This is a genomic window from Pseudomonas sp. GL_103, assembly GCF_057835175.1.
This window is the reverse complement of the sequence record NZ_CM174420.1, coordinates 2,161,533-2,276,875: the sequence shown is the minus strand read 5'-3', so window position 1 is coordinate 2,276,875 and position 115,343 is coordinate 2,161,533. Positions and strand designations below refer to the sequence as shown.

The window sequence follows — 115,343 nt, the reverse complement described above, 5'->3', positions numbered from 1 at the left end:
GGCCAACGTGGTGATCCTGGCCACCGGCGGCACCATTGCTGGCGCGGGGGCCAGCGCCGCCAACAGCGCAACCTATCAAGCGGCGAAAGTCGGCATTGAACAGTTGATCGCCGGCGTTCCAGAACTGAGCCAACTGGCTAACGTTCGCGGCGAACAGGTCATGCAAATCGCCTCCGAAAGCATCACCAACGAAAACCTGCTGCAACTGGGTCGCCGCGTAGCCGAACTGGCCGACAGCAAAGACGTCGATGGCATCGTGATCACCCACGGCACCGACACCCTGGAAGAAACGGCGTACTTCCTCAACCTGGTGGAAAAAACCGAGAAGCCGATCATCGTCGTAGGCTCCATGCGCCCAGGCACCGCGATGTCCGCCGATGGCATGCTGAACCTGTACAACGCGGTAGCCGTGGCCAGCAGCAAAGACGCGCGGGGCAAAGGCGTACTGGTGACCATGAACGATGAAATCCAGTCGGGTCGCGACGTCAGCAAAATGATCAACATCAAGACCGAAGCGTTTAAAAGCGCCTGGGGTCCGCTGGGCATGGTAGTAGAAGGCAAATCCTACTGGTTCCGCTTGCCAGCCAAGCGCCACACCATGGATTCCGAGTTCGACATCAAGACCATCAAGAGCCTGCCTGACGTAGAGATCGCCTACTCCTACGGCAACGTCAGCGATACCGCCTACAAGGCCCTGGCTCAATCGGGCGCCAAAGCCATCATCCACGCTGGCACCGGCAATGGCTCGGTATCCTCGCGAGTGGTCCCTACCCTGCAAGCCCTGCGCAAGGACGGCGTGCAGATCATTCGCTCCTCCCATGTCAACGCCGGCGGCTTTGTATTGCGCAACGCCGAACAGCCTGACGATAAATACGACTGGGTCGTGGCCCACGACCTGAACCCGCAAAAGGCCCGGATCCTGGCGATGGTCGCGCTGACCAAGACCAACGACAGCAAAGAGCTGCAACGGATGTTCTGGGAATACTGATTCGCCCTCGCCCGACCGGGTCCGGTCGGGCACTCCGTGCGCCATTCGCCAGCCTTGGCGAGTGGCTGCCGCTGGATCTTACAAAAAAATCCCTTCGCCTTACGCCAAACGGAACAAATCGCTGTCAGAGGATTTTCTTGGTTTTTAAGCAGTTGCGAAATGGCCTACAGTTAAATACTGTATGCACGTACAGCTTAATAAGGATAATTCCGTGGACACCACCTCTGCCTCTCCTGACACCTATGTACGCATGGGCTTGCGCGTTCAGAAAATCATCAACTCTCCCACCGCACAAAAGGCCAGGGCAGCGTTGATCTTCCGCCTGCCTGACGAACCGGTGGATGAATGGGAACGCTTGCTGGAAGAAATCGACGAGAACGACAACGTCACCCTCGCCTATCGCGACGATGGCGGCGTGCAGATTTTCTGGGTTGTGCCGAAGGAAGATTGAGTCGATGAGTGTCCGCTGGTCTGCTTTACTGTTTCTGTTTTTTGTCATGGGTGCGCAAGCCGACGCGCCGCGCACCTTCACCGAAGCGAAAAAGGTGGCATGGAAGCTCTACGCACCCCAGTCCACCGAGTTTTACTGTGGCTGCAAATACACCGGCAACCGGGTGAACCTTGCCGCCTGCGGTTATGTGCCCCGTAAAAATGCCAAACGCGCATCCCGCATCGAGTGGGAGCATATCGTTCCGGCCTGGCAAATCGGTCACCAACGCCAGTGCTGGCAAGAGGGAGGTCGCAAGAACTGCACCCGCTACGACCCGGTTTACCAGAAGGCCGAGGCTGACTTGCACAACCTGGTGCCCAGCATTGGCGAGGTCAATGGCGATCGCAGCAACTTCAGCTTTGGCTGGCTGCCCGAGCAGTCGGGGCAATATGGTTCCTGCCTGACCCAGGTCGACTTCAAGGCCAAGAAAGTCATGCCCCGCCCTTCCATTCGCGGCATGATCGCCCGGACCTACTTCTACATGAGCAAGCAGTATGGCTTGCGCCTGTCGAAACAGGATCGGCAACTGTACGAGGCCTGGGACAAGACCTACCCGGTACAGGCCTGGGAACGCCAACGCAACCAGAGCGTGGGGTGCGTCATGGGACGCGGCAACGAGTTCGTCGGCCCGGTCGACATGAAGGCCTGCAGCTGAATCCAGAACGGGACACCTGAAACGACAAAGGCCCCGGGGTTAAACACCCGAGGCCTTTTTTGTTTCTTCAACGTCTGCGCTACAGAACGTTATTGAGCGACTGGACGCTCAAGCACCAGCAATTCGATATTTTGTTTCTTCGAGCGAGTGAGCGCCGCGCGGACTTCATCCTGTTTGGCTTCGGCGTCGGCTTTCGAATTGAACGGCCCCATCAGGATTCGGGTATTGCCATTCTCCTTGACGACGCTGGACATGAAACTGTGCTCGATCAGCCAGCCACTCAAATCGCTGACCGCCTGAGGGGTTTCACCTCGCACTTCAAGATCCCATTGCGGACCGGACACTGGCGCGGGTACAGCCGCCATGGCCGGCTTGGGCTTCGGCGCATCCACACTGCTGCCCTCGCCACATCCCGCCAGTGCCAATATCGCGATGACCAAAACCATTTTGCGCACGGCGTTTCCCTCTAAATGCTTAAAGGGGGGGATTTTAACATCCATGAATACTCCACGAGAGCAGTAAAATGGGCTCAAAACAACGAGAATGATGGTTGCGGCCTCTGTATAGTTACGCCTTGGGAATTAATGCCACATCTGCGCGTCAGAAAGAGGCACCCAAACCGCGAGACTTCGCACTAATCTATACATACCACCGACCTCTGCACTGTCCGAATCAGGTGCCCCACAAAGCAATCAAGGAGAAGACCATGCTGATACTCACCCGCAAAGTCGGTGAAAGCATAAACATAGGTGATGACATTACGATCACCATCCTCGGCGTAAGCGGCCAGCAAGTCAGGATCGGCATCAACGCTCCGAAGGACGTTGCAGTGCATCGTGAAGAAATTTACCAGCGCATTCAGGCCGGCCTGACCGCCCCGGAAAAGCCTCAACCCTGAATCCTGTTGCAGTCAGTAGCCAGCCCGTTCAGTCCGGAATCACGGCTGGCTAAAGATTCAGCACCCCATCGCCCTGCGCTTTTGCCCCCACCCAAACCCCAGGGGCCGATACTAGCGGCAAGCTCCATCCTTTTGCTGTCAGACTTTTCTGGTTTACCCCAGGGAAGGATGCGTTCACTGCGCCATCAACCAAGCATCACGCCTCGCGCCATGCCCGTCGCCGCTACCACCATCAACAGCACCAGCAGCGCCTCTATATGACTGATCCGTGCAAACAGCTTCGCACGGCCGGTATCGATCGCCACTTTACGGGCAAGCGCTATCCGCCACTTGATCAGCGTCACCATGGGTGCGATTTCCAGCAGCAAGATCAGGACAAACAGCGTCATCTTCAGATGAAACAGCGGCTGATGCAGGTAATAGTCCGTGCCTTTCTCGTACCCGCCAAAGGCTCGCATCCCCCCACTGATCAGTAAAACGACAGCTGAAATACCCCAGATATTGTCCGCCATCAGAACACTGCGCACCTCTGCGGCCCCATCGGCCAAGCGCCGAAAAGCCGTGCCTCGAACCAACACCGCCCAGAATCCCAAGGCAAATGCCAGAAGATGAACCGCCGCCAGAAACCAGTGAGTCAGCATCGAGAAACTCCTGCCAGGTCGAAGTTGTATGAGCCTGTCAGTAGTAGCCCATGAAATAGCTGCGTGCACGGTATCTGCGGACAATGCCCGAAACACAATATGACAGACCAACTAGACTCCACTGCGCTGGTATTGAGCGTCCGTGGCAGTACCCGCCCCAACAGCAACTCACTCTCACCGCATTGAACTGAGTAAACAAAATCATGTGTGAATCATGTGATTCAAGCTCTGCTTCAAACACAACAGGCCGTCGTCGTTTTCTTCAATTTGCCGGATTGAGCGCAGGCGCCCTGCTGCTGACCGGCACACTGCCCGGCAAGATCATCCAGGCAGCCGAAAAAGCGACAGCCCCACCCAAACCACAAAACGTAATCAGTCCCGACATGGCGTTGAAAAGACTGATGGAGGGCAATGCACGATATGTAGGCGGTACTTCCACAACGCACGATTTCAAGGCAGAGCGAGAGGCCCTGGTGTCCGGCCAAAATCCGTTCGTGGCCGTGCTGAGTTGCTCTGACTCGAGGATCGCCCCGGAATATGCGTTCGACACCGCACGAGGCGATCTTTTCTCCATCCGCGTCGCGGGCAACTTCGTTACGCCGGAAGGCTTGGCCAGTCTTGAATACGGAGTTGCCGTACTGGGCGCCCCGCTGATTCTCGTACTCGGGCATGAGAGCTGCGGCGCCATCGAGGCCGGTATCAAGGCGGTCAAGGACCAGACGATTTTCCCCGGCCATATCCCGAAACTGACTGACGCACTCAAGTCGGCAGTCGAGGCAGTACTCAAACAGCCCGGGAACTTGATGGAAAACGCCACCGTGCAAAACGTCAAGAATTCGGTCAACAGCCTGAAACAGGCCTCGCCATTGCTGACTGATGCGCAGAGCAAAGGCGCGCTCAAGATCGTGGGCGGTATCTATCGCCTGGCGAGCGGCAAGGTGGAGTTGATCGTTTGATCCGCAACGTGCACGCCCCCAGCATCGGTGCATGACCCCGCATGCAAAGAGCCCAGCGCGACGGCTGGGCTCTGGTTATCTTCGGTTTTGCATCATTTTATCCGCGAGGGTTCTGGCCCTCTCGATCAATAGGTTCTGCCTGTCCTCGTGGGTAGCCCCACCCACAATCGGGGCAGTCAGATTGCTTTCGGCAATCAATGCAGCGCAGAAATATCGATCCCAGACTGCCGTGTCCACAGGTGCCTGCTTGCTCATTTGATCGGCGTTCATCGGCGGCTCCTTTTAATAAGGTCGCATTGCTAGTTTACGCCTGAATGACAAAAAATCCGGACCATCATTCACAGGCACCCGCCATTCGTCGCCTGCCAGAACACAACGAGGAATTCGCCCGTATCCGTGGCTTGAGGCTTGCTAAGATCGCCCGTAGCAGCGCCTGAACGACAGGATTCTGACGCCGCAGCCATTCAATCAATGCTTAAGGACGCCAGCGATACGCTTGGTCAGTCACCGGGAGATGTAACGTGTCAACGCTCAACGAAATCGCAATGAACCACGCGAGAATGGCCAAGGAAAAAGCAGGAAAATCGACCGAGCTGAGCGAGCGCCACCTCCAGATCGTAGGGAGCTTCGAAGTACCGTCCATTGAAGAACAGCAGAACATCCCAATGCACCTGATCGCTGGAGCACAGGAAGGCCACCATGGCCTTGCGGCTACCTTTGCCCTCTGACGTCTACTGAGGCTGGCGACGATCTGAACGATTTACTCGGTAATCATCCGGCATCCGTTCAGCAATCGTCGCGTCTTGATGGCCCGGCACAACCCTATTGATCCGGGCATCTCATCTTTCAAATACCGCGAAGTGATTGCCAGCTGGATGCAAGGTTCAGCAAATAACACGCAATGACTTGTGGATTGAAAATCCATGAACTAGACATAACCCCACAGTCCACTTCCCCAAAGATCGGTAATGATTCTTGGTACCTACTCACTTGTCCGGCTTGACGAATGGAGATGCACGTTCATGAAGAACCCACTACCGAGAGCCCTTGGCGGTACGGTGATATTGCTGGCGTCATTCATATCCACTTTCACCCACGCAGCCGATATCACTCCCGCCGAAATGAAGGCTATCGCCACGGAAGGCTACATCTACGGCCTGCCCATCGTGATGAACTACGCGATCATGTACGACTACGCCGTAGACAAAAACTCCGGGCAGTTCAAGGCGCCGTTCAACCAGATTCATAGCCTGCACCATGTCGCCACCTACATGGACACAGCTGTTATTTCGCCAAACAGCGACACACCCTATTCCATGGTATTCATGGATCTGCGCAGCGAGCCAATGGTGTTATCGGTGCCAGCGGTAGAGAAACAGCGGTATTACTCAGTACAGCTCATCGACGGCAACACCTACAACTACGGTTACATCGGCAGCCGCGCCACCGGCAACGAAGCGGGCGACTACATGGTCGTCGGACCCGACTGGAAGGGCGCGACCCCGCCGGGCATCAAGAAGGTGTTTCGTTCCGGCACGCAATTCCCCTTCGCGCTCTTTCGCACCCAGCTCTTCAACCCGACCGACCTGCCGAATGTGGTAAAGGTCCAGTCAGGCTACAAGGCACAACCGCTATCAGCCTTTCTCAAGCAACCTGCGCCACCCGCCGCGCCGGCGATCGACTTCCCGAAGATCAACACGGAACTCGCCAAGACCGGCTTCTTCAAGTATCTCGACTTTGCCTTGCAGTACGCCCCGGCCGCACCGGATGAAGTGGCGATCCGGGCGAAACTTGCCCGGATCGGCATTGGTGCCGGCAAGGACTTCAACTTCCAGGATCTGTCCGCCGAACAAAAGGCCGCAGTGGTTCAGGGCATGCAGGCCGGGCACGCGCAGGTCGAGGAAGGGATCAAGAATCTCGGCACGAAGATCAATGGCTGGAACATTGTCGGGGCCGGCGGCGACAGCGCCTTCTACAACGGCGACTGGCTGAAACGTGCTGCCGTCGCGCAAGCGGGCATCTATGCCAACGATGCCGAGGAAGCCACATATCCTCTGTCCAAAACCCTGCCCGATGGCGAGCCGCTTGACGGCAGCAAGCACAACTACTCCATCACCCTGCCCGCCGGACAATTCCCGCCAGTCAACGCCTTCTGGTCTGTGACCATGTACGACGGTAAATCACAACTGCTGATCAAAAATCCGATCAATCGCTACCTCATCAACTCGCCGATGCTGCCCGAAATGAAGAAGAATGCGGACGGCTCGTTGACACTGTACATCCAGAAGGATACGCCCGGCGCGGACAAGGAAAGCAACTGGCTGCCCGCACCGAATGATCTGATCTACCTGGTGATGCGGCTGTATTGGCCGAAGACAGAAGCGCCTTCGATCCTGCCGCCCGGCAAGGGAACCTGGAGTCCGCCCGAGATCGTCAAAGCCAATTGAGCGGACGCAGGGTCATACGTCAATTATGACCCTGTCTAGCCCTTAAACAGGTGTAAACCTTATTCAGGATGGGACACCTGCAACCAACACGGTTGTAACTGAAATAATCGAGGAGACCTTGATCTAGAGGTCTCGCTCTCATTACCAGAAAAACTAATACCATCAAATTGTAGCCCCCCCCACAGCCAACTCGGCTAACAAGCAATCGATTAACTCCCCCTTTCAAAGTCAGCCGCTATAGCGGCAAGGACGAAGTCATGCCTGAAGAAATTGTCGCGACCTTGCGAGAGCGGATCATCCAGTACGTGCGAAAGAACGAGAAAAGTGTTCGCGGCTGGTTTCCCACCTGGTGTGTTCAAGTTTCACGTCTCCGACGCCCTCGACACTGCCGTGATTCGCCGGAAACTGGAGAGGATGAAGCGTGACGGGTTGGTCGAGGCCGATCACAGCCAGAGCAACAACACCAAATGGAAGCTGACCGAAAAGCCCAGTGAGGTGGTGCAATGATCTTCGCCCCGCTCTACATGCTCTGGCTCATCTACAAGGGGCCGCGGTGAACGTAAGAGTTCACCTCGACGGTTGCCCGAGGGTTTGGGCCAGGTGCAAATCATCATCTCAATTTACGAATCACGCCAGCCGGCGAGAAAGCAAGATGATAGAGGCATGGCGGCAGCTTAAACCTGGATCAGAACGCTCGCCTGCTGCGAATCAATAGTTGGGATCAGCCCCGAGCCCTGTTGATGTGCGAGCCAGGCCCGAGTCAGCTTCACGTCGAATCGCCAGCCATGGGTTTCCATCCAAACAAGCGCTGTATGGGTAATTCGATAGTGTCCGCACTTCGTGCATGCTCTTTCCTGGTAATCATCACCAACATCGACGTCTGAAGCAGGCTCATCGCAAATTAGGCATTCCATATCTACCTCCATTGGCTGAACCCCTAACTATAGTCGATTCCCGCCCCTCCACCGCCTGGGCATTGCCCGGTAAATGGGGCGGCATGGGGCCGCGCACCGTCACGGAGTTCGGCGCCGACTGCGGCTGGGACTACGTCCTGAACTGCTTGGATCACGGGATCAGCAGCACGAAATTCAACGCCGCCATACATGCTCTGGCTCATCTACAAGGGGCCGCGCCGGCAAGGGTCCACCCCGCCAGTCACCTCAGGGGAGAGAGCGTGTACGCAACTGGCGAGGTGAACCAATAAACCGTAGCTCACCCGTTCAGCTCGCCTGACGCCCCTCATCTGATTTCACAATCCACATACCAGCCTGCCGATGAACGGCGGGCGAGGACTGCGCGTGAATATTTATCGATACACCTTCACAGCCGTTTGCCCGCATACGACCATGTGCCGGCCGGCGAGCGCCCCACCTTTCATGAGATCCGCGCCTTGGGGGCATGGCTGTACGAACAGCAGAAATTCCCACAGGAGTACATTCAGGCGCTGATGGGGCATGCAGACGAGAAGATGACAAAGCACTATCAGGAGGGGCACGACGAAAAGAAGATCGAGTACCTGGTAGTGGGCGCCGAATTGGCGTTTTGAGTGGGGGTTTTGCATAAGTTTTGCAAATCGCAGACAACAAAAAAGGGCCCACCTTTCGGTGAGCCCTTCTAGACCGCCCAGCAGAGCGGATTTTGTTTGGTAGGCGCGATTGGACTCGAACCAACGACCCCCACCATGTCAAGGTGGTGCTCTAACCAACTGAGCTACGTGCCTGCTGTGAGGCGGCATTCTACGGAATTCCGGAGGGGTGTCAACACCTTTTTTCGCGCTAACCCTATGAATATGCAAAATATTTAATTTTGCCGGTACAAAGAAGATTTTCCGGGTGGCTGGCGGGCGATTTTCAACTCGGGTAGGATCAACGCACTCGTAAAATATATTAAACAGAGGCTGCCGTATGGCTAACACTCCCTACCCAGAATCCTACTACGCCGCATCGGCCAATGCGGTTCCGCCGCGCCCGGCGTTGCAGGATGACGTGGAGACCGATGTCTGTGTGATTGGCGCCGGTTATACGGGGCTGTCCTCTGCCCTGTTTCTGCTGGAGAACGGTTTCAAGGTCACTGTGCTCGAAGCCGCCGGGGTGGGTTTCGGGGCGTCCGGGCGTAATGGCGGCCAGATCGTTAACAGCTATAGCCGCGATATCGATGTCATCGAGCGCACGGTCGGTCCCAGGCAGGCCCAGTTGCTGGGGCAGATGGCGTTCGAGGGTGGGCGAATCATTCGTGAGCGGGTCGCCAGGTACAACATCCAGTGCGACTTGAAGGACGGTGGCGTGTTCGCCGCGATGACCGCCAAGCAGATGGGTCATCTCGAATCCCAGAAGCGCCTGTGGGAGCGTTTCGGTCACACCCAGCTTGAGTTGATGGATCAACGCCGCATCCGAGAGGTGGTTGCTTGCGATCAGTACGTCGGCGGGATGCTCGACATGAGTGGCGGCCACATCCATCCGCTTAACCTGGCACTGGGTGAAGCGGCAGCGGTCGAGTCCCTGGGTGGCACGATTTACGAGCAGTCGCCCGCGGTGCGCATCGTGCGCGGCGCGAATCCGGTGGTGCACACGCCGCAGGGTAAGGTCCGGGCCAAATTCATCATCGTCGCCGGCAACGCTTATCTGGGCAACCTGGTGCCGGAACTGGCCGCCAAATCGATGCCTTGCGGCACACAGGTGATTACCACCGAGCCGTTGGGTGAAGAACTGGCGAAGACCCTGCTGCCTCAGGATTACTGTGTCGAAGATTGCAATTACTTGCTCGACTACTACCGCCTCAGCGGCGACAAGCGTCTGATTTTCGGTGGTGGCGTGGTGTATGGCGCGCGGGATCCGGCGAACATCGAAGCGATCATCCGGCCGAAGATGCTCAAGGCATTCCCGCAACTCAAGGACGTGAAGATCGATTATGCGTGGACGGGTAATTTCCTGCTGACCCTGTCGCGCCTGCCTCAGGTCGGACGGCTGGGCGACAACATCTACTATTCCCAGGGTTGCAGCGGCCATGGCGTGACTTACACGCATCTGGCGGGCAAGGTGCTGGCCGAAGCGTTACGCGGCCAGGCAGAACGTTTTGATGCGTTTGCTGACCTGCCCCACTATCCGTTCCCCGGCGGCCAGTTGCTGCGCACACCGTTTGCGGCATTGGGTGCGTGGTATTACGGATTGCGGGACAAATTCGGGTACTGACTGCTAAAACAAAAGGCCCGCTGCGATGCGGGCCTTTTGTTTAGATCTTTTGATCTTAAAGACGATCCCGTGGGATACCGCTTCGAATCCGCAGGATGTCTGCCAGCACCGCCAAAGCAATCTCTGCCGGCGTCTTGCTACCCAGGTTCAGCCCGATCGGCGCATGAATCCGCCCCAACTCGACATCCCCCAGACCACCAATACGCCGCAAGCGCTCGAAGCGCTTTTGCGAGGTCTGCATGGAGCCCATCACACCGATGTAGAACGCCTCGGTACGCACTGCCTCCATCATTGCCAGGTCATCGATACGTGGATCGTGAGTCAACGCCACCACCGCCGTGTCGCTGTGGCAACCGCCATCGGCGATAAACACCGATGGCAACTGGCGACGAATCTCCACGTTTTCCAGCTCGACGCCTTCCAGCACTTCGTCCCGCGGGTCACACAGAATCACCTCGAAGCCCAGGCCCACGGCAAACTCCGCACAGGCCTGGGCGACACTGGAGTACCCCGCCAACAGCAAGCGCTGGGCCGCGCCGACGCGCACGCGCACCCGGTCGATTTCACGCTCGATGCGTACACCCTGTTCACGATCATCGAACAGGCTGCGCGCACCGCTTTGCAGATCAACCTCGCGGATCAACCGACGCCGGCCCATCAGAGCCGACTCCAGCTCCCGCAGATGCGCTTGCACCTCGCAATCGGCATCAAGCTTCTCGACCAGCACGTCCAGCACCCCGCCACACGGCAGGCTGACACGCGAGCGTGGGTCGTCGCCTTCGCCGTAACGAACAACGCTGACCGGCTCCAGAAACGCGCCCTCGGCGACTCGCTCGAGAAAGTCTTCCTCGACACAGCCACCGGACAACGAGCCAATCCAGTGCCCCTGCGTGTTCACCGCCAGCAGCGAACCCGGTGCGCGCGGTGCCGAGCCGTAAGTGGCCAGCACCGTACACAGCCAGATGTGCTGTCCGGCCGCCGACCACTCCAGCGCCCGGCGTATCACTTGCAGATCGAGATGCTGCATATCAGTGGGCCTTGTGCTCGAGCGGCGGCGCATCGGCCCGCAACTTCTGCACGTCGTTCACTGCCAGGTCGCTCGGCTGACCGCCCCACCCCTGACGCAGGTAGTTCAGTAGATCCGTGAGTTGCGCGTCGCTCAATTTCGCGGCGAACCCCGGCATCGGTTGCATGTGTTCGAAACCGGAGAACTTCTGCTCACCGATACCGTCGTCGATCACCCGTACCAGGTTGCGCGGATCTTCCAGGCGCAGCGTGGTGTTGCCGCGCATAGCCACGGCGATGTGCGGCTTGCCCTCACCGCCCGGCGCGTGACAACCGGCGCAGACATTCAAATATTCCTGACGGCCGCGCTGGGCGCTCGGGCTCAGTTTGTCCAACGGCACTTCGGTGAGCACTTTCGCCGCAGGCGGCTGATCGCCGAGCAGGAAAGTCGCCATCGCCGCCAGATCCGGATCGCTGAGGCCCTGGGTGCTGTTGTGGAACACCGGGAACATCTCGTTGAACATCGTGCCCTGGGCACTCATGCCGTGCTTGAGGAACGAGCTCAGGTCCTGATGATTCCAGCCACGGGCTGCCAGGTCAGTGGCCAGCAGGCTTGGCGCCAGATAGCCATTGAGGATGCCGCCGGTCATGCGTTTGTCCATCTGCATCGCACCCGGCAAGCCGCGTGGGGTGTGGCATTCGCCACAGTGCCCCAGCACGTCGACCATGTACTGGCCGCGTTTCCAGGCTTCGCTCTTGGCTTCAGCCGGCTCCAGCTTCACGTCCTTGCCGTACATCATGTTCCAGCCCATCAGGCCCAGGCGCACGTTGAACGGGAAGCTCAGGCTGGTGACCGGCGCGGCGCGCTCGATCGGCTCGACGGTTTTCAGGTAGGCATGAATCGCGTCGGAATCTGCTCGCGGCATCAGGTGATAGGAGGTGTACGGCATCGCTGGATACAGGTTCGCGCCATCGCGGCGCTTGCCTTCGGTCAGCGCGGCGAAGAACTCGTCATCGTTGTACAGGCCAATGCCGTGCTCTTTGCTCGGGGTAATGTTGGTGCCGTAGATCGTGCCGAACGGCGACACGATCGGCAGACCGCCCGCGTACGGCGCGCCACCCGGTGCGGTGTGGCACGCCATGCAGTCAGCGGCACGGGCGAGGTACTCGCCTTGCTTGACCTGCGCATCATCGGCGTGAGCTGCCACCACAGGCGCAGCCAGACCAACCGCCAACGCCAGGCGGCTAAGTAGAAGCTTCATGCTTAACCCTCCTTGACCAGGCCGAGATCGGTCAGCACGTTGCGGGTGGCGCTGTAGTAGCGCACGTATCCGGTGCAACGGCAGATGTGATGACCGAGGCTGTCCTCGATGACTTTTTCCAGCTGGCTTTTGACGATCGGCTGACGCTGCAGCTTTTCCACCAACACGGTCGCGGCATTGACGAAACCCGGTGCGCAGTAGCTGCACTGGAAGGCGAATTCGTCGACGAAGCGCTGCTGGATCGGGTTCAGTTCGGTGACCTTGCCCTGCTCGTCGCGGGTCGCGTGGCCTTCGATAGTCCGAACCTTCTTGCCTTCGAAATAGTGCGCGCCGGTGATGCAGGTGCGCACTTCTTCGCTGGTGCCGTCAGGGTTGTCGACGATCACCACGCAGGCGTGGCAGATGCCCTGGCCACAGCCCAGGCGCGAACCGGTGAGGTTCTTGTACTCGTGCAGGTAGTCGATCATCGGCAGGTCATCAGGGATGTCCACCGGGCCGACGGATTGACCGTTGAGGGTCAGTTGAAGCGGACGGTTAGCCATTGAGGGCCTCCTTGATGCGTGCAGAAGTGATAGGCAGGTCGCGGACACGTTTACCGATGGCATGGGCCACGGCGTTACCGATGGCACCGACCACCGGGATCATCACCACTTCGGCGATGCCCTTGGACGGGTCGCTCGGCGACAGTGGCGGCAGGATCTCCGCCGTCTGTTTCCACACCGCGACGTGACGCGCCATCGGCAGGCGGTAACGGTTGAAGTTCCAGTCCCCCTCCCCCGGCCCGCCTTCGTACAGCGGCATCTCTTCCATCAGCGCATGGCCGATGCCCATGGCGATCCCGCCTTCGAGCTGGCCCCTGACCAGTTCTTCCACCAGCACCCGACCGCACTCGACCCACGAGTGGTGGTTGAGCACCGACACTTCGTTCGAACCCTTGTTGACCTTCACTTCCACCAACGTCGCGACCGGGCTGTAGTAAGTCACCGCCGCGTTGTTCAGCTGGGTCGCCGGGTAGGCGATGCCCTGCCGATCCAGCAAATGGAAACCGGCGCTGTTCATCTGCGCCTTCTTCGCCTTCGGTGCACCGTCGCCGTACTTCACCGCCAAGCCGTCGAGCGGCAAGCGCTCACGCACGCCGTCGATGCTGAACTCGGCCTCGGCCCAGCTCCAGCGGTTGAAACCGTGCACGGTCGCGCCGCTCACCAGGCCACGTTCGTGAACGCGCTTGGCCAGCATGGCGAATGGCAGTGGCTCCATACCGTTGGCCGTGAGCTTGCCGTCGACCCAGTGGGCGTCTTCGCGGCGCACCACGTAAGGGTTGGCCTGGCCGCCGTAAGGGCCTTGGCGCCAGATCTCCAGCGCCGCCGGCCACAGGCCGTGGTTGAACAGCACGCGCGCCGCTTCACGGGTGGCGTGGCTGAAGTAGTACGCCGAGTTGGTGGCCGACGAGGCCGAAGCGACCTTGCCGACCCAGCGTGGATTGCGCAGGAAATTGTCCTGCTCTGCCTGGCTCATGATGTACGGGTTGCCGCCACTGATCAGCTGCAACTCTTTCCATTCGGTTTCGCCGGTCTTCACTTCGTGCGCCGGAACACCGAGGAAATCGGCCACGACCATGGCCTGGGAGGTGGACATGCCGGTGCCGATTTCGATACCGATGTGGCGCAGGCTGATGCGACCTTCGGCAGTGAATTCAATGCTGGCCATCGGCGCTTCGGAACCGGTACCGAAGTCCTTCTGGCAGATGGCGAAACCCACCCCGTACCAGTTGTCCGGATCGGCGGCTTCGCGTTGCTTCTTGATCGCGTCGCGGTTTTTCCAGGTGTCGTGGACCGCCGCCTTGTCGAGAATCTCGTGCAGGCGCAAGGCACCGGCCGGGATCGCGCCCTGGGTGTTTTTCATGCCCGAGCGCAGTGCGTTCTTGCGGCGCAGCTCGATGGCATCGACACCGAGGCGACCGGCGATTTCGTCGACCATCATCTCGGTCGCCGCCATGCTCTGCAGGGTGCCGTAGCCACGCATCGACCCGGCTTCAACGGCGCGGGAGTGATAGGCCGTGACCTGCAGATCGTTCTGCGGCATGTAGTAGATCGACTGTGCCGCCGTCGCGCCCACCGCAGCCACGGACGGGCTGTAGTTGATCCGCCCGCCACCGTCGACGCTCATCTCGGAGCGGAAAATCTTGAAGCTGTGGTCGTTCTTGTCCACCGCCAACTGGTAGCGGATGTCGAACGGGTGACGCTTGATGCCGCTCTGGAACTGCTCGTAGCGGTCGTTGGCCAGGCGCACCGGCACACCGGCGCCGTACAACGCCGCCAGCGCTGCGTAGTAGACGAAAATGTTGTGGTCTTTCGAGCCGTAACCGACGGTGTAACCCGGGTGCATGTTCAGGTTGGCCAGGCCGAAACGCGACGGCGCGATCATCTTCGCGGTCTCGGTCGCGGTTTCCAGTGGGCACTGTGTCGCCACCACGAAATGCAGAGTCTTGCTCGCCGGGTCGTACCAGCCGTTGCCGTTGTCCGGCTCCAGGGCGGCCGGTTCGATCGACGGGGTCTTGTAGCGCTCGTCGAACACCAGCCAGTTGTCCGGCGGCGTATCGATCTGCTGCTTCATGCGCTCGGCGTAGAACAAGCCGCGCTCGGTCAGGTTGCCGTGCAGGTTGGGCTGGGAGTTCCACACCGGACGACGGTTTTTCAGCATCGGGAACAGAATCGAATCCTTGAGGCTGGCGAACTCGTCTTCGTCCGCCGAGGTCGCGCCGCCGACGCGCACGTAGCGGAAGCTGCCGTAAGGATCACCTTCGTAGAACGGCGCTTTCTCGCCGTAGCGGATTGCCTTGTCATTGAACTTGAGTTGGTTCTTGGCCTGACGGTAGCGCTCAAAATCGTTCCAGATCAGGATCGCCACCGGGTGCCCGATGAACATCGGCACCTTGCCGGCCGGCAACAGCGGATCCGGGGCGTGCTCCTCAGGGAACACGATACCGTCCTTGACCAGGTCTTCGGCGGTGACGATGCGGTCCGGCTGCAACTCGGCACCGAGCCACGACAGGTCGATGCCTGCAAAGATGTGGTCGGCCTTGATGGTTTTCAGCAGCATGGCGTGGCCTTGCTGCTGCGGCCAGCCCGGCATGTCCTTGGCGCGGATGTCGCGGGCAAAGACCTTGCTGCCGCAGACCTTGGACAAGGCATCGTTACGGGCGCGCGCCTTGCCATTGTTGCCGAGCCACTGCTCGGACGGCACGGTCACGCTGTTCTCCATCAAGGCGGCCAGCGCCTGGCTGCTCAATGGTGTGAGCGTCACGCTCACACCCGCTACCAGCCCGCCCTGAAGGAACGAGCGCCGGGATATATCACGGTTGGACATGGATCATCCTCTGGGCGGTTATGGGGTCCGCCCTTCTGGTTATGTTCTGGAAATCTCGAGTCTTGCAGAAGCCCTTTTGGACGATGCAAAGGGCTGTTGTTGACAGTGCAAAGCTGACCGAAAGGTTAAGTTTATAGGCTTATGCCTTCGCGGAAAACTAAAAACTGACCAAGGAATCAAAAAACCGCGACTTTTCGACGCAGCAGTTCGATGAACAACCCCAACTCCCGGCTGATGTGCTCGCCCTTGCGCAACAGCAGCCCAAATGGCGCCATCTGCACATCCAGTTCCACCGGCAGCGCCACCACCAGGCCCATTTTAAGATAGTCGCGCAATGCGGTTTCCGACAGCACCATGATCGCGTCGGTCAGCTGAATCAGTTGCTGCATGGAGTACACCGAACTGCACTCGATGATGTCTGCCGGCAACGGCAACGCCAGTCGCTGCAACGCCTGATCCAGACCGATGCGCGCCGGACTGGTTTCCGGTTGCAGGATCCAAGGCCAACCGCTGACCAGCTCCGCCATTTCCAGTTTTTTGCGCCGCGCCAGCGGGTGGCCGGCGTGCACCACCACCAGCAAGCGTTCGTTACCCAATTGCTCGAAGACGTAATGCTCACTGTCGGTGGCGGCATTGCGCCGGGCGATGGCAAGGTCGATGCGGCCCTGTTCCAGCAACTGGATCACCTGGTCGCTGGTGTCGCCCATGATGCGAATCCGTAGCTGCGGATTGAGCGACTTGATCTCGGCAATCGAATCCATCACCAGATCTGGCGCCGCGCCCATGATGGTGCCGATCGACAGGTATCCATAACCGCCCTGCTGCCGCGCCATCAGCTCCTCGGCACAACGGTCGAGGCCACTGAGGGCCGACTCGGCAAAGCGAATCAGCTCCTGACCCAGCGCTGTCGGGCGCATCCCCCGCGGCAGGCGCTCGAACAGATCGCAGCCGAACATGTCTTCAATCTCATGGAGCATGCGGGTTGCCGCCGGTTGCGACATGTTCAGGCTTTGCGAAGCGCGGTGCAGGTTCTGGCTGCTGCTGAGCGTCACCAGCATGTGCAGATGCTTGTAGCGCAGGCGATTGAGCAAGCTGCGGGAGATGGTCGGCGTGGTCATGGCGGGCCTTTTTTATCGATACCTTCAGGGTATCAGTTGTGAGCTAGATTCGATTTGTAACGCATCGATTAGCGGCCGTACAGTCTTCCCCATAAGAACAAATGCCCTACCAAAGGAAAACTGCGATGAAGACTCTACCCGCGCCTCTGCTCGCCAAAATTTCCTGGCGGCTACTCCCGTTTCTCCTGCTGATGTACATCATGGCCTTCCTCGACCGCGCCAACGTCGGGTTCGCCAAACAGGCCTTTCAAGCCGACACCAACATCAGTGATGCCGCCTTCGCCTTCGGCGCCGGCGTGTTCTTCGCCGGTTACGCACTGCTCGAAGTGCCAAGCAACCTGATCCTGCACCGCGTCGGCGCCCGTCTGTGGATGTGCCGGATCATGGTCACCTGGGGCCTGGTCTCCGCCGCCATGGTCTTCGCCCACACCGAAACCAGCTTCTACGTCCTGCGCTTCCTGCTGGGCGTGGCCGAAGCCGGGTTCTTCCCCGGCGTGATCCTCTACCTCACCTACTGGTTCCCCAGCGCCGTACGCGGCAAGGCCATGGGTTTCTTCTACTTCGGTGCGCCGCTGGCGTTCATCTTCGGCAGTCCGCTGTCCGGGATGCTGCTGGAACTGGACGGCTTTGCCGGTTTCCACGGCTGGCAGTGGCTGTTCGCCGTTGAAGGCCTGATGGCGACGGCGGTGGGCATCTGGGCCTACTGGTACCTGGACAACCGTCCGGCCGACGCCAAGTGGCTGACCGTCGAGGAACGCCAGCAAGTGCAGAGCCTGCTCGATCAGGAAGACAGCCATAAACAGAACCACGGTCGCAGCCTGCTCAACGTCATTTGCCAACCCTCGGTGCTGTACCTGTGCCTGATCTACCTGTTGATCCAGGCCAGCGTCTACGGCGTGGTGTTTTATCTGCCGAGCCAGGTCGGCGGACTGCTGGGGACCAAGGTCGGGCTGATGGTCGGCCTGGTAACGGCGATCCCGTGGATCTGCGCATTGATCGCCGCCTACCTGATCCCCGGCTACAGCGACCGCACCGGCGAACGCCGCCGCACCGCCTGCCTGACCTTGCTCATGGCCGCCGCCGGGATCGCCTGCTCGGTGACCTTCAGCAACCCACTGCTGGGGATCATCGCCCTGTGCTTTGCCGCCTCCGGCTTCATCGCCGTGCAACCGGTGTTCTGGACCTTCCCCTCCAGCTACCTCGCCGGCAGCGCCGCCGCGGCCGGGATCGCCCTGATCAACTCGTTCGGCGCCCTCGGTGGCTTCATCGCCCCGGTGCTCAAGAACTGGGCCGAAGGCGCTTTCCATTCACCGGCAGCAGGCTTGTACGTGCTGGCCGCTACCACCGTCATCGCCGCGTTGCTGGTGCTGGGCATACGCGCGCCCGGCCATAAAGCCTCGAACAAACCGGCCACCGTTTAAACCTGAGGAGTCACACCATGGGCATTCCAACCATCAAACACGTCCGCGCTTTCACTCTGCGAGGCGGCGGCGCCGATTATCACGACCAGGCCGACGGCCACTGGATCGACGATCACATTGCCACGCCGATGAGCAAATACCCCGAGTACCGCCAGAGCCGCCGCACCTTCGGCATCAACGTACTCGGCACCCTGGTAGTGGAAATCGAAGCCAGCGACGGCACCATCGGTTTTGCCGTGACCACTGGCGGCGAGCCTGCCGCCTACATCGTCGAGAAGCACCTGGCCCGTTTCCTCGAAGGCGCCCGGGTCACCGACATCGAAAAAATCTGGGACCAGATGTACCAGTCGACCCTGTATTACGGGCGCAAGGGCATCGTGATCAACACGATCTCCGGCGTCGACCTGGCGCTGTGGGACTTGCTCGGCAAGATCCGCCAGGAGCCCGTGCATCAGTTGCTCGGCGGTGCGGTGCGCGACGAGTTGCAGTTCTACGCCACCGGCGCCCGTCCGGACCTGGCGCAGAAAATGGGTTTCATCGGCGGCAAGATGCCGCTGCACCACGGCCCGGCCGAAGGCGAGGAAGGCCTGCGCAAAAATCTGGAGGAACTGGCGACCATGCGCGAACGCGTCGGCCCGGGCTTCTGGCTGATGCTCGATTGCTGGATGAGCCTGGACCTCAACTACGCCACCAAACTGGCGGTTGGCGCCCACGAATACGGCTTGAAATGGATCGAAGAAGCCCTGCCGCCGGACGATTACTGGGGCTACGCGGCCCTGCGCAACAACGTGCCCATGGGCATGCTGGTGACCACCGGCGAACACGAAGCCACCCGCTGGGGCTTCCGCATGCTGCTGGAGATGGGCTGCTGCGACATCATCCAGCCGGATGTCGGCTGGTGCGGCGGGATCACTGAACTGGTGAAGATCTCGGCCCTGGCCGACGCCCACAACGCGCTGGTCATCCCCCACGGCTCTTCGGTGTACAGCTACCACTTCGTCGCCACCCGGCATAACAGCCCGTTCGCCGAGTTCCTGATGATGGCGCCGAAGGCCGACGAAGTAGTGCCGATGTTCCACCCGCAATTGCTCGGCGAACCGGTGCCGGTCAATGGCCGCATGCGCCTGTCCGCGCTCGACCAGCCAGGTTTCGGCGTGACCCTCAACCCCGAATGCCAACTGTATCGGCCGTATAACCGCTGAGAAAGGAGTTCGACATGTACATGCCGCACAACGCGTTCAAGGCCGCACTGAACAACAGCGAAACCCGCTACGGGATCTGGGCCGGGTTCGCCACCGGCTACGCCGCCGAGATCGTCGCCACCACCGGTTACGACTGGATGCTGATCGATGGCGAGCACGCGCCCAACACCGTGCCCGGGGTACTCGCTCAGTTGCAGGCCGTGGCACCTTACTCGACTGCGCCAGTGGTGCGCGCGGTGAATGGCGATGCCAACCTGATCAAGCAACTGCTGGATATCGGCGCACAGACGCTGATGATCCCGATGGTCGAAACCGCTGAGCAGGCGCAGGCACTGGTGCGCGCCATGCGCTACCCGCCCCACGGCATACGCGGGGTCGGCGGCGGCCTGACCCGCGCCACCCGCTGGGACGGTGTGCCGGATTACCTGAATACAGCCCATGAACAACTGTGCCTGATCGTGCAGGTGGAATCGCGCACCGGCGTGGAAAACGTCGCAGCGATCGCCGCCGTCGAGGGCGTGGATGCGGTGTTTATCGGCCCGGCGGATTTGTCGATCGGCCTGGGTCATGCCGGCAACCCCGGCCACCCGGAAGTCCAGGAGCGGATTCAACACGCCGTGAACGCCACGCTGGCGGCCGGCAAGGCCTGCGGGATTCTCGCCCCCAACGAAGAAGACGCCCGCCGCTACCAGCGCTGGGGCTGCCAGTTCATTGCAGTGGCCATCGACATCAGCCTGCTGCGCCAAAGCGCCATGGCCGCCCTCGCCCGCTACCGCGAACCCGCTACCACCCAAGCGCCGTCACGCACTTACTGATCTGCCAAGGAGTCGCACCATGTCATCCGTGTCTGTTTACGAAAACTTCATCGACGGCCAGTTCGTGGCCAGCGCTGCCCACCTCGATGTGATCAACCCGGCCACCGGCGCCGTGCTGTCGAAAGTCCCGGCCTCGACCGCCGAGGACGTCGACCGCGCCCTCGCTGCCGCCCGTGCCGCGCAGAAAGACTGGGCCCGCAAACCTGCGAATGATCGCGCCGGCTACTTGCGCCGGATCGCCGCCAAACTGCGGGAAAACGTCTCGCACCTGGCACGCACTATCACCCTGGAACAAGGCAAGATCAGCGGGCTGGCGGAAGTCGAAGTCAATTTCACCGCCGACTACCTCGACTACATGGCCGAGTGGGCGCGGCGCATCGAAGGTGAAATCATCACCAGCGACCGCCAGAACGAAAACATCTTCCTGTTCCGCAAACCGCTGGGCGTGGTGGCCGGGATCCTGCCGTGGAATTTCCCGTTCTTCCTGATCGCCCGCAAGATGGCCCCAGCCCTGCTGACCGGCAACACCATCGTCATCAAGCCCAGCGAAGAAACCCCGAACAACTGCTTCGAATTTGCCCGACTGGTGGCCGAAACCGACCTGCCACCCGGCGTGTTCAACGTGGTCTGTGGCGACGGGAAGGTCGGCGCCGCCCTGAGTTCGCACAAAGGCGTGGACATGATCAGTTTCACCGGCAGCGTCGACACCGGCTCGCGGATCATGGCCGCCGCCGCGCCAAACATCACCAAGCTCAATCTGGAACTGGGCGGCAAGGCGCCGGCCATTGTGCTGGCGGATGCAGACCTCGACCTGGCGGTCAGGGCGATCCGCGATTCGCGCATCATCAACAGCGGCCAGGTGTGCAATTGCGCCGAGCGGGTGTATGTCGAGCGCAAGGTGGCGGATCAATTTATCGAGCGCATCGCAGCAGCAATGAGTGCGACCCGCTATGGCGACCCGATTGCCCAGCCCGACGTGGAGATGGGTCCGCTGATCAACCGCCAGGGGCTGGACAGCGTGAATCGCAAAGTCCGCACCGCGTTGAGCCAGGGCGCAAGCCTGATCAGTGGCGGGCAGATGGCCGATCTGCCCAATGGCTTCCACTTCCAGCCCACGGTACTTGCCGATTGCCGCGCCGACATGGAGATCATGCGCGAAGAGATTTTCGGGCCGGTGCTGCCGATCCAGATAATCGACGACCTGGACGAAGCCATCGCCCTGGCCAACGACTGCGACTATGGCCTGACTTCGTCGATCTACACCCGCGACCTGAGCAAAACCATGCAGGCGATGCGCGAACTGGATTTTGGCGAAACCTACGTCAATCGTGAGAACTTCGAAGCGATGCAGGGTTTCCACGCTGGCGTGCGCAAGTCCGGCATCGGTGGCGCGGATGGCAAACACGGGTTGTACGAATACACCCATACCCACGCGGTCTATCTGCAAGGCTGAGTGAGGTGTTCAGGCGGATTGCCAAATCGCAGACACAAAAAACCCCGGTCTTTCGACCAGGGTTTTTGCTATCGACTCGAAGTAACCAGTGGTTTCTTCGTAGCTCCAAGGCGTTCAGTGGGCCTCGGGGCAGATATGGCGCAGCGGACGGGACTCGAACCCGCGACCCCCGGCGTGACAGGCCGGTATTCTAACCGACTGAACTACCGCTGCGTATCGCTTTGAGCTGACGCTCAATTAACTCGTCTGATTAAAAGCTCCGAGACTTTTCAATCTCTCTTTTAATCTCGAATCGGGGCATGCCCGACTCGGAAAATATGGCGCAGCGGACGGGACTCGAACCCGCGACCCCCGGCGTGACAGGCCGGTATTCTAACCGACTGAACTACCGCTGCGCGTCGGTGGAGGCATTTCAGCCTACCTCTTGCTTTCGCAAGTATCTCGGAAGTGGTGGGTGATGACGGGATCGAACCGCCGACATTCTGCTTGTAAGGCAGACGCTCTCCCAGCTGAGCTAATCACCCGTTTGCATCTCCGAGGCCGCGAAATTTACGCAGGTAGCGAACCTAAGTCAATAGCAGGATTGAAGTTTTTCTGAAAAAGACAAAATTATGTATATGCAGCAAGACCGCTTTCGCGAGCAAGCCCGCTCCCACAGGGGAATGCATTCCAAATGTGGGAGCGGCGGTGCGACGATTCGACTTGCTCGCGAAAGCGGCACATTCAACATCAATCCCGGAGCTTACTCGCTGTAAATCATCTTCTTGGTCATGCCGCCATCGACCACGAATTCCTGGCCGGTGACAAACCCGGCGTTTTTCGACAGCAGCCAGGCCACCATCGCCGCGACATCCTCGACCGTCCCTACCCTGCCCGCCGGATGCTGGGCATGATCGGCTTCGCTCAATGGTTCGGCACGCCGCACCGAGGGGTCGCGCGCATCGATCCAGCCAGGACTGACAGCATTGACCCGGATCTCCGGGCCAAGGCTGATGGCCAACGCATGCGTCAGGGCCAACAAACCGCCCTTGCTCGCCGCGTAAGCCTCTGTGTCGGGTTCCGACTGCCCGGCGCGGGTCGAGGCCAGATTGACGATGGCACCGCTGTGAGCGCGCAAGTACGGTGCACAGTGCTTGGCCAGCAACATCGGCCCACTGAGGTTCACCGCCAGCACCCGATTCCAGTGGGCCAGATCGAGGCTTTCCAGGGTGATGTTGTGCGGATCGGCAACCGCTGCGTTGCATACCAGCGCATCCAGGCGCCCGAACTGGCCGAGCACCTCGGCCACGCCCAGCGCGACTTGCCCCTCGTTGGAGACATCCATGGCGATGAACCAGGCGTTATCGCCCAGCACTTTCGCCACTTTCGAACCGCGCTCCCGGTCCAGATCCGTCAGCACGACTTGCCAGCCTTCACTGATCAGCCAGGCCGAGATCCCCAGGCCAATGCCCCGCGCAGCACCGGTCACCAGCGCTACGCGGCCATTTGAGCCAGTGGTCGGCGTAGACAACTCGATCACAACGCAGCCAGACCGCGCGCCAGATCGGCTTGCAGGTCCGCCACGTCTTCCAGGCCGACCGCCACGCGGATCAGGCTGTCACGAATGCCCGCCGCTTCACGCTCCTGTGGCGCCAGGCGACCATGGGAGGTAGTGCTCGGATGGGTGATGGTGGTCTTGCTGTCGCCCAGGTTGGCGGTGATCGAAATCAGGCGCGTGGCATCGATAAAGCGCCAGGCACCCTCTTTGCCACCCTTCACCTCAAAACTGACGACCGCACCGAAACCCTTCTGCTGACGCAGCGCCAGTTCGTGCTGCGGATGGCTCTTGAGGCCGGCGTAATGGACTTTCTCGATGCCTTCCTGCTGCTCCAGCCACTCGGCCAGTTGCTGGGCGTTGGCGCAATGCGCCTTCATCCGCAGGTTCAGGGTTTCCAGGCCCTTGAGGAAGATCCAGGCGTTGAACGGGCTCAGGGTCGGCCCGGCGGTACGCAGGAAGCCAACCACCTCTTTCATCTGCTCGCTGCGGCCTGCCACGACGCCGCCCATGCAACGGCCCTGGCCATCGATGAACTTGGTGGCCGAGTGCACGACGATGTCCGCGCCCATTTTCAGCGGCTGCTGCAACGCCGGAGTGCAGAAGCAGTTGTCGACCACCAGCATCGCGCCTTTGGCGTGAGCGATTTTCGACAGTTCGGCGATGTCTACCAATTCGGCCAGCGGATTGGACGGCGACTCGACGAACAGCAATTTGGTATTGGATTTGATCGCTGCATCCCAACCGGACAAGTCCGCCAGGGCCACGTAATCGACTTCGATACCGAAACGCTTGAAGTACTTCTCGAACAGGCTGATGGTCGAGCCGAATACGCTGCGCGACACCAGCACATGATCACCGGCGCTGCACAGGCTCATCACCACGGCCATGATGGCAGCCATGCCGGTGGCGGTGGCCACGGCCTGCTCGGCGCTTTCCAGCGCGGCGATGCGCTCTTCGAACGCGCGCACAGTCGGGTTGGTGTAGCGCGAATAAACGTTGCCCGGCACTTCGCCAGCGAAGCGCGCAGCGGCGTCGGCGGCGGTACGGAACACGTAGCTGGAGGTGAAGAACATCGGATCACCGTGTTCGCCTTCCGGCGTGCGGTGCTGACCGGCGCGTACGGCCAGGGTATCGAACGCTACACCTTCGAGGTCACTGTCCAGCCGACCGGCATCCCATTCCTGACTCATGCTGTCACTCCTTGCCCTATTCTCGTAAATTAAAAGCCAGATACAAAACCGGCCCCTCAGGGCCGGTAATTACTCAGTTGTTGTACAGATCGATGATCGCACTGACTGCCTGCGTCTTGACCTTGGAGGCATCGTTGCGTGCCTGCTCGATCTTGTTCAGGTAAGCCTCGTCGACGTCGCCGGTGACGTACTGGCCGTCGAACACCGCGCAATCGAACTTGTCGATCTTGATCTTGCCGCCACCGACCGCTTCGATCAAGTCAGGCAGGTCCTGATAGATCAGCCAGTCGGCGCCGATCAGGTCAGCCACGTCCTGGGTCGAACGGTTGTGGGCGATCAGCTCGTGAGCGCTCGGCATGTCAATGCCGTAGACGTTCGGGTAGCGAACCGCTGGCGCCGCGGAGCAGAAGTAGACGTTCTTGGCGCCGGCTTCGCGGGCCATCTGGATGATCTGCTTGCACGTGGTGCCGCGAACGATGGAGTCATCCACCAGCATCACGTTCTTGCCGCGGAATTCCAGCTCGATGGCGTTGAGCTTCTGGCGTACGGATTTTTTCCGCGCGGCCTGGCCCGGCATGATGAAGGTCCGGCCGATGTAGCGGTTCTTCACGAAGCCTTCGCGGAACTTCACGCCCAGGTGGTTCGCCAGTTCCAGCGCCGCGGTGCGGCTGGTGTCCGGAATCGGGATGACCACGTCGATGTCGTGATCCGGACGCTCGCGCAGGATCTTCTCGGCCAGCTTCTCACCCATGCGCAGACGGGCCTTGTAGACCGACACGCCGTCGATGATCGAATCCGGACGCGCCAGGTAGACGTGTTCGAAGATGCACGGCGTCAGGGACGGGTTGGTCGCGCACTGACGGGTGTAGAGCTTGCCCTCTTCAGTGATGTAGACCGCTTCGCCTGGCGCCAGGTCGCGAATCAGGGTGAAGCCGAGCACGTCCAGGGAAACGCTTTCCGAGGCGATCATGTACTCGACGCCTTCGTCGGTGTGACGCTGGCCGAAAACGATCGGGCGGATGCCGTGCGGGTCGCGGAAGCCGACGATGCCGTAGCCGGTGATCATCGCCACGACGGCATAACCACCGACGCAACGGTTGTGCACGTCGGTGACGGCGGCGAACACATCTTCTTCGGTCGGCTGCAACTTGCCGCGCTGGGCCAGTTCGTGCGCGAACACGTTGAGCAGCACTTCCGAATCGGAACTGGTGTTGACGTGGCGCAGGTCAGATTCGTAAATCTCCTTGGCCAGTTGTTCAACGTTGGTCAGGTTACCGTTGTGCGCCAGGGTGATGCCGTAAGGCGAGTTGACGTAAAACGGTTGAGCTTCAGCCGAAGTCGAGCTGCCCGCGGTTGGATAACGCACATGGCCAATACCCATGTGACCGACCAGGCGCTGCATGTGACGTTGCTGGAACACGTCACGCACCAGGCCGTTGTCCTTGCGCAGGAATAACCGGCCATCATGGCTGGTCACGATACCGGCAGCGTCCTGGCCGCGGTGCTGGAGGACGGTTAGCGCGTCATACAGCGCCTGATTGACGTTCGACTTACCGACGATACCGACGATGCCACACATGCGACGCAACCCCTACTTAATGGATCTGAACTGAGCACTACTCACTGAGGCGTTTTGGCCGTCGGCAAGAGTTGCTCCTTGAACGGAATATCAGCGGGTACGCTGATTCCGCTGGCAAGCCACTGACTGCTCCACCCGAGGATCAGGTTTTTGGACCAGTCTGCAACCAATAGAAATTTTGGCACGAGCTGTGACTCTTTCCACCACCCGTCCTGCTGTACCGGCCCCAGGCTCAACAGCCCGACGGCGATGACCACCAGCAACCCGCCACGCGCGGCGCCGAAGGCCATGCCGAGGAATCGGTCGGTCCCGGAGAGCCCGGTGACGCGAACCAGTTCGCCGATAAGGTAATTGATCATTGCGCCTACGATTAAAGTGGCGACAAACATGATGGCACAGCCCGTGATTATACGTGCCGATGGCGTTTGAATGTACCCGCCGAGGTACTCGGACAGTGAGCCACCGAACATCCAGGCTACGACTCCTGCGATGATCCAGGTCAGCAGCGACAGCGCTTCTTTGACGAAGCCGCGGCTCAGACTGATCAATGCGGAGATGGCGACGATTGCTACGATCGCCCAGTCAACCCAGGTAAATGGCACAGTGCAGCCTACAGACGGATAAGGCGGCGCATTTTAGCAGAGCCCATGCTTATCGGTAAGCTGCGATTGTCAGTGCATTTCATATCGGGGCGATAGTTTTAGCCACGTTCCGGCTGAAAGCGCACCACAAACCCCTTGAGGTTCTGCTGGCGGTTCAGCAAGTCACGCAGCCGGTCGGCCTCAGCGCGCTCGATCAGCGGCCCGACAAACACCCGGTTTTTGCCGTCGGCGGTACGGATGTAGGCATTGTAACCCTGGCTGCGCAGGGTTTTCTGAAGTTTTTCCGCGCTTTCACGGTTCGACAGGCTGGCCAGTTGCACCGACCAGCTGACAGACAAACCATTGGCATCGACACGGCTTTGCGTGGTGTCCGGCTTGCCCGGTGCCGCAGTGATGGGCTGGGCAGGCGCTGTCGCAGGTTTGGCCGCCAAAGCCGGGACCGGCGCGGGTGCAGCCGACTTGGCTGCTGGCGCTGGCGCTGGAGCCGCAGTCGCTGGAACCACCGGAATAGCTGGCACCGCCGATTCCTGCTGGGCGATTTCGTCATCGCTCGGCACAGGTTCCTGAGGTAGGGCTTGTGGCTCAGGCACCACCACGGGCTCGACCTGTACCTGGGGCATCGCCGGCGCCTGCGGAGCCGCGGGCGCTTCGACCGTCACCTGGCGCTGTTCGTCCTGGCGGGAAAACAGCATCGGCAGAAAAATCACCGCCAGCGCGACCAACACCAGGGCGCCAACCATGCGCTGTTTGTATGCCTTATCCAGCAATGCCATTTGCCGCTTCCTCCGTGGAGCGCCGGGCCAGCCATTCGAGGGCCTCGGCGACACAATAAAATGATCCGAACAACAGGATTTCGTCGTCGCTCGTGGCCTGCGCGCACTGCCCTTCCAGGGCGGCCGCTACGCTGCCGTATGACGTGACCGACGCACCAAGACCTTGCAACGCATCGTGCAAATCCGCAACCGGACGCGCCCGAGGCGAATCCAGAGGTGCGACAGCCCAGTGCTGGACACTAGCATTCAATTCGCCGACAACACCACCCAGGTCTTTGTCCGCCAGCAGCCCGAACACCGCCAGACGCCTGCCGACCAGCGGGCGACTGGCCAGGCGACGAGCCAGATACTCCGCCGCATGGGGGTTATGCCCCACATCCAGCAATAGATTCAAGCGCTTGCCCTGCCACTCGATCTCACGGCGATCCAGACGACCGACCACCTTCGTTGCCCGCAGCGCCTCGATAATCTGCTCATCCACCCAAGGCAAGCCGAGCAGCAGGTACGCCTGCAATGCCAGTGCAGCGTTTTCCATCGGCAGATCGAGCAGTGGCAGGTCGCGCAGTTCAACCGCGCGCCCTTGTGCATCGACACCGCGCCATTGCCAGTTGTGATCGGTCACACCGAGGTCAAAATCGCGCCCACGCAGGAAAAACGGGCAATTGAGCTCGCGCGCCTTGTCCAGCAGAGGTTGTGGAGGATTCAGATCGCCGCAGAGCGCAGGTGCGTCCTGACGGAAAATACCGGCCTTCTCGAAGGCCACGGACTCTCGGGTATCACCCAGGTAATCCGCATGATCGACGCCAATACTGGTGACCAGCGCCATGTCGGCGTCCACCACGTTGACCGTGTCCAGACGACCGCCCAGACCGACTTCCAGCACCACCGCATCGAGCCCGGAGCGCTGGAACAGCCAGAATGCCGCCAGGGTGCCCATTTCGAAGTAAGTCAGGGAAGTGTCGCCGCGCCCGGCCTCTACCGCGGCAAAGGCCTCGCACAGCTCGGCATCCGTGGCTTCGACGCCATTGACCGTTACCCGCTCGTTGTAACGCAGCAGGTGTGGGGAGTTGTAAACCCCCACTTTCAAGCCCTGGGCCCGCAGCAGGGACGCCACGAACGCACAGGTGGAACCCTTGCCGTTGGTCCCGGTGACCGTGATCACCCGAGGCGCCGGCTTGCCCAGTCCCATGCGGGACGCTACCTGCTGCGACCGCTCCAGGCCCATGTCGATGGCCGAAGGGTGCAACTGTTCAAGGTAGGCGAGCCATTCGCCAAGGGTACGTTGGGTCATAGGCTGGCGGGTACCGGTGGAACCACGATCGGCTCGATGGGTGCAGCCACGAACTGCGGCGTCGGCAGGCCCATCATTTGCGCCAGCAGGTTACCCAGACGCGGACGCAGTTCCTGACGGTCGATGATCATATCGATGGCACCGTGCTCCAGCAGGAACTCGCTGCGCTGGAAGCCTTCCGGCAGTTTTTCACGCACGGTCTGTTCGATCACGCGCGGACCGGCAAAACCGATCAACGCCTTCGGCTCGCCGACAATCACGTCGCCCAGCATCGCCAGACTGGCGGAAACGCCGCCGTAGACCGGATCGGTCAACACGGAGATGAACGGGATGCCTTCTTCGCGCAGACGAGCCAACACCGCGGAGGTCTTGGCCATTTGCATCAGGGAAATCAGCGCTTCCTGCATCCGCGCACCGCCGGAAGCGGCGAAGCAGATCATCGGGCAACGTTTTTCCAGGGCGTAATTGGCGGCGCGAACGAAACGCTCACCGACGATGGCGCCCATCGAACCGCCCATGAAGGAAAACTCGAACGCCGAAACCACCACCGGCATGCCCAGCAAAGTACCTCTCATGGAAACCAGTGCGTCTTTTTCGCCGGTCTGCTTTTGTGCAGCGGTCAGGCGGTCCTTGTACTTCTTGCCGTCGCGGAATTTCAGACGGTCAACCGGCTCCAGGTCCGCCCCCAGCTCGGCACGGCCTTCAACATCGAGGAAGATGTCGATACGGGCGCGGGCGCCGATACGCATGTGATGGTTGCACTTGGGGCAAACGTCCAGGGTCTTTTCCAGCTCCGGACGATACAGCACAGCCTCGCAAGACGGGCATTTGTGCCAAAGACCTTCAGGCACCGAGCTCTTCTTGACCTCGGAACGCATGATCGAAGGGATCAGTTTGTCTACTAACCAGTTGCTCATGCTTTCTTTCTCCAGTACCGGCGGCCCGAACGCTCTGGTTCGCGGCCCCGTGTATGCCCTAGCGCTAAATTCATGTGTGCGAAGAGGGTTGATGGACTGCCACGGTCAGCGCGAAACATGACCTGCGTGCAACCACAAACCCTCGGATCTGCCTGCTATGTGCAGTGCATCCGCTTTGTACAGTGCAGTGGACGGCGGCAGTCTGCCAGCCGTCACATCAACAGGTGCTACCGCGTACCGCTTTGATAAATGCCTGGATCTTTGCGTGATCCTTGATGCCCTTGCTCGCCTCTACCCCGCCGCTGACATCCACGGCATAAGGCCGGACGCGGGCAATCGCTTCGGCGACGTTATCCGGCGTCAGACCGCCCGCCAGAATGATCGGCTTGCTCAAGCCTTGCGGTATCAGTGACCAGTCAAACGCCTCGCCGGTTCCTCCGGGAACGCCTTCGACATAGGTATCGAGCAGGATTGCGCTGGCACTGGCATAAGCATCACAGGCCGCGGCGATGTCATCTCCCGCCTTGACCCGCAGCGCCTTGATGTACGGGCGGTGCCAGCCTTCGCACTCGGCCGCGCTTTCATCGCCGTGAAATTGCAGCAGGTCCAGGGGCACCGCGTCGAGCAGCTCACCCAACTCGCAACGGCTCGCATTGACGAAAAGGCCCACGGTGGTCACGAACGGCGGCAGCGCCTTGATGATCGAGCGCGCCTGCTGGAACGTCACCGCACGGGGGCTTTTGGCGTAGAACACGAATCCGATGGCATCCGCCCCGGCCTCGATGGCTGCCAACGCATCCTCTATGCGGGTAATCCCACAGATCTTGCTGCGAACGGCTGACATGTCGACACAACTCCAAGACAAATCCGGGAAAGTCCCGGATGGTAACAAAAGCATTCGAGGGCGTCAGCCGCCAAGTTCCGAGAAGCCGGTCAGGAAGTGCGGACCGATGTAACGCTCGGGCAACTCGAACTCGTCACGGTACTCGACCTGAACCAGATACAAACCGAATGGATGCGCAGTCACGCCACCGGTCCGTCGAATCCGGCTCTCCAGCACCTCTTTCATCCACTCCACCGGACGCTCTCCGGCGCCAATGGTCATCAGCACACCAGCAATGTTGCGCACCATGTGATGCAGGAAGGCGCTGGCGCGAATATCCAGCACGATCATCTTGCCGTGACGGGTGACACGCAGGTGATGCAGCTCCTTGATCGGCGACTTGGCCTGGCACTGGCCGGCGCGAAAAGCGCTGAAATCATGGGTGCCAACCAGGTATTGAGCGGCCTCGGCCATGCGCTCGACGTCCAGCGGACGGTGGTTCCAGGTCACTTCTTCGTTCAGGTGCGCCGGACGGATCTGATCGTTGTAGATCACGTAGCGATAACGCCGGGCAATGGCCTTGAAGCGCGCATGGAAGTGTGCCGGCATGACCTTGGCCCAACTGACACTGACGTCGTGGGGCAAGTTGATGTTGGCGCCCATGGTCCAGGCCTTCATCGAACGCTCGACCTGGGTGTCGAAATGCACCACCTGTCCGCAGGCATGCACCCCGGCGTCGGTACGCCCGGCGCACATCAGCGAAACGGGTGAGTCGGCGACTTTGGACAGGGCGTTTTCGAGGGTTTCCTGCACGGTGAGCACCCCGGACGCCTGGCGCTGCCAGCCGCGGTAGCGCGAGCCTTTGTATTCGACGCCCAGTGCGATCCGGAAAAAGCCGTCGGCTGCCATTTCGGCGGCCGGGTTATCTATATTTGCCAAGGAGGGACAGCCTGATGATGTACCAAAGGCGGGCATTATAAGGCCGACTGGCGGGGATGCCAGAGAGATCTCCTTTGACTGTTCCGGCCTCATCGCGGGCAAGCCCGCTCCCACAGTGATTTATGTTGCCCACAAAACCTGTGGGAGCGGGCTTGCCCGCGAAGAGGCCCGAGCAAACAACATCAATTCATGGACCAAACAAAAACGGCAGCCTCAATGGGCTGCCGTTCTGTTTACAACCTACCAGACACTCAAGCCAGGCGCGAAAGCATTTCCTCGGCTTCATTCTTCTGCTCGGCACTGCCTTCGCTTACCACCTCATTGAGGATGTCGCGAGCACCGTCGCTGTCGCCCATGTCGATATAGGCCTGAGCCAGATCGAGCTTGGTAGCGGCTTCGTCAGTGCCCGAGAGGAAGTCGAAGTCATCATCGCTATCCAGCGCGGCATCAGCTTCGGTAAAAGTCGGCTCGCCGATGCTGTTGGACAGGCTCTCCAGCTCGGCGTTGACATCATCCAGCTCTGCCGCGAACGCATCCGGTGCGTCCATTTCGTCGGCCAGTGACAGATCGAAATCGGCCGGCAATTCCAGGTCATCCAGCGCGACCTCAGGAACAGCCGGGGTTTCGGCAACCGGGAAATCCTTCACGCCCTCATCCAGATCCAGCAGGAAATCGTCTTCAGCCAGGATCGTCGGCGACGGTTGCGCGCCGAGATCCAGGTCGAGATCGAAGTCCGACAGGTCGTCGAGGTTTTCCTTGATTTCAGTCTGCTGCTGCAACACCGACTCAAAACTCAGATCGTCGTCCAGCGGGAACTCTTCCAGGTCTGCCAGCGCCGCGACTTCGGGCTCCGGCGCAGGTGCAGGTGCAGGTGCCACAGGTGTAATCGCGTCCAGATCATCCAGGCTCAGGTCGAAGGCGCTGTCGAGGTCATCCTCGAACGACGCTGGCTCTGGCTCTGACGCCGGTGCTTGCGGCTCATCGAGCAACAGGTCCTTGACGTACTGTGCGTCCAGTTCGGCAGCAACGGCGGCTGCGGCGATGCCACCGGCAGCCACCAGCGCCATGGCCGGGAAGCGGCTTTTGAGTTTTTCAACCTGGGCGAAGTTGTCGCCATTGGCCACCAACTGACGTTCCTGGCCGACGAACGCATCGCGATCGCCTTGCTGGCCGTAGACTTCCATCAGTTTCAAGCGCAAGTCGCTGCGCTTGGGCTCCTGCTTGACGCCGTCCTCCAGCAACGCGGCAGCCTGGTTCAGGCGACCGGCATTGATGTACGACTGAGCCTGGCCCAGCACGTCGTCGGAACGCTCGGCAGCGGGCGCCACCAATGGCGCGGCGATCGGCGTGGTCATCACCACCGGAGCAACTACCGGCGCTGGCGCGGGAGCAGGCGTCGGGGCAGTCGCCAGCTTCACGCTCGGCAGCGGAACTTCCAGACCTTCGAAGCTGCTTTCCGGCATGTCGAGATCGGCCGAGAACGGCTGTTCTTCGGCCAGGGCACGGGCCATGCGCAGATGTTTCTCGGCTTCTTGCTGGGCTTTGCGGCGACGCGCCAGCAACAGCAGCAGGAGCAACAGAATCACCGCACCGCCACCGACCAGGCCCAGCAGCACCGGATTGGTCAGCAACTCATTGAATTTCTGATCGTCGGATGCCGCCGGTGTCGCCTCAACGGGCTTCTCGGTCGGCGCCGGAGTTGCCTCGGGCGCCGCGACCACTGGCGCAGTTTCAGCCGGAGCAGGCGCTGCGGCCGGATTGGCAGCAAGTTCGGCCGACATTGCCGGTGCTGTCGCAGCCGCTGGTGCAACCGCAGCACCCTCGGTTTGCAACTTGGCCAGTTGATTGTTCTTCAGCTCGATCAAGCGCTGTAGCTTGTCCACCTGGCTTTGCAGGTCGGTCATGCGGCTTTTCAGTTCGGCGTTATCACGACGGCTGGTGTCGAGGCTTTCCTGGGTCACCGCCAGTTTGTTGCTGAGGGCCTTGGCATCTCCGACAGCCCCTTTGCCTGGGTTCTTGCCGGACTCGGCAGACACCAGACTCAGCTTGTCGGTGGCCGCTTGCGCCGGAGCAGCATCGGTGCGAGCGCGATTGGTGGCGTCGAGCTGTTGCTGCCCTGCCCCGGGTTTTGCCACATAACGGCGACCCTGGCGCCAGGCCTTGTTCTGTGCGGCCACTTCGGCAATCGCCTTGGCTTGCGGCAGGCCCGTACTCTGTGCCTGGTCCGGCATGCGCAGCACCTGGCCTGTTTTCAGGCGGTTGATGTTGCCGTCGATAAAGGCATCCGGGTTCAACGCCTGGATGGCCAGCATGGTTTGCTGGATCGAACCGCCATTACGCGCCTTCGCGGCGATTTCCCACAGGGTATCGCGCGGCGTGGTGGTGTATTGCGACGGTTTGGTCGCACCGGTGACGGGCGCGGCTACCGTTGACGTCGGTTGCGCAGCCGCTTCAGCGGTTTGCGGCGAGAATTTGGACGGATCGAGCAGCACACTGTAGTCGCGCAGCAAACGGCCGTTCGGCCACATGACCTGAACCAGGAATTTCACCATGGGTTCGGACAGTGGCTTGCTCGAGGTCACGCGCAGGATGTTTTTGCCGCTGGCGTTGAGCACCGGGGTGAAGGTCAAGTCATTGAGAAACGCCTGGCGGTCGACACCGGCCTTGGCGAAATCGTCTGGTGAGGCCAGGCTCGGCACCACTTCGGCGGCAGTGAGATCCTTGACATCGAGCAGCTCGATTTCCGCTACCAGCGGCTGGTTGAGCGTCGATTTCAGGGTCAACTCCCCGAGCCCGAGGGCATGCGCCATACCGGAGGACAGCGCCGAGGCGGCCGCTATTGCTAACACCAGTTTGCGAACTTGAACCATTAGCTCATCCTTAGTTTGAACATTCCTCGGCCAGCGAGAAGGTATTGATAGTCGCTGCCGTAAGGCATTGCGCGCAACGGCGAGGGTCGTCGCGCGCGGTCATTTCATTGATGCCCGGCAAAGCCCCGCAGAGTGGCTCGCCTTCAGCACTCCGGCAAGCATAGGCTCGCGCGGAATCATTCGACAAATTGTTGCAAAGTATCTTTTACAGCAGGTCTTTAAGCAACAACTCGGCCAGCTGCACAGCGTTGAGCGCCGCGCCTTTGCGTACGTTATCTGACGTCAGCCACAGATTAAGTTCCGACGGGTCGTCGATACCCTGGCGAACACGACCAACGTAGACCACATCCTGCCCTACCGCATCGCCCACCGCGGTCGGGTAATCGCCGGCTTCTACCAGCTCGATGCCGGGTGCGTCTTCCAGGGCCGCATTGACTTTCCCCAGGTCGATTTCACTCGCGGACTGCAGGGTCACGCTATAGCTATCGCCAAAAAACACCGGGGCTTGAATGCAAGTGACGGAAATCTTCAATGACGGCCGCGCCATGACCTGGCGCAGCTCACGCACCAGGCGTTTTTCCAGCAGCGTATGACCTTGCTCATCCGGTTTGCCGACCTGGGCCAACAGGTTGAAGGCCATCTGCCGATCAAAGAATTTCGGCTCCAGCGGTCGTACATTCAGCAACTCGGCGGTTTGCCGGGCGAGCTCGCTCACGGCTTCGCGGCCCTGGGCCGATACCGCGAGGCTGGCGGTCAGGCTGATGCGCTGCAAATCGAGCAAATCCATCAGTGGCGCGAGTACCACCGCCAGTGTGGTGGCCGACGGGCTTGGACTGCTGACCTGAAAGGGTTTTTTCAAGCCGGCCAACACTTGGGCGTTGGCCTCAGGCACGACCTGTGGCGCCTTTTCGGCCGGCAGGGCACCGGAGAGATCGATCACCGAGCAACCGGCGTCTGTCGCCCGGGAAGCAAAACTCAACGAAACCGCCGGGCCGGCGGCAAAGAATGCCAACTGCACCTTGCTGAAGTCGAACTCATCGACCTCCCGCACCCGCACGTTCTTGCCGCGAAACGGCACCGAACTGCCGGCCGATTCGCTGCTGGCCAACAGGTGAAGGGTGCCGATCGGGAAATCGCGCTCTTCGAGAATCTGCACGAGCGTTTCGCCGACAGTACCGGTGGCGCCGATCACGGCAATATCAATGGACTGGCTCATGGTTTGACCTCTGGCGAAACGGGGGGAGCGGCACTTTACCGGGTGGGTGGCGGTTCGGCAATTTAGAACAAAAGATCGCAGCCTTCGGCAGCTCCTACAAAGGAATGCGAGCGCCTGTAGGAGCTGCCGAAGGCTGCGATCTTTTAACGGCCAATAAAAAACCCGCGCCTCTTTCAAGGCGCGGGTTCTTTCATTGCATCAATCGATCAACGCTCAAGCAGGATCCGCAGCATGCGGCGCAGCGGTTCGGCCGCGCCCCACAGCAACTGGTCGCCGACGGTGAACGCGCCGACAAATTGCGAACCCATGTTCAGCTTGCGCAGACGGCCAACCGGAATGTTCAGGGTGCCGGTGACCTTGTTCGGGCTCAGCTCCTGAATGCTGGTTTCGCGGCTGTTCGGCACCAGCTTGACCCAAGGGTTGTGCTGGCTGATCAGCCCTTCGATATCAGCGATCGGTACGTCTTTGTTCAGCTTGATGGTCAGCGCCTGGCTGTGGCAACGCATGGCGCCGATGCGCACGCAGATGCCATCGACCGGGATCGGGCTCTTGAAGCGACCGAGGATCTTGTTGGTCTCGGCCTGGGCCTTCCACTCTTCGCGGCTCTGACCGTTCGGCAGCTCCTTGTCGATCCACGGGATCAGGCTGCCGGCCAACGGTACGCCGAAGTTTTCGGTCGGGTACGCGTCGCTGCGCATGGCTTCGGCCACACGACGGTCGATGTCGAGGATCGCGCTGGCCGGATCGGCCAGTTGATCGGCAACAGCGGCGTGGGTCGCGCCCATTTGCTTGATCAGTTCACGCATGTTCTGCGCGCCGGCACCGGAGGCCGCCTGATAGGTCATGGCGCTCATCCACTCCACCAGGCCAGCTTCGAACAGGCCACCAAGGCCCATCAGCATCAGGCTGACGGTGCAGTTGCCGCCGATGTAGTTCTTGGTGCCCGCATCCAGCTGCTGATCGATCACCTTGCGGTTGACCGGATCCAGAACGATCACCGCGTCATCCTGCATGCGCAGGCTGGAAGCGGCATCGATCCAGTAACCCTGCCAGCCGGCTTCACGCAGCTTGGGGAAGACTTCGCTGGTGTAGTCGCCACCCTGGCAGGTCAGAATCACGTCGAGGGTTTTCAGCTCTTCAATGCTGTAAGCGTCCTTGAGCGGAGCAATGTCCTTGCCCACGGACGGGCCTTGGCCACCGACATTGGAAGTGGTGAAAAACACCGGCTCGATAAGATCGAAATCCTGCTCTTCCAGCATCCGCTGCATGAGCACGGAACCGACCATGCCGCGCCAACCGATCAGACCTACACGTTTCATCGCAACTACACCTTCTTGAAATGTGGACCGCTACCTTGTCTTGAATTTGGCAGCGGGCCCGAGAGATTACAGATTCCGCAGCGCGGCGACTACTGCGTCACCCATTTCCTGCGTACCGACTTTAGTGCAACCGGCCGACCAGATGTCGCCGGTGCGCAAGCCCTGATCCAGCACCAGGCTGACGGCTTTCTCGATGGCATCGGCCGCGGCCTGCTGGTTGAAGCTGTAACGCAGCATCATCGACACCGACAGAATGGTCGCCAACGGGTTGGCGATGCCTTTGCCCGCGATGTCCGGCGCCGAACCGTGGCACGGCTCGTACATGCCCTTGTTGTTGGTGTCCAGGGACGCCGACGGCAGCATGCCGATGGAACCGGTGAGCATCGAGGCCTGGTCGGACAGGATGTCGCCGAACATGTTGTCGGTGACGATCACGTCGAACTGCTTCGGTGCGCGCACCAGCTGCATCGCGGCGTTGTCGACGTACATGTGGCTCAGTTCGACTTCAGGATAATCCTTGGCCACTTGTTCGACCACTTCACGCCACAGTTGGCTGGAGGCCAGCACGTTGGCCTTGTCCACCGAGCACAGCTTCTTGCCACGGACCATGGCCATGTCGAAACCGACACGGGCGATGCGGCGGATTTCGCTTTCGCTGTACGGCAGGGTGTCGTAGGACTGACGCTCGCCGTTTTCCAGGGTGCGGGTGCCACGAGGCGCGCCGAAGTAGATGCCGCCGGTCAGTTCGCGAACGATCAGGATGTCCAGCCCGGAAACGATTTCCGGCTTCAGGCTGGAAGCCTCGGCCAGTTGCGGGTACAGGATCGCCGGACGCAGGTTGCCGAACAGGCCCAGTTGCGCACGGATTTTCAACAGGCCGCGCTCAGGGCGGATGTCACGTTCGATGGCATCCCATTTCGGGCCGCCAACGGCGCCCAGCAACACGGCGTCGGCCGCGCGGGCACGTTCCAGGGTCTCGTCGGCCAATGGCACGCCGTGCTTGTCGATGGCCGCGCCGCCGATCACGTCATGGCTCAACTCGAAGCCCAGGGCGAACTTGTCACTGGCCAGCTCCAGCACCTTGACCGCTTCGGCCATGATTTCCGGGCCAATACCGTCACCTGGGAGAATCAGAATCTGCTTGCTCATGCTTTCCTCATGTCATCAGTCGGTGCGCCCTTGGACGCACCCGGAAAAATTCTATCGTTCAGCCATCAGCACCAGTACATCGGTACTGAATGAACCATCGGCCTCAATCTCAAAATATTCGCGCACTTCATTGCCCATCGACTGCTGCAACTCGCGGATCGCCGCGCGCATCACTTCAGGTGTGCGCATGCGCTCGACCCAGCTGTTGTACTCCAGGCGCAAGCGCTGACGGGTGGTACTGCGGGTGTGCAGCCCCGCCTCGCTGACCTGGCGCAACCACTCGCCGGCGGAATAATCGCGCACATGGCTGGTGTCGCGCAGCACTTCGACGCTTTGCAGATAAGTGTCGAACAGCGGGCTACCCGGTGACAACACGTCGACGAACGCCGCCACGCCGCCCGGTTTCAGGACTCGACGCACCTCACGCAGGGCCAGGCCCAGATCACTCCAATGGTGCGCCGAATAGCGGCTGAAGACGAAATCGAATTCGCCATCGGCAAACGGCAAGCGCTCAGCGGCCCCGTTGACCGTGGTCACGTTGCTCAAGCCACGGTCGACAGCGGCAGCGGTCACCACGTCGAGCATCTGTTGCGACAGGTCGTAGGCCACCACTTCCTTCACCAATGAGGCTACGTGAAAACTCACGTGGCCGGCACCGCAGCCCAGATCCAGGACCCGGGCATCGCCCCGCCCCGCCAGCTCGGCCTGTAGCAGCGCGAATTCAGTGCCTTGAGCGTGGACGGCGCTGCTCAGGTAGGCCGAGGCCTGTTCACCGAATTGCTTCTGGACTACCTGGCTGTGTCGGGCGGTGCTGGTCATGGGGACTTCCTTTTTGGGGTTTAGCCTTGTGTCGTCTGAGCTGCCGTCTTCGCGAGCAAGCCCGCTCCCACAGGGGTTTTGTATACACCACAAATCCAATGTGGGAGCGGGCTTGCTCGCGAAGAGGCCGGCCCTGACTACAACAATCTCGGATCAATCATGCGTCGCGAAACAACCAAGGCTGGCTCGCACGATGCTTGGCTTCAAACGTCGCAATCGCATCGCCGTCCTGCAAGGTCAGGCCGATATCGTCCAGGCCGTTGAGCAGGCAGTGCTTGCGGAAGGCATCGATTTCGAAGCTCAACACCTTACCGTCAGGGCGGGTCACGGTCTGGGCTTGCAGATCGACCTGCAACTGATATCCCGGGTTGGCCTCGACCTGCTGGAACAGTTCGTCGACTTCGGCATCGCTCAAGATGATCGGCAGTAAGCCGTTCTTGAAGCTGTTGTTGAAGAAGATGTCGGCATAGCTCGGCGCGATGATGCTGCGGAAACCGTACTCTTCCAGGGCCCACGGCGCGTGTTCACGGCTGGAGCCGCAACCGAAGTTCTCACGGGCCAGCAACACGCTGGCGCCCTGGTAACGTTCGGCGTTGAGGACGAAGTCCTTGTTCAGCGGACGCCTGGAGTTGTCCTGGTAAGGCTGGCCCACATCCAGGTAGCGCCATTCATCGAACAGGTTCGGGCCAAAGCCCGTGCGCTTGATCGACTTCAAGAACTGCTTCGGAATGATCTGGTCGGTGTCGACGTTGGCACGATCCAAAGGCGCGACAAGTCCAGTGTGCTGGGTAAAAGCTTTCATGCTGTGCTCCTTTAGATCAATTCACGGACGTCGATGAAACGACCGTTCACAGCGGCGGCCGCGGCCATGGCCGGGCTGACGAGGTGGGTACGACCACCAGCGCCCTGACGGCCTTCGAAGTTACGGTTGGAGGTCGAAGCGCAGTGCTCGCCGGACTCCAAACGGTCCGGGTTCATCGCCAGACACATCGAGCAACCCGGCTCGCGCCATTCGAAACCGGCTTCGAGGAAGATCTTGTCCAGGCCTTCCGATTCAGCCTGGGCTTTAACCAGACCCGAGCCCGGCACGACGATGGCCTGCTTGATGGTCGAGGCCACTTTGCGGCCCTTGGCAATCACCGCCGCAGCACGCAGGTCTTCGATCCGCGAGTTGGTGCAGGAACCGATGAACACGCGGTCGAGCTGAATGTCGGTGATCGCCTGGTTGGCGGTCAAACCCATGTACTTCAAGGCGCGCTCGATGGAACCGCGCTTGACCAGGTCCATTTCCTTCGCAGGGTCCGGCACGTTCTGGTCCACCGCCAACACCATCTCAGGCGAAGTGCCCCAGCTGACTTGCGGCTTGATCTGGGTGGCATCGAGCTCAACTACGGTATCGAAGGTGGCGTCGGCATCGGACACCAGGTCTTTCCAGGCTTCGACGGCCAGGTCCCATTCCGCGCCTTTCGGTGCGAAAGGACGGCCCTTGACGTAAGCCACGGTTTTTTCGTCCGCGGCCACCAGGCCTACGCGAGCGCCGGCCTCGATGGACATGTTGCAGATGGTCATGCGGCCTTCGACGGACAGGTCGCGAATCGCGCTGCCGGCGAATTCGATGGCGTGGCCGTTACCGCCGGCGGTGCCGATCTTGCCAATCACGGCGAGCACGATGTCCTTGGCGGTCACGCCGAACGGCAATTGGCCTTCGACGCGCACCAGCATGTTCTTCATTTTCTTGGCGACCAGGCACTGGGTGGCGAGCACATGCTCGACCTCTGAAGTGCCGATACCGTGCGCCAATGCGCCGAATGCGCCGTGGGTCGAGGTGTGGGAGTCGCCACAGACCACGGTCATGCCCGGCAAGGTCGCGCCCTGCTCCGGGCCGATGACGTGGACGATGCCTTGGCGAACGTCGTTCATCTTGAACTCGACGATGCCGTATTCATCGCAGTTGTCATCGAGGGTCTGGACTTGCAGACGCGAGACCTGGTCAACGATGGCGTCGATGCCGCCCTTGCGCTCCGGCGTGGTCGGTACGTTGTGGTCCGGGGTCGCGATGTTGGCATCGATGCGCCATGGCTTGCGCCCGGCCAGACGCAGGCCTTCGAAGGCTTGCGGCGAGGTCACTTCGTGGATGATGTGACGATCGATGTAGATCAGCGCAGAGCCATCGTCGCGCTGCTTGACCAAATGCGAATCCCAGAGCTTGTCGTAGAGCGTTTTGCCAGCCATCAGACGGTTCCTCATCAGCTTGTTTCTATGCCCCGGGTCTTGAAGTGCTCAATAACCCTTTGGCTTGTGAGGCTGATCCTATGGGGTTACATTAAATAACTCAAATTCATATTTTTTATGCTTTGGATAACCAACTGGAATACAACCATGGACCTGGCCAACCTCAATGCTTTTATTGCCATCGCCGAGACCGGAAGCTTCTCCGGCGCCGGGGAACGGCTGCACCTGACCCAGCCTGCGATCAGCAAACGCATCGCCGGGCTGGAGCAGCAATTGAAGGTACGCCTGTTCGATCGCCTGGGGCGTGAAGTGGGCCTGACCGAAGCCGGGCGCGCCCTGCTGCCGCGGGCCTACCAGATCCTCAATGTCCTCGATGATACGCGCCGTGCGCTGACCAACCTCACGGGCGAAGTGACCGGCCGTCTGACCCTGGCCACCAGTCACCACATTGGCCTGCACCGTTTGCCGCCTTTATTAAGGGAGTTCACCCGGCGCTATCCACAGGTGGCGCTGGATATTCAGTTCCTCGATTCGGAAGTGGCCTACGAGGAAATTCTCCATGGTCGTGCCGAACTGGCGGTCATCACCCTGGCGCCGGAACCCCATGCGCTGGTCAAGGCCACCCCGGTGTGGGACGACCCGCTGGATTTCGTGGTTGCCCCGGAGCATTCGCTACTCAATAACGGCAAGGTCAGCCTGGCGGACATCGCCCGACACCCGGCGGTCTTCCCCGGCGGCAACACCTTTACCCACCACATCGTGCAGCGGCTGTTTGAAGCCCAGGGCCTGACGCCTAACATAGCCATGAGCACCAACTACCTGGAAACCATCAAGATGATGGTCTCGATCGGCCTGGCCTGGAGCGTTTTGCCGCGCACCATGCTCGATGACCAGGTGGCGCGCATACCTTTGCCGGGCATACAGCTCACTCGCCAGCTAGGCTATATCTTGCACACGGAAAGGACACTGTCGAACGCCGCGCGGGCCTTCATGGCGCTGCTGGATGCTCAACTCGATCCGCCAGGGACTCAAGGCTAAGTTGTGCTACTCCTATAGAGCCGCGAACTCCCGTGCCAAACGCCCATTCAGCCTAAGGCTTGCCAATGCCCAAATCTGTCGACCGTATTCCGCCTATGCCGCGTATACAGGCACTTGACCCGAAAAACTCCGAACAGAGCTGGGAAAGTGCCTCGCAACTGTTGGCCGCGCTCAACGGCGCGCGTCTGGGTGCCTGGTATTGGGACATCGAGCGCGGGCAGATCAGCTGGTCCCGGGGTACGCAGGCGCTGTTCGGCTTCGACCCCCGCAAACCGTTGCCACGGGATCTGGAATACCTCGACCTGCTGCCCCCGGAGGATCGCGCGAAAACCCTTCGCGCATTCCATGCGGTCATCGCTGGCGCGCCGCTGGAGCAAGCGATGCATCACCGCATCCGCTGGCCCGATGGCAGCCTGCACTGGCTGGAAATCAACGGCAGCCTGTTGCCGGACAAGCACGGCAGGCCACGGATGATCGGCGTAATCCGCGAGATTACCCACCAGCGCCAGCGCGAACAGGCGTTGAGCAGCTCGGAAAAACGCTTCGCCACCCTGTTCCACCTGTGCCCGAACATGGTCCTGCTGACCCGCCAGGAAGACGGCCTGATTTCCGAAGCCAACCAGTATTTCGAAAGCCTGTTCGGCTGGCCGGTGCAAAACGCGATCGGCCGCACCACCCTGGAGCTGGGCCTGTGGGTGCACCCCGAGCAACGGGACGAACTGGTCAAGGCCACCAAAGCCAAAGGCGACCTGGTCAGCATGGAAGTGCAGTTTCGCGCCAGCAATGGCCAGGTCCACGACGGCATCCTCAGTGCGCAAAAAGTCGAGCTCGAAGGCCAACCCTATCTGCTAAGCACTTTCCTTGACACCACCGAACGCAAAATCGCCGAACATGCCCTCAAGGACAGCCAGGAGCGCCTCGACCTGGCCCTGGATTCGGCGCAACTCGGCACCTGGGACTGGCACATTCCCAGCGGCATGCTCTACGGATCGGCACGGGCCGCCCAACTGCACGGCCTGGACGCCAAACCCTTCCACGAGTCCTTCGACGAATTCTTCGAAGGCGTGCCCGGCGAAGAACGCGACACCATGCGCGACGCTTACCGCAGTTTGCGTGAAGGCCCGGCCGGCAACTACCAATTGACCTACCGCGTGCAATTGCCCGACGGCAGCTCGCGCTATCTGGAAAGCCGTGCGCGCCTCTACCGTGATGACAACGGCGTGCCGGTGCGCATGGCCGGCACATTGCTCGACATCACCGACCAGGTGGAGCGCGAACAACGGCTGGTGGCCTCCGAAGAAAAATTCGCCACGCTGTTCCAGGTCAGCCCCGATCCGATCTGCGTCACCCGCCAGGACTCCGGCCAGTTCATTGAGATCAACTCCAGCTTCACCCAGACCTTCGGCTGGAGTACCGCCGACGTGATCGGCCGCAGCGCCGACGAAATCGGCTTGTGGGACGCCTCGGCGAAAAGCCTGCGACGGATCGAACAAGTGATCCGCGAACAGGGCCTGAACAACGTGGCCATTCTGGTCCAGCACAAGGACGGACAGACCCTGACTTGCGTGATTTCCAGCCGCCAGATCAGCGTCGGCGACCAGCCCTGCATCGTCACCACGCTGCGCGACATCACTCAGCAACAGCGCTCGGAAGCGGCGCTCAAGGCCAGTGAAGAGAAATTCGCCAAGGCCTTCCACTCCAGCCCCGATGCCATCACCATCACCGAGCGCGACACCGGACGCTACCTGGAGGTCAACGACGGTTTCTGCCGCCTGACCGGCTACCGCGCCGAGGAAGTGGTGGGCCGCACGGTGTATCAGGTCGGGATTTGGGCTGAAGAAAAACAGCGCTCGGCGCTGCTGGCCGAATTGCAGATCAAGGGCCGGGTTCATCACCAGGAGATGCTCGGGCGTAACAAGCGCGGCGAACTGCTCACCGTTGAAGTCTCGGTGGAGCCGATCACCCTCAACGAAACCGCCTGTCTGCTGCTGACCGCGCGCGACGTCAGCCTGCTGAAAAACGCCGAAGCGCAGATCCGCCACCTGGCCTACCACGACCCACTGACCAACCTGCCCAACCGCGCCTTGCTGATGGACCGCCTGAGCCAGCAGATCGCCCTGCTCAAACGGCATAACCTGCGCGGCGCGCTGATGTTCCTCGACCTCGACCACTTCAAGCACATCAACGACTCCCTCGGGCACCCGGTGGGCGATACCGTGCTGAAAATCATCACTGCGCGCCTGGAGGCCAGCGTGCGCATGGAGGACACCGTCGCGCGCCTGGGCGGTGACGAATTCGTGGTGCTGCTCAGCGGCCTCGAAGGCTCGCGCAGTGAGGTCAGCGATCAGGTTCGAGAAGTGGCCGACACCATCCGCGAACTGCTGTCCGAACCGATGTTCCTCGACGGCCAGCGCCTGCAAGTGACGCCCAGCATCGGCATTGCGCTGATCCCCGATCACGGCTCGACCCCGACCGACCTGCTCAAGCGCGCCGACATCGCGCTTTATCGCGCCAAGGACTCGGGGCGAAATACCGCGCAGATGTATCACAACACCATGCAGAAGGCCGCGAGCGAACGCCTGCGCATGGAAACCGACCTGCGCCTGGCACTTTCCCGAGGCGAGTTTCGCGTGCATTACCAACCCCAGGTCGACGCCCGGGGCGACCGCATCGTAGGCGCCGAGGCCCTGGTACGCTGGAATCATCCGGAGCTCGGCCCGCAGTCACCCAACGAGTTCATCAAGGTACTGGAAGACAGCGGACTGATTCTGGAGGTCGGCACCTGGATCCTCGACGAAGCCTGCCAGGCCTTCAAACAGTTGATCGACGACGGTCTGGTGAATCCGTACAAATTCAGCCTTTGCGTGAACATCAGCCCGCGCCAGTTCCGCCAGAACGACTTCGTCGAACGAATTGAAAACAGCCTGGCCAGCTATGGCCTGCCCTGCTCCCTGTTGAAGCTGGAAATCACCGAAGGTATCGTGATCCAGAACCTGGAAGACACCATCAGCAAAATGCGTCGCCTGAAAAAACTCGGCGTGAGCTTCGCCATGGACGACTTCGGCACCGGCTACTCCTCACTGACCTACCTCAAGCGCTTGCCGGTCGATACCCTGAAAATCGACAAGTCGTTTATCCGCGACGCCACCAGCGACCCGAACGACGCCGAGATCATCCGCGCCATCGTCGCCATGGCCCGCAGCCTGGATTTGAAGGTGATTGCCGAAGGGGTGGAAACGGCGGAGCAGCTTGAGTTCCTGCAGGGGCTGGAGTGCCACTTCTACCAAGGGTATTTGCACAGCCAGCCGTTGCCGGTGGAAGAGTTTAAAAAACTGCTTAAGTAGCGCTTTTTAGAGAGTAAGGCACAAAAAAGGCTCAGGCCGCTTCAGCCACCGGCAGCCCCAACAACCGCGAGACGTTATCCAGCTCGGTCTCACGGCGCAGCACGGTGAACAGCTCCACCGCCTCGGGATAATTGCGGGTCAGCATCGCCAGCCATTGCTTCAGGCGACCCGGCGACTGGCGTGGCGTCATCTGTGCCTTGGCTTGCAGCCAGAAGTCCTGGATCAGTGGCAGCAACTCGGACCAGGTCATCTCGACGACCTCCTCACCGGCCCGCGCCGCGGCGATCTGCCGGGCGAGATCCGGACGCGAAACCAGGCCACGACCGAGCATGATGTCTTCCACGCCGCTGATCTCGCGGCAGCGACGCCAGTCTTCGACGCTCCAGATATCGCCGTTGGCGAACACCGGCACCTTGACCACATCCTGCACCCGCGGAATCCACTCCCAGTGCGCTGGCGGCTTGTAGCCGTCGACCTTGGTCCGAGCGTGCACCACGATATGTTCGGCGCCGCCTTCGGCCAGAGCCGTGGCACACACCAGCGAACCGTCCGGGCTGTCGAAGCCCAGGCGCATCTTGGCGGTGACTGGAATGTGCGCGGGGACGGCACGACGAACGTGTTCGACGATCTGGTTGAGCAGTTCGGGCTCCTTGAGCAGGACCGCACCACCACGGGACTTGTTGACGGTCTTGGCCGGGCAGCCGAAGTTCAGGTCGATCACTTCGGAACCCAGTTCACAAGCCAGCGCGGCATTTTCCGCCAGGCACACCGGATCGGAACCGAGCAGTTGCACACGCAGCGGCACACCGGAGGCCGTCCGGGCACCGTTAAGCAACTCCGGGCCGAACTTGTGGAAATAGGCAGGTGTCAGCAACTGGTCGTTGACCCGAATGAACTCGGTCACGCACCAGTCAATACCACCCACGCGGGTCAGCACATCGCGCAGGATGTCGTCGACCAACCCCTCCATGGGCGCCAAAGCAATTTGCATGAAAAACACACTCGAGGAAAAACGTGCGGCAGTTTACTGGATTGCGCGAAGAATCTGCAGAACATCGCGACCACCTGTGGGAGCGAGCTTGCTCGCGATTCAGGCAATGCGGTTAATCAGACACACCGCGTTATCGTTCATCGCGAGCAAGCTCGCTCCCACATTGGATCAACGCCGGGCCATAGCCCTCGATAAACTCTACTGGCATGCGCTTGGGCTTGCCGGTGGACAGCTCGATGCAGACGAACGTGGTCTGCGCGCGCAATAGCGTGGTGTTGTCGCTGGGGCGGATCAGCTGGAAGTGCCGGGTCATTTTCAGGCGCTGGTCCCAATCGACGATCCAGGTCGCCAATTGCAACTCATCGTCCTCATAGGCAGCCGCCAGGTAATCGATCTCGTGCCGCACCACCGCCATCGCCCGGTCCAGCCGGCGATACTCGACCAGGTCCAGACCAAGGCGCTGGGAGTGGCGCCAGGCACAGCGCTCGAGCCAGGTCACGTAGACCGCGTTGTTCGCGTGCCCCAACCCGTCAATGTCCTCGGCGCTCACTTGCAGATCAATGATGAACGGCGTTTCCCGATCCCAGCCCATGCCCGACTCCCTGGTCAGATAATTTCGACCGGGGCAGTGTAACGGAAGCTCAGGCGGATTGGCGTGATTGCAGACTGCGCCCGGCCAGCAGTGATAACACGCCATCAATCACCTGCGGGTCAGCCAACACTCGCTGATGACCACCGTCCTTCAAACGCAACAAGCGGCTGTCGAACCAGGCTTCGTGAATCAACTGGGATTCCTTCACAGAGACAAAGTTGTCGTCTTCGGCGTGGACAATCAGGCCGGGCATCTCGAGTTGATAGTGCGCGACATCCAGCGTCGCGGCTCGCATGCCGACGTCTTGCTCGACCTGGCGAATGAACGCCGAGCGGGCCTTCGGCGGCAGCCCGACATAACGGGCGAAACCACGCAGTACGCCGAGAATCCGCGCCGGGGCGGCAATGCTGACCAGAGTTTCGGTGCGCAACCCCAACTGGACCGCGAGCATCGCACTGGCGCCGCCCATGGAGTGGCCGATGACCGCTTGCAGGGGGGGCAGTTCGGCAGCCGCCTCAAGCATGGCGCGGGCGAACAGCACCACATTCGCTTCGCTGCCCGGCGAGCGACCGTGGGCCGGCCCATCCAGGGCCACGACCGAGTAACCGGCATCGACCAGCGCGGTGATGAGGCTGGCAAACTGCGTCGGCCGCCCCTCCCAACCATGCATCAGCAACACTGCCGGGCCCTGGCCCCAGCGCAAGGCCGAGAGACCGAACCGCAGGGTGATCCGCTCGGACTTGGCCAACAGTGGCAGCTCCCAGTCACGCAGCGGCAGATCCCTTGGCGTCATGAACGCCTGTCGCATTCTGCTTGCGACCAGTTTCGGGGCAAACCAGCCCAAGGTGCCATTAACGCCACGAACCCACTTTAACGCGCTCATCGCATTCTCCTCAGACCGCAGCCTTCAGGTCAGCGCACTGCCGATTTGGCGGCGCGCAGTAATCGATCGGACAACTCTCCCGGCCCCAGCGCCCGCGCCAGAGCCAGCCCACCCACCATCAAGGCCATGTCGGCCAGGGCTTTTTCGGTTTCTTCAGGGCTGGCCGCCAACTGCGCGACCATCAATTCCACATGCTCATTGAGCGCAACACGAAACGCTTCCGGCAGCCGCCCCAGTTCGCCGACCGATGCCGGGATCGGGCAGGCCGATTCGGAGGAATCACGGTGTTTTCGCGACAGATAAAACGCCGCCACCAGCGCGCGGCGCTCTTCACCCGTCAACTCCGAGTCCATGTCGGCAATCAGGTCACGGCGGTGACCGAGCAATTGCCTGAACGCCTCGAGCATCATCGCGTCCTTGCTTTCGAAGTGTGCGTAGAAGCCGCCGACCGTCAGGCCCGCCGCGCCCATCACTTCGCCCACACTTGGCTCGGCCGGGCCGCGCTGAATCAGCGCTGCGCTGGCAGCCTTGAGGATGCGTTCGCGGGTTTGAGCTTTTTTATCGTTCATCGTTGCCTCCGAATATTACGATTGAAATATTATTCTCATAATAAATTTTAGCAAGTCATGGGCGTGACCGCTGGTCTGAAGAACAGTTTTTTTGGAAATAGAGGAATTTGGCCAAACGCCAGACAAACAAAAGGGCCATTCAATAATTGAATGACCCTTATAAAATCCCGCAGAGCGGGTAATCGTGGCGTCCCCTAGGGGACTCGAACCCCTGTTACCGCCGTGAAAGGGCGGTGTCCTAGGCCACTAGACGAAGGGGACACAAACCCTTCTATACAACTGATCAGTGCTGAGTGCTGATCGATTCAAGGCCGGTGTGGCCAGACCTTGAACTGTAAAATTGGTGGAGCTAAGCGGGATCGAACCGCTGACCTCCTGCATGCCATGCAGGCGCTCTCCCAGCTGAGCTATAGCCCCGGATTTTTCGCCTCGCGGCGGAGCGACATCTTGCAACATCGCTTCTGTAAAACTGGCGTCCCCTAGGGGACTCGAACCCCTGTTACCGCCGTGAAAGGGCGGTGTCCTAGGCCACTAGACGAAGGGGACGCAAACCCTTCTATACAACTGATCAACGCTGAGTGTTGATCGCTTCAAGGCCTGTGTGGCCAGGCCCTGAAGTGTAAATTGGTGGAGCTAGACGGGATCGAACCGTCGACCTCTTGCATGCCATGCAAGCGCTCTCCCAGCTGAGCTATAGCCCCTCATCGTTGATGTCATCGCTGAGGACGGGGCGAATCTTAAGGGCGTATCGAAAGCCTGTCAAACTTATTTTTCAAAAAATTTAAAATTTTTTGCCGACATAACAACCACTTACCGCCCTCCCCCCGGAAATCCGGGGTTTGGGGAAAGAGCGCAGGCCCGTAGGAGCTGGCGAAGCCTGCGATCTTTTCGGAGCAACCAGAAAGCAAGATCAAAAGATCGCAGCCTTCGGCAGCTCCTACACAAGGTCAAATGCTCTTAGGCGATAGCGCCCAGCAGCTTTTCCCACTCTTTGTTTTCTTTCTTTGACACGCCGCCCAGCAGGTCAATGGCCTGGCGCAGACGGAAACGGGTCAGGTCCGGCCCGAGGATTTCCATCGCATCGAGCACCGACACCGAACTGGCCTGGCCGGTGATCGCAGCGAACATCAGCGGCATGGCGTCACGCAGCTTCAACTCCAGGGACTCGACCACCGCCTGAATGGTCGCGGTGATGCTGTCCTTCTCCCACTGACGCAGGCTTTCGAGCTTCCACAGGATCAACTGCATCAACTGGCGGACCTGATCGCCCGAGAGCTTCTTGGATTCGAACAGCTTGGCATCGGGGTTCACGCCACCGGCAAAGAAGAACCCGGCCAGTGGTGCCACCTGGCTGAAGGTTTCGACCCGGCCCTGCACGTGCGGTGCGATCTTCATCATGTATTCGGAGTTGAACGCCCACTTCTGCACGCGCGTGGCGAACTCTTCCACCGGCAGGTCGCGCAGCCACTGGCCGTTGAGCCACGACAGCTTCTCGATGTCGAAGATCGGCCCGCCGAGGGACACGCGCTTGAGATCGAAGTTGTCGACCATTTCCTGCAGCGAGAACTTCTCGCGCTCGTCCGGCATCGACCAGCCCATGCGGCCCAGGTAGTTGAGCATCGCTTCCGGCATGAAGCCCATGCGCTCGTAGAAGGTCACCGAGGTCGGGTTCTTGCGCTTGGACAGCTTGCTCTTGTCCGGGTTACGCAGCAGCGGCATGTAGCACAGCTCCGGTTGTTCCCAGCCGAAGTATTCGTACAGCAGGATCAGCTTCGGTGCCGATGGTAGCCATTCTTCGCCACGCAATACGTGGGTGATGCCCATCAGGTGGTCGTCGACCACGTTGGCCAGGAAGTACGTCGGCAGGCCGTCGGTCTTCATCAGGACTTGCATGTCCATGCGGTCCCACGGGATTTCAACGTCGCCACGGAGCATGTCCGGCACCACGCAGACGCCTTCGCTCGGCACTTTCATGCGGATAACGTGGGGCTCGCCAGCCGCCAGGCGACGGGCGACTTCTTCCTTGGACAGCAGCAGCGCGCGGCCGTCGTAACGCGGGGTTTCACCGCGAGCCATCTGCTCGGCGCGCATCTGGTCCAGCTCTTCGGCGGTGCAGAAGCACGGGAAGGCATGGCCCATCTCGACCAATTGCTGGCAATACTTCTGATAAATATCGCCGCGCTCGCTTTGACGGTACGGACCGTGCGGGCCGCCGACGTCCGGGCCTTCGCTCCAGTCGATCCCCAGCCAGCGCAAAGCGTCGAAAATCTGCTGTTCGGACTCGCGGGTCGAACGCAGTTGGTCAGTGTCTTCGATCCGCAGGATGAACTCACCGCCGTGCTGCTTGGCAAAGCAATAGTTGAACAAGGCGATGTAGGCGGTACCTACGTGGGGATCCCCGGTAGGCGATGGCGCGATGCGAGTGCGGACGGTGGTCATGGCATGTCTCGAAAAGAATAAAAGCGAAGTTCAAACAAGGCGCGAATGGTAACAGGCGACACCCGCCCGGCTCCAGTGAACAGGGCATTTAAGCCAAGGTTGCGTCTGTAACGCCCGTATGGCGAGGTGAATGGCCGAATATCAGCCGATGGCATTTACCACTTATCGGCTGTATGCCAGATTTGCCTGCTGATAACTTCTCTTACAATTTCTCGACTACAGTTTGCCTCATGCCTGCCCAACTCAAGCGTCGCCTCTTCTCGTTCCTGCTGATTGTCCTATTGATTGCCGGGGGCCTGTTTGCCCATTGGCTCTTGAAGGGGCGCTTTTATGAAAGCACCGACAACGCCTATGTCCAGGGCGAGATCACCCGCGTGTCGAGCCAATTGGGCGCGCGTATCGATCGGGTGCTAGTGCAGGACAACCAGCATGTCGAGAAAGGCCAGTTGCTGATCAAACTCGAAGGCGACGACTTCCGCCTCGCTGTCGACCGCGCCAATGCCGCCCTGGCCACCCGCCAGGCCGAGCGCCTGCAAGCCCAGAGCAAACTGACCCAGCAGGCCAGCCTGATTGCCGCCAGCGAAGCGCAAGTCGCGTCCAGCCAGGCGAGCCTGGGTCGCTCGCAGATCGACCTGACCCGCGCCGAGACCTTGCGCAAACCCGGTTATGTCTCGGAAGAACGGGTGACCACCCTCTCCGCCGAATCCCACATTGCCCGCTCGCAAGTGGCCAAGGCCCAGGCCGACGCGCAAAGCCAGCGCCAGCAAGTCAACGCACTCACCGCTGAGATCAAACGCCTCGACGCGCAGATCGCCAACGCCAAAACCGACCTGGCCCAAGCCGAACTGAACCTGACCCGCAGCGAAATCCACGCGCCTATCAGCGGCCTGATCGGCCAGCGTGCAGCCCGTGAAGGCCAATACGTGCAGGCCGGCGCCTACCTGTTGTCGATCGTGCCGGACGAAGACATCTGGATTCAGGCCAATTTCAAGGAAACCCAGATTGGCCACATGCAGCCCGGACAGGAAGCCGAACTGACCTTCGACGCCTACAGCGACACCCCGATCAAGGCCCGGGTCGACAGCCTGTTCGCCGCCTCGGGTGCGCAATTCAGCCTGTTGCCGCCGGACAATGCCACGGGCAACTTCACCAAAGTCGTACAACGGATTCCGGTAAAACTGACCTTCGCCGCGGACAATCCGCTGCGCGGCAAGATCCGCCCGGGCATGTCGGTCACCGCCAAGGTGAACATCAAGGACGCCCCTGAAGATGTCACCCCCAAAGTGAGCCACAAAGACGCCCCTGACGATGGCCGGTGATCAACTGATCCGCCCGGTCGACGAACCGACCCGGCGGGACTGGATTGCGGTGATGAGCGTGATGCTCGGTGCGTTCATGGCGGTGCTGGACATCCAGATCACCAACTCCTCGCTCAAGGACATCCAGGGTGCGCTGTCGGCGACCCTGGAAGAAGGTTCGTGGATTTCCACCTCGTACCTGGTGGCGGAAATCATCATGATCCCGCTCACCGCCTGGCTCGTGCAGTTGCTGTCGGCCCGGCGCCTGGCGGTCTGGGTGTCCCTCGGATTCCTGGCCGCATCCCTGCTCTGCTCCATGGCGTGGAGCCTGGAAAGCATGATCGTGTTCCGCGCCCTTCAAGGGTTTACCGGTGGCGCGCTGATTCCGCTGGCGTTCACCCTCACCCTGATTAAGCTCCCGGAGCACCACCGCGCCAAAGGCATGGCCATGTTCGCCATGACCGCCACCTTCGCCCCCTCAATCGGCCCGACCCTCGGCGGCTGGCTGACGGAAAACTGGGGCTGGGAATACATTTTCTACATCAACATCCCACCCGGCCTGATCATGATCGCCGGCCTGATGTACGGCCTGGAGAAGAAAGAAGCCCACTGGGAATTGCTGAAAAGCACCGACTACGCCGGCATTCTCACCCTCGGCGTCGGGCTCGGTTGCTTGCAGGTGTTTCTGGAGGAAGGCCATCGCAAGGACTGGCTGGAATCGAGCCTGATCGTGACCCTGGGCAGCATCGCGCTGGTCAGCCTGATCAGCTTTGTGATCGTGCAGACCTCCAAACCCAATCCGCTGATCAACCTCGGCATCCTGCGCAATCGCAACTTTGGCTTATCGAGTATTTCCAGTGTCGGAATGGGGGTCGGGTTGTACGGCTCGATCTACCTGCTGCCGCTGTACCTGGCGCAGATCCAGAACTACAACGCCCTGCAGATTGGCGAAGTGATCATGTGGATGGGCGTGCCGCAGCTGTTCCTGATTCCGCTGGTGCCGAAGCTGATGAAGTATGTCTCGCCCAAATGGCTGTGCACCCTGGGCTTCGGGCTGTTCGGGCTGGCGAGTTTCTCTTCGGGCGTGCTGAACCCGGACTTTGCCGGGCCGCAGTTCAATCAGATCCAGATCATCCGCGCCCTGGGGCAGCCGCTGATCATGGTCACCATCTCGCTGATCGCCACCGCTTATATCCTGCCCCAGGATGCGGGATCGGCCTCGAGCCTGTTCAACATCTTGCGCAACCTTGGCGGCGCCATCGGCATCGCCCTGCTCGCCACGCTGCTGGATGCGCGGACCAAGGTTTACTTTGACTACCTGCGTGAATCCATCGTGCCGAGCAATCCGCAGGTGGCGGAGCGGATCGCCTCGCTGGCTGACCGGCTGGGCAACGAAACGGCAGCCCTGGGCAAACTCAGCGAGATCGCCCATCAGCAGGCGTCGATCATGGCCTATAACGATGCGTTTCACTTTGTCGGGATTGCGCTGGGGATCAGCATGCTGGCGGTGTTGCTGACCAGGAAGCTGCCGGAGGGGTTGAAGGCTGGGGAAGCGCATTGACTCACCACAAATCAATGTAGGAGCTGCCGAAGGCTGCGATCTCTTGACCTTGCTTCAGAAAAACAAGATCAAGAGATCGCAGCCTTCGGCAGCTCCTACAGAGGGGGACGTCAGACGGTGATCAACCGCTCCCGCAACTTGCCAATCTCATCGCGCATCTGCGCCGCGGCTTCAAACTCCAGATCACGCGCCAACGCATACATCTTCTCTTCCAGGGCTTTGATACGCTTGGCGATCTCGCCCGGCGAGCGCAATTGCGCTTCGTATTTGGCGTTTTCCTCGGCGGCCTTGGCCATGCCCTTGCGCTTCTTGCTGCGCGAACCGGGCACGGTGGCGCCCTCCATGATGTCGGCGACGTCCTTGAACACGCCTTTGGGTGTGATCCCGTTGGCCAGGTTGAAGGCGATCTGCTTGTCGCGACGACGTTCGGTTTCGCCGATGGCGCGCTCCATGGAACCGGTGATCCGGTCGGCATACAGAATCGCCCGGCCATTGAGGTTACGCGCCGCCCGGCCGATGGTCTGGATCAGCGAGCGCTCGGAACGCAGGAAACCTTCCTTGTCGGCATCGAGGATCGCCACCAGCGACACTTCCGGCATGTCCAGACCTTCACGCAACAGGTTGATGCCCACCAGCACATCGAAGGTGCCTAGGCGCAGATCGCGAATGATCTCGACCCGTTCCACGGTGTCGATGTCCGAGTGCAGATAACGCACACGCACGCCGTGATCCGCCAGATAGTCGGTCAAGTCTTCTGCCATGCGCTTGGTCAGCGTCGTGACCAACACCCGCTCCTCGACTGCGACTCGCTTGCTGATTTCCGAGAGCAAATCGTCGACCTGGGTCAGTGCCGGGCGGATCTCGATTTGCGGGTCCACCAGCCCGGTCGGGCGCACCACCATGTCAATGACGCGGCCAGCGTGTTCGGCTTCGTAGTTGCCCGGGGTCGCCGAGACGAAAATCGTCTGTGGGCTGATGCTTTCCCATTCATCGAAACGCATCGGCCGGTTGTCCAGGGCCGAAGGCAGGCGGAATCCGTATTCGACCAGGGTTTCCTTGCGCGAGCGGTCGCCCTTGTACATGGCGCCGACCTGCGGAACGCTGACATGGGATTCGTCGATCACCAGCAAGGCATCGGCCGGCAGGTAATCGTAAAGGGTTGGTGGCGCCGCGCCGGCTTCGCGGCCGGACAGATAGCGCGAGTAGTTTTCGATGCCGTTGCAGTAGCCCAGTTCGAGGATCATCTCCAGATCGAAACGGGTGCGCTGCTCCAGGCGCTGGGCTTCCACCAGCTTGTTGTTGGAGCGCAGGTATTCCAGGCGCTCCTGCAACTCGACCTTGATGCCTTCGACCGCGCCCATCAGGGTTTCCCGTGGCGTCACGTAGTGGCTCTTCGGGTAGAAAGTGAAGCGCGGCAACTTGCGAATGACTTCGCCGGTCAGCGGATCGAACGCCGACAGGCTTTCCACTTCATCGTCGAACAGCTCGATGCGGATCGCCTCGAAATCGGATTCCGCCGGGTGGATATCGATCACATCGCCGCGCACGCGGAAGGTCGCACGGGCAAAATCCATGTCGTTGCGGGTGTATTGCAGGTCGGCCAGGCGTCGCAGCAATTCGCGCTGATCGAGCCGGTCGCCGCGATCCACGTGCAACACCATCTTCAAATAGGTTTCCGGGCTGCCCAGGCCGTAGATGCAGGACACCGTGGTGACGATGATCGCGTCCTTGCGCTCCAGCAATGCCTTGGTCGCCGACAGACGCATCTGCTCGATGTGGTCGTTGATCGAGGCATCCTTCTCAATGAAGGTGTCCGAGGACGGCACGTAGGCTTCCGGCTGGTAGTAGTCGTAGTAGGAAACGAAATATTCCACCGCGTTGTTCGGGAAGAACGCCTTGAACTCCCCGTACAACTGCGCCGCCAGGGTCTTGTTCGGTGCCAGCACCAGGGTCGGGCGCTGCACCTGGGCGATCACGTTGGCGATGCTGAAGGTCTTGCCGGAGCCGGTCACACCGAGCAGCGTCTGGTGCGCCAGCCCTGCTTCGATGCCCTCGACCATCAGGCGGATGGCTTCCGGCTGATCGCCGGCGGGCTCGAAACGGGTGACTAGCTGGAATTCAGACATGAAATACCTCTGGATCACTCTTGCCGGTAAAACCGGCACGAACGAGAAAGACCGCAAACGACCGATGTCGCCCGAAGAAAAAACTGGATTGTGCTCAATGTGGAGCCGATTGCCAGCGCTTTCAAGGCAAACGTCCTACATCGCGCAAAACCTTTGCCGACGCCATTCGACTACCGGTCGAGAAATAATCGGAAAAACTTACCCGAAATGCTGATTCGCCTGTCGCCAGCCATCGCAAATGGCCTCTATACTAGCTCCCCGTTTGTGCACCGCTCTAGTGCATTCGGCTGGAGCGCGACACGTCCCTCCACACTCCATTCAGAGCCGCCGCAATAATGAGCCTGTTCTCCGCTGTCGAAATGGCACCACGCGATCCAATCCTGGGCCTCAACGAAGCATTCAACGCCGATACCCGGACCAACAAAGTCAACCTGGGAGTCGGTGTTTACTGCAACGAGGAGGGGCGAATTCCACTCCTGCGCGCCGTTGTCGAAGCCGAAACCATTCGCGCCGCTCAACACGTTTCCCGTGGCTACCTGCCAATCGATGGCATCGCCGCCTACGACCAGGCCGTGCAAAAGCTGCTGTTCGGCAATGACTCGCCGCTGATCGCTGCCGGCCGTGTGATCACCACCCAGGCCGTTGGCGGTACTGGCGCACTGAAAATCGGTGCCGACTTCCTCAAGCAACTGCTGCCGAACGCCGTCGTGGCGATCAGCGACCCGAGCTGGGAAAACCACCGCGCGCTGTTCGAAACCGCTGGTTTCCCGGTGCAGAACTACCGTTACTACGACGCCGCGACCCACGACGTGAACCGTACCGGCATGCTGGAAGACCTGAACGCGCTGCCAAACGGCTCGATCATTGTTCTGCACGCCTGCTGCCACAACCCGACCGGTGTGGACCTGAGCCCGGCGGACTGGAAAAACGTCCTGGAAGTCGTTAAAGCCAAAGGCCACGTGCCGTTCCTCGACATGGCGTATCAAGGTTTCGGCGATGGCATCGACGAAGACGCCGCCGCGGTACGCCTGTTTGCTGAATCGGGCCTGACTTTCTTCGCTTCCAGCTCGTTCTCCAAGTCGTTCTCGCTGTACGGCGAGCGCGTTGGGGCCCTGTCGATCGTCAGCGAATCGAAAGAAGAAAGCGCGCGCGTGTTGTCGCAAGTCAAACGCGTGATCCGCACCAACTACTCCAACCCGCCGACCCACGGTGCCAGCGTTGTCGCTGCGGTGCTGAACAGCCCGGAACTGCGCGCCCAGTGGGAAGCCGAACTGGCCGAAATGCGCCTGCGCATTCGTGGCATGCGCACCCAGATGGTCGACCTGCTGGCACAAAAAGCGCCTCAGCGCGATTTCAGCTTCGTCGGTCGTCAGTGCGGCATGTTCTCCTACTCCGGCCTGACGGTTGAGCAAGTTCACCGTCTGCGCAACGAGTTCGGCATCTACGCCCTGGACACCGGCCGCATCTGCGTGGCCGCGTTGAACCAGAGCAACATCAAGGTTGTGACGGACGCTATCGTCCAAGTCATCTGATTACGCCTTGACCTGAAAACGGGAAGCCACTGGCTTCCCGTTTTTTATTTGTTGCAGATTAATCTCAAAGCAGTGGCTCTGCCCTCTAAACTCCACAGGCTTGTATACACCCTGGAATTCCTGCGAGAACCCACATGAAAAACGATGACCTGCGCGCCGACCGCGATGACCTGGATGACCTGGATCACTTCACCCCCCGCGCCCCGACAAAACGCGGCAGCAACCTGGTAATGCAAGTCGCTGCTGGTGTATTCCTCGGTGGCCTGGCCCTGTGGCTGGTGCAATTGGGTGCCACGGCGCTCTACGCCAAACTGATGCTTGCCACGATTACCTTCGGCGGTTAAGCCAGTTCGGTCGCACGCTGGCTGGCAGCGTCGTCATAGGCGACATACAGCGATTCCGCGACCTGGCTCTTGATCGCTTTAGTGCTTTCCAGGCCCAGGACAAAACCTTCGGCCTTGCCGCCAGCGCGGTTCAATGCTTCAACGGTACCGGCCTGAGTGATGGCGTCGAACAACTTTTCGGCGTGGGGGCCGACACCTTTGGGCAGGCTGATCTGAGAGATGCTCATGGGCGCACCCCGTGGTGTCGAGGTGTGAGGGTCAAATGATTCATGGCGCGTACCTTTTCGGCGAATGGCCGGCAGCGCGTGTCACCACTTCCGGGTGGCCATGGTAGACCTCTGGGGCGATCCTGGTAACCGCCAATCGCCGCTAAACCACCGCCCGTCCCGATGATTCGCTCCAATTGTCATTCGATGCTTGACTTCTCTTTTTGAATCAGTAAGATACGCGCCATTCCGCGATAGCTCAGTTGGTAGAGCAAGTGACTGTTAATCACTGGGTCCCTGGTTCGAGTCCAGGTCGTGGAGCCAGACAAGGTTCCAGAGAAGGCTTTCAAAATCTCTGAAACCCCCGAAAACCCGCCTTCTGGCGGGTTTTTTCGTTTTGGCGTTCTGTCGGATTCCGGTGGATACCAGCCATTTTAAGGGTAGAGTTTGGGATAAAGGTCAGTTCGATAAAAGGGAGTACCCTTATGTCGCGCACTACTGCTCCACTCTCCGACGCCGCTTGCCGTTCGGCCAAGCCCACAGACCGCGCCTACAAGCTTTTCGACGGCGACGGCCTTTACCTTCTAGTCCAACCCAATGGCCGCAAAGGCTGGCGTCTCAGATACGTCAAACCTGATGGCCGGGAAGGACTGACCTCATTCGGCAACTACCCCATCGTTGGCCTCGCGGATGCGCGCCGCAAGCGCTTGGAGGTCAAGCGAATGCTGGCGGATGGCATTGACCCTATAGGAGCCAAGAACCAAGCCAAGACGGACGCTCTGATCAAAGGCCGCACCTTTGAAAGCGTTGCCCTCGGCTGGCACACGGAAATGTCAGCCAAGTGGGCACCGGACTATTCCAAGACAGTGATGAGTCGCCTCAAAACTCATCTCTTCCCGCTGATCGGCGCCCGCGCCATTGTCGACCTTGATACCCACGACCTTATGCGGCCCCTGGACGCGATTAAGAAGCGCGGAACGATAGATATTGCTTTAAGGGTACAAAACTACCTGCAGAGCATCATGCGCGAGGCAAAGCGCCTCCGGCTTATCACCGTAAACCCTGCTTACGACCTCGTAGGCTCGATCAAAGCCTCGCGGGTCGTCCACCGCCCCGCCTTATCCTTATCGCGCTTGCCTGAATTGCAGGAACGGATCGACACCTATAAAGGCCGCGCACTTACCCGGCTGACGGTCTTGCTGTCGCTGCACGTGTTTGTACGCTCCAGCGAGCTGCGCTTCGCCCGCTGGAGCGAGTTCGACCTCAAACGTGGCGTCTGGGAAATACCCGACACGCGACCAGCGTTGGAAGGCGTACCCTTTTCCACAAGGGGTACGAAGATGGCAGGCGATATCCATCTTGTACCCTTATCGCCGCAAGCGATCGCCCTGCTCGAGCAGATCCACGCAATCACAGGCAAATTTGACTTGGTGTTCGCAGGCGATACCAAGTCTTGGAAACCAATGTCCGAAAACACGGTGAACAGCGCGCTTCGGAAGATGGGGTACGACACCAAATCCGAGATCTGTGGGCATGGGTTTCGTTCGATGGCCTGCAGCGCACTGATCGAGTCAGGTTTGTGGACGGACACAGCCATCGAGCGGCAGATGAGCCACAAGGAACGCAACAACGTCCGCGCCGCTTACATCCACAAGGCCGAGTTCATCGAGGAGCGCAGGCTGATCATGAACTGGTGGAGTCGCTACCTTGAGGCTAATCAGCAGAAGCATGTCAGCCCACGCGAATTCGCCAATCAGACGGGTGCCAATGTCACTCGCCTAAAAGCAAAACGTGGCGCAACTGAGTAAGCGCTCGGTCCTCATATCTCAGTGATCCGTTTGTCCACGCGGGTCCATCCAAACAGGGCTGCAAAGCCGCCCTGTTTGGATGGACCTCACTTAAAAAATCTAAAGCCCACGCAATTGTCTGTGGAAAACCACTGATTTCCATTAGTGGATAATTTCATCCACAGCCGCAGAACTCCCGAAAATTCGAGCCTTGACCCTAATTCTCCACAGGCGTAGAAAAGGTCGGGCAAAGCGCTGTCGCTGACAGCAACCCAGGTAGCCAAAACCTTTAAGGCTACGCCACACCGTGGTGGTTCTCCCAAAGTGCGATTAGCGTCCGGCGGCTCGCACGGTCACTCACCGAGTGATGGATGCCCACTTCAGATCATTGCCATTGCGGCAAATACATCCCCCTACCCAACTGCCCTGCAGCAACCTATCCGCGTGGCCATTTCATTGCGCCAACCTGCGCCCGTCTCTTTCTCCCGGAAAGAGACGGGCGCTCCTACCGCTGCTGCAGCCCACCTCGTACCAGGCTTTGCGGCATTCCCCCTCGTGACAATCGGCGTGACAAACACCGAAGTCACCAGCAACAGCGATGCCGATGATGGTGCCGCAGCCCACGGAATGGACTGCACCTGACTGGCAGTCAGGTATGCCCCGGTCGTCGCTTCACTGCCTTCACCTGACTCAGGATCTCGCGGCGCTGGTCTCGTCAGCCAATGCAGCCTCCACCCGCCCACTTCCTCGGAAGTGTTCAGGAGGCCAGATCATGAGATGCCCAAGCTCCCGGTCGTAAGGAGCCGCCAGTCCCGCGTTAGTGGACAACCCTCACAGGTCGCAGGGGCCTTGATCCCTGATAACACTCAACATTCTTGGCGGGATGACGTGGGGGAAGGTTTTAAGAGTTTGGCTTCGAGAGGAATGTGATCATGGTGTTGGTCGGTAGACGGGATGGGCGCAATTTTGGCTATGGTCGGCAACTGAGCTATGCCGGGCCGCAAGCGCTAAAAGATCTGTTTGGCGGCGGGCATTACGGCACGGTGAAGGCGCACGGTGATCGCTGGCAGGCGTTCGTGCGCTGGTGTCGGTCGGAGGATGGCCCGGGATTTAATGACGCACGGCAGATTGATCGGCAGACCTTGCTGGATTACGCGGCGCATCTGCGTCACCTGGTTGAGCGCAGCGATCTCGCCATCGCTACCGCACAAAATCGACTGTCCAGCGTCAACCGAACCATGGCTGCGCTTCGCGGTGATCAATATGTGAAAGTGCCAAGTCCGAGCAATGCTTTGGGAGCGCAGCGCATCACTGTGCGCACGACAAATCCTCAAGGCCAAGATCACGAACACGTGATGCGCATCGTCGAAGCGCTCCGCGAAGAGCATCCGCGTGCCGCCGCCATCGCACAATTGGCACGTGCCACTGGCATGCGTCTGCGCGAAGCGATTCTGGCCGACCTACCGCGACTCAAGCGTGAAGCCGAACACTACGACAAGATCAACATCCAGGACGGCACCAAAGGTGGCCGCGGCGGCGTAACCGCGCCTCGTTGGATCACGCTGGATGACCATATTCGCGAAGCGCTCAGGTACGCCGAACAGATCTCACCCGACGGTAGCCGCAACCTGCTGGCACCGAACGAGAGCTACCTCGATTTCCAACGGGAAATCGTCCGCCCCGCCCGACACATCCTCCATCAGCACAACCTCAAAGGTTTCCACGAACTGAGCGCGGCTTATGCGTGCAAACGCTATGAGCAGATCACCCATCACCTAGCGCCCATCAACGGTGGCAGGTGCAGGCGCCTCGATCCACGCCTTGATCGAGAGGCACGCTTACAAATCAGCTATGAGCTGGGACACGGTCGAATCGACGTGGTATCGGCGTACATCGGTGGTCGGGTATGAATAAACCATTCGATATGGAGATCTTCTTGGCTGGGGCACTGACTGGCGCATATGCTACACGCGAACGTCACATCCGCCAGGCCAAGACTATTCAAGCAGCCATTTCTGAACGCTGGAACCGAGATAATCTATGGACATGGCAACGAAAACATCTCGTTTAGTTTTTGAACCACCACATGAACTCAAACTCGAAATCGACGCGCTACTACTACCTGCTGACCACAAACCTGATCACTCTGCGCCTAGGAAAATCCTGGAATTTTCCACGCTAGCCGAATGCCAGCAACTGCGCGCTCTGTATCCCTCACCGGCAGATTGAGCCAGCCAACGATTTGATTGGGATTAGGGTGGACCTCTTGAGCTCCTGAACCAAACCTCTGTTGTTTGATAACCTCTATGTTTTACTGATGGACTGAGGGTTGTAGCTCGAGGCTACAGGCTTCACCTGAGACGTAGAGGCTAAAGGCGGTGATAGACACTAGTCTGGTGGCGAAGCTAAGGGCTGAGAATGCAAGATTGGTTGCCTTGCTGGATGCTCATGGCATCGATTGGCGCCCGCCTGCTGAGCCAGTCAAGATAGCGATTGTCCAAGCAGAACAATCACAGCAACTCGATACTGAAGGGAAGCTTGCCCTATTCCGAAGCTTGTTTCGTGGTAGGACGGACGTTTATCCCATCCGCTGGGAAAGCAAGGCAGGCAAATCAGGATACGCACCCGCTTGCGCAAACGAATGGAGGCCTGGCGTTTGTGAGAAGCCCCGAATTAAATGTGGCGACTGCGGTAACCGCCAGCTGCTTCCGCTGACCGATGATGTGGTCTATCGCCATCTGGCGGGCGAAGTGGTCGTTGGTATCTACCCCCTACTCTCTGATGACACTTGTTATTTTTTGGCAGTCGACTTCGATGAGGCCGAATGGCGTGATGATTCCAAAGCTTTTGTGCAGTCATGCCATGAGCTGAACGTCCCGATGGCGCTGGAAATATCGCGCTCAGGCCAAGGGGCTCATGGCTGGATTTTCTTTGAGCGTAATGTTCCTGCCTGCGATGCGCGCCGCCTCGGTGCCGCAATCATCAGTCATGCCTGTGAGCGCACCCGCCAGTTGGCGCTCAGCTCCTATGATCGACTGTTTCCAAACCAGGACTATATGCCCAAAGGCGGCTTTGGAAATCTCATCGCGCTCCCTTTACAAAAGCGGGCCAGGGCCCAAAACAATAGCGTTTTTGTAGACGACTCGCTTGAGCCTCATCCTGATCAATGGGCCTTCCTGGCATCGATTCAGCGCATGAGTCCAGAAGATATCCAGCCCGTTATTATCCAGGCGATGGGTAATCGGGACCCTCTAGGGATCGCCTATATCGATGACGAAGGTGATGCAGAACCTTGGAAAGATCGTGAATCGAGATCACGTAAATTGACATGCCCGTTGCCTGCTGCTGTCAACATCACGCTGGTTAACTTAATTTACTTTGAAAAGTCGGAATTGCCACAGCCATTGGCAAACCAGCTTGTCCGGCTCGCTGCCTTTCAAAATCCCGAGTTCTACAAAGCTCAGGCCATGCGCATGTCAGTGTGGAACAAGCCAAGAATTATCGGCTGTGCCCAGAACTTCCCCAAACATATTGCGTTACCACGTGGCTGTTTGGATGCTGCGCTGGAGCTTTTAGGGGAAAACGGGGTTACCCCTATTCTTAAAGACGAACGCTTCGCGGGCGACCCCATCGACGTGAGTTTTCTCGGGACCCTGCGTTCTGACCAAGAGGCTGCTGTGAGCGCAATGCTAAGTCATGACACCGGTATCCTCTGCGCACCGACAGCTTTCGGTAAAACGGTGAGTGCTGCTGCGTTGATTGCCGCACGTGGCATTAACACGTTGGTGCTTGTGCATCGGACGGAACTGTTAAGGCAGTGGCAAGAGCGCTTGCAGGCGTTCTTGGGAGTCGGGAATGGTGTCGTTGGTACTCTTGGGGGCGGAAAAGCGAAGCTTACCGGCATCATCGACATTGCCGTAATGCAGTCGTTATCGCGAAAAGGCGAGATCAGCGATCATGTAAAAAACTACGGCCAGATCATCGTTGATGAGTGTCATCACCTATCAGCAGTGTCATTCGAGGCACTACTGAGGAGCGCGACCGCGCGGTACGTGCTGGGACTCACGGCAACCCCAGTGCGCCGAGATGGGCAGCAGCCTATTATTTTCATGCAGTGCGGACCGATCCGACATTCTGCTGCTCGGCCAGCGAATGCGCCTCATGACCTATCTGTCGTGCCTCGATTGCTGTCCAAACCAATAGTGGTCCCCGACGGCTTTGGGATTCAGGACGTTTTTCGGCATCTAGCCGACGACTCTGAGCGGACAGCCAAAATCGTCTCGGAGATTGAGCTGGCGTACAGCGAGGGTAGAAAAATTCTAGTGCTTACGGAGCGGACGGAACATGTGGATGCCCTTGAATTAGAATTGAAGCAGCGCGTGCATAACCTTTTCACGCTTCATGGGCGAGTGCCTAAGAAACAGCGCCTTTCCCGTATGCATGAGCTTGAGTCCCTTCCCCCTGATGCTCCACGGGTGCTGTTGGCAACAGGAAAACTAGTAGGTGAAGGCTTCGATCACCCGCCGTTGGACACGCTGGTGCTGGCAATGCCCATCTCATGGAAGGGAATCCTTCAGCAATATGCGGGGCGGTTGCATCGATCGCATGCCGATAAGGCCGACGTGCGAGTGATCGACTTCGTTGACGAGGGTAATGTCGCGCTGCTGAGGATGTGGGATAAGCGCCAGGCGGGTTACAGAGCGATGGGCTACCGTATGGCTGATTCCATGGCCACCATGGACCTACTCTAACTCTAACGTGGTTGACAGTTGATCATCCTATTAAGTGAGACGTGGTTCGTAGGCCTGTTCCCGCCGTGCCGATCGAAGAATTGCTAACTTGGAGGTAGCTATGTCCTCAATTGAGTTTTATGTGCCTGGTGATTATGACAGCCCTTTAACAGCCAGCGGTCGAGGTCGCACTATCGCAGCGTTTCATCTTGCGCAGGGTGACGTTGAGTTTTTGACCAAAGTTACTGAAATGCGTCGCGACGTACTTAATCGTCTCATGAGCCCTTCTGCCGTGAGCTATTGGATCGCTCAGAAATGGCTGGAGAAAGCCCGTGATGTCGGGAGGATTCAGCTTCTGCGACTCACCGCTAAGGGTTTGGTCACATGTAAAAACAGTGTCAATGGCGGAGGAAATGTACCTACAACCGCAGCGCTGGTAGCTCGGTGGAGGGCCAATATGAAACGAGGTGGCGTATCCTCGTTCACGCTAGTTTCGTTTGATCCGATCTCTGACTGAGTAGCCGCTGAGCTTTGGCCAGGTGGCTTTGTTTGTCGAGGCACATACACGCATTCAGACCAGACTGACGACACAGCGTACTTATACAGAAGTCACATCGACCGGTTGAATCCACAGCCAAAGCAGTCACTCGGATATGTTTTCCTCATCCATCACAGTATGGCCTGCGTACGCCACCTTCAGAAGCTTGCTGCCGCCGTGCTCATGGGGTATCGAAAGAACTCCAATAAAAATACGGGCTTGATTAGGATAATCGTAGGGATATGAATACTAAAAATCAGCATAATTTCATTGTAAAACAAATACTTATTTTTTTATTCGAGTCCAGGTCGTGGAGCCAGACAGCAACATCGAAAAGCCCCTGAATCGAAAGATCCAGGGGCTTTTTTGTGGCCGATGAAAAGCCAACTCCTGAAAAGCAAAAAGCCGATCTGTCTATTCGACAGATCGGCCCTTTTTCAGTCGCCGTGAACGTCAGACATGCTCACTGCTTTTAGCGTGCGCCACCCGTGGTTCCGCCACGCCGTGTTCCGATTCCAGCACCGGGATCTCCTTGCCGTCGCAATCGTGCAGTTTACCGGCGCTGAAGTAGTCCCCTTCACGCAACGCCGCCAGATCCTGATAACGCAGCACTCGCTCGGTACCGGCTGCAAACACCGATTGCTGGTCGGAGTTACCGGCGGTGAGGTGGTTGAAAGTCAGGTTCAGCACGATGGCCATGATCGCCGACGAACTGATGCCCGAATGGAAAATGGTCGCGAACCAGCTCGGGAATTGATCGTAGAAGCTCGGTGCCGCGATCGGGATCATGCCGAAGCCGATCGAGGTGGCAACGATGATCAGGTTGACGTTGTTGCGGTAATCGACCTTGGACAAGGTCCGAATGCCGCTGGCTGCGACGGTGCCGAACAGCACGATGCCGGCGCCACCCAGTACGGAGGTCGGTACGGCGGCGATGACCCGGCCCATGAACGGCAGCAGGCCGAGGAGTACCAGGAACAGACCGCCAGTGGCCACCACGTAGCGGCTCTTGATGCCGGTGACCGCCACCAGCCCAACGTTCTGTGCGAAGGCGCTTTGGGTGAAGGAACCGAAGATCGGCGCGAACATGCTCGACAGCATGTCGGCGCGCAGACCGTTGCCCAGGCGCTTGGAGTCAACCTTGGTGCCGATGATCTCACCGACGGCCAGAATGTCCGCCGAGGTCTCCACCAGCGTCACCATCACCACGATGCACATCGACAGGATCGCAGCGAAGTGGAAGGTCGGCATGCCGAAGTGGAACGGCGTCGGGAAGCCGAACATCGGGCCTTGGGTTACGGACGAGAAATCCGCCATGCCGAGGAACACCGCGATCACCGTACCGACGACCATGGCCAGCAGAATCGACAGGCGGGAGATGGTCGCACTGCCGATTTTGCTCAGCAGCAGCACCAGCATCAGCGTTACCGCCGCCAGACCGATGTTCGCCATGCTGCCGAAGTCCGGCGCATGACTGTTACCGCCCATTGCCCAGCGCGCGGCTACCGGCATCAGCGTCAGGCCGATGGTGGTAATCACGATGCCGGTCACCAGCGGCGGGAAGAACTTGGTGATACGTGAGAACACCGGGGTTATCAGTAACCCGATGAGGGACGCCGCTATCACCGCCCCCAGCACCGATTGAAACCCGCCCTCCCCGCCACTGCTGACAATCGCCACCATGGTCGCGACGCCAGAGAAGGATACGCCCTGCACCAGCGGCAATTGACAACCAAAAAACGGTAGGCCCAGGGTTTGCAGCAGCGTTGCCAGCCCCCCCGCAAACAATGAAGCAGCAATCAACAAACCGATGTCCGCCGGCGAGAGCCCGGCCGCCTGGCCGATGATCAATGGCACCGCGACGATACCGCCATACATGGTCAGAACATGTTGCAGGCCATAAGCCATATTCGCGCCGATCCCAAGATTTTCGTCCTCGGGCCGTTGGTGTGAAACATGGGGCGTTTTCATGGAGGGGGTTCCCTGGTTTTTGTTATGCGCACACTGTATGCAAGACATAGGACAAATGTCTATAGAGTTGTATACAACTTATCGGTCACAAAATGGATACTTGTCCATTTCCGCCTGATACCCACCCTCCTGGCCCCGCCAAAAACCTTTGAAATACATCCCTCGCCGCCCACACCCGCGTGCTGGCTAGTCTTTTGAATTCCTGGCGACCATCGGTAAGGCCCGCCCCTTTTTTATACATATAAAGTATGCATAATGAAGTCATTCGAAATTCAGTTCCACAAGGCCAAGAACGCAGCCAACAAGCTCAAGCACCAAGGCATCAGCCTCGCTGAGACTGAACCGGTATTCCATGACGAACGGGCGCTGACCATCGAGGACAACCGCCATGATGAACAACGCTGGATCACCCTGGGGCTGGATGCCAAAGGCCGGTTGCTGGTTGTCGTGTACACCCACCGCGATCCGGATTTCGTTCGAATCATTTCCGCGCGCGCCGCCACCAAAAGCGAGCGCCGTCAGTATCTGGAGGCATGACCGATGAAAGACGAATACGATTTCAGTAACGCCAGGCGCGGGGCCGTGGTGCCCGCCAAAGGCAAGACCCGCATTACCATCATGCTCGATGACGCTGTCATCGAAGCGGCCCGCGCACTGGCAGAACACGAGGGGTACGGCTACCAGACGGCGATCAACAATACTTTGCGCCGAGCCCTGCTCAACGAAGGCAAGACCGTACACCTGAAACAAACCCTCACCCCTGCCGAACTCAAGGGCCTGGAGCAGAAACTGGCAGAGGCCTTGCGCGAAATCCAACGGGTGATGGAGCCGGGTGTTCGCCCCTGAAACACCAAGGGCCGATCAATCGGATCAGCCCATTGCGATGTCCAGGATCAGCCAGCTATTACGGCGCTGCGATCAATCGTTCCAGAGTCCGCGCCAATTGCGCCTGTTCCGGTACGCGAATGCCGAACTCGCTGCCCAGCAGGCCAATCAATTCCTGAACATCCGTCACCTCCCGCCGCTCGCTGTCATGGCCAACCCGGTGAATCGCGAAGCTGCCATTGTTGAGCGTGCGCCGCCAGCCCTCCCCGGTGCGCGCCACCATCAACTGCTTGACGAAAGACGACTCGGGGTGGGTCGAGACGTACCAGTTGCCCACAGCGAAATCGATATCTTCCTGGCGTTGCAAGTCGAAGATGTACATCGCTCGCCATTCGCCCGCAACGTTGGCGCGCAGGGTAAAGCCGTCGACGTGCAGGTCGATGCGATACGGCTCGTGCGGGGTGGATTGCTCGGCGCGGGTATCGAGCAACAGGGGCGCGGTCGGCACCATGCCGCCGAAGCCGACGTCGGTGATGTAGCGCACGTCATTGATGATGACCAGGCTCAGGCGATGGGTCCGGGCCGTCCAGGCACCCTCCGGCTGGCCCATCACCACCCGGCCGCTGATGGCACGGGCGTCGAAACCCAAATCCTGAAGCAAGGCCAGGAACAGATTGTTGAGTTCGTAGCAGTATCCGCCACGACCATCGTGCAAGACCTTCTGCTCGATGGACGACAAGTCGATCAGCACCGGCTCGCCGGATAATGTGGTGAGGTTTTCAAACGGGAAAACGCCGGTATGGCGCAGTTGCAGTTGGCGCAAGGTTTCCAGGGTCGGTGCCGGAGGTGCATCGAAGCCCAGGCGTCGCAGATACAAAGCAAGGTCGGTCAGGCGTGGCTCGCTCATCGTTCAATCCTTTTGCACGCAAGCGGCGGATTGCTCCGCCAGTGGCCGTTATGTATACGGGATCAAGCACTGCCGCCGACAATTGATTTAGCCAATCACCTTGTGCAGATAATCAACGCCGCTTGCGCGAATCCGGTTCAATCCAGGTCAGCAGCTTCGGCAGCCGTGCGTGCAGGCTATTGACGTTGAACGAAGCGATCCGCAACTTCTTCCTGAACGGGCACTCCTAAGGATGAGGTGCCTCCCCCACTGCGACCCAGTGCCGGTTACGGTCAAGTCCGCACCACTCGTCATCCGGTCGGCACCAACCGTGTGCCCCGTCACACCAACATCAGGTAACGACTCATTCCAGGAGACGAACATGATGAATATCAAAATGACTTCGTTGCTCATGGCCGGATGGTTGTCGGCAACGTCCCTGGCCACCTTTGCGGCACCCGGCGATGGCCCTGGCGCGCCCGGTACGGCACCTGGCGCAACCCGCAACTCAACCCTGCTGCCAGACAACAACAGGCCAAGCTATCCCTCGGGCAACAACAGCAGCAGTCGCGGCCCCAGTTCGTCAAGCGGCAGCACCGGCGTCAATGGTCCGGGCAGTGGCGCGGGCGGTGGCACCGGTGCGCCCGGTGGCGGAACCGGCGGTGCTGGCGGCGGGACAGGTAGCTGGACAGGCCAAAGCCGCCAATGACCTGCCGTCATTGGCGGCTTTTGGTCCCCCGAGGCTTACATCGGCTTGACCGCCGGCGGGTTCCATTTGCCATTCAACACCTCGGCCTTCGGACCGTACAGACGCATGGTCAGGTTGAACGGCCCCTTGGGTGCCGGTAGCCAGTTGGCCTCCAGGTCCTTGCCGGGGCTTTCGTTCTGGAAATAGAGATCCAGCGAGCCATCGGCGTTGTCCTTGAACGGCATCCAGCTACTGACCGCAAAACGATTGAGTGAGTTGGCAACCTGGAACCCTTCCGGGTCATACAGGGTGATCGACCAGAAGGCGTTCACCGGCGGCGCCTCGCCCTTGTTGAAATGCAGCACGTACTTGTTTGCACCCTCGAGCGGCTTGCCGTTGCTGTCGCCGATGTTCAGCGGATAGATCGCGTCCTCGGGCAGGTTGGCACCGAGTCCCATCTGCGTAACGATTGCGCGCTTGAGGTAGTAGTTGCCGTAGACGCCCATGGTGTCGGTGTTCATCGACCAGCCATTGACCTCCCGCGCCAGGGTCGGCACTTTCCAGGTCATCAAGGCCTGCGCATCCTGGGGCACCTTTTGCAGCGCTGCCTGGATTTGCGGATCCAGCGAGTCCATGTTGAACGACTTGCCGGCTTCGATGCCGATCCGTTTGATCTGCGCCAGCATGGGCTGGTCGGTGCTGTGCGGCGGGTTCACCTTCAGCAGCTCGGCAGCGTAAGTGAAATAGTCGGCAGCCGACATGGAATCGACCTGAATCTTCGGCGGCGTTTTCATGTCCACCGCCGGGTCGACCTTCACGGTGACGGTTTCAGACTCCTTGCCCAACCGGGACAACTGCGTCACCGTGTAGCCGGCCTGGATCTTGTGCACCGCCGCGTAATCCGCCGCGCCGTCGGTCTTGGTCCGGCCGATGACCCAGACAAAGGGGGTGGGCGCCGGCAGGTGACTCATCCCGGCGGGCACCGTGCCGGCCCACCCCGGCGGCGTCACCAGAAATTGCCCGGCCTCGGTGCCCGTGGTGCGCCAGCCCGGCGAGGCGAACACGTCAGTCCACATATCCAGCATCGGCAACAGGTAGAAGCGCCCGTCGGTATCCGGCGCGGCGATCACCAGCGGTTCCTTGCTCAAGTCCAGCCAGGCAATCGAATACAAGGTATCGAAATTGGAGCGCACCACCCCTTTGAAATTGGCGGGCGGGTACTGCGGCACACTCACAAACATGTTCATCGGGCCTTTGCCGAACTCCTTGCCCGGCTCGATGTTGGTGAATTGCTTGCGGGTGACGTCCATGCTCAGCAGCGGGTAAAAATAGATGTAGGCATCCACGCCGATCGAGTGAGCTTCTTCGGCGGTGATTTTCGATTGCGCGTGGCTGGCCAGCGGGAAGATGGCAGCGGCTGCGACGGTCAGAGCAACGGCTGTCAACGCTTGGGGTATCAACATGTTGGCGATCGTCCGTGCGAGGGGGAGCCTGCCGGGTTCGGCAGCGCTAACGGAACTCTAGACGATCAATTCCGCCAGGCCCGGGAGACGGACCACCGGCAGCAAAAGCACTTCAGCGGTCGGAGCGCATCAACGCCTCGACACCGCCGGCCATCGACAACGTTGCCACGCGGTTTCGCCCCGAATGCTTGGCCTGATACAACGCCGCATCCGCCCGCTCGACAAACACGTCCATGCTGTCACGCCCCGACGGCACAAACGAATAGCAACCCAGACTGACCGTCACGCAGCCGTTGGGCGAGCCGGTGTGACTGATGTGCCTGTCGATGACGCTGCGACGAATCTGCTCGGCAATCGTCATGGCGCCATGGATGTCGGTGTCCGGCAGCAGCACCGCAAACTCTTCGCCGCCGTAGCGCACCGCCAGATCGGCCTTGCGGTGGCAACAACTCTTCAGCGCGCGTGCCACTTCGGCGAGGCAGTGATCCCCCACCACGTGGCCGTAGGTATCGTTGTAGCGCTTGAAGTAATCGATATCGAGCATGATCAGGCTCAAGGGACTCGCCTGCCGGGCGCCGCGCCCGAACTCGACGTCCAGCGCCCGCTCGAACAGTCGGCGGTTGGCCAGCCCGGTCAGGCTGTCGTGGGTGGCGATCAGCTCCAGCGCTTGCTGGGCCCTGCGCAAATCCGACTCGACCCGCTCGCCAACGCGCACCTGATGCAGGAACACCCACCCGAACAGCCCCACGCCCAGCAACACCAGGGCAACGATGAGGCTGGAGCGAAACGCCGTGTCGTACCAACCCGCGAGAATGGACTCCGTGGACGACGCAGCGGCGACCACCAGCGGATAGCCCTCCAGCTGTCGGTAACCGTACATGCGTGTCACTCCATCGATGATGGACGTGAACATCGCATTGCCGGAGGTGGCCAGAGGCAGGAACTTCTGGAAAATCTCGCTCTGGGCCAGCGACACGCCGATCTGCGCCTCTACAAAAGGTCGACGCGCCAACAAGGTGCCATCGGTCAAACCGAGAAACATCGAGCCGTTGTCGTCGAGGCTGAAGCTTTTGAAGAACTGGTCGAAGTACGACATCTTGATGCCGGCCAGCAACACGCCCTGGAAGTGCCCGTTCCTGTCGTTGACCCGCTTGGAAACCGGAATGATCCATTCGCCATTTTCCCGACTGCGGATGGCCGGGCCGATATGCGCCACCGACGATACGTTCTGCTGGTGATACTTGAAGTACTCGCGATCGGCGACGCCGGGCCCCCGGGGCAGGTTTTCAAACGAGGTCACCACCCACTGGCCTTTCTGGTCGAACAGCAGGATGCCGTGCAACTGATCCAGCGCCAGCACCCGCCGGGCGAAGGTCTGCTGCAAGCGTGGCCGCTGGTCCGGGCCGAATCCGTCGACCTGAATCCAGTCCACCAGGCTGGTCAGCACCAGGTCCGCCTTCATGAAGGTGTCTTCGGCTTGCTGCGCCATGGCCCGCGTCAGGTTCGAAGACGCCACTTGCGCCAGGCTCAGGTCGTGGCGACGGGACTGCTCCAGTTGCAGGTAGAGCAAACCGCACAGGCACAGGCACACCGTGGCAATGAACAATACCGCGGCCTTGCGCAGCGGTATGCGTTTCAATGCGACGCCAGGGGCGTGGACCGGGTCGTTAAAGCGCGTGGGCAAAAGTTCATCCTGTCGGGGGGCAAGGCACGGGCAACGACCCAACGCCCTCAGTCTTCGGGGGGCGTAGTTTACGGGGTTATCCATGCTAAATGGGTGGCCACTTGCCCAGCGGTATCACACCTGCCCGGCCTGAGCTGCAAACATGACCCAGGGCAAGCGCTGCCTGCGCGTCAACGAGCTACGATTAGACAGACCTCAATACAGGGAATCGACATGAGCAAAGCAGACGAGCTCGCCGCAAAATTGAAACAGGCACGGCTGACCAGCGCGGATCAGGCGATCGATGGCTGGCCGGGCCAGGTCTACGAATTGTATCAACGGATAGAGACCTGGCTGCTGCCCTTGACCGAAGCGGGCCTGGTCCTGCGGCGCAACCCCACCCACGTCTTCGAGAGCCACCCCGATGGCGACGCTTACGACTACGCCATCGACCAGTTGATCATCTCCGGCAACGCCCACAGCCTCACCTTTGACCCGGTTGCACGCTTCACCGCCGATGGCGAGGGGCGGGTCGAGATCCACACCACAGGCAATGAACTCGCCCTGTTGCGCACCGTGGACGAACACGGTGAAACACACTGGTGGCTACAAACGATCGAGCAGGCCACCGCGCAGCTGGATGCGGTGGCGCTGACTGAAACCGATCTGCTTGTGGTGGTGCAACAAGGGTTGGCGCTTTAGGGGATTAGCTGAATGCCAGTCTGTTGAGTGCCACAAATCCTGTAGGAGCGAGCCTGCTCGCTCCTACAGCGTCCGTGTCTATTCACTACAGTTGGTTCTGCCCCGTCACCACCAACGGTATCTCTGCGCGACGCAAGTCCAGGGCGGGCAATTTCGTAGGCTGACTCAAGCCCTGCAGCACCCTGGCATCGTAATCATAAATGTCGGGCTTGAACGTCACCCGCCCGTCATTGCTCAGGTCCACGGTCCAGTAGGCCAACAGCACCGGCACTTTCACCGGCAGCAAAACGTTCTCGGTCCTGCCATTGGCCAACTGCTTCTGGATGCCGGCGCTGTTCCAGCGCACCGGGTCGTTAAACAACAGCTCGACCAGTTGCAGCGGGTTTTCCACGCGGATGCAGCCTGAACTGGTGGCCCGGACCGTTTTGGCAAACAGCTCGCGGTGCGGCGTGTCATGCAGGTAAATCGCATAGTCGTTGGGGAAGCGGATCACCACCTGCCCCAGCGAACTGTCAGGCCCGGCATCCTGACGCAGGTGGATGCCTCGCGGATTGCTCCAGTCAACGTCCGACGGGTCGAGTACATTGCCTTCGCGATCAAGCACGCGAATCCGGTTGGCCGCCAGATAACCCGGATCGTTCTGGACTTTCGGAATCACGTCCTGCTTGAGGATGGTCGGCGGCACGGTCCAGGTCGGGTTGAACGTGATGTAGGTGATTTCGGCCTGGAACACCGGCGTACTGCGCACCGGTTTACCGACTTGCACCCGCGAACGCCAGATCGGCAGACCGTCGCGGTACATCGCCACCTTGTATCCGGCGATATCGACGATCACGAACGTGCCCTGAAGCTTGTACAACAGCCAGCGGGCGCGCTCCATGTTGACCCGCACCTGATCGATCCGCGCCTCGACCGGCACGTTCAGCGCCGCCAGCGTCACCGCCCCCGCCACGCCATCGGCCCCCAGGTATTGCTCGGTCTGATACTTCTTCACCGCGGCAATGACCTTGTCGTCGTAACCGGCTTTTTTCGACAGGTGCGCATCCAGGTAACCGCCCGCCACCAGACGCGCACGCAATTGTGCGACCGCCACCCCATCCATCCCGGGCTTGAGCGATTGCCCTTCGGTCACTTTCGGCCAGCCGCCCGCAGCGTGCACCTGGCGCAACCGGGCCAGGCCTTCACGCAAATTGCGGTAAATCACTTCCTGAGGAGGCGCATCGGCGAATGCACGCGCCACGTCATGGGCATCGAGGGCGCTAAACAGGTTGTTCATGTCCTCCCGGGCATTGCCGCCGGCAGGATCGAAATTCCAGTGAATGTCCAGCCGCGACGGATCGACTTTGCCCCGTCGCAGTTGCAGCAGCGCGGTAATGAAGGTGCGGGTCGCCGCCATGTCGAACATCGCCCGTTGCGCGGTGGAAGGCATGGCGGCCACCAGCGACTCATGGGCCTGGGCCAGTTCGGTGATGCGGAAATCCGCCGGATTCAGGCCATCGATCCGGGTGTCTTCCAGGCTTTTGAGTAATTGCGCCACGTCACGATCGTCCGTCCACGCGGCGCGATAGTTGCGATGCATATAGAAATCGAGCACCACCCGGCTGACATCCACCCGCTGATGGCGCCTGGAGGTGAGTAACGGCGGAAAGGCCGACCGCAGCGGTTCCAGCGTCGCCTGAATCGCTTGGCCGACCGCGTCGTCGGGCGCCGCGACATCGATTGCACTGCTCGCCGCAGATACCGGCTCAATCGGCGAAATTTGCCCAAACGCCGCACCGCTGATCAGAAAGCCCATAAAAAAAATGCGGCTTATGACGAATGACCTTGTTAATTGCACCATGGATAATCCTTAATCCCCCGTTTCAAACGGCTAGCTTTCCACTCGCTGCCAGCTAGACTCGAAATTATCATGATGAGACCCGACTATGGCGCTAAACCGCTTTGGCCTTTTATTTGCCATTTTACTGACGTGCCTTTCAGTAACGTCAGCCTACGCCGATTCGCTTGAAAACGCGCTGGTCAAAGCAGCACCCGGCGCCGACGCCAAAGTGATTGCCCTGGCCGTTCGTGCCACCCAATGCAGCCGCGCCCAAGGTGTCGCCCCCGCCCAAAGACTGGCGGTGATCGATTACTCCCTGCCCTCCACCGAACAACGCCTGTGGGTCTTTGATCTTAAGCGGCGCAAGTTGCTGTTTCACGAACTGGTCGCCCATGGCCGCAACAGCGGTGAAAACATGGCCACGCTGTTCTCCAACCGCAACGAAAGCCACGCCACCAGCCTCGGCCTGTTCCGCACCCAGCAAAGCTACCGCGGCCAGAACGGTTACTCGTTGCGCATGGAAGGCCTGGAGCCCGGCTTCAACGATAACGCCTTTGACCGGGCCATCGTCATTCACGGCGCGCCCTATGTCAGCCCGGTACTGGCCCGCGCCAATGGCCGCATCGGCCGCAGCCTCGGTTGCCCCGCCGTCAGGCCGGCGATTGCCCATCGCCTGATTGATTCGATGAAGGACGGGCAGTTGTTGTTTTCCTACTACCCGGACCAACGCTGGCTGAAGTCCTCTTCCTACATCAACTGCGGCGGCGACACCGTGGCCTCAAGGGAAAAGTCCACTTCAAGCCAGAAAACGACGCCCAACCTGTCAAAACTGTAATCTTCGCCTCAGTCTGCTGAAAGGCACCGCCTGCTAGCCTCATCGACAAGTTCAACAGGCTGACGGGCGGAACAGACGGCATGCACTCCCACACTTCAAGACGCACCTTCGTCAAAGGCCTGGCCATCGGCGGGCTCTTCGGCGGCCTCGGGTTATGGCGCACGCCGGCCTGGGCGATCAGCAGTCCCGGCGAACCCCAGGTGTTGGCCGGTAATGATTTCGATCTTTTCATCGGCGAATCCCCGGTCAACCTCAGCGGCAGCCCGCGCACCGCGATGACCATCAACGGCGGCATCCCCGGCCCGCTGCTGCGCTGGCGTGAAGGCGATACGGTGACGCTGCGGGTGCGCAACAGACTCAAGGACAGCACGTCCATTCACTGGCACGGCATCTTGCTGCCGGCCAACATGGATGGTGTACCGGGGCTGAGCTTCAAGGGTATCGAGCCCGGCGGCATGTACGTCTACCAGTTCACCGTGCGGCAGAACGGCACCTACTGGTATCACAGTCATTCGGGGTTTCAGGAACAATCCGGCGTCTATGGCCCGCTGGTGATCGACGCCAAGGACCCCGAGCCGTTCCAGTACGATCGCGACTACGTGGTGATGCTCAGCGACTGGACCGACGAAGACCCGGTCGGCCTGATGAAGACGCTGAAAAAACAGTCCGATTACTACAACTTCAACAAACGCACCGTGGGCGACTTCATCCACGACGTCAGCGAAAAAGGCTGGGGTTCGACCGTCGCCGATCGCAAGATGTGGGCCGAGATGAAGATGAACCCCACCGACCTGGCGGACGTCGGCGGCGCCACTTACACCTACCTGTTGAACGGCCAGGCGCCGGACTCGAACTGGACCGGGGTGTTCCGCCCGGGGGAAAAACTGCGGCTGCGCTTCATCAACGGCTCGGCCATGACCTACTTCGACGTGCGCATCCCCGGCCTGAAAATGACCGTGGTCGCCGCCGATGGCCTGCACGTCAAACCGGTGAGCGTCGACGAGTTTCGCATCGCCGTGGCGGAAACCTTCGACGTTATCGTCGAGCCGACCGAAGCGGCCTACACCCTGTTCGCCCAGGCGATGGATCGCACCGGATACGCACGGGGCACCCTGGCGGTGAAAGCGGGACAGGTTGCGCCGCTGCCGCCACTGGACCCGCGCCCCCTGGTGACCATGGATGACATGGGCATGGGCGGCATGGACCACGGCAGCATGGCGGGCATGGATCACAGCAACATGGCCATGGGCGACATGCCCGGCATGCAGTCCCACCCGGCCTCGGAAACCGACAACCCGCTGGTAGACATGCAAGCCATGTCCACCTCACCGAAACTCGACGATCCCGGCATGGGCCTGCGCAACAACGGTCGCCGCGTACTCACCTATTCCGACCTGCGCAGCACCTTCGAAGACCCGGACGGCCGCGAACCTGGCCGCACCATTGAGCTGCACCTGACCGGCCACATGGAAAAATTCGCCTGGTCGTTCAACGGCGTGAAGTTCTCCGATGCAGAGCCCCTGCGCCTCAAGTACGGCGAGCGGCTGCGGATCGTGCTGGTCAACGACACGATGATGATGCACCCCATCCACCTGCATGGAATGTGGAGCGACCTTGAAGACGAGAACGGCCAGTTCATGGTGCGCAAACACACCATCGACATGCCACCCGGCTCCCGGCGCAGCTATAGGGTCACTGCCGATGCGCTCGGCCGCTGGGCCTATCACTGCCATCTCCTGTACCACATGGAAATGGGCATGTTCCGTGAAGTTCGCGTGGAAGAATGAGGCGCACCCCATGATTCGATTCACCCCGTTTTTTTTGGCCCTCGCGACCTCGACGGCGATGGCCGCCAGCGATGACATGCAAGGCATGGATCACAGTCAGATGGACCACGGCCAGATGCAAGGCATGGACGACGGCCAGATGCAGCCCGCCGCCCCCAGCGAAAGCCGTACGCCGATCCCGGTGCTGACCGATGCCGATCGCGCTGCGGTGTATGCCGATCCCGCCGGCCACCACGTACATGACAGCACGCTCAATTCATTCTTCCTCGCCGACAAACTCGAGTGGCAGAACGCCGATGACGGCAGCACCCTGGCCTGGGATTTGTCCGGTTGGGTTGGCGGTGACATCGATCGCCTGTGGCTGCGCTCCGAAGGCGAGCGCACCAACGGCGTGACCGAGGATGCGGAAATCCAGGCCCTGTGGGGCCACGCCATTTCCCCGTGGTGGGACGTCGTCAGCGGCGTGCGCCAGGACTTCAAACCCGGCGCTCCGCAAACCTGGGCCGCGTTCGGCGTGCAGGGCATGGCGCTGTACAACTTCGAAGCCGAAGCCACGGCCTTCATTGGCGAAGGCGGCCAGAGCGCCGTGCGGCTGGAGGGCAACTACGACATCCTGCTGACCAATCGGCTGATCCTGCAGCCGACCGTCGAACTCAACGCCTACGGCAAAAACGATCCGCAACGGGGCATCGGCGCGGGGCTGTCCAACACCGAGGCAGGTTTGCGCCTGCGCTACGAAATCCGCCGGGAATTCGCGCCCTACCTCGGCGTGACCTGGAACCGCACCTACGGCAACACTGCCGACTACGCCAACGACGAAAGCGAGGACCGCAGCGAAACCCGCCTCGTGCTCGGTGTTCGGATGTGGTTCTGAACAGATTCACCCAAAACCAACAACAACCGCTTCGAGCGGTAAAGGACCTTGCATGCGCATCATCAAACCCACCGCTGTTGTTATCGCGTTGCTCAGCGGCCTGCTCATGAGCACCCTCGCTCAAGCACACCCCAAACTGCTCACCTCCACCCCAGCGGAAGGCACAGAAGGTGCGCCACCCGACAAGATCGAACTGCACTTTTCCGAAAACCTCGTCACCCAGTTTTCCGGCGCAAAACTGCTGATGACCGAAATGTCCGGCATGGCCCACGCCCCGATGCCGGTCAAGGCCAAAGTCAGCGGCGGCAGCGATCCGAAGACCATGTTCATCACCCCGACAACACCCCTGGCTGCCGGCACCTACAAGGTCGAATGGCGCGCGGTGTCGTCGGACACCCACCCGATCACCGGCAACGTCACCTTCAAAGTGAAATGATCGATGAGCGACTCGGCCAACGTCGTGCTGCGGTTTGTGTTGTATGTGGATTTGATGCTGTTGTATGGCGTGGCGCTGTTCGGGCTGTATAGCCTCAAAGAAAGGGACCGACGTTCGGGGACCGTGCTGCCCTTTCGCGGATTGTTGGCGGGTTTTGCCGGACTCGGGGCATTGTTGTCGAGCGCCGGCATGGTGCTGATGGCCAGCACCATGAGCGGCGAATCAGACGTTGCCGAGTTGCGTCCTCACATCGAGATGATGCTGTTCGAGACAGACGTCGGGGTGGCCTGGGCCGTGCGGATGATTGCGTTGGGGGTCGTAGGTTTGGCGTTGATGCTCAACCCACGCGCCCCCGGGATCAGCCTGGTGATCGCCGCCACGGCCGGCGGTATCGCCCTCGCCAGCCTGGCCTGGAGCGGGCATGGCGCCATGGACGAAGGCAGTCGCCGCTACTGGCACTTTACGGCAGACATCCTGCACCTGCTGGTGGCGGGCGTCTGGCTCGGCGCTTTGCTCGCGTTTGCCCTGATGGCTCAACCCCGGGCCCTGCAAACCGAAGCACACATACGGTTGCTGGCCGACGCGGTCAAGCGATTTGAGCTTGTCGGTGCGCTGGTCGTTGTGATCATCACCGTGACGGGCTTAGTGAACTACCTGTACATCGTCGGGCCGAAACTCGATGAGGTTTTACTCAGCCATTACGGAATTCTGCTGGCGATCAAAGTGCTGCTGTTTGCCGGGATGCTGGTGTTGGCGGCGTTGAACCGCTTTCATCTTGGCCCCTTGCTGGAACGGTCGTTGCGAGCGGGCCAATATCGCGTGGCAGCCCATGCACTTCGGCGCAGTGTGGTGGTGGAAATGGCCGCGGCGGTTTTGATTGTGGGCTTGGTGGCGTGGTTGGGGACGTTGAGTCCGGAAGTGGAATGAGCCATCTTCAGGGGGAAATCTCTGACACTTACGTACTGATTTAAACTTGGGCCAGCCAGGCCAGGGCAATGGCCAAGGCGGTGGGATCTTTGCTGGTTAGCATTTTCACCCTCCCGAGTACGAATTTTCTCTAAATCAGCCGTACGTCTCGGCGGACTTGCCAATGAGGAACTCTTGATTCAATGTAATGACAAATGTCATTACATGAGAATCTACCCCATGGCATCTATCAACATCCGTATCGATGACGACCTCAAAGCTCGCGCCTATCTCGAACTGGAAAAACTCGGCGTCACGCCCTCTGAACTGATGCGCCAGACGCTGCAATATGTGGCGGAGCGTGGTCAGTTGCCTTTCAAGCCTGTCTTGATGACTGAAGACGATGAAGCTCTATTGGCGACCGTGCGGGAACGGCTTGCATCTCCTCAACGAGTAAAAGTTTCCATAGATGACCTATAGCCTTGAGTTTGATGCCCGTGCATTGAAGGAATGGCAAAAACTTGGCGACACAGTCCGACAGCAGCTCAAAAAGAAGCTGGTGGAGATCCTGAACAATCCACGCATTGAAGCTAACCGCCTGCATGGTTTTCCCGACTGCTACAAAGTCAAACTACGTAGCAGCGGTTACCGCTTGGTCTATCAAGTGATTGACCAGGAAATTACTGTGTTTGTGGTAGCCGTGGATAAACGGGAACGTGAGCAGGTTTATCGCAAAGCGGCTGAACGTTTGAAGTAATGACGCAAGGTGGTAGCCATCTATAGGGGCGCTGATTTTTCACAGCGGTGAAAGTTTCACTACACTCTCCCCTTCAAAACCACTCCAGCACAAAAGCCCGATAACAATGACGAAAATCAAAAGAGCAATGATGCTCGGCGGCTTGCTCGCACTCTCCCTTGGCGCCCACGCAGAACCTTCGCACCTGGACAGCGTCATGCAACAGGGACAACTGCGCGTCTGCACCACCGGCGACTACAAGCCCTACACCCTCAAAGCCGAGGACGGCGAATATTCCGGCATCGACATCGCCATGGCCCGCGCCCTGGCCGACAGCCTTGGCGTCAAGGTCGAGTGGGTGCCAACCACCTGGAAAACCCTGATGCCCGACATGCTCGCCGGCAAGTGCGACATCGCCATGGGCGGCATCTCGGTCACCCTGGAACGGCAGAAAAAAGCCTTCTTCAGCAGCATCCTCGACGTCGACGGCAAAATCCCGCTGGTGCGCTGCGAAGACCAGGCGCTGTACCAAACCGTCGAACAGATCAACCAGCCAACGGTTCGCCTGGTCGAACCCGCCGGCGGCACCAACGAAGCCTTCGTCCACGCCTACCTGCCCAAGGCGCAATTGCAACTGCGCGACAACGTGAGCATCTTTCAGGAACTGCTGGATAAAAAAGCCGACGTGATGATCACCGACGCATCGGAGGCGCTGTACCAGCAGAAGCTCAAACCGGGCCTGTGCGCGGTCAACCCCACGCACTACATGCAATACGGCGAAAAAGCCTACCTGCTGCCCCGCGACGACATCACCTGGAAATTGTACGTCGATCAGTGGCTGCACCTGGCCAAGGCGTCAGGCAACTACCAGAAGATTCTGCGCCAGTGGCTGGCGGTGCCTGACGCCAAGTAACGGATCGTTTTTTCGCACAAAAAAGGGCGCTCCCATAAAGAGCGCCCTTCTTCATTGCAGGCCGCGTATCAGTCGTCGTGCAGCAAACCTGAACCGTATTCGCCGAAGCTATTGCCGAGTGCGCTGCCGTGGAAATTCATCTTGTCGGGGTTGCTGCTGGTCGGCCCCGGGCCGAAGCCGGCAGGCTGCACCGAGTCGGTCGAATAATCGCTATGGGCACTCACACCCGAACAGGCACTCAACAACAAAGCACCGGCAATCAGCGAGACTTTGACGAGGTTTGCGATCATTTTTGATTCCTGTGGGTTGAGGCGCGGGGGACATGACCTTTGGTGGTCATCCTATGCCTCACCTCAACGAAACATCATGAAACTTTTCGGCAAGTCAGCGTTGGTTCAGGAACCGTGCGCACCTGGAGATCTATCATCCCAACTGCCTTGGGGATCGACATTGTCCAAAGCTCGATTCACCAACAACTCCCCCACCACCGCCAGTTGCTGAATCGACAGCGCCAAACTGCGTGTTGAACCTTCTAGCTTGCAAGCCAGATCAGTGGTCAAGACGTTCAACGATGCAAGGGTCTCGCAGGCGTGACACAGGAGTGTTTCAGTGCCGACGTTGGGCAGAATGGTGAACACATGGCAGACGGGGTCAGCGTGATTCGGGTTTCGTAGACGCTTGCTGACAACCCGCTGAGAGTCAGCGGAGAGTTGACCAAGGTCGAGAGAATCGGAAGCTGTTGCGATTTCCGGAGGATCAGGCGTGATCTTTTTCATCGTGTGAGTTCCTAGAATTAACCAAAGGAACTGCCAGCATCACTTCCACATGATGGGGTGGCAGCTGTGCGCAGGTGTGGAAGACCGGGGATCTAGGAACCCGGCGCACCCGAAAGTGCCCCGCGCACAGCCGCCATAATTTAACAGCAGACATGAAAAAAGCGCCTGCTTAAATTCAGGTGGCGCACTGTGCGCCTAGATCTTGTGAAGGGCTTCCACACCCTTGTCGCTGAATTTGCAGCGACGCAAAAAGGCTATCCGTGTAGTTGAGGGAGTGCAATGTGGGCGATGGGGACGCGCGTTGCGGGAAATCTCTGACATTTTCGTGCTGATTTAAACAGACTTGATTACTCGTATTCGGACTCCCAAGCCCCACAATCCCAATCCTGATAAACTCCCCACCTCCCAGCCTCACCGATTCCAGATCCCCCATGTCCGTAACCACCGCCACACCCGCCCCGCTCTCCCGCCGTTTCTCCGTCGCCCCCATGATGGATTGGACCGACCGCCACTGCCGCTTCTTCCTGCGCCTATTGTCGAAAAACGCCCTGCTCTACACCGAAATGGTCACCACCGGTGCCCTGCTCAACGGCGATCACGAGCGTTTCCTGCGGCATAACGAAGCCGAGCATCCGCTCGCCCTGCAACTCGGCGGCAGTGTGCCGCTGGACCTGGCCGCGTGTGCGCGCATGGCGCAGGAGCATGGTTACGACGAGGTGAACCTGAATGTCGGCTGCCCGAGTGATCGGGTGCAGAACAATATGATCGGCGCGTGCCTGATGGGGCATCCGCAGTTGGTGGCCGATTGTGTGAAGGCGATGCGGGATGCGGTGTCGATTCCGGTGACGGTCAAGCACCGTATCGGGATCAACGGGCGGGACAGTTACGAGCAGCTGTGTGATTTCGTCGGCACGGTGCGGGATGCCGGGTGTACCAGTTTTACCGTGCATGCGCGGATTGCGATTCTGGAGGGGTTGTCGCCGAAGGAGAACCGTGACATCCCGCCCCTGCGTTATGACGTGGCGGCGCGGTTGAAGGCGGACTTTCCCGAGCTGGAGATTATCCTCAACGGCGGGATCAAGACGCTGGAGGCCTGCCACGAGCATTTGCAGACGTTCGACGGCGTGATGCTGGGCCGCGAGGCGTATCACAACCCTTATGTGATGGCAGAGGTAGACCAGCAGCTGTTCGGCAGCACGGCGCCGGTGATCACGCGTGCCGAAGCACTGGCGCAGCTGCGGCCGTATATCGCTGCACACATAGATGCGGGCGGTTCGATGCACCACATCACTCGCCATGTGCTGGGGCTGGGCACCGGGTTCCCGGGGGCGCGCAAGTTTCGGCAGTTGTTGTCGGTGGATATCCACAAGGCCAAGGACCCCCTGGCCTTGCTGGATCAAGCTGCGGAGTTGCTTGAAGGGCGTTAATGCCCGGTCGTTCTCGCCTTTTCAGCCAGGCGGTTTGACCCGCCTGGCTCGCCTGTCAGCTGGTGGCCGCCGCCGTCCAGTTCACCCAACCGAATGCCCAGGTTGCCAGGATCAACAATCCAAAGAGGATCCGGTACCACGCGAAGGCGGCGTAACTGTGGTTCGCAATGAACTTGAGCAAGCCGCGTACGGCGATCATGGCGAAAAAGAACGCTGTGACGAAGCCCAGGGCGAAAACCGGCAGGTCGCCGGTCTGGAACAGCTCCCGGTACTTGTAGCCTGAATACACCGCGGCACCGACCATGGTGGGCATCGCCAGGAAGAACGAGTACTCAGTGGCGGCCTTGCGCGACAGGCCAAACAGCAAGCCGCCGATAATGGTCGATCCGGAGCGGGAAGTGCCCGGTATCATCGCCAGGCATTGCGCGAAGCCTACCTTCAGCGCATCCGGCCAGCGCATGTCGTCGACATGGTCGACGTGCACCACGTGGTCCCTCTGCTCCGCCCACAACATGACAATGCCGCCCACGACCAATGCGACTGCCACGGTGATCGGGTTGAACAGGTAGTGATGAATCTGGTCGGCGAACAAGACACCCAGAACCACGGCCGGAAGAAAACCGATCAGCAAGTTCAGGGTGAATCGTTGTGCATTGCGTTGGGTCGGCAGTCCTTTGACGATCTCTGAAATCTTGCGGCGAAACTCCCAGACAACGGCAAGAATTGCGCCCAGCTGAATAATGATATTGAACGCCATGGCGCGTTCACCGCCAAATTCCAGCAAGTCCGCAACAATAATCTGGTGGCCCGTACTGGAGATCGGCAAAAACTCAGTCAGGCCCTCTACCGCGCCCAAGATCAACACTTTGAAAAGGGTCCAGAAATCCATCAATCCTCCGTCAGACCGTTCTTTGGGAACGATCCGTCAACTGCACTCAGATATTGAGTAGCTCAAGCAAAACAATCGAGACATCCACACCCATTACCTGATGTAGCGAGGGAGAATATGTCTTATCAAAAGACACACTCAAGCCATGTTAATAATCGTCCGAGTACGAACACCTCGAAAATATATTTAGGTATTTAGTGGAAAAAAGTCTCGCCACTCAATAAAGTGTGATCGCTCTCACACTATTTGTGTTTCTTACTGGATTCAGTACCTTGGCATGAATGGTGGCACGTAGTGGGCCAAACAGTGGCAAAAGGACATAAAAAAATAATCGCCATCGTTTCAAAATAGTGGCACAATTCCATATTGCCACCATCTAACGACGCTATTTCACTAGTTCAGTTCGCCGAGAAAATCAACTAAAAGCTTGAAAAGCTTAAGTATTGTTATAAAACTCGGGAGCCACGTCTAAAATTCGCGTAAATGTTACCAATTGTCAGTCACAGATGAGAACCGGTGCTTTAACATCCCGATGTCAGCACCTATTCGAGTCAATGCATGATGCTTACAGGGAACTTAGCGACTAGAAGCCAGCGCCAGACAAACGATGAACCCGGAGTTCTCACTCTGGGTCGTACCCGTGGCGTGGCTGAACATTTTAGAGCGCTAGTCGCAAGGCATGTGCGGACCGATATGGCACTAGAGGCCAATTCCTACACTAGTTCATTCAAGAAGAATGAACGCTCTGGTTCGTATCGCGCCATCTTCATCATCATCGACAGCCCCCAGGCCCTCGAGGAAAGCCTAGCGCTAGTGGAAAACCTGCGCACCGACAACTTGAAACCCATCATCTGCGCGGTCATCACGGGCCGAGGCACCTACAACAAGATCAAGTACTATCTTGCCGGGGCCGACTACTGTATCAAGTTCAATACCCTTTCCGATGAAAGCTCTGAGTTGCTCGCCGAGTTCTTCAGCAGTGAAGAATGGCAAAGAGATATCAATTTGATATTGGACCCTACCCGTATTTGTCTACTGGGCACCAGCAAGAAGCTGGACATCTCCTTTGCAGAAATGAAGATCCTGGAAGCCTTTGCGCAAACCAGTAACCACATACTAAGTCACGATGAAATCGCCAACATCATGGGGCTCAACACCAACTTTTATGACCCCAGGGCGTTGGAAAAATCGATCAGCCGCCTTCGTGGAAAAATCAAGGACATGTATGGCACAAACGCCATCCAGAGCATCCGGGGGCATGGTTACCGGTTGATGAGAGGTCTGATTTCAACCCCCTGACATACAGAGATGATGGCGCTTTAGCAGCAACTAAAGAGGCGATTTTCTCGACGACACAAAGATCTCGACCTCATCGGTTTTTTTGTATTTCATACCAAAGGCACTTATCGATTCCATGACCGTGGCAACATCGAACCATAACAATAAAAGTTTATTCTATAGCAGCAGATCGAGTGGAACCCATCGAGGGCCAAATTTGGGCCCAGACCCTGCCTTTCGACTACTTCCCAGGGAGTCATTGCTCCCCTGCCGATCATCTTTTAGCCAAATTTGGTGTGTACTTCAGGAGAGAGACATGGAAACTAGTACAACCCTCCCAAGGAAATACTTTGTCGTCGTGACCCACAGCACTACGTCGCAGCGTGAACTTGAGACCATCCTGTCCAGTGAGCGCTTCAACTCGTTTGGCACCTCCCAGGCACAAATGTTTATTGAAGGTGTTGCTTCGCCCTCTTCCGCTCCTGTGCTGATGGAGTTCAGCTACCCAAGCGTTTCAAGGAAAAACGTCGCGCGCAGTATCGAACATGATACACAGCGACTATTGGCCACCCTGGAATCCGAATGGCTGGCAGCACAATCGACGAATCCATTCCACAGCATGCCGGCAACAGCCGGGGCAGCCAACGACATTGCGCGAACCATCGAGGGCGACACTCCTTACAGCGAAGCCTGGCAACTCGACAAGGATCAAAGCGCATTGGTAAAAGAGGGCGTCGAGATCAGCCTGACCGGATTGGAAGCCGCGCTGGTAAAGAAAATGCTGCACCATGAAGAGCGCGTCGTCAGTCGGGACGAACTGATCCTCAGCATCGGCAGGGAACCGGAACAATATCGCGGCCTGGAAATGTGTCTGAGTCGGCTGCAAGACAAATTCAAAATGGCCAGTAACGGTGAGCGACTGTTTCGTGCAGTAAGAAATCGTGGCTATTGCCTGATCCAGGAAGTCGTGGCGTAAACACCTCCACCTTTAGCGAATAAAACAAACAGAAACAGTGCGATTACAACAATAAAAAGAGCACTCTGTTTGGTTTCAACCCCCGCGCTAGTCAGACCGCCCTCATCCCCACCCCTCCTACAATACCAAACACCACTCTAATTATTCACCTCCTTCCATTCGACCTTTTCTAACGCTCGACCTTTTCTAAAATCCTGATAGTTGGCACTTTGCCATCTTGTTAGAACTCGTCAGACAGCATCTCCGCCAATAACTTAGTCTATTGACTGACGACAGTTCGGCATATCGACGTTGTTACCTCAGGACACTCGCTACAACAACAATAACAAGTCTACTTAACAACTCGGATTTCAACTGTCGAAACCTGAATGGACGTCTTTTGGGGATATTGTATGGATCTTACTCTTAGTATCAATCGAAACACCGGCCTCAAGGGACTTACCTTTTGGGGGCAATGGGCGCTGGCACAGGGCTTTGTAGTTTCTCTGTTGTTCATACTTGCCGAGCGGCACACTGGAACGGTCGAGTTCTATTACCGAATGTGCGCAACGCTCGCCGTACTGGCCTCGGTTCCGGCTTATACGTTCAGCGGTGTGTACCGCAAAAGAGACAATTATCTGTCAGGGCTGGGACGCCTGTTCATGGGCTGGTCGATGACGATGGCGGCGCTGGCCTGCATCGCGTTTATCTGCAAGGCCGATGAACTGTTTTCCCGGCAAGTCATCCTGGGTTGGGCGGTGTACGGTTTCCTCGGCCAGGCGTTGCTGTATGCGCCGCTGCATGCGTTCTCGAAGTTCTACCAGCGGTCACGTAAAAGCGAGCATAAAACCCTGATCGTCGGCACCGGTGAACTGGCGCTGGGATTGGCGAACAAGCTGAGCGACCTCGAAAACCTGCCATTGGTGGGCCTGGTCAGCAACGGTGCCCTTCCCTCCCTGGAGCCGGGCGCACCGCGCATCGTCGGCGCCCAGGAGGACCTGCTGGAACTGATCAAGACCCATGACATCCGTCGCTTGTACATCACGCTACCCCTGTCGGAAGCGGCAAAAATCGAAGCCATGTACGTCGATTTGCTGGATGCCAACGTTGACGTGGTCTGGGTGCCGGACTTGAACAGCCTGACGCTGCTCAATCACTCGGTGAAAGTCGTGGACGGCCTGCCGGCGATCTACCTGAACGAAAGCCCGCTGACCAGCCGGCCCACTGCCGCGCTGAGTAAAAGCCTGGTGGAAAAAAGCGTGGCCCTGCTGGCCATTATCCTGCTGAGCCCGGTGTTGCTGGTCATTGCCCTGGCGGTGAAGCTCAACTCCCCTGGCCCGGTATTCTTCAAGCAGGACCGCCATGGCTGGAACGGCAAGGTGATTCAGGTCTGGAAGTTCCGTTCCATGCGTGTGCACGATGACCATGAGGTCAAGCAGGCCAGCCGTAACGACTCGCGTATCACTGCCGTCGGACGCTTCATCCGTCGCACTTCGCTGGACGAGTTGCCGCAACTGTTCAACGTGCTGCAAGGACAGATGGCACTGGTCGGCCCGCGCCCTCATGCCATTGCGCACAACAACTACTACTCCGGGAAGATTCTCGCCTACATGGCGCGCCATCGAATCAAACCGGGCATCACTGGCCTTGCGCAAATCAACGGTTGCCGTGGCGAGACAGACACCATCGACAAGATGCAGAAGCGTGTCGAGATCGACCTCAAGTACATCAACAACTGGTCGTTGTGGCTGGACCTGAAGATTCTGGTGAAGACGCCGTTCACCTTGTTGTCGAAAGACATCTACTGATGGTTTAGGGCTGCACAAGGCAACACCGCAAGGGGACGCAAGTCCCCTTTTTTGTGGCTGTGATTTGGGAGTTGGGTGTCTGCCCGGATTTCTGGATCACCAAAAGACCAGTGTGGGAGCGTGGCTTGCCCGCGAAAGCGTCGGGTCAGTCACATCAATGCTGGATGCGCTGACGCCTTCGCGAGCAAGCCCGCTCCCACAGGGGATTGGGTGCTGCCTGGATCTCCGGGTCGCCAAATGACCACTGTGGGAGCGTGGCTTGCCCGCGATGGCGTCGGGTCAGTCAACATCAATGCTGAATGTACCGACGCCATCGCTAGCAATCTCGCTCCCACAGGTTATTCGGTGATCTTCTCGAAGTTGCGATAGAACATGTCGTCGTCGCGGCTGTCGGTCATGGAGTGCAACTGGTAGCTGCGATTGAGCCGTGCACCGCCGTCCCGGGTCAGCGGCGACCAGACGAGGTTGGCGCGGCGCATGGTCGACATGCTCATCAGTTCGTCGAACGGAATGGACAGGTAAATGCCTTTGTCGAAACTACCTTCGCCGTATTGAGGGCCGGTTGCGGTGGTGATCGTTGCCCAAGCACCAAACCGAACGCCGTTGGAAAACTCCCGCGAGATATCCAGCGTGCCGCCCCAGTCGCCTGCCAGGTAACGCCCGACGCTGACGGCTGCAAGCGTATCGTAGGGCAAGTCGGTGTAGCCGGTGATGTGGCCGGTCAGCACCGAATAATCACGCAAACCAAACCCCTGGTCGAACTCCCGCTGGCGCACGTAGTTCAGGTCCGCGCCCACCGACCAGCGCTCGCCGGTCGGACGGAACAACACCTCGCCCCCGACGCCGGCAAACATCGACTCCAGGTAGCCTCCGTACACCATGCCATACAGGTCCTTGTCCAACTGCTCGGCATGACTGAACTGGAACAACGGCATGGTGACATCGGACGTGGTCATGTACTGGCGCAAGTCCGTACGCACGCGGGGCAAGCCGCTGGGTGCGTCATAGGTGAACTTGTCGAAGTTGTTGATCAGGTTGGCACTGAGCAAGCCGCTCCACCAGGTGTTGCGGTTGAAGCGGTACTCGGCGTCCGCGTCGGCGCTGAACTGATAGAGCAAGCCATCGGGGCCACCGACGTTCTGCTTGAAGCCCAAACCGACGCCATAAGCGAATGGCTGCATCGCTTCGGTGTAGAGGGTTTTCTCGTTGTGCGGCATCGCCGGATTGATTTCGGTGGTGCGGTGCAGCGTTTGCAGCGGCTCCTCGTTGTTGATCACTTCGCGGAAGGTTTGCCGAGGCACGCTGGTTTCTTCAAGCGGCAGGTCGTAGCGCTTGTTCACCACGGTGAACCAGTCGATATCTTCGTTGACGCTGTTGTCCAGAATCCGGCTCGCCCGGCCTACGGCCTTGGCCGAATGGAAGTAACGCTGCTGCTCGCCATACACGATCAACTCGGAATCGCGCTGGCTGATGCGCTCGACCTTGTACCCGGCATTTTGCTGCAGGCGCCGGGACACATCGGCCCAGTTGACCTGATCCACCCCGGGGCTTGGCGCCTTCGCTGGCAAGGGTTCAGCCGGCGGGTCGAACGTCTTCGCCGGTGCCTTGCGGCTGACGAAGTTGGTGTGGAAGGTGACGCCGAACATCGCCGTATTACCGCGTTCCCACGCTGCGCTGACGTCGATCGAGTCAGTCAGCTTGAACACCGCGCCGAGGTTGATCGGCGAGTCCTGCTTGATCTCGTTGTCCTTCGGCTCGTGCTTGTAATCGTTGCCTTCGTATTCGAGTTTCAGGCTGAGCCGGTCCCAGGGTGTCTGGTAGCTCACGCCGCCGAAAAAGGAAGGGCTGCCGCGAAAATAGGCCCCGGCGTTGACATCACCGGTACCTTCGCTGTCGGGCCGGGTCTTGAAGCGATCACTGATGTAGCCCAGCGGGTTTTCGAAGTCGCCGCGATTGCCCAGGTAACCCCAGGCAATCCCGGCGCTGAAATCAAAATTGTCGTAGCGCTTGTTGGCCACCACGAATTCACTGGAGAACAGGCCTGTACCACCGATGTCCCGGAAGCCCAAGGCCACCTCGGGCGCCCAATGGGTTTCTTCCCACAGGCGGGCCTTGAGGTCGACCGCCTTGTCCTTGTAGCTCTGGTTGCCGCTCAACGATTCGGGGCCATAGGGGCGGTTGGTGATCGCGGTGTAGCGAAACGAGCCTTCCAGCCATTCAAGTGGCTGAAGTGAAACGCTGTAGCGACTGTAGGGGTCGGTGCGGTTGGCATTCAGGCTCAACTCACCGGCCGGCGCCATGCGCGCCGTCGGCGTTTGCAACAAGCCCGCGCCACCGAAATCATTCTGGGTAATGCGTGGTTCTGCATGAGCCAGACCACACGGCAATAACAATACGGCTGCAAAACGTAAATTCAACGAACCACCTCAGCCAGCTGCGTGGCAATAAATTCGGCCAACTGCTGATTCAGTTCAGGGATAGGCGGATCAAGGTCATCATTTTTGACCGGGACCAGAATCTTGCTGCCGGCGGCAGGTATCTGCCCGCTCTCGCGATTCCAGTGGGCAATGCCGACGCGCCGGGTGACGCCGTTGGGCTGGATCAACCACAGGTAATCGGCGTCCGCATCGACCAGCGGCGTGCAGCCCTGCAGGTAATCGCGGACCTCTTGCAGCGCTTGATAGGGCAACCGACACGACTCGGCGACAGCGCCGAGCACCTCGACTTCGTTGACCCGCAACGGGTAGATGAGGCGGTCGCCGTCGTCCAGGCGAATGTTGCGGGCAAAACCGACTTCCACGGCGACCGGGTCCAGAACAGCCACCTGGCGCCCGGTGACCGGCATGCGCCTGACTTGCTCGGCCAGTCGCACCGCCAGGGCAGCGCGGCTCGGCCTGTCGAAAAGCACGGCCATGCGCTGCAGCACGTCCAGATCGAACAGCACCCCGGCCTTGAGCCGGGCCTGTTGCTCGACCAGGGACTGACGCAGCAATACGCCCGCCAACCAGTAACTCTCGGCATTGGGCTGCGCAACGCTGATCACGTCCAGCAATCGCCCGCCAGCCGGCAGCTCGACTGCCCCCGGGTTGGCAACGTCACCGGTGACGGTGACCGCTGCATGGCTGATGCCAGTGATCAGCAGCAGGCACGCCGATAGAGCCCTGACCCGCTTCACCGGGCATGCCTGCGATCAGGGGTCAGTTGCACGATCTTGACCCGCAACTGCGAGGTCAGTTGCTGCTCACTCTGCACAATGAAACCGTCAACGGGATCGACCCAGTAACGATTGGTCGCACGCAGGCCGATGGCCGGCGCGTCAATCTGCTCATCGACACGTAGCACGGCGTATTCCTTGTTGAGGATTTCCAGGGTTTCCATGGATTTGCGGGAGAAGCGACTGTTCAAGGTCACCCCGACTTCCTGGCCCTGGTAGAGATCGATCCAGCGTTGGCTGGTGTAGCCATCGGGCACTTGATGGAGGCCTTGCTTGAAGGGCGAGACGTCAGCGAGGCGCGTGCCGTCCAGATCGCCGCCCAGGCCCAGGCCGATGCTGCGCACCGCCAGACCGTCGCGCATAAGCAGAACCTGTTTGCCACCCGCGACCCAGAACTGCAGGTCGCCGCGCTCACGCACCAGCGCCAGCACGCCGGAACCGGACGGCGTGGTCAGCTTGAGCTGGGGATAACGCACATCCGCCACCTGGGCCGCCGTCACGTCCAGCTCATCCGGCCCCGACACCGCTGATTTGAGGTTGGTCATCGAAGCGACCATCAGCGGGTTACAGCCACACAACATCAAGGCCGCTATCAAGCAGACGCCAACATTCAACGTTCTCACGATCGGACCCGGCCTTAATTGCTGTTGCTGCTGACTTCACTCATGTTCTTCGCCGCGGAAGCGCCCGTACCGACAATCGCTGCCGACGGCACCAATTGGCTGACGAAGCGATTCCAGCGAGTCACGTTGGCAGGACCGACGTAGACAACGTCCTGGGGACGTACTTCAAAGTGCGTGGCCAGCGCCATGGCGGTCGGTGATTGGGCTTGCAACTGGTAGACCTTCGCCGGCTCCACATCGAGGTTTTCAACACCCCTGATCACGTACACGGCGTTACCGTTGGAGGTGGTCTGACTCAATCCACCGACCGAGCCCAGCACATCGGACAGGTTCATGGTGGCGGTCTTGAAGCTCAGTGCGCGGGGCTGGTTGACCTCACCCATGACGTAGATGCGCTTTTTGTCGTTGTACGGCAGATACAACTGATCGCCACCCTTGAGGTAGACGTTCTGCAACTCGGAATCCGGCTGGTTGAGCGTGTCGAGATTGAGCGTGTAGACCCGCCCGTTTCGCGTCAGCAACAGACCGGACAAGTCGGCACTCGCCGTATCGATGCCGGCAGAACCGAGGGCCTCGACCACACTGAGCGGGTTGGTGGAAATCGGTTGCGGACCGGCCTTCGAAACGGCGCCCGTCACCACGACTTTCTGACTGGAAAAGCGCAACACGGCGACATCCACCTGCGGTTCGGCGATGAAGGCCGACAGCCTTTCTTCGATGTCCGATCGCAGTTGCTGGACGGTTTTACCGGCCGCCTGGACCTCTTTGATAAACGGGTAGTAGAGCGTGCCATCGGCACGGACCAGGCGACCGTTGGCATCAATCTGCTGTTGCGCGCCGGAGGGTGCGGTCAGCTCCGGGTGGTCCCAGACCGTGATGTACAGGACATCGTTACTGCCGATGCGGTACTCGGCCGGGGCCGACAGCAATTCTGCCGGCACGGACTCACGCTTTTGCGTGGCCCTGTTCATGGAGATGAGCTTGGGCGTGATCGGAATGAGCTCGACCCGGCTGCTCTCACTGGCGCCCTGGCGTGTGATATCACTGGTGCTCAGGTATTGGCCGGGGGAAAACATGCAACCTTGTAAAGCGATGCTTGCCAACATTAAAAGAGAAAAACTACGAGTCATAATGGCACTACGCTATTCAAGGGCGAATCTAAAAACAAAGTCACCCGATTTGCATCGGGCGACCTTGTACTGCACCAACAGGTGTTTCAGTTAGTTGTGCGTACCGGTTGTACCCGTGGTACCTGTCGTACCCGTCGTACCGCCGTTTGCACTTCCACCACTGTTGGACGCCGCTACAGCACTGGCGACCATTGCAGTACTGGCTGCAGTGGCTTGAGTCGCCGCCACGTTACCCAATACATTGGTCGCAGTTGTAAGCGGCGCTTCTACCGCGGACGCCCAGTTGCTCAACATCGTCAACAGGGCAATTGCCATCACTTTCTTCATATCAACTCCTTTCTAACATTCAACCTGATCGAAATCGGGCATTACGTTAGAGGTGGTAGAGTTCAAGTCCGCGAAAAGTGCGAACAAGATCCGTCGTTCTTTCACAGCCTTACCCAACTGATAAAAGTCGAACGGCAGGTTTATATCTACGGGCTTGCAAAAGGCATGGCCAGTGTATTTTCCCGACGATATCTAACAACCTGACCGGAAATAACATTAGGCTAAAACGCCATCATCCCAGGTAGCCTTTGGGGTGATTCGATTGCCAGCGCCAGGTATCCGTGACCATGTCCTGCAAGTTGCGCGTGGCCTTCCAGCCCAACTCGTTCTGCGCCTTGGAAGGGTCGGCCCAGCTCTCGGCGATATCACCCGAGCGACGCGGCATCATTCGATAGGGCACCGGCTGACCGCACGCCTGCTCGAACGCCCGCAGCACTTGCAACACGCTGTAGCCATCGCCCGTGCCCAGGTTCCAGGTATGAATGCCGGTGCGCCCGGCGATGGACTGCAAGGCCTTGAGATGGCCGTCTGCCAGGTCCACGACGTGGATGTAGTCGCGTACCCCGGTTCCGTCGACCGTGGGGTAATCGTTGCCGAAGATCGACAACTCTTGCAGGCTGCCAACCGCCACCTGGCTGATGTAGGGCACCAGGTTATTCGGAATGCCACTCGGGTCTTCGCCCAGATGACCGCTGTCATGCGCGCCGATCGGGTTGAAGTAACGCAACAGCGCGATGCTCCAGCGCGGCTCGGCCAGGCTCAGGTCACGCAGCACATTTTCGACGATCAACTTGGATTGACCGTAGGGATTGGTCGGGTTGCCCGTGGGGAAGTCCTCGCGGATCGGCATCTGCTCCGGCTCGCCGTATACCGTGGCCGACGAACTGAACACCAGGCGAAACACCCCGGCAGCGGCCATCGCCTGACACAGCGTGATGCTGCCGCTGACATTAGTCTCGTAATACTCAAGCGGCTTGCGCACGCTCTCGCCCACGGCCTTGAGACCGGCAAAGTGCAGGACGGCATCGATGGCATGCTGCTGGAAAATCCGGTCCAGCAAGGCCCGATCGCACACATCACCGCGAATCATCAGCGCACTCTTGCCGCAAATGGCTTCCACCGCGTGCAATGCCGCATCGCTGCTGTTGCAAAGATTATCCAGCACAACAACTTCATAGCCCGCCTCAAGCAGTGCGAGCGTGGTGTGCGAACCGATATATCCAGCTCCACCCGTTACCAGAATTTTCATAGCGCGGTCCATAGTGGGAAAAGTGCGAAGTTGCGTGTCAAGCGCCTCTTGTTAAAGGTGTGTGCTGAACCACACAAATAAGAGCGACAACAACCCAAAACAAAATTAGTTCAACGACTGGCAATAAATATTTTTTCAGGCCAAACTGTATTGCGGGATACTTATTAGCATTCCGACGCACGCACCACTATCAACAGATACCGACTAAAAATAACCAACAACTATCAACCCGACATCTCATAACATTGTCGTGTTATCCGCACATTGCTATTTGCCACTAGTGGCCATACTCAGGTATTAAAGTAAGCCTTCAATAAACATTGAAACTTGCAATCACTCGTTATTGCGCGCACCCGTTGGCTGTGTTCCATGACTGTCCAGGATACTTTTATGATTCGTAAATGTTTGTTCCCCGCTGCCGGCTATGGCACTCGTTTCTTGCCGGCGACCAAAGCCATGCCCAAGGAAATGCTGCCGATCGTCAACAAGCCATTGATCGAGTACGCCGTCGAAGAAGCACGGGACGCCGGCCTGCAACACATGGCGATCGTCACCGGGCGGGGCAAGCGCGCGCTGGAAGACCACTTCGACATCAGCTACGAGCTGGAGCACCAGATTCGCGGCACCGAGAAAGAGAAGTTCCTGGCCGGAACCCGCGAGCTCATCGACACCTGCACCTTCTCCTACACCCGCCAGGTGGAAATGAAGGGCCTGGGCCACGCCATTCTCAGTGGCCGCCCGTTGATCGGCGACGAACCCTTCGCCGTGGTACTGGCCGATGACCTGTGCCTGAACCTGGAAGGTGATGGCGTCCTCACGCAAATGATCGAGCTCTACAAGAAATTCCGTTGCTCGATCGTGGCCATCCAGGAAGTCCCCCGCGACCAGACCCACAAGTACGGCGTGATTGCCGGCGAGCCGATCTCCGACGGGATCTACCGGGTCAACAACATGGTGGAAAAACCGGCCCCGCAGGACGCCCCGTCGAACCTGGCGATCATCGGCCGCTACATTCTGACGCCGGACATCTTTGACCTGATCGCCGACACCGAACCGGGGAAAGGCGGGGAAATCCAGATCACCGACGCGCTGATGAAACAGGCGCAGAACGGCTGTGTGCTGGCCTACAAGTTCAAGGGTTTGCGCTTCGACTGCGGCGACGCCGAGGGTTATTTGCAGGCGACCAACTTCTGCTACGAAAACGTGTACCTCAAGGGCCGCTAAGACGGCTCCAGCACCCGACGCCCACTCTTCATTCAGGCAGGCCAACCATGAACATTAAAAAGCTCTCGGCATACATTGAAATGGAGGTGGGCAACCTCGGGGTGATGTCCTCGATATCGCGACATCAGCGGTTGCCGAGCGCCAACGAGTCCTGGCTCGGCCCCACTCTGCTGGTGGAACGAATCGGTATGTTTCCGTCTTCCGGAGACATCCGCCGGCCGATGCTCGACCCCTATCCCCTCCTCGCTCACCTGAAAAGGCTTTACCGCGGGCAGGCGCTGGAAATCGATGACCGCGATGGACTGAAAGTGATTTTCAGCGACTGGCGATTCCGGGTGCGCATTTGCTGCAACGACCCGGCCATCGTCATCAACGTGGAGACCCGTTGCGCTACGCAACTGATGCCGCTTAAAACCGCAGAGTTGCTCGCTCATCTGGAGACATTCGAAAATTGCCGCAGCTCTCTGTAGGAGCTGCCGCAGGCTGCGATCTTTTGACTTGATCTGGAACTTGATCTGGAAAAACAAAATCAAAAGATCGCAGCCTGCGGCAGCTCCTACATCAAGCCCGCATCGCAGCGGTCCTGCCCGCCAACAATCCAGCGATAGAAATAATCAGCGATCACTTGCCCACCCGTGGCCGGAACCGGATGAATCTTGTCCGGGCCGATCATGGTGGCGGCATAGCGCTTGAAGTCGGCGCCGAACGCGCACTGCAGATTGGCGTAACCGAGGTGTTCCTTGCGTGCCCAGGGTTCCAGGACTTGCGCATAAGCCGACATCGGGTAAGCGCTGGAACGCGTCGTGTCCTGACGCAGGATCAGGTTGATGCTCGCCGCCGGTTGAATCTCGCGGACCATCCCCACCAATCCCTGAATGTTCTTCAGGTACTGCTCGGGCTTCACGCCAAAACCCTGGTCGTTACCGCCCAGCATGATCAGGTAGATGTCGGCGGGAATCTTCGACACCACCGTCTTCCACTGCGCCTGCCAACGGCTATCGCTGTGATAGAAGTCAGCAGACGCCGCGCCGGACGCCGCCAGCTTGGACACCCGCACGCCGCCCCGGTCGTTGCTCATCCACAGGCCGAAGAGCGTTGGCGCGCCTTTCACCACTTCCAGCCGAAACGACCAGTCTTTCGCTGCCGATTTGCCTGGCAGTGGCAGCTCCTGAACTCCTGAGCCTGCGAGCGTCAATGGCTGCCAGGATTGCGACGGTGCCCAGCGGTAGCGCACCTCATTGGATTCGCCATTGCCGAGGTAGAGCAGTTTCGCTTGGGTGACAGCCGTGTTGATGGCCGGTGTCGGGCTGGCATCGATCTGCAGCCAGGCGCCGGGCCCTCCGGTAAGGGTGCGACTGTCGGGGCTGGCCTGGCCGAGGGCGGACACTTGCCAGTCGCCGCCGAAGTACTTTTCACTGCTGCGGGTGTATTTGAAGTGCGTGCCGCCAAGCGCCGCGCCATGGTTGAAGCCGACATAGCCGGGACCGGCGAAACCCGTCTCCCCGGCCAGCCGCTGCACCAGCTTGTTCAGATAGAAATCCTGCCCGGCGCTGTAGCTGTCGCCGATCACCGAGATGGCCAGAACCTTCCCGCCCTTCCCTTCGCGCCACAGGCCAAACCGTTCGCGAGCGTCACCGACTTCGACCACTGACGCCGCAACAGGCTGGACGTCATCAATTGCCAACATGCATCGCTTCCTTCACTCGGACAAACCTCAAGTCTGGGGCACCGGGGCGACGTTTTCCGGCGGTTTTTTAGCCGCCGCACGCTCACCCAGGAACAGCACGGAGGTGAAGTTGAATCGACTGAAAACCATCGATAGAACCACCGGCCCCAGCAAGCCACACGCCAAGCCACCGAGCACCAGAAGGCTTTCGTCCTTCACGCCCAAACGCCCCAGGACAAACCGCGAAGTGGCGGCAAACAACACATGGAACAGGAAAATCCCATAGGAATACCCGCCGAGCCAGGTCAGCCACTTCGAGCGCATGTCACTGGACAGCAACGCAATGCAGGACACGCAACCCACGGTCAAACCGATCAGGCTGCGGCGATCGACGATCAACTCGCGATCCACCGCCGCCACGTACAACAGCGTCAGCGAGATCAACACAAACACCAACGGCCCGATCACCTTGAACCGTTGCTTCACCGCATCGACATTTTCCTGGCCAATCATCCCCGCCACAAAAAACGGTAGCAGGTAGATCGCGCCATTAATGCCGAACGCATCGAGCTTGAACGGAGGTAACAAAAACAGCACCGCCGCAAAGGCAAACAGCAGATACAAGCGCGTCGCCGAACGCAACAAACCACGCCACTCCAGCAGGCCGACGAAGATGAAAATGATGAACACCGCCTGCAAGAACCAGAAGTGGTTGATCGGCACCCAGAACGACAACAACGCGTCGATCACACCGACGTCCTTGTTCACACCCGGCCCCACCGCCTGCAACACGGAGAACGGAACACCGACGCAGAACAACGGCACGATCAGCCGTCGCACCTTGCCGCTGAAGAACGCGGAAAAGTCATTGCCACGGATTTTGTAGATGGAGTAGATGTAGCCGGAAATGAAGGTGAACAGCGGCATGCGCACATACACCATCGAGTCGGCGATCACCCGGAACGGCGACCCCAGGTCTATTTTCAAGCCGCCGCCCAACGGGCCGATGACGTGGTAGAGCACCAGCAGCAGGCACGCCAGGCCACGCAGGGTTTCGATCTCCAGGGACTTTTTCTTGCTCGACATAAAGCACCTGCCTCAATTCAGAATTCTTGATTCAACCTGCACCGGCTTGTTCGCCCGCAACATCAATCCCAGGCCAACGAACAACACCGGCACCACCATCGAAAAGTGCCGAGCGAAGGAGCCGAAGTCCGGTTCGAACAGGCCTTGAACCAGCAAAAATGCCAGCGGAATCGCGATCAGTTCCTTGGGTTTGGTCTGGATCGGCGCGCCCTTGTAATCGGTCGAGGTGATGACTTTGAACAGCAACAGCGCGGTCATGATCATCAACGCCACGAAGATCACCTGGCCCGGCCCGGACAGCAAAATCAGCTCCACCGGGAACGACAGCCGGAAGAAGATGATCATCGAGTCCAGTGCTTGCGAGACGAAGTCGCTGCCGCTGAGCCACGACACGATCAACGACTTGGAGCCCTCTTCGCCCGCCGTACGCAGTTCGTTGTTGCTGGCGCGAATCGACGACACCGGAAACCCGAGCGCCACCTGGATCGCCATGGCGACCGCCAGGTAGAACAGGAACAGCATCAGGAAGAAGGTGAAGCGCGAGACATACTTCTTCATCACGCAGACGCCGACCCAGGACAGTGAAAACAGAATCCAGTAGGGCCGGATCAGCACGCCGTAGATCACCGCCGAGAAGAAAAATCCGCCGCGATATTTGCGCGTCAACGAGCTGAGCAAAATGCTCAACACCGCCACTGACACAATGATTTCCTTGGTCAGGTTTTCAAGGAAGAACGAGCGAACGATGCCCCACAGACACAGCGTGCCGAAGATCGCCAGCGGCATGCGCCGGAAGACCACCACCGGAATCGCCGTGAGGAAAAAATTGCAGAACATGCCGTAGGCCCAGGCATTGGTCAGATTGATCCCGGTGGGCCGCAACAGGAATGCCGAACACTCGTAGGAAGAGCGATCCGGCGAGAACGGGTTCCAGAAATTGCAGTTGTCGGCACGGGCGTAGGACGACCACAAGGTCATGGCATCCGGGCCAGGATCGCGAGGGACCAACAGCGGCATGGCCACTGACAGAAACAACCCGGTGAACAGGATCAGGAACGATATCGACGAGTCGAGTTTCTTGCCGCGAAACTCGATGCACGGCAGCTTCAACCCCATGCCAAAGCCCCTTTCGGCCGGGTCACACGGGTCAACACGGCAATCACGCCGAGCTGCACGATGATCGCAAAAACGTTGCCCCAGGCAGCGCCGTAGATCGAATAGTGCTTGATCAGGACGTAGCTGACCGGCACCGAAACCAGCAAGCAGATCGCCGCACTGGCCAGTGACACGCGGCTGTTTTTCGAGGCAATCAAACCGCCCCAGACGATGTCGCCAATGGCACGCAGGGCGAAGGAAAAAATCAACACGCCGAGGATCGCGTTGTCCGGACGAGGAACACTCGTGGCGACGTAATCGAGCACGACATTGAAGAACAGATAAATCAGCACCGCCACCGCAGCGGACACCACCAGCGAGCGCATTACCCATTTATTGACGAACAATTGCCGGACCGTGAACGGCTGTTGATCCGCCTGAAAACGCTTGGCGAGTACCGGAATGCCAACCACCGCCACCACCGCATAGGACAGCGCCTGCAAGGTATTGGCCGCCGACCAGGCGTACACGTACTTGCCAAGGCTGGCGTAGGGTTCGATGTCGATAATCAGAAAGCGCTCGGCGTACTGACTCAACGCGATCAAGCCCGTGCCCAGATAGAACGGCAATCCGGCCTTCCACACGGTTGCCGTGGCCAGCGTCCCGCTCACCCGGCCCTTGTGCACGTTCACCACAATCAGGTAACCGGCGACGATCACCAGCACGTTGGCCACAACCCACAACCACAGCACACTGGCGATCCCGGACACCCAGCCGAGCATCATCCCGCCCACCGCCAACAGCGCCCAGAGGCCGGTCTTGATGAAAAACAGCAGCGCGCCGGCCGTGGCTTTCTGCGCGGAAAACACAAAGGAGTTGATTTCGAACGACAGGTGTTCCGTGAGCAGAACCAGCGTCACGCAGAGGATCAGCGCGGTCGTTGCCTCGACGTCCTGGAACAGCGAATAAACCAACACCGTCGCCACCGACAGCAGCAGCCCCACGGCCAGGTACAGCAGCAGGACTTTGTCGACGACCCGGCGCGAACTGCCACCGACGCTGATCAGCCGATTGATTTCGGAACTGAAACCGACGCTGTAGAACTTCGACGCAATCAACGAGGCGGCGACCACCACGCCGTAAAAACCCAGCGCCTCATAACCGAGGAAATGGGTGATCGCCAGCACCAGCAAAAACTTCGCGCCCAATGCCCCGCCGCGAAGCAGTAGCCGAAATATCATCGAACGATACCTTTGATGATGTCGTCCATGGCCACGGTTTTCGCCTCGATCTCGCGGCAGGTGTCGGTCAGGCGTTTGCCGAAACTGGACAGTGCGTTCGGCGCGTAGACCGTGTCGATGATGGTGTCGACATTAATGTCGCCGCCGTTGATCACCCAGTCTTCCACGCCCATGTCCTGATAGGCGCCAAAGCCTTTGCGCTCATAGCTGATGTGGTACGCCGGAACGCCGGACAGCAGCGATTCGATGGCGCCGTGCAGGCGCACGGAAATCACCAGGTCCGGCTGATATTTGGCCAGCGTCGCCTTCAGCGGCAGCAGGTCTTCGGTAATGCCCAATTCGCGATAGAACGCACCGTCATCATTGCCGCGAACGGCGCTCTGGACCGCGCAAACCACTTTGCTTTTGTTCTTCAAGCGCTGCAGCAGCAACTTCAAGTTGGCCACGTAGGCGACCTTCTTCTCCTTGCTCCACTCCGGCGGCTTGCGCAGCACCACACACACCGTTGCCGGCGATGACGCGCAACGGGTGAACTTGGGCTGCATGAGGATTTTGCTGGCCAACGACTGCACCGCCAGATCCGGCGCGCGGTAGACATTTTCACAGGCATCGAAAATCGCCGACGACCTGTTGTCACGCACGAACACCGCATCGGCGCTGGCGTAATGCTCGACGATCTTGCTGCTCTCGCCGTGGAACGGTCCGATGCTTTGCGGCAGGTACACCGACGGCACTTTGCTGAGGATTGCGGTTTCCAGTTGCTTGGCGTGGCCCAGTTTCAACTTGATGTGTTCGAAGGCGCTTTTGGAGCGCATGTAGCCGCCACCGACGCCGACGATCAAATCGGTTTTCTTCAACAGCTCAGCGAGACCGGCGTAGGACTGGTTGAGGAACACCGCCTGCTTGACCCGCCCCAGCCCCTTGGCCGCCATGACCGGCGCGTCAAAACGCTTGTGCGGCAAGTAGCTGAAGGACTCTGGATCGGAGGCCACGACACTGATCGAGGTGTCGTCACCAAAGTTTCGCTGGACCAGGGCAATGGCCAGATCCACGAGCAGACCGTCACCGGAGTTGGACGCACTGTAGCCATGCAAAATCGTTACGTTCATATGCTTGAGTTCTACTTAAAAAGTGGGGGCGCGATACAGGTCATAGGTCTGGCGGATCATCAACGCGGCGCTGAAGCGCTCGCGGACGATGCTGCGCCCTTCGTTGCCAAGGTCGAGCAACCGCGGCTTCTGGATTATCGTCAGCACATCGGCCAGCGCCTGGTGATCCCCGCTTGGGAAGACGTAGCCGGACACCTCGTTGGTGACCAGTTCGGGCAGCGACGTGCAGTTGCTGGCAATCACCGGCAAGCCCATGGCCATGCCCTCGAGCGGCACCATGGCAAAGCCTTCCCAGCGACTCGGGACGATCAGCGCATCGGCTTTCTGGTAAAGCACCTGGACTTCGCTCGGCGTCACCCACGGCAGGTATTCAACCCCTTCCATCGGTGGGCACTCGACCGAATCCTCGTTCACGGCACTGCCAACCACCGTCAGTTTCAGGTCACTGCGCTGGACTTTGGCGAAAGCCTTGAGCAACACGTCGAAGCCTTTCTGATAATCGAGACGGCCGACGAAGAGCAGGTGAATGGGCTCGGGACTGTTGGCTTTCGGCGCGTCATCCTTGTGATGAATGCCGTTGTAGATCAGCTTCATGCGCTTGCGCTCAATGCCGAACCGCGCGGCTTTGTCGAGTTCGTACTGGCTGACGCAGATGATCACGTCGGTGACCTTCTGCAATACCCGCTCAATCCACGCGTAGGCTTTCTGCTTGGTCGGCGAGCTTTCCATCAGGAACGAAAAGGCATGGGGGCAGTAGACGATCTTCGGCTTGCGCCAAGGTCGCAACAGCACGCACACGCAACGCCCGATGACCCCGGAAAAGGTGCTGTGCAAATGCACGACATCGGGTTTTTCCTTGAGCATCACCTGGGTCAGTCGCCAGGCGAAGCGCAGCAACGACGGCACATTGCGTCCGGTCCTGGCGAAGGTGCGGATCTGTTGCCCGGCAATCCCGTGCAGTTCCTTTTCCTGATCCTGGGGGACCAGGTAAACCAGCTCATAGCTTGCCGCGTCGCCTTCGGGCGAAGCCGAAATCGTGCGGATCACCGTCGCGACGCCACCTTTGATCGTCTCTGCCACGTGCAGTATTTTTTTCACAACTCACCCACTTCAAACATGAAAGGACAATCGCTGACACTCAGGATTTGTCGGACGCGTATTCGTAGTTGTAATAGCCGTAGCTACCGTTGCCGTAGTAGCTGGCCGCACGCTTCTCGACGCCGTTGAACACCGCGCCCTTCAACTCGATGCCGTTCTGGGCGAATCGACGAATCGTCAGTTCGATCTCTTTGGCCGGGTTCACCCCGAAGCGCGTGACAATCAGGCTGATCCCCGCGTCGCGACCGACAATCGCCGCATCCGTCACTGCCAGCAGCGGTGGCGTGTCGATGATCACCACGTCATACAGCTCGCTGAGTTGCGCCAGCAGCTCACGAAAATTGGCGTGCATCAGCAGCTCGGAAGGATTGGGCGGAACCTGCCCACGGCTGATGAAATGCAGGTTGTCGACTTCGACTTTGTTGATCGCCTGCTCGATGCTGCAGCGCTTGACCAACAGGTCCGACAAGCCATTGGTAATCGGTGTGTTCAGCGTCTTGTGCAGATGGCCTTTGCGCATGTCGGCATCGATCAGCACCACCCGCTGTCCGCTTAGCGCCATGACTGCCGCGAGGTTGGAAGAAACGAAGGTTTTGCCGACCTGTGGGCTCGGGCCGGAAATCATGATCCGGTTGTTGGTCGAATCCAGCCCGGCAAAGTGCAGGCACGTGCGCAAACTGCGGATCGACTCGATGGACAGATCCGTCGGGTTACGCAGGGCCAACAGGTACGCCGGCTTGTCCGCGCCGTCCCGGGCGCGACCTTTTTTGCTGTCCTCTTCCTGTTGCAACGCGCTGTAGGGAATCGATGCGTACACCGGCAAGCCGAGTTGCTCGATGGCCTCCGGACCTTCCAGACCCCGGCTCAGGGATTTGCGCAGCAACACCAGCGCAACGCCGAAAAAGGCGCCGAGGAAGGTGGCAATCAGAACGATCAAGGCTTTTTTCGGTTTGACCGGGCTGGTCAGGTCGACATCCGCGGTGTCGACCAATCGCACGTTGCCCACCGCCCCCGCCCGGACGATGTCCAGCTCCTGGGATTTGTTCAGCAGTTGCGTGTAGATCTGCGACGCCACTTCCACGTCGCGGGTCAGGTTCAGCAGTTCCTGTTGCGTCGCAGGCAGGTCCTGGGCCTTGCCCTCCAGCGCCTTCTGCTGCTGGGTCAATTCGCCGATCTGGGTCATCAGCGCGCGATACGCCGGATGCTGCTTGGTGAACTTGCGATCCATCTCCGCCTGTTGCATTTTCAGTTCGGAGATACGCGTATCCAGGCTGACAACCTGTTCCAGCACCGATTGGGTTTCGAGGGAAATATTGACCGTCTTGCCACGGGTTTGATAACCATTGAGCGCATCGCTAGCCTTGGCCAGGTCGCGTTTGACCTGCGGCAACTGGCCTTGCAGGAACTCCAGGCTCTGCGCCGCTTCCGCCGACGTGCGTTGCACGTTCTGCTGCACATACAACGAAGCGATTTTATTGAGGATTTTCACCGCCTCGGCCGCGTCGCTGCTGGCCAGGGCCAAACGGATGATCCCCGACTCCTTGCCTTGCTCGGAAATATCCAGCGCATCCTGGTAACTCTGGATGGTCACGATCCGTGGATTGCGCACCACTTCGAAGCGCGTGCCAGGGTTTGCCGACAACTGAGCGATCAACCCCTCTACATCGTCCTGTTTGAACGCTTCGCCAGCGACGCCTTCGGCCAGCAAGTTGTCGTTTTCATCGAACAACTGGAATCGATGTTGCTCGCCGGCGATCAACGTGAGCTTCTTGCCCAGCAGTTCTTTCGGCAGATTGAGCCGGCTGATCTCCAGACGCTCACCGCCCCAGGCGTAGCTGTTCAGGCCCAAGCGCGGTGCCGCGACACTGAACTCGGTCTCGCCGCGATAACGTCGGGCGAGAAAACCGCCAATGACCGGGAAGGTGTTGGGGGTGATGTCGATATCAAGGCGAAGATCATCGACCGTTTTGCCGATCACCGCGCGGGACTTGATGATGCCGATTTCGGTCACCGACGGCGATTGCCCGCCGAGCATGCTGTTGAGATCGGAGAACCCGAGCATGTCGTTCTTCTTCGGCTCGACCTGCACCAGCGCGTTCGCCAGGTACACGGGCGTTGCCAAAACCGCATAGGCAACGCCGGTCGCCATGAAGGCGCCGGTGAGCGCGCCGATCAACCATTTCTGGTCAATCAAAGAGCCAAATATGCCGAGAAGATCAATGCTGTCTTGATCGTTGTCACGGGTGCCGATTACTGACGGTAACTGCATAAGTCTGTTCTTACCATTCACTGATCTGAAGAATATTCATCAATGTCCGAGGCGCTGCGCCCATGAGCTAACAGCATCTTCAATCAATGCATGGGCATGAATAAAAGCGGCCTTTCCTTGACGATACGGATCCTGTATTTCTCGCTCGCTCTGCCACTTGCCGAGCAGAAACACTTTGCCCCTGGCATGAGAGGCAATCTTCAGTACTTGTTTTACATGCTCTTTTTCCATGACCAGAATCAGGTCTGATTCATTGACGATGTCCGGTGTAATTTGCCGCGCCTTAAACCCCTGGGCGTTGTGCCCGTGGTCTTCAAGAACCTGGAGGGCCGACGGTTCCATGGCCTCGCCAACCCGCGCGGCAAGGCCCGCCGAGGTGACCGTGATCGCTGAAGGGGCCAGCGCGTTACGCAGCAAAGTTTCTGCTGTCGGACTTCGGCAGATATTGCCCACGCAGACGACAAGGATCTTTCTGAACAAGGTTACTTTCCCGTGTAATATCAATATGCCAACATTTCGAGTGGGCTTTAGTGAACCCACAAGACCTTGCGGCACTGAGAAATAGATTCGCCCTGTTAATACAAGTGCATTAAGTACCACAGCCCTCAAAAGCCACCCAACCAGAATTACCGGACCAAAAATAACTGTGATTTTCCGAAACTGACTACCTGACAAAAAATAACATTCGCGCACTTGGCACCCTCGCGAGCATCCAAATGAAAGTAACGAATCAACCATTGGAAAATGTCATTACCCGCCAGGAGTGCAGGCATGAAATCAGCACGTTTCAAACGGCTCACCGCCTCAACCCTGTTAATGCTGGGTGCAGCCAGCCAGGTTGGCGCCAGTGACTTGTTCCCCCTGCTTGCCGCTAACAAAACCATCGGTGTCCAGGTGAAGATCCAGACCTTCTCCCCCACCGACGCCCAGCAGATCAAGGCCGCGGGCTTCGGATTCGTGCGCTTTGGCGTATGGACCAACAGCCTGGGCGGCGCGGCGTATCAAAAGCAGATCAGCGACGCCTTTGCCGCGGCCAAGTCCGCCGATCTGCCGGTACTGATGACCGTACGCTCGACCAAGGCGCTGACCTCCGCCCCCGACAACACCAGCGAACTCGTTGCTGCGGGCGAATCGTTCGCCAGTTCGGTGAAAGGGCTGGAGCAGTCATACGGCGCGCAGCTCGTCGCGATTGAAATATGGAACGAACCGGACCTGGCGAAGTACTGGCCAACCCGAAATATCGACACGACCTTTGTTCCGTTCATGAGTGCCCTGTGCAAGTCGCTGCAGGACAAACCGCAATCGACGCCGCTGATCGGCTTTGGCTTCGCCCGGCCACCGAGTGCGGGCACGACTTCAGCACTGGCGTTGAAGAAAATCGTCAGTGAATACCCCCGATGCCTGAGTGCGATCTCTTATCACCCCTATGGCATGTCCGGCGCGCAGATCAGCAAGGCCCAGGTGTTTATTCAGCAAAACTTCAATCTACCGGGCGTCATCAGTGAATGGGGCGTTCCCTCCCTCAGCTCAAACGGCGGGATCGAAGCGCAGGCCAGCAAAATCAGCACCTTCATCGCCGACGTCAAGAAGCTCGATATCCCGCTGACATCGATCTACGAGTGGAAAAACAGTGAAACGGGCAACAACGACCGTGAGAGAAACTTCGGTTTCCTGACCTCCGACGGCCAAGCGAAACCGGCGAAAATGGCCGTCTCGACTCAGTTGAATCCGCAGTAGGAGCTACGTCCACGGCGCGCTGACGGTCAGTTGCTTTGAACCTGTGCCGCGTTTCGGCATCGTATTCATCAATACCACGCCCCGCCTTTCAAACAACCGTTTTCAGGTTGTTGCCGCAGGGGCCGTCTATACACGTACACGCCCTTGAGTGGCTGTCAGCGCTCGGGTAATGTCATCAGACCCATAGGACAGAGCACGCCCATGACTTCCAAGCTGGAACAACTCAAACAAATGACAACCGTGGTTGCCGACACCGGCGACTTCGAAGCTATCGCTCGCGTTAAACCCGTGGACGCCACCACCAACCCTTCCCTGCTGCTCAAGGCCGCGGCCATTCCTGCGTATGCCGAGCTGCTGAACGCCAGCGTCAATGACTGCAAGGGCGATGTGGGCCTGGCCAGCGACCGTTTTGGCGTGGCCGTGGGGCAAGAAATCCTGAAAGTGATCCCGGGCCGCATTTCCACCGAAGTGGATGCGCGCCTGTCGTTCGACACCGATGCCATGTTGAAGCGTGCGCATCGCCTGATCGAGCTGTACGACAAGGCCGGTATTGGCCGCGACCGCGTGCTGATCAAGATCGCCTCCACCTGGGAAGGCATCTGCGCTGCCGAGATCCTGGAAAAGGAAGGCATCCAGACCAACCTGACCCTGCTGTTCTCCTTTGCCCAGGCGGCCGCCTGTGCCGACGCCGGGGTGTTCCTGATTTCGCCGTTCGTGGGCCGTATCTACGACTGGTACAAGAAAGCCAACGGCAACGACTACACCGGCGCGGATGATCCGGGCGTGCAGTCGGTGACGCGCATCTACAACTACTACAAGGCCAATGACTACAAGACCGTGGTCATGGGGGCGAGCTTCCGCAACCTGGGCCAGATCGAGCAACTGGCCGGCTGCGACCGCCTGACCATCAGCCCGGACCTGATCGACAAGCTGGCCGCGGATACCGGCAAGCTGGAGCGCAAACTGGCGCCAGGCCATGCCGGTGAAGCGCGCCTGAGCCTCAACGAATCGCAATTCCGCTGGCTGTCCAACGAAGATGCGATGGCGACCGAGAAACTGGCTGAAGGCATTCGTCAGTTCGCGCGGGATCAGGAGAAGCTCGAGGCATTGTTGCAGGCCAAGCTGTGATCTGAGTGGGTGTAATGCAAAAAGGGCGAACCTTCACAGGTTCGCCCTTTTTTGTATGTGTGGTGACTGTCAGGACGCCATCGCGAGCAAGCTCGCTCCTACAGGGGATCAATGGCGTTCGAGCGCATTCACCAGGTCATGGAAGGCTTCACGATTGGTGTCGTTCAGGCCCATGAGGATCTTGTGCGCTTCGAGCACCTTGATCCGCACCACTTCTTCGGACTGATCCTGGTCTGGCAGGTCGTCCAGGCATTCCGGGCATGGCACCGGCTTGTCGACGATGTTGAACACCTGCTCGAAGCCCATGGACTGCAACAGACGGGTGATGTCTTCGTGGGTGGTGACGACGGTCGGCAGCAGGCCGACCTTCTGCCGCGACAGGATCGACAGCTTGGCCAGCAGGCCAAGCGTGGTGCTGTCGATGCTGCGGGTTTCGGTCAGATCGATCACGATCGCGTTGAAATTCAACGCGCTGAAGATCCGCTCGATAGTCGCATCCAACGCCGAACACAGGGTCAGGCGAACTTCACCGACGAACTTCAGGACGAAGGTGCCATCCTGCTCGGCGAACTGGATTCTACCAGTACTCATCAAAGATTCCTGCTCAACACCAACAGGGCGATATCATCCGGCATCTCCCCTAGCGTGGCCAATCCAAAAACCTGCCGCAACCCATCCAGGGTGCCGCCCGCAGCCTTGACCCGTTGGGGCAACGCCGCCTCTTTTTCTTTGAGTGTGGGTTCTGGCAAAAGATCCAGAATGCCATCAGACATCAGCGTCAGGCTGAACGTCGGTGGCAGTTCCAGCACATGGTCTTCGTAGGTGGCTTCGTTGAAAAGGCCCACCGGCAGACCACGCCCTTCCAGATAACGAACACTGTCTGGCGTGTACAACACTGGCAACGGCAGATGACCGCCGATGCTATAGGTCAACAAACCGGTCTCCTCGTCGATGACTCCACCGACCATTGTGACGTGTTTACCCAGCTTACAACTGATCAGGCCCCGGTTGATATGACCGAGAACCTCTGAAGGCTTGAATTCCGGCAAGGTGCCGCTGCGCTTGGATTCGAACAGCAGGCGCGTGGTCATGAACTTCAACAGCACGGTGACGAAGGCTGAAGAGGCGCCGTGACCGGAAACGTCCGCCAGGTAAAAGGCGACCCGGCGCTCGTCGACCCGGAAGTAATCGACGAAATCACCCGACAGGTACAGCGACGGGATGATCTGGTGAGCAAACTTGAACTCGTCGATGGTCCAGGGGCTGACCGGCAGCATGTTCATCTGCACCTGGCGACCGGCGTTCTGGTCCTCCTGGAGCAGGTTCAGGCTGGCTTCGAGCTCGCGGTTGGCCTTCTCCAGCTTCTCGCGGTAGCGCTGGTTCTCCAGCAGCAGGCGCGCACGATCCAGGGCCCGGCGCACAGAGTGCTCGAGCACGGCCAGATCTTCGAGAGGCTTGATCAGGTAGTCCGCCGCGCCCAGGCGCAGGGCTTCGACCGCGTCGTTCATCACGCCGGCACCCGACACCACGATCACCGGGGTTTGCGGTAATCGCTCGGTCACCTGGCGGATGAGTTCGAGTCCGCCCATCTGCGGCATGCGCAGATCGCAGATGACCAAGTCGGGCTTGTCTTGCTCGAATACCTGAAGACCCTGCTGACCATTGCTGGCCTGCAAGACGCTGAAACCACTGTCTTCCAAATAGGCGGCGAGGCTCGCGCGCACTACTTCGTCATCATCGATTATCAGCAGCGTGGCACTGGTTTTTGGCATGTGGGCAAACGGCGCCAGAATTAGGTTGGCGTAGCAGGCGGGGACTTTGGCCCGGCACTGACTACTGGATTCGCTTTCTAGCCTCTCTGTCGCACCGCTTTCGGGCATTTGCCCTACACACATGTACACCAGAGGTGCCCTTCTAAGGCGCAGACGGTACTCCCATCCGCGGGGCGTTTCAAGCTCACGCCGATGGTCGCTTGACGTCTTTATTTGTCAAATCACCGAGAGTTATAAGAACAGGCAAATCCGTAACCCAATGGAAGGATCGAACCCATGAGTCAAACCGCTCGGGACTACGGCGAAAAGCGCGATTTCATTCGCATGCGGGTCTTCGCAAACAAAAAAGGCGACCTTGATGGCCGCCTTTTTCAGTTTACCGGTCGAAATCAGAAATCGTCTTCGACCTGACCGTCTTTCACCTTGAATTCGCGGTTCTGCAAGTACGCATTACGGATGAAGGTGTACTTGTCGCCGGTGATCAGCTTCTCGCTCGACAGCAGGTTGGCACGGGTGTCGACGATGTCCAGCGCGTAGAACGAGTTACGCACCGGAACGTCGTCTACGTAACGATAAGCACCGGTATAGCTGTCGACGTACTTGGACGGTGCATCACGCAAGGTGCTTGGCCCCAGCAGCGGCAGCATCACGTAAGGGCCGCTGCCGACACCCCAGTAACCCAGCGTCTGACCGAAGTCTTCGTCATTGCGCTGCAGGCCCATTCTGGTGCCGACATCAATGACGCCCAGCAAACCGAAAGTGGTGTTGAAAATGATTCGCGCGGTATCAACGCCTGCGGCGTGAGGTTTGGCCTGCAGGATATCGTTGGCCAGGTTGCGCACATCACCAATGTTCTGGAAGAAGTTGTGAACACCGTCTTCGACAAACTGCGGCGCCACGTACTGGTAGCCCTGGGCCAGGGGTTTGAGCGCGTAGGTATCGATCACGTCGTTGAACTTGTAAATCGGGCGGTTGACGCTTTCCCAAGGATCCTCTTCCGTGGCTGCCTGGGCAACGAACGGAACCAGCATCACACTGGCGCATACACAAATCCTGGCTAGATGATTGCTCCAGCGCATAGAAAAAAAACTCCTTGGTTTGTACCGGCTCGGGCACTTGGCCCAGGCAATAAGTTGGCAAGTATAAGACGTAAACGCCGTTTAACGCACTTTGCACGAGATCCACACAGACACAATCGCGCCAAGTGTGAGCGATTCACATCCATGTCATTCAACTGTCACCGTCGCCCACTAGCCTTCAGGCTATTTCAGGGACGTCCACATGCCGCTCGCCGAAGCCTTGCCCCAAACCGCACCCAGCCTGACCGCCGTACTGTTCGGCCTGAGTGGCTGCCTGGTGGATTTCGGCGCGCACACGCACCGGCACGGCAGCCACTCGGCCGAACACGCTGAGGCCACACCCGGCGCACTGGATAGCCTGCGCAGCTTGCAGCGCCAGCAAATCCCCTGCGCCTGGCTCGATGAACTGCCCCCTGCCCTCAGCCAATCCCTGGCCGCGGCGCTACCGGAATGGATCAAGCCCTCGCAACATCCAGCAACAAACAACCCATGGCCCGCCCCGAATGCCTGCTGGCAAGCCTTGATGACCCTGAACGTCGAGCGACTCGACGGCTGCGTGCTGGTGAGCGGCGAACCCCGCTTGCTGCAAGCGGGGCTCAATGCCGGGTTGTGGACCATCGGCCTGGCATCCTGCGGCTCGCTGTGCGGGCTGGCGCCCGAGCAATGGCAAGCGTTGACCCCGCAGGAGCGCGATATCAAACGCGCCAAGGCGACGATGCAACTGTTCGGTCTGGGCGTGCATTCGGTGATCGATCACCTCGGTGAACTCGACACCTGCCTGGCCGATATCAGCTTGCGTCGGCTCAAGGGCGAAAAGCCCTGACCGAGATCATGCACATTGGGCGCGAGTGGATTAATCTAAAGGTAAGCCATCGACCTTTGGCCTGCCGCCATGGTCTATGCCAGTGCCTATCGATTAAAGAAGGAAGAACGCCATGCCTGCCCGCGAACTGCAAGAACAGCTCAATGCCCTGCGCGAGCAATTGGAACAGAATCCTCCATTGTCTGAAGCCGAACGCGCCGAGCTACACGAACTGATGCAACAGATCGAGTTGAAGCTTGAACTCGAAACCAAAACCCAGGATTCCAGCCTCGCCGATGGCGTCAACCTGGCCGTGGAACGCTTCGAACTCGAACACCCTACCCTTGCCGGCACCCTGCGCAACATCGGGCAGGCCTTGGCCAACATGGGGATCTGAACCCTCCTGATGCAAAAAAGATCGCAGCCTTCGGCAGCTCCTACACCTTGAATCGTAGGAGCTGCCGAAGGCTGCGATCTTTTGTTTTTACTGACGGACCAGGCGATGGTTCGGCAATTGCACCTCTTCAGTGCTGCGGTACGGGTTGATATCCAGCCCGCCACGACGCACATAACGCGCATACACCGTCAGTTTCTCCGGCTTCAGCAACCGCTGCAGGTCAAGGAAGATCCGCTCCACACACTGCTCATGGAAGTCCGAGTGCTGGCGGAAGCTGACGATGTACTCCAGCAGACTGGCGTGATCCAGCGCCGCGCCACGGTACTCCACCGCCACGCTGCCCCAGTCCGGCTGGCTGGTGACCGGGCAGTTGGACTTGAGCAAATGACTGTGCACGCTCTCCTCGACAATGCGCGAATCATCGCAACGCAGCAGTTCCGGCCGTGGATGCTCATAGTTGCTGACGCTGATATCCAGCTCATCGATGCACACGCCCGGCAAGGCCACGACGCCTTCGCTCTCGACATCCTGGAGACTGCGAATGCGCACGCCCACCGGCTTGCCGGCAGCCGCCGACAAGTCCTTGGCCAGCGTCGCCTCAAGGCTCGCGGTATCGGCAAACGGCGTCTGGTTCAGGGAGTTGAGGTACAGCTTGAACGACTTCGACTCGATGATGTTCGGCGAATCCGCCGGAATGCTGAATTCGCCGATCGCCACCACCGGCTTGCCCGAAGGCAGGAGCCAGGACAGCTCGAAGCAGTTCCAGAAGTCCACGCCTTTATAAGGCAGGGTTTGCGCCGTCAGGCCCAGTTCCGCCCACTTCGCGGTGCGCGGGATCGGGAACAGCAAGGACGGCGTGTAGGTGGCGATGTATTCGCTGGACTTGCCCAGCGGCGAATGTTCGGCTGCGGGATGCATGGCGGAAACCTGACTGAAGAATCAGCGGATTCTATCAGCCTTTGCTCCCGCCTTTGAGTGCTTACTGACTGACAGTCAATTTGCCGACCATGCCGGCCTGGTAATGACCGGGGATATTGCAGGCAAATTCCAGATTGGTGGCCTTGCTGAAGGTCCAGGTCAGCTCGGCGGTCTTGCCCGGCTCCACCAGCACGCTGTTGGGGTCGTCATGCTTCATGCCGTGGTCCATTTTGCCGTGATCCATGCCGGCCATGTTGCCGTGGTCCATGGCCTTCATGCCGGTGGGCGTCAGCATGCCGCTCTGTTGCATCTGCAACATTTCCTGCTGGTGTTTGGCGTGCATCGCCGCATCCCCCAGGTTGAGCTCATGCAACAACTGGCCTTTATTGACCAGCACGAAGCGCACGGTTTCCCCGGCCTTGACGTCGATGGCCTGCGGCGTGAAGGACATGTCCTCCATCACCACCTCGATGCTGCGGATCGCCTTGGCCGCCGGGGCCGGCTGACCGAAATCGTAGGTATGCCCGGCGTCCGCCAACACCGGTGAACTCAGCGCCAGCAAACAAACGATTTGCGCCACGGATTTGCGTAAAAACATCGTCATACTCCAACAAGATAAGGCTCAGCATGGGCAAAACTCTAAACTGCTGCCACTGCCCGCAACCTGACAGCCAGATTACAACTTTGTCAGGTTGCCCTGTGCCAATGCTTGCCACGGTATAAAGCGTTCGTTCCACTTGCCATGAGTCGCCCATGAAACTGCTGATTGTCGAAGACCAACCGAAAACCGGCCATTACCTGCGCCAGGGCCTGGCCGAGGCCGGGTTCAACACGGAACTGGTGGCCGATGGCACTACCGGCCAGCAATTGGCCCTCAGCGGCGAATATGCCCTGCTGATTCTTGATGTGATGCTGCCGGGTCGTGATGGCTGGCAGATTCTGCAAGCGGTGCGCAGCGCCGGCCTGGACACGCCGGTACTTTTTCTGACCGCCCGTGACGCCGTGGAGGACAGGGTTCACGGCCTCGAACTGGGCGCCGATGACTATCTGGTCAAGCCGTTTGCCTTCTCCGAACTGCTGGCCCGGGTCCGCAGCCTGTTGCGTCGCGGCAGCGCCACGCCCCAGGAGACCAGCCTGCAACTGGCCGATTTGCGCCTGGACCTGATCCGGCGCCGGGTCGAACGCAGCGGCCAGCGTATCGACCTGACCGCTAAGGAATTCGCCTTGCTGGAAATGCTCCTGCGCCGTCAGGGCGAAGTTTTGCCCAAGTCGCTGATTGCGTCCCAGGTCTGGGACATGAATTTCGACAGCGACACCAATGTCATCGAGGTGGCGATCCGGCGTCTGCGCCTGAAGATCGACGATGAATTCCCCAACAAGCTGATTCACACCGTGCGCGGCAT

General features: G+C 59.4%; 104 protein-coding genes, 9 tRNA genes and 1 pseudogene (2 of these 114 cut by a window edge). 48 read left to right on the top strand and 66 right to left on the bottom strand.

All coding sequences use genetic code 11. From position 1 onward, the window contains the following. The 3 genes from AC3IP0_RS10385 to AC3IP0_RS10375 all read left to right on the top strand — a co-directional run. Window positions 1-988, top strand: partial view of an asparaginase gene (locus tag AC3IP0_RS10385; RefSeq protein ID WP_489327316.1) — the 3' portion only. Its footprint begins 101 nt before the window's first position; 988 of the gene's 1,089 nt are visible here — the last part of the coding sequence; the start codon falls outside the window, past its left edge; the stop codon is at window positions 986-988. 181 nt (window positions 989-1,169) lie between these two features. Then, window positions 1,170-1,439 (top strand): DUF1654 domain-containing protein, encoded by a 270-nt coding sequence (locus AC3IP0_RS10380; RefSeq protein ID WP_046041595.1) that lies wholly within the window; start codon window positions 1,170-1,172, stop codon window positions 1,437-1,439. A gap of 4 nt (window positions 1,440-1,443) precedes the next feature. Next, entirely contained in the window at window positions 1,444-2,133 is a 690-nt protein-coding gene (locus AC3IP0_RS10375) for an endonuclease (RefSeq protein WP_489319144.1), read from the top strand. Window positions 2,134-2,222: 89 nt separating this feature from the next. Here the strand turns inward: AC3IP0_RS10375 and AC3IP0_RS10370 are convergent, their stop codons facing one another. Continuing rightward, window positions 2,223-2,588: an SPOR domain-containing protein gene (locus tag AC3IP0_RS10370; RefSeq protein WP_489319746.1), complete on the bottom strand. Its 366-nt coding sequence runs from the start codon at window positions 2,586-2,588 to the stop codon at window positions 2,223-2,225. A gap of 251 nt (window positions 2,589-2,839) precedes the next feature. Between AC3IP0_RS10370 and csrA the strand changes: the two genes are divergently transcribed. Beyond that, complete coding sequence (csrA, locus tag AC3IP0_RS10365) at window positions 2,840-3,031, top strand: carbon storage regulator CsrA (protein WP_053161267.1); 192 nt, start codon at window positions 2,840-2,842, stop codon at window positions 3,029-3,031. A 185-nt stretch (window positions 3,032-3,216) separates the two neighbouring features. Here csrA and AC3IP0_RS10360 read toward each other — a convergent pair whose 3' ends face one another. Continuing rightward, the gene (locus AC3IP0_RS10360; protein ID WP_489319143.1) at window positions 3,217-3,672 is read right to left on the bottom strand and encodes a DUF2214 family protein; all 456 of its coding nucleotides are present in this window, start codon (window positions 3,670-3,672) and stop codon (window positions 3,217-3,219) included. Between the two features lie 203 nt (window positions 3,673-3,875). On the opposite strand from AC3IP0_RS10360, the gene AC3IP0_RS10355 reads away from it, so the two are divergent. Then, complete coding sequence (locus AC3IP0_RS10355; protein WP_489319142.1) at window positions 3,876-4,628, top strand: carbonic anhydrase; 753 nt, start codon at window positions 3,876-3,878, stop codon at window positions 4,626-4,628. 75 nt (window positions 4,629-4,703) lie between these two features. On the opposite strand, the gene AC3IP0_RS10350 is transcribed toward AC3IP0_RS10355, so the two are convergent. Continuing rightward, on the bottom strand, window positions 4,704-4,898 hold the full coding sequence (locus AC3IP0_RS10350) for a hypothetical protein (RefSeq protein WP_095943661.1): 195 nt from the start codon (window positions 4,896-4,898) through the stop codon (window positions 4,704-4,706). 251 nt (window positions 4,899-5,149) lie between these two features. Between AC3IP0_RS10350 and AC3IP0_RS10345 the strand changes: the two genes are divergently transcribed. From AC3IP0_RS10345 to AC3IP0_RS10330, 4 genes are all read left to right on the top strand, one after another. Continuing rightward, window positions 5,150-5,356 (top strand): hypothetical protein, encoded by a 207-nt coding sequence (locus AC3IP0_RS10345; protein ID WP_489319141.1) that lies wholly within the window; start codon window positions 5,150-5,152, stop codon window positions 5,354-5,356. Window positions 5,357-5,650: 294 nt separating this feature from the next. Continuing rightward, on the top strand, window positions 5,651-7,075 hold the full coding sequence (locus AC3IP0_RS10340; protein WP_489327315.1) for a DUF1254 domain-containing protein: 1,425 nt from the start codon (window positions 5,651-5,653) through the stop codon (window positions 7,073-7,075). 351 nt (window positions 7,076-7,426) lie between these two features. Beyond that, complete coding sequence (locus AC3IP0_RS10335; protein ID WP_489327314.1) at window positions 7,427-7,582, top strand: hypothetical protein; 156 nt, start codon at window positions 7,427-7,429, stop codon at window positions 7,580-7,582. Window positions 7,583-8,405: 823 nt separating this feature from the next. Then, window positions 8,406-8,621, top strand: a complete 216-nt coding sequence (locus AC3IP0_RS10330; protein WP_489327313.1) for a tyrosine-type recombinase/integrase — start codon at window positions 8,406-8,408, stop codon at window positions 8,619-8,621. 97 nt (window positions 8,622-8,718) lie between these two features. Here AC3IP0_RS10330 and AC3IP0_RS10325 read toward each other — a convergent pair. Beyond that, a tRNA-Val gene (locus tag AC3IP0_RS10325) sits at window positions 8,719-8,795 on the bottom strand. A 184-nt stretch (window positions 8,796-8,979) separates the two neighbouring features. Between AC3IP0_RS10325 and AC3IP0_RS10320 the strand changes: the two genes are divergently transcribed. After that, window positions 8,980-10,263 (top strand): NAD(P)/FAD-dependent oxidoreductase, encoded by a 1,284-nt coding sequence (locus AC3IP0_RS10320; protein ID WP_489319136.1) that lies wholly within the window; start codon window positions 8,980-8,982, stop codon window positions 10,261-10,263. A 55-nt stretch (window positions 10,264-10,318) separates the two neighbouring features. Here AC3IP0_RS10320 and AC3IP0_RS10315 read toward each other — a convergent pair whose 3' ends face one another. The 5 genes from AC3IP0_RS10315 to AC3IP0_RS10295 all read right to left on the bottom strand — a co-directional run bounded on the left by AC3IP0_RS10315 (window position 10,319) and on the right by AC3IP0_RS10295 (window position 17,014). After that, window positions 10,319-11,290, bottom strand: coding sequence for an XdhC family protein (locus AC3IP0_RS10315; protein WP_489319135.1), 972 nt, complete (start codon window positions 11,288-11,290; stop codon window positions 10,319-10,321). 1 nt (window position 11,291) lies between these two features. Beyond that, complete coding sequence (locus tag AC3IP0_RS10310; RefSeq protein ID WP_489319134.1) at window positions 11,292-12,530, bottom strand: c-type cytochrome; 1,239 nt, start codon at window positions 12,528-12,530, stop codon at window positions 11,292-11,294. A 2-nt stretch (window positions 12,531-12,532) separates the two neighbouring features. Beyond that, the gene (locus tag AC3IP0_RS10305) at window positions 12,533-13,072 is read right to left on the bottom strand and encodes a (2Fe-2S)-binding protein (RefSeq protein ID WP_007982256.1); all 540 of its coding nucleotides are present in this window, start codon (window positions 13,070-13,072) and stop codon (window positions 12,533-12,535) included. After that, on the bottom strand, window positions 13,065-15,896 hold the full coding sequence (locus AC3IP0_RS10300; protein WP_489327311.1) for a xanthine dehydrogenase family protein molybdopterin-binding subunit: 2,832 nt from the start codon (window positions 15,894-15,896) through the stop codon (window positions 13,065-13,067). The genes AC3IP0_RS10305 and AC3IP0_RS10300 overlap by 8 nt, the downstream gene beginning before the upstream one ends. 176 nt (window positions 15,897-16,072) lie before the next feature. Continuing rightward, window positions 16,073-17,014: a LysR family transcriptional regulator gene (locus AC3IP0_RS10295; RefSeq protein ID WP_489327310.1), complete on the bottom strand. Its 942-nt coding sequence runs from the start codon at window positions 17,012-17,014 to the stop codon at window positions 16,073-16,075. A gap of 125 nt (window positions 17,015-17,139) precedes the next feature. Between AC3IP0_RS10295 and AC3IP0_RS10290 the strand changes: the two genes are divergently transcribed. The 4 genes from AC3IP0_RS10290 to aldA are packed head-to-tail and all read left to right on the top strand — an operon-like array spanning window position 17,140 to window position 21,905. Further along, window positions 17,140-18,435, top strand: coding sequence for an MFS transporter (locus AC3IP0_RS10290; protein ID WP_489319131.1), 1,296 nt, complete (start codon window positions 17,140-17,142; stop codon window positions 18,433-18,435). A gap of 17 nt (window positions 18,436-18,452) precedes the next feature. After that, a complete protein-coding gene (gene rhmD / locus AC3IP0_RS10285) occupies window positions 18,453-19,637 on the top strand; it encodes an L-rhamnonate dehydratase (RefSeq protein ID WP_489319130.1) in 1,185 nt (394 codons plus the stop codon). 14 nt (window positions 19,638-19,651) lie between these two features. Next, complete coding sequence (locus AC3IP0_RS10280) at window positions 19,652-20,452, top strand: aldolase/citrate lyase family protein (RefSeq protein WP_489319129.1); 801 nt, start codon at window positions 19,652-19,654, stop codon at window positions 20,450-20,452. Between the two features lie 19 nt (window positions 20,453-20,471). Continuing rightward, complete coding sequence (aldA, locus tag AC3IP0_RS10275) at window positions 20,472-21,905, top strand: aldehyde dehydrogenase (protein ID WP_489319128.1); 1,434 nt, start codon at window positions 20,472-20,474, stop codon at window positions 21,903-21,905. 136 nt (window positions 21,906-22,041) lie between these two features. Here aldA and AC3IP0_RS10270 read toward each other — a convergent pair. The 19 genes from AC3IP0_RS10270 to leuC form a co-directional block, all read right to left on the bottom strand. Beyond that, window positions 22,042-22,118 (bottom strand) — tRNA-Asp (locus AC3IP0_RS10270). A 105-nt stretch (window positions 22,119-22,223) separates the two neighbouring features. Then, window positions 22,224-22,300, bottom strand: a tRNA-Asp gene (locus AC3IP0_RS10265). A 53-nt stretch (window positions 22,301-22,353) separates the two neighbouring features. After that, a tRNA-Val gene (locus AC3IP0_RS10260) sits at window positions 22,354-22,429 on the bottom strand. A gap of 218 nt (window positions 22,430-22,647) precedes the next feature. Further along, on the bottom strand, window positions 22,648-23,424 hold the full coding sequence (locus AC3IP0_RS10255; RefSeq protein WP_489319127.1) for an SDR family oxidoreductase: 777 nt from the start codon (window positions 23,422-23,424) through the stop codon (window positions 22,648-22,650). Continuing rightward, complete coding sequence (locus tag AC3IP0_RS10250) at window positions 23,421-24,632, bottom strand: O-succinylhomoserine sulfhydrylase (RefSeq protein ID WP_223448410.1); 1,212 nt, start codon at window positions 24,630-24,632, stop codon at window positions 23,421-23,423. Before AC3IP0_RS10250 ends, AC3IP0_RS10255 begins: the two co-directional genes overlap by 4 nt. Before the next feature lie 73 nt (window positions 24,633-24,705). Then, on the bottom strand, window positions 24,706-26,211 hold the full coding sequence (gene purF, locus AC3IP0_RS10245; RefSeq protein ID WP_007975670.1) for an amidophosphoribosyltransferase: 1,506 nt from the start codon (window positions 26,209-26,211) through the stop codon (window positions 24,706-24,708). A gap of 41 nt (window positions 26,212-26,252) precedes the next feature. Beyond that, a complete protein-coding gene (locus AC3IP0_RS10240; protein ID WP_056722189.1) occupies window positions 26,253-26,813 on the bottom strand; it encodes a CvpA family protein in 561 nt (186 codons plus the stop codon). A gap of 98 nt (window positions 26,814-26,911) precedes the next feature. After that, the gene (locus AC3IP0_RS10235; RefSeq protein WP_489327308.1) at window positions 26,912-27,586 is read right to left on the bottom strand and encodes an SPOR domain-containing protein; all 675 of its coding nucleotides are present in this window, start codon (window positions 27,584-27,586) and stop codon (window positions 26,912-26,914) included. Beyond that, window positions 27,570-28,877 carry a bifunctional tetrahydrofolate synthase/dihydrofolate synthase gene (gene folC, locus AC3IP0_RS10230; protein WP_489319125.1) on the bottom strand — a complete coding sequence of 436 codons (1,308 nt, stop codon included), beginning with the start codon at window positions 28,875-28,877 and terminating at the stop codon, window positions 27,570-27,572. Before folC ends, AC3IP0_RS10235 begins: the two co-directional genes overlap by 17 nt. Then, window positions 28,874-29,794 carry an acetyl-CoA carboxylase, carboxyltransferase subunit beta gene (gene accD, locus AC3IP0_RS10225; RefSeq protein WP_489327307.1) on the bottom strand — a complete coding sequence of 307 codons (921 nt, stop codon included), beginning with the start codon at window positions 29,792-29,794 and terminating at the stop codon, window positions 28,874-28,876. The genes folC and accD overlap by 4 nt, the downstream gene beginning before the upstream one ends. Before the next feature lie 217 nt (window positions 29,795-30,011). Further along, window positions 30,012-30,638, bottom strand: a complete 627-nt coding sequence (locus tag AC3IP0_RS10220; RefSeq protein WP_489319123.1) for a phosphoribosylanthranilate isomerase — start codon at window positions 30,636-30,638, stop codon at window positions 30,012-30,014. Between the two features lie 63 nt (window positions 30,639-30,701). After that, the gene (gene truA, locus AC3IP0_RS10215; protein WP_489319744.1) at window positions 30,702-31,526 is read right to left on the bottom strand and encodes a tRNA pseudouridine(38-40) synthase TruA; all 825 of its coding nucleotides are present in this window, start codon (window positions 31,524-31,526) and stop codon (window positions 30,702-30,704) included. Between the two features lie 281 nt (window positions 31,527-31,807). Further along, window positions 31,808-34,426, bottom strand: coding sequence for a motility hub landmark protein FimV (locus AC3IP0_RS10210; protein ID WP_489327306.1), 2,619 nt, complete (start codon window positions 34,424-34,426; stop codon window positions 31,808-31,810). Between the two features lie 205 nt (window positions 34,427-34,631). Next, window positions 34,632-35,642 (bottom strand): aspartate-semialdehyde dehydrogenase, encoded by a 1,011-nt coding sequence (locus AC3IP0_RS10205; protein ID WP_489319121.1) that lies wholly within the window; start codon window positions 35,640-35,642, stop codon window positions 34,632-34,634. Window positions 35,643-35,848: 206 nt separating this feature from the next. Next, window positions 35,849-36,961: an aspartate-semialdehyde dehydrogenase gene (gene asd, locus AC3IP0_RS10200; RefSeq protein WP_007975660.1), complete on the bottom strand. Its 1,113-nt coding sequence runs from the start codon at window positions 36,959-36,961 to the stop codon at window positions 35,849-35,851. Between the two features lie 66 nt (window positions 36,962-37,027). Further along, window positions 37,028-38,110: a 3-isopropylmalate dehydrogenase gene (leuB, locus tag AC3IP0_RS10195; protein ID WP_056722174.1), complete on the bottom strand. Its 1,083-nt coding sequence runs from the start codon at window positions 38,108-38,110 to the stop codon at window positions 37,028-37,030. Window positions 38,111-38,161: 51 nt separating this feature from the next. Next, window positions 38,162-38,929, bottom strand: coding sequence for a class I SAM-dependent methyltransferase (locus tag AC3IP0_RS10190; protein ID WP_489327304.1), 768 nt, complete (start codon window positions 38,927-38,929; stop codon window positions 38,162-38,164). A 157-nt stretch (window positions 38,930-39,086) separates the two neighbouring features. After that, window positions 39,087-39,731 carry a 3-isopropylmalate dehydratase small subunit gene (gene leuD / locus AC3IP0_RS10185; protein ID WP_150759155.1) on the bottom strand — a complete coding sequence of 215 codons (645 nt, stop codon included), beginning with the start codon at window positions 39,729-39,731 and terminating at the stop codon, window positions 39,087-39,089. Window positions 39,732-39,742: 11 nt separating this feature from the next. After that, a complete protein-coding gene (gene leuC, locus AC3IP0_RS10180) occupies window positions 39,743-41,161 on the bottom strand; it encodes a 3-isopropylmalate dehydratase large subunit (RefSeq protein ID WP_150727101.1) in 1,419 nt (472 codons plus the stop codon). Window positions 41,162-41,308: 147 nt separating this feature from the next. Here leuC and AC3IP0_RS10175 point away from each other — a divergent pair, with 147 nt between their 5' ends. After that, entirely contained in the window at window positions 41,309-42,199 is an 891-nt protein-coding gene (locus AC3IP0_RS10175; RefSeq protein ID WP_008047336.1) for a LysR family transcriptional regulator, read from the top strand. Between the two features lie 65 nt (window positions 42,200-42,264). Further along, on the top strand, window positions 42,265-45,543 hold the full coding sequence (locus AC3IP0_RS10170) for a sensor domain-containing protein (protein WP_489319119.1): 3,279 nt from the start codon (window positions 42,265-42,267) through the stop codon (window positions 45,541-45,543). Window positions 45,544-45,574: 31 nt separating this feature from the next. Here the strand turns inward: AC3IP0_RS10170 and AC3IP0_RS10165 are convergent, their stop codons facing one another. From AC3IP0_RS10165 to gltX, 9 genes are all read right to left on the bottom strand, one after another. After that, window positions 45,575-46,534: a tRNA dihydrouridine synthase gene (locus AC3IP0_RS10165; protein WP_150756483.1), complete on the bottom strand. Its 960-nt coding sequence runs from the start codon at window positions 46,532-46,534 to the stop codon at window positions 45,575-45,577. 130 nt (window positions 46,535-46,664) lie between these two features. Beyond that, on the bottom strand, window positions 46,665-47,126 hold the full coding sequence (locus tag AC3IP0_RS10160; protein ID WP_489319116.1) for an acyl-CoA thioesterase: 462 nt from the start codon (window positions 47,124-47,126) through the stop codon (window positions 46,665-46,667). 49 nt (window positions 47,127-47,175) lie between these two features. Next, complete coding sequence (locus tag AC3IP0_RS10155) at window positions 47,176-48,009, bottom strand: alpha/beta fold hydrolase (protein ID WP_489319115.1); 834 nt, start codon at window positions 48,007-48,009, stop codon at window positions 47,176-47,178. Between the two features lie 29 nt (window positions 48,010-48,038). Continuing rightward, the gene (locus tag AC3IP0_RS10150; protein ID WP_056722152.1) at window positions 48,039-48,578 is read right to left on the bottom strand and encodes a TetR/AcrR family transcriptional regulator; all 540 of its coding nucleotides are present in this window, start codon (window positions 48,576-48,578) and stop codon (window positions 48,039-48,041) included. Window positions 48,579-48,763: 185 nt separating this feature from the next. Continuing rightward, window positions 48,764-48,839: transfer RNA gene (locus AC3IP0_RS10145), tRNA-Glu, on the bottom strand. Between the two features lie 80 nt (window positions 48,840-48,919). Next, a tRNA-Ala gene (locus AC3IP0_RS10140) sits at window positions 48,920-48,995 on the bottom strand. Window positions 48,996-49,048: 53 nt separating this feature from the next. Then, a tRNA-Glu gene (locus AC3IP0_RS10135) sits at window positions 49,049-49,124 on the bottom strand. A gap of 79 nt (window positions 49,125-49,203) precedes the next feature. Next, window positions 49,204-49,279 (bottom strand) — tRNA-Ala (locus tag AC3IP0_RS10130). A gap of 256 nt (window positions 49,280-49,535) precedes the next feature. Further along, the gene (gltX, locus tag AC3IP0_RS10125; protein WP_489319114.1) at window positions 49,536-51,017 is read right to left on the bottom strand and encodes a glutamate--tRNA ligase; all 1,482 of its coding nucleotides are present in this window, start codon (window positions 51,015-51,017) and stop codon (window positions 49,536-49,538) included. A 230-nt stretch (window positions 51,018-51,247) separates the two neighbouring features. On the opposite strand from gltX, the gene AC3IP0_RS10120 reads away from it, so the two are divergent. Both AC3IP0_RS10120 and AC3IP0_RS10115 read left to right on the top strand, forming a co-directional pair. Next, on the top strand, window positions 51,248-52,336 hold the full coding sequence (locus AC3IP0_RS10120) for an HlyD family secretion protein (RefSeq protein ID WP_489319113.1): 1,089 nt from the start codon (window positions 51,248-51,250) through the stop codon (window positions 52,334-52,336). After that, window positions 52,326-53,876, top strand: coding sequence for an MDR family MFS transporter (locus AC3IP0_RS10115; RefSeq protein WP_489327301.1), 1,551 nt, complete (start codon window positions 52,326-52,328; stop codon window positions 53,874-53,876). The genes AC3IP0_RS10120 and AC3IP0_RS10115 overlap by 11 nt, the downstream gene beginning before the upstream one ends. Window positions 53,877-53,986: 110 nt before the next feature. On the opposite strand, the gene uvrB is transcribed toward AC3IP0_RS10115, so the two are convergent. Continuing rightward, window positions 53,987-56,002: an excinuclease ABC subunit UvrB gene (gene uvrB / locus AC3IP0_RS10110; RefSeq protein ID WP_489319111.1), complete on the bottom strand. Its 2,016-nt coding sequence runs from the start codon at window positions 56,000-56,002 to the stop codon at window positions 53,987-53,989. A gap of 335 nt (window positions 56,003-56,337) precedes the next feature. Between uvrB and AC3IP0_RS10105 the strand changes: the two genes are divergently transcribed. Together AC3IP0_RS10105 and AC3IP0_RS10100 are read left to right on the top strand one after the other, a co-directional pair. Beyond that, the gene (locus AC3IP0_RS10105) at window positions 56,338-57,534 is read left to right on the top strand and encodes an amino acid aminotransferase (RefSeq protein WP_008050829.1); all 1,197 of its coding nucleotides are present in this window, start codon (window positions 56,338-56,340) and stop codon (window positions 57,532-57,534) included. Window positions 57,535-57,668: 134 nt separating this feature from the next. Next, window positions 57,669-57,878 (top strand): hypothetical protein, encoded by a 210-nt coding sequence (locus AC3IP0_RS10100; RefSeq protein WP_489319110.1) that lies wholly within the window; start codon window positions 57,669-57,671, stop codon window positions 57,876-57,878. Here AC3IP0_RS10100 and AC3IP0_RS10095 read toward each other — a convergent pair. Next, window positions 57,875-58,105 (bottom strand): hypothetical protein, encoded by a 231-nt coding sequence (locus AC3IP0_RS10095; protein ID WP_489319109.1) that lies wholly within the window; start codon window positions 58,103-58,105, stop codon window positions 57,875-57,877. The genes AC3IP0_RS10100 and AC3IP0_RS10095 overlap by 4 nt on opposite strands. A 227-nt stretch (window positions 58,106-58,332) precedes the next feature. On the opposite strand from AC3IP0_RS10095, the gene AC3IP0_RS10090 reads away from it, so the two are divergent. The 5 genes and pseudogenes from AC3IP0_RS10090 (at window position 58,333) to AC3IP0_RS10070 (ending at window position 64,622) form a co-directional block, all read left to right on the top strand. Beyond that, window positions 58,333-58,408 (top strand) — tRNA-Asn (locus AC3IP0_RS10090). 161 nt (window positions 58,409-58,569) lie between these two features. Next, window positions 58,570-59,892: a tyrosine-type recombinase/integrase gene (locus tag AC3IP0_RS10085; protein WP_489327299.1), complete on the top strand. Its 1,323-nt coding sequence runs from the start codon at window positions 58,570-58,572 to the stop codon at window positions 59,890-59,892. Window positions 59,893-60,803: 911 nt separating this feature from the next. After that, window positions 60,804-61,781: an integrase domain-containing protein gene (locus AC3IP0_RS10080; protein WP_489327297.1), complete on the top strand. Its 978-nt coding sequence runs from the start codon at window positions 60,804-60,806 to the stop codon at window positions 61,779-61,781. Then, a pseudogene (locus tag AC3IP0_RS10075) lies at window positions 61,778-62,053 on the top strand (hypothetical protein). The gene AC3IP0_RS10080 and the pseudogene AC3IP0_RS10075 overlap by 4 nt, the downstream one beginning before the upstream one ends. Window positions 62,054-62,249: 196 nt before the next feature. Next, complete coding sequence (locus AC3IP0_RS10070) at window positions 62,250-64,622, top strand: TOTE conflict system archaeo-eukaryotic primase domain-containing protein (protein ID WP_489327295.1); 2,373 nt, start codon at window positions 62,250-62,252, stop codon at window positions 64,620-64,622. Between the two features lie 970 nt (window positions 64,623-65,592). On the opposite strand, the gene AC3IP0_RS10065 is transcribed toward AC3IP0_RS10070, so the two are convergent. Further along, window positions 65,593-67,110 (bottom strand): nucleobase:cation symporter-2 family protein, encoded by a 1,518-nt coding sequence (locus AC3IP0_RS10065; protein ID WP_489327293.1) that lies wholly within the window; start codon window positions 67,108-67,110, stop codon window positions 65,593-65,595. Window positions 67,111-67,365: 255 nt separating this feature from the next. Between AC3IP0_RS10065 and AC3IP0_RS10060 the strand changes: the two genes are divergently transcribed. After that, the gene (locus tag AC3IP0_RS10060) at window positions 67,366-67,647 is read left to right on the top strand and encodes a BrnT family toxin (RefSeq protein ID WP_489327291.1); all 282 of its coding nucleotides are present in this window, start codon (window positions 67,366-67,368) and stop codon (window positions 67,645-67,647) included. 3 nt (window positions 67,648-67,650) lie between these two features. Beyond that, window positions 67,651-67,956 (top strand): BrnA antitoxin family protein, encoded by a 306-nt coding sequence (locus AC3IP0_RS10055; RefSeq protein ID WP_489327289.1) that lies wholly within the window; start codon window positions 67,651-67,653, stop codon window positions 67,954-67,956. A gap of 58 nt (window positions 67,957-68,014) precedes the next feature. Here AC3IP0_RS10055 and AC3IP0_RS10050 read toward each other — a convergent pair whose 3' ends face one another. After that, a complete protein-coding gene (locus tag AC3IP0_RS10050) occupies window positions 68,015-68,842 on the bottom strand; it encodes an arylamine N-acetyltransferase family protein (RefSeq protein ID WP_489327287.1) in 828 nt (275 codons plus the stop codon). A gap of 361 nt (window positions 68,843-69,203) precedes the next feature. Between AC3IP0_RS10050 and AC3IP0_RS10045 the strand changes: the two genes are divergently transcribed. Beyond that, a complete protein-coding gene (locus AC3IP0_RS10045) occupies window positions 69,204-69,530 on the top strand; it encodes a hypothetical protein (protein ID WP_489319104.1) in 327 nt (108 codons plus the stop codon). Between the two features lie 35 nt (window positions 69,531-69,565). Here AC3IP0_RS10045 and AC3IP0_RS10040 read toward each other — a convergent pair whose 3' ends face one another. Together AC3IP0_RS10040 and AC3IP0_RS10035 are read right to left on the bottom strand one after the other, a co-directional pair. Then, the gene (locus AC3IP0_RS10040; protein ID WP_489327286.1) at window positions 69,566-70,972 is read right to left on the bottom strand and encodes a DUF1254 domain-containing protein; all 1,407 of its coding nucleotides are present in this window, start codon (window positions 70,970-70,972) and stop codon (window positions 69,566-69,568) included. 112 nt (window positions 70,973-71,084) lie between these two features. Beyond that, window positions 71,085-72,656, bottom strand: coding sequence for a sensor domain-containing diguanylate cyclase (locus tag AC3IP0_RS10035; protein ID WP_489327284.1), 1,572 nt, complete (start codon window positions 72,654-72,656; stop codon window positions 71,085-71,087). 213 nt (window positions 72,657-72,869) lie between these two features. On the opposite strand from AC3IP0_RS10035, the gene AC3IP0_RS10030 reads away from it, so the two are divergent. Then, window positions 72,870-73,337, top strand: a complete 468-nt coding sequence (locus AC3IP0_RS10030; RefSeq protein ID WP_489319101.1) for a hypothetical protein — start codon at window positions 72,870-72,872, stop codon at window positions 73,335-73,337. 85 nt (window positions 73,338-73,422) lie between these two features. On the opposite strand, the gene AC3IP0_RS10025 is transcribed toward AC3IP0_RS10030, so the two are convergent. Then, a complete protein-coding gene (locus tag AC3IP0_RS10025) occupies window positions 73,423-75,177 on the bottom strand; it encodes a L,D-transpeptidase family protein (protein WP_489327282.1) in 1,755 nt (584 codons plus the stop codon). Between the two features lie 85 nt (window positions 75,178-75,262). Here AC3IP0_RS10025 and AC3IP0_RS10020 point away from each other — a divergent pair, with 85 nt between their 5' ends. The 8 genes from AC3IP0_RS10020 to AC3IP0_RS09985 all read left to right on the top strand — a co-directional run bounded on the left by AC3IP0_RS10020 (window position 75,263) and on the right by AC3IP0_RS09985 (window position 81,643). Then, window positions 75,263-75,991, top strand: coding sequence for a murein L,D-transpeptidase catalytic domain family protein (locus tag AC3IP0_RS10020; RefSeq protein WP_489319099.1), 729 nt, complete (start codon window positions 75,263-75,265; stop codon window positions 75,989-75,991). 80 nt (window positions 75,992-76,071) lie between these two features. Next, complete coding sequence (locus AC3IP0_RS10015; protein WP_489319098.1) at window positions 76,072-77,778, top strand: copper resistance system multicopper oxidase; 1,707 nt, start codon at window positions 76,072-76,074, stop codon at window positions 77,776-77,778. Between the two features lie 10 nt (window positions 77,779-77,788). Next, window positions 77,789-78,652 (top strand): copper resistance protein B, encoded by an 864-nt coding sequence (locus AC3IP0_RS10010; protein WP_489327281.1) that lies wholly within the window; start codon window positions 77,789-77,791, stop codon window positions 78,650-78,652. Window positions 78,653-78,704: 52 nt separating this feature from the next. Further along, a complete protein-coding gene (copC, locus tag AC3IP0_RS10005) occupies window positions 78,705-79,088 on the top strand; it encodes a copper homeostasis periplasmic binding protein CopC (RefSeq protein ID WP_489327279.1) in 384 nt (127 codons plus the stop codon). 3 nt (window positions 79,089-79,091) lie between these two features. Then, a complete protein-coding gene (gene copD, locus AC3IP0_RS10000) occupies window positions 79,092-80,015 on the top strand; it encodes a copper homeostasis membrane protein CopD (protein ID WP_489319095.1) in 924 nt (307 codons plus the stop codon). Window positions 80,016-80,234: 219 nt separating this feature from the next. Continuing rightward, a complete protein-coding gene (locus AC3IP0_RS09995; protein ID WP_223457013.1) occupies window positions 80,235-80,474 on the top strand; it encodes a type II toxin-antitoxin system RelB/DinJ family antitoxin in 240 nt (79 codons plus the stop codon). Next, window positions 80,464-80,751, top strand: a complete 288-nt coding sequence (locus tag AC3IP0_RS09990) for a type II toxin-antitoxin system RelE family toxin (protein ID WP_150672807.1) — start codon at window positions 80,464-80,466, stop codon at window positions 80,749-80,751. The genes AC3IP0_RS09995 and AC3IP0_RS09990 overlap by 11 nt, the downstream gene beginning before the upstream one ends. A 130-nt stretch (window positions 80,752-80,881) precedes the next feature. Next, window positions 80,882-81,643, top strand: coding sequence for a transporter substrate-binding domain-containing protein (locus AC3IP0_RS09985; protein WP_489319742.1), 762 nt, complete (start codon window positions 80,882-80,884; stop codon window positions 81,641-81,643). A 68-nt stretch (window positions 81,644-81,711) separates the two neighbouring features. Here the strand turns inward: AC3IP0_RS09985 and AC3IP0_RS09980 are convergent, their stop codons facing one another. Together AC3IP0_RS09980 and AC3IP0_RS09975 are read right to left on the bottom strand one after the other, a co-directional pair. Beyond that, a complete protein-coding gene (locus AC3IP0_RS09980; protein ID WP_489319094.1) occupies window positions 81,712-81,933 on the bottom strand; it encodes a hypothetical protein in 222 nt (73 codons plus the stop codon). Between the two features lie 105 nt (window positions 81,934-82,038). After that, window positions 82,039-82,419, bottom strand: coding sequence for a DUF6124 family protein (locus tag AC3IP0_RS09975; RefSeq protein ID WP_489319093.1), 381 nt, complete (start codon window positions 82,417-82,419; stop codon window positions 82,039-82,041). Window positions 82,420-82,850: 431 nt separating this feature from the next. Here AC3IP0_RS09975 and dusA point away from each other — a divergent pair, with 431 nt between their 5' ends. Beyond that, window positions 82,851-83,846, top strand: a complete 996-nt coding sequence (gene dusA, locus AC3IP0_RS09970) for a tRNA dihydrouridine(20/20a) synthase DusA (protein ID WP_489319092.1) — start codon at window positions 82,851-82,853, stop codon at window positions 83,844-83,846. A gap of 55 nt (window positions 83,847-83,901) precedes the next feature. On the opposite strand, the gene AC3IP0_RS09965 is transcribed toward dusA, so the two are convergent. Continuing rightward, window positions 83,902-84,735 carry an undecaprenyl-diphosphate phosphatase gene (locus AC3IP0_RS09965; protein ID WP_489319091.1) on the bottom strand — a complete coding sequence of 278 codons (834 nt, stop codon included), beginning with the start codon at window positions 84,733-84,735 and terminating at the stop codon, window positions 83,902-83,904. A gap of 558 nt (window positions 84,736-85,293) precedes the next feature. Between AC3IP0_RS09965 and AC3IP0_RS09960 the strand changes: the two genes are divergently transcribed. From AC3IP0_RS09960 to AC3IP0_RS09950, 3 genes are all read left to right on the top strand, one after another. Continuing rightward, a complete protein-coding gene (locus AC3IP0_RS09960) occupies window positions 85,294-86,034 on the top strand; it encodes a winged helix-turn-helix domain-containing protein (protein ID WP_489319090.1) in 741 nt (246 codons plus the stop codon). Between the two features lie 295 nt (window positions 86,035-86,329). After that, window positions 86,330-86,989 carry a winged helix-turn-helix domain-containing protein gene (locus AC3IP0_RS09955; protein WP_489319089.1) on the top strand — a complete coding sequence of 220 codons (660 nt, stop codon included), beginning with the start codon at window positions 86,330-86,332 and terminating at the stop codon, window positions 86,987-86,989. A gap of 392 nt (window positions 86,990-87,381) precedes the next feature. After that, the gene (locus AC3IP0_RS09950; RefSeq protein WP_489319088.1) at window positions 87,382-88,776 is read left to right on the top strand and encodes an undecaprenyl-phosphate glucose phosphotransferase; all 1,395 of its coding nucleotides are present in this window, start codon (window positions 87,382-87,384) and stop codon (window positions 88,774-88,776) included. 338 nt (window positions 88,777-89,114) lie between these two features. Here AC3IP0_RS09950 and AC3IP0_RS09945 read toward each other — a convergent pair whose 3' ends face one another. The 6 genes from AC3IP0_RS09945 to galE form a co-directional block, all read right to left on the bottom strand. Then, window positions 89,115-91,193 (bottom strand): YjbH domain-containing protein, encoded by a 2,079-nt coding sequence (locus AC3IP0_RS09945; protein WP_489327276.1) that lies wholly within the window; start codon window positions 91,191-91,193, stop codon window positions 89,115-89,117. Then, window positions 91,190-91,951, bottom strand: coding sequence for a capsule biosynthesis GfcC family protein (locus AC3IP0_RS09940; RefSeq protein ID WP_489327274.1), 762 nt, complete (start codon window positions 91,949-91,951; stop codon window positions 91,190-91,192). The genes AC3IP0_RS09945 and AC3IP0_RS09940 overlap by 4 nt, the downstream gene beginning before the upstream one ends. Then, entirely contained in the window at window positions 91,948-92,613 is a 666-nt protein-coding gene (locus tag AC3IP0_RS09935) for a YjbF family lipoprotein (RefSeq protein WP_489327273.1), read from the bottom strand. Before AC3IP0_RS09935 ends, AC3IP0_RS09940 begins: the two co-directional genes overlap by 4 nt. Window positions 92,614-92,627: 14 nt before the next feature. Then, window positions 92,628-93,743, bottom strand: a complete 1,116-nt coding sequence (locus tag AC3IP0_RS09930) for a polysaccharide biosynthesis/export family protein (protein ID WP_489327271.1) — start codon at window positions 93,741-93,743, stop codon at window positions 92,628-92,630. A gap of 90 nt (window positions 93,744-93,833) precedes the next feature. Continuing rightward, window positions 93,834-94,070, bottom strand: a complete 237-nt coding sequence (locus tag AC3IP0_RS09925; RefSeq protein ID WP_046038091.1) for a hypothetical protein — start codon at window positions 94,068-94,070, stop codon at window positions 93,834-93,836. Window positions 94,071-94,302: 232 nt separating this feature from the next. Further along, on the bottom strand, window positions 94,303-95,319 hold the full coding sequence (gene galE, locus AC3IP0_RS09920; RefSeq protein WP_489327270.1) for a UDP-glucose 4-epimerase GalE: 1,017 nt from the start codon (window positions 95,317-95,319) through the stop codon (window positions 94,303-94,305). A 390-nt stretch (window positions 95,320-95,709) separates the two neighbouring features. Here galE and galU point away from each other — a divergent pair, with 390 nt between their 5' ends. After that, window positions 95,710-96,543, top strand: a complete 834-nt coding sequence (gene galU / locus AC3IP0_RS09915) for a UTP--glucose-1-phosphate uridylyltransferase GalU (protein ID WP_102698711.1) — start codon at window positions 95,710-95,712, stop codon at window positions 96,541-96,543. A 47-nt stretch (window positions 96,544-96,590) separates the two neighbouring features. Continuing rightward, window positions 96,591-97,013, top strand: coding sequence for a mannose-1-phosphate guanylyltransferase (locus tag AC3IP0_RS09910; RefSeq protein WP_489319082.1), 423 nt, complete (start codon window positions 96,591-96,593; stop codon window positions 97,011-97,013). Between the two features lie 86 nt (window positions 97,014-97,099). On the opposite strand, the gene AC3IP0_RS09905 is transcribed toward AC3IP0_RS09910, so the two are convergent. The 8 genes from AC3IP0_RS09905 to AC3IP0_RS09870 are packed head-to-tail and all read right to left on the bottom strand — an operon-like array spanning window position 97,100 to window position 106,587. Further along, entirely contained in the window at window positions 97,100-98,230 is a 1,131-nt protein-coding gene (locus AC3IP0_RS09905; RefSeq protein WP_489319081.1) for an SGNH/GDSL hydrolase family protein, read from the bottom strand. A gap of 27 nt (window positions 98,231-98,257) precedes the next feature. Beyond that, complete coding sequence (locus AC3IP0_RS09900; RefSeq protein WP_489319080.1) at window positions 98,258-99,295, bottom strand: acyltransferase family protein; 1,038 nt, start codon at window positions 99,293-99,295, stop codon at window positions 98,258-98,260. 12 nt (window positions 99,296-99,307) lie between these two features. After that, window positions 99,308-100,411, bottom strand: a complete 1,104-nt coding sequence (locus tag AC3IP0_RS09895) for a hypothetical protein (RefSeq protein WP_489319079.1) — start codon at window positions 100,409-100,411, stop codon at window positions 99,308-99,310. After that, window positions 100,402-101,631 carry an MATE family efflux transporter gene (locus AC3IP0_RS09890; RefSeq protein ID WP_489319078.1) on the bottom strand — a complete coding sequence of 410 codons (1,230 nt, stop codon included), beginning with the start codon at window positions 101,629-101,631 and terminating at the stop codon, window positions 100,402-100,404. Before AC3IP0_RS09890 ends, AC3IP0_RS09895 begins: the two co-directional genes overlap by 10 nt. Further along, window positions 101,628-102,740: a polysaccharide pyruvyl transferase family protein gene (locus AC3IP0_RS09885; RefSeq protein ID WP_489319077.1), complete on the bottom strand. Its 1,113-nt coding sequence runs from the start codon at window positions 102,738-102,740 to the stop codon at window positions 101,628-101,630. The genes AC3IP0_RS09890 and AC3IP0_RS09885 overlap by 4 nt, the downstream gene beginning before the upstream one ends. 15 nt (window positions 102,741-102,755) lie before the next feature. Beyond that, the gene (locus AC3IP0_RS09880) at window positions 102,756-103,838 is read right to left on the bottom strand and encodes a glycosyltransferase (protein WP_489319076.1); all 1,083 of its coding nucleotides are present in this window, start codon (window positions 103,836-103,838) and stop codon (window positions 102,756-102,758) included. Window positions 103,839-103,878: 40 nt separating this feature from the next. After that, window positions 103,879-106,107, bottom strand: coding sequence for a polysaccharide biosynthesis tyrosine autokinase (locus AC3IP0_RS09875; protein ID WP_489319075.1), 2,229 nt, complete (start codon window positions 106,105-106,107; stop codon window positions 103,879-103,881). A gap of 39 nt (window positions 106,108-106,146) precedes the next feature. Next, window positions 106,147-106,587, bottom strand: coding sequence for a low molecular weight protein-tyrosine-phosphatase (locus tag AC3IP0_RS09870; RefSeq protein WP_046038070.1), 441 nt, complete (start codon window positions 106,585-106,587; stop codon window positions 106,147-106,149). A gap of 291 nt (window positions 106,588-106,878) precedes the next feature. On the opposite strand from AC3IP0_RS09870, the gene AC3IP0_RS09865 reads away from it, so the two are divergent. Next, entirely contained in the window at window positions 106,879-107,844 is a 966-nt protein-coding gene (locus AC3IP0_RS09865) for a glycosyl hydrolase family 5 (protein WP_489319074.1), read from the top strand. Window positions 107,845-108,045: 201 nt separating this feature from the next. After that, complete coding sequence (gene tal, locus AC3IP0_RS09860; RefSeq protein ID WP_489319073.1) at window positions 108,046-108,972, top strand: transaldolase; 927 nt, start codon at window positions 108,046-108,048, stop codon at window positions 108,970-108,972. A 108-nt stretch (window positions 108,973-109,080) separates the two neighbouring features. Here tal and rssC read toward each other — a convergent pair whose 3' ends face one another. From rssC to AC3IP0_RS09845, 3 genes are all read right to left on the bottom strand, one after another. Next, window positions 109,081-109,563 (bottom strand): anti-sigma factor antagonist RssC, encoded by a 483-nt coding sequence (gene rssC, locus AC3IP0_RS09855; RefSeq protein WP_007978612.1) that lies wholly within the window; start codon window positions 109,561-109,563, stop codon window positions 109,081-109,083. Continuing rightward, entirely contained in the window at window positions 109,563-110,744 is a 1,182-nt protein-coding gene (rssB, locus tag AC3IP0_RS09850; RefSeq protein WP_489327268.1) for a two-component system response regulator RssB, read from the bottom strand. Before rssB ends, rssC begins: the two co-directional genes overlap by 1 nt. Window positions 110,745-111,133: 389 nt before the next feature. After that, window positions 111,134-111,823, bottom strand: a complete 690-nt coding sequence (locus AC3IP0_RS09845) for an MlaA family lipoprotein (protein WP_489319072.1) — start codon at window positions 111,821-111,823, stop codon at window positions 111,134-111,136. 202 nt (window positions 111,824-112,025) lie between these two features. Between AC3IP0_RS09845 and pcrP the strand changes: the two genes are divergently transcribed. Together pcrP and AC3IP0_RS09835 are read left to right on the top strand one after the other, a co-directional pair. Next, a complete protein-coding gene (pcrP, locus tag AC3IP0_RS09840) occupies window positions 112,026-112,646 on the top strand; it encodes an HAD superfamily inactivated hydrolase PcrP (protein ID WP_489319071.1) in 621 nt (206 codons plus the stop codon). Between the two features lie 112 nt (window positions 112,647-112,758). Continuing rightward, entirely contained in the window at window positions 112,759-113,022 is a 264-nt protein-coding gene (locus tag AC3IP0_RS09835) for a DUF4404 family protein (RefSeq protein ID WP_008053327.1), read from the top strand. Between the two features lie 87 nt (window positions 113,023-113,109). Here the strand turns inward: AC3IP0_RS09835 and queF are convergent, their stop codons facing one another. Both queF and copI read right to left on the bottom strand, forming a co-directional pair. Beyond that, the gene (gene queF, locus AC3IP0_RS09830; protein WP_489319070.1) at window positions 113,110-113,940 is read right to left on the bottom strand and encodes an NADPH-dependent 7-cyano-7-deazaguanine reductase QueF; all 831 of its coding nucleotides are present in this window, start codon (window positions 113,938-113,940) and stop codon (window positions 113,110-113,112) included. Between the two features lie 61 nt (window positions 113,941-114,001). Further along, window positions 114,002-114,538, bottom strand: coding sequence for a copper-resistant cuproprotein CopI (copI, locus tag AC3IP0_RS09825; protein ID WP_489319069.1), 537 nt, complete (start codon window positions 114,536-114,538; stop codon window positions 114,002-114,004). Window positions 114,539-114,693: 155 nt separating this feature from the next. Between copI and AC3IP0_RS09820 the strand changes: the two genes are divergently transcribed. Further along, a protein-coding gene (locus tag AC3IP0_RS09820; RefSeq protein WP_489319068.1) for a heavy metal response regulator transcription factor crosses the window boundary here: on the top strand, window positions 114,694-115,343 show its 5' portion. It continues 31 nt past the right edge of the window; the window shows 650 of its 681 coding nt (coding positions 1-650); its start codon is at window positions 114,694-114,696; the stop codon falls past the right edge of the window.

Coding starts and splice junctions, on each gene's coding strand:
- AC3IP0_RS09955 (WP_489319089.1), top strand. CDS start 86,330: ATGGAAACTAGTACAACCCTCCCAAGGAAATACTTTGTCGTCGTGACC.
- AC3IP0_RS10305 (WP_007982256.1), bottom strand. CDS start 13,072: ATGGCTAACCGTCCGCTTCAACTGACCCTCAACGGTCAATCCGTCGGC.
- aldA (WP_489319128.1), top strand. CDS start 20,472: ATGTCATCCGTGTCTGTTTACGAAAACTTCATCGACGGCCAGTTCGTG.
- AC3IP0_RS10115 (WP_489327301.1), top strand. CDS start 52,326: ATGGCCGGTGATCAACTGATCCGCCCGGTCGACGAACCGACCCGGCGG.
- AC3IP0_RS09890 (WP_489319078.1), bottom strand. CDS start 101,631: ATGATATTTCGGCTACTGCTTCGCGGCGGGGCATTGGGCGCGAAGTTT.
- dusA (WP_489319092.1), top strand. CDS start 82,851: ATGTCCGTAACCACCGCCACACCCGCCCCGCTCTCCCGCCGTTTCTCC.
- AC3IP0_RS10100 (WP_489319110.1), top strand. CDS start 57,669: ATGAAAAACGATGACCTGCGCGCCGACCGCGATGACCTGGATGACCTG.
- AC3IP0_RS09905 (WP_489319081.1), bottom strand. CDS start 98,230: ATGTTGGCAATTGATGACGTCCAGCCTGTTGCGGCGTCAGTGGTCGAA.
- AC3IP0_RS09925 (WP_046038091.1), bottom strand. CDS start 94,070: ATGAAGAAAGTGATGGCAATTGCCCTGTTGACGATGTTGAGCAACTGG.
- AC3IP0_RS10050 (WP_489327287.1), bottom strand. CDS start 68,842: ATGAGCGAGCCACGCCTGACCGACCTTGCTTTGTATCTGCGACGCCTG.
- AC3IP0_RS10015 (WP_489319098.1), top strand. CDS start 76,072: ATGCACTCCCACACTTCAAGACGCACCTTCGTCAAAGGCCTGGCCATC.
- AC3IP0_RS10360 (WP_489319143.1), bottom strand. CDS start 3,672: ATGCTGACTCACTGGTTTCTGGCGGCGGTTCATCTTCTGGCATTTGCC.
- AC3IP0_RS10295 (WP_489327310.1), bottom strand. CDS start 17,014: ATGACCACGCCGACCATCTCCCGCAGCTTGCTCAATCGCCTGCGCTAC.
- AC3IP0_RS09875 (WP_489319075.1), bottom strand. CDS start 106,107: ATGCAGTTACCGTCAGTAATCGGCACCCGTGACAACGATCAAGACAGC.
- AC3IP0_RS10300 (WP_489327311.1), bottom strand. CDS start 15,896: ATGTCCAACCGTGATATATCCCGGCGCTCGTTCCTTCAGGGCGGGCTG.
- AC3IP0_RS09950 (WP_489319088.1), top strand. CDS start 87,382: ATGGATCTTACTCTTAGTATCAATCGAAACACCGGCCTCAAGGGACTT.
- AC3IP0_RS10045 (WP_489319104.1), top strand. CDS start 69,204: ATGATGAATATCAAAATGACTTCGTTGCTCATGGCCGGATGGTTGTCG.
- AC3IP0_RS10150 (WP_056722152.1), bottom strand. CDS start 48,578: ATGAACGATAAAAAAGCTCAAACCCGCGAACGCATCCTCAAGGCTGCC.
- AC3IP0_RS10380 (WP_046041595.1), top strand. CDS start 1,170: ATGCACGTACAGCTTAATAAGGATAATTCCGTGGACACCACCTCTGCC.
- AC3IP0_RS10030 (WP_489319101.1), top strand. CDS start 72,870: ATGAGCAAAGCAGACGAGCTCGCCGCAAAATTGAAACAGGCACGGCTG.
- AC3IP0_RS09985 (WP_489319742.1), top strand. CDS start 80,882: ATGCTCGGCGGCTTGCTCGCACTCTCCCTTGGCGCCCACGCAGAACCT.
- AC3IP0_RS10375 (WP_489319144.1), top strand. CDS start 1,444: ATGAGTGTCCGCTGGTCTGCTTTACTGTTTCTGTTTTTTGTCATGGGT.
- AC3IP0_RS09980 (WP_489319094.1), bottom strand. CDS start 81,933: ATGATCGCAAACCTCGTCAAAGTCTCGCTGATTGCCGGTGCTTTGTTG.
- AC3IP0_RS09895 (WP_489319079.1), bottom strand. CDS start 100,411: ATGGGGTTGAAGCTGCCGTGCATCGAGTTTCGCGGCAAGAAACTCGAC.
- leuC (WP_150727101.1), bottom strand. CDS start 41,161: ATGGCTGGCAAAACGCTCTACGACAAGCTCTGGGATTCGCATTTGGTC.
- accD (WP_489327307.1), bottom strand. CDS start 29,794: ATGAGCAACTGGTTAGTAGACAAACTGATCCCTTCGATCATGCGTTCC.
- AC3IP0_RS10170 (WP_489319119.1), top strand. CDS start 42,265: ATGCCCAAATCTGTCGACCGTATTCCGCCTATGCCGCGTATACAGGCA.
- AC3IP0_RS10290 (WP_489319131.1), top strand. CDS start 17,140: ATGAAGACTCTACCCGCGCCTCTGCTCGCCAAAATTTCCTGGCGGCTA.
- AC3IP0_RS10065 (WP_489327293.1), bottom strand. CDS start 67,110: ATGAAAACGCCCCATGTTTCACACCAACGGCCCGAGGACGAAAATCTT.
- AC3IP0_RS09965 (WP_489319091.1), bottom strand. CDS start 84,735: ATGGATTTCTGGACCCTTTTCAAAGTGTTGATCTTGGGCGCGGTAGAG.
- rssB (WP_489327268.1), bottom strand. CDS start 110,744: ATGCCAAAAACCAGTGCCACGCTGCTGATAATCGATGATGACGAAGTA.
- AC3IP0_RS10105 (WP_008050829.1), top strand. CDS start 56,338: ATGAGCCTGTTCTCCGCTGTCGAAATGGCACCACGCGATCCAATCCTG.
- AC3IP0_RS10320 (WP_489319136.1), top strand. CDS start 8,980: ATGGCTAACACTCCCTACCCAGAATCCTACTACGCCGCATCGGCCAAT.
- AC3IP0_RS10350 (WP_095943661.1), bottom strand. CDS start 4,898: ATGAACGCCGATCAAATGAGCAAGCAGGCACCTGTGGACACGGCAGTC.
- AC3IP0_RS10165 (WP_150756483.1), bottom strand. CDS start 46,534: ATGCAAATTGCTTTGGCGCCCATGGAGGGGTTGGTCGACGACATCCTG.
- leuB (WP_056722174.1), bottom strand. CDS start 38,110: ATGAGCAAGCAGATTCTGATTCTCCCAGGTGACGGTATTGGCCCGGAA.
- AC3IP0_RS10160 (WP_489319116.1), bottom strand. CDS start 47,126: ATGGGCTGGGATCGGGAAACGCCGTTCATCATTGATCTGCAAGTGAGC.
- AC3IP0_RS10340 (WP_489327315.1), top strand. CDS start 5,651: ATGAAGAACCCACTACCGAGAGCCCTTGGCGGTACGGTGATATTGCTG.
- AC3IP0_RS10315 (WP_489319135.1), bottom strand. CDS start 11,290: ATGCAGCATCTCGATCTGCAAGTGATACGCCGGGCGCTGGAGTGGTCG.
- AC3IP0_RS10095 (WP_489319109.1), bottom strand. CDS start 58,105: ATGAGCATCTCTCAGATCAGCCTGCCCAAAGGTGTCGGCCCCCACGCC.
- AC3IP0_RS09835 (WP_008053327.1), top strand. CDS start 112,759: ATGCCTGCCCGCGAACTGCAAGAACAGCTCAATGCCCTGCGCGAGCAA.
- folC (WP_489319125.1), bottom strand. CDS start 28,877: ATGACCCAACGTACCCTTGGCGAATGGCTCGCCTACCTTGAACAGTTG.
- rhmD (WP_489319130.1), top strand. CDS start 18,453: ATGGGCATTCCAACCATCAAACACGTCCGCGCTTTCACTCTGCGAGGC.
- AC3IP0_RS10010 (WP_489327281.1), top strand. CDS start 77,789: ATGATTCGATTCACCCCGTTTTTTTTGGCCCTCGCGACCTCGACGGCG.
- AC3IP0_RS10085 (WP_489327299.1), top strand. CDS start 58,570: ATGTCGCGCACTACTGCTCCACTCTCCGACGCCGCTTGCCGTTCGGCC.
- AC3IP0_RS09995 (WP_223457013.1), top strand. CDS start 80,235: ATGGCATCTATCAACATCCGTATCGATGACGACCTCAAAGCTCGCGCC.
- AC3IP0_RS10310 (WP_489319134.1), bottom strand. CDS start 12,530: ATGAAGCTTCTACTTAGCCGCCTGGCGTTGGCGGTTGGTCTGGCTGCG.
- leuD (WP_150759155.1), bottom strand. CDS start 39,731: ATGAAAGCTTTTACCCAGCACACTGGACTTGTCGCGCCTTTGGATCGT.
- truA (WP_489319744.1), bottom strand. CDS start 31,526: ATGGCAGCCGACGGCTTTTTCCGGATCGCACTGGGCGTCGAATACAAA.
- purF (WP_007975670.1), bottom strand. CDS start 26,211: ATGTGTGGCATCGTCGGTATCGTCGGTAAGTCGAACGTCAATCAGGCG.
- uvrB (WP_489319111.1), bottom strand. CDS start 56,002: ATGTCTGAATTCCAGCTAGTCACCCGTTTCGAGCCCGCCGGCGATCAG.
- rssC (WP_007978612.1), bottom strand. CDS start 109,563: ATGAGTACTGGTAGAATCCAGTTCGCCGAGCAGGATGGCACCTTCGTC.
- AC3IP0_RS10155 (WP_489319115.1), bottom strand. CDS start 48,009: ATGAGCGCGTTAAAGTGGGTTCGTGGCGTTAATGGCACCTTGGGCTGG.
- AC3IP0_RS09865 (WP_489319074.1), top strand. CDS start 106,879: ATGAAATCAGCACGTTTCAAACGGCTCACCGCCTCAACCCTGTTAATG.
- pcrP (WP_489319071.1), top strand. CDS start 112,026: ATGCCGCTCGCCGAAGCCTTGCCCCAAACCGCACCCAGCCTGACCGCC.
- AC3IP0_RS10055 (WP_489327289.1), top strand. CDS start 67,651: ATGAAAGACGAATACGATTTCAGTAACGCCAGGCGCGGGGCCGTGGTG.
- AC3IP0_RS10020 (WP_489319099.1), top strand. CDS start 75,263: ATGGCGCTAAACCGCTTTGGCCTTTTATTTGCCATTTTACTGACGTGC.
- AC3IP0_RS10210 (WP_489327306.1), bottom strand. CDS start 34,426: ATGGTTCAAGTTCGCAAACTGGTGTTAGCAATAGCGGCCGCCTCGGCG.
- copI (WP_489319069.1), bottom strand. CDS start 114,538: ATGTTTTTACGCAAATCCGTGGCGCAAATCGTTTGTTTGCTGGCGCTG.
- copD (WP_489319095.1), top strand. CDS start 79,092: ATGAGCGACTCGGCCAACGTCGTGCTGCGGTTTGTGTTGTATGTGGAT.
- AC3IP0_RS09990 (WP_150672807.1), top strand. CDS start 80,464: ATGACCTATAGCCTTGAGTTTGATGCCCGTGCATTGAAGGAATGGCAA.
- AC3IP0_RS09910 (WP_489319082.1), top strand. CDS start 96,591: ATGAACATTAAAAAGCTCTCGGCATACATTGAAATGGAGGTGGGCAAC.
- AC3IP0_RS10040 (WP_489327286.1), bottom strand. CDS start 70,972: ATGTTGATACCCCAAGCGTTGACAGCCGTTGCTCTGACCGTCGCAGCC.
- copC (WP_489327279.1), top strand. CDS start 78,705: ATGCGCATCATCAAACCCACCGCTGTTGTTATCGCGTTGCTCAGCGGC.
- AC3IP0_RS09885 (WP_489319077.1), bottom strand. CDS start 102,740: ATGAACGTAACGATTTTGCATGGCTACAGTGCGTCCAACTCCGGTGAC.
- AC3IP0_RS10205 (WP_489319121.1), bottom strand. CDS start 35,642: ATGAGCCAGTCCATTGATATTGCCGTGATCGGCGCCACCGGTACTGTC.
- asd (WP_007975660.1), bottom strand. CDS start 36,961: ATGAAACGTGTAGGTCTGATCGGTTGGCGCGGCATGGTCGGTTCCGTG.
- AC3IP0_RS10025 (WP_489327282.1), bottom strand. CDS start 75,177: ATGGTGCAATTAACAAGGTCATTCGTCATAAGCCGCATTTTTTTTATG.
- AC3IP0_RS10060 (WP_489327291.1), top strand. CDS start 67,366: ATGAAGTCATTCGAAATTCAGTTCCACAAGGCCAAGAACGCAGCCAAC.
- AC3IP0_RS10280 (WP_489319129.1), top strand. CDS start 19,652: ATGTACATGCCGCACAACGCGTTCAAGGCCGCACTGAACAACAGCGAA.
- AC3IP0_RS10235 (WP_489327308.1), bottom strand. CDS start 27,586: ATGGCATTGCTGGATAAGGCATACAAACAGCGCATGGTTGGCGCCCTG.
- AC3IP0_RS10175 (WP_008047336.1), top strand. CDS start 41,309: ATGGACCTGGCCAACCTCAATGCTTTTATTGCCATCGCCGAGACCGGA.
- AC3IP0_RS09845 (WP_489319072.1), bottom strand. CDS start 111,823: ATGCGCTGGAGCAATCATCTAGCCAGGATTTGTGTATGCGCCAGTGTG.
- queF (WP_489319070.1), bottom strand. CDS start 113,940: ATGCATCCCGCAGCCGAACATTCGCCGCTGGGCAAGTCCAGCGAATAC.
- galE (WP_489327270.1), bottom strand. CDS start 95,319: ATGAAAATTCTGGTAACGGGTGGAGCTGGATATATCGGTTCGCACACC.
- AC3IP0_RS10250 (WP_223448410.1), bottom strand. CDS start 24,632: ATGAGTCAGGAATGGGATGCCGGTCGGCTGGACAGTGACCTCGAAGGT.
- AC3IP0_RS10080 (WP_489327297.1), top strand. CDS start 60,804: ATGGTGTTGGTCGGTAGACGGGATGGGCGCAATTTTGGCTATGGTCGG.
- AC3IP0_RS09900 (WP_489319080.1), bottom strand. CDS start 99,295: ATGTCGAGCAAGAAAAAGTCCCTGGAGATCGAAACCCTGCGTGGCCTG.
- AC3IP0_RS09975 (WP_489319093.1), bottom strand. CDS start 82,419: ATGAAAAAGATCACGCCTGATCCTCCGGAAATCGCAACAGCTTCCGAT.
- tal (WP_489319073.1), top strand. CDS start 108,046: ATGACTTCCAAGCTGGAACAACTCAAACAAATGACAACCGTGGTTGCC.
- AC3IP0_RS10355 (WP_489319142.1), top strand. CDS start 3,876: ATGTGTGAATCATGTGATTCAAGCTCTGCTTCAAACACAACAGGCCGT.
- gltX (WP_489319114.1), bottom strand. CDS start 51,017: ATGACCACCGTCCGCACTCGCATCGCGCCATCGCCTACCGGGGATCCC.
- galU (WP_102698711.1), top strand. CDS start 95,710: ATGATTCGTAAATGTTTGTTCCCCGCTGCCGGCTATGGCACTCGTTTC.
- AC3IP0_RS10120 (WP_489319113.1), top strand. CDS start 51,248: ATGCCTGCCCAACTCAAGCGTCGCCTCTTCTCGTTCCTGCTGATTGTC.
- AC3IP0_RS09930 (WP_489327271.1), bottom strand. CDS start 93,743: ATGACTCGTAGTTTTTCTCTTTTAATGTTGGCAAGCATCGCTTTACAA.
- AC3IP0_RS10190 (WP_489327304.1), bottom strand. CDS start 38,929: ATGACCAGCACCGCCCGACACAGCCAGGTAGTCCAGAAGCAATTCGGT.
- csrA (WP_053161267.1), top strand. CDS start 2,840: ATGCTGATACTCACCCGCAAAGTCGGTGAAAGCATAAACATAGGTGAT.
- AC3IP0_RS09960 (WP_489319090.1), top strand. CDS start 85,294: ATGATGCTTACAGGGAACTTAGCGACTAGAAGCCAGCGCCAGACAAAC.
- AC3IP0_RS10220 (WP_489319123.1), bottom strand. CDS start 30,638: ATGTCAGCCGTTCGCAGCAAGATCTGTGGGATTACCCGCATAGAGGAT.